110 protein-coding genes and 2 tRNA genes (2 of these 112 cut by a window edge) are annotated in these 111,187 nt (G+C 70.9%); 48 read left to right on the top strand and 64 right to left on the bottom strand.

Annotated elements, in window-relative coordinates:
• Positions 1-15 carry the 5' end (the start) of an SDR family NAD(P)-dependent oxidoreductase gene (locus H4W80_RS21790; protein ID WP_192786789.1) on the bottom strand. 741 nt of this gene lie to the left of the window's left edge, so the window shows 15 of its 756 coding nt (coding positions 1-15); its start codon is at positions 13-15; its stop codon lies off the left edge, out of view.
• 72 nt (positions 16-87) lie between these two features.
• Here H4W80_RS21790 and H4W80_RS21795 point away from each other — a divergent pair, with 72 nt between their 5' ends.
• The 3 genes from H4W80_RS21795 to H4W80_RS21805 all read left to right on the top strand — a co-directional run bounded on the left by H4W80_RS21795 (position 88) and on the right by H4W80_RS21805 (position 4,419).
• Entirely contained in the window at positions 88-462 is a 375-nt protein-coding gene (locus tag H4W80_RS21795) for an FKBP-type peptidyl-prolyl cis-trans isomerase (protein WP_192786790.1), read from the top strand.
• 1,127 nt (positions 463-1,589) lie between these two features.
• A complete protein-coding gene (locus tag H4W80_RS21800; RefSeq protein WP_192786791.1) occupies positions 1,590-3,113 on the top strand; it encodes an ATP-dependent DNA ligase in 1,524 nt (507 codons plus the stop codon).
• A gap of 550 nt (positions 3,114-3,663) precedes the next feature.
• Positions 3,664-4,419 (top strand): septal ring lytic transglycosylase RlpA family protein, encoded by a 756-nt coding sequence (locus H4W80_RS21805; RefSeq protein ID WP_225963589.1) that lies wholly within the window; start codon positions 3,664-3,666, stop codon positions 4,417-4,419.
• Between the two features lie 472 nt (positions 4,420-4,891).
• Here H4W80_RS21805 and H4W80_RS21810 read toward each other — a convergent pair whose 3' ends face one another.
• Positions 4,892-5,440, bottom strand: a complete 549-nt coding sequence (locus H4W80_RS21810) for a DUF1707 and DUF4870 domain-containing protein (RefSeq protein ID WP_318786988.1) — start codon at positions 5,438-5,440, stop codon at positions 4,892-4,894.
• Positions 5,441-5,620: 180 nt separating this feature from the next.
• Between H4W80_RS21810 and H4W80_RS21815 the strand changes: the two genes are divergently transcribed.
• Positions 5,621-5,968, top strand: a complete 348-nt coding sequence (locus H4W80_RS21815) for a hypothetical protein (protein ID WP_192786792.1) — start codon at positions 5,621-5,623, stop codon at positions 5,966-5,968.
• A 711-nt stretch (positions 5,969-6,679) separates the two neighbouring features.
• Here the strand turns inward: H4W80_RS21815 and H4W80_RS21820 are convergent.
• The 6 genes from H4W80_RS21820 to H4W80_RS21845 form a co-directional block, all read right to left on the bottom strand.
• On the bottom strand, positions 6,680-7,915 hold the full coding sequence (locus tag H4W80_RS21820; protein WP_225963590.1) for a DUF4192 domain-containing protein: 1,236 nt from the start codon (positions 7,913-7,915) through the stop codon (positions 6,680-6,682).
• 640 nt (positions 7,916-8,555) lie between these two features.
• Entirely contained in the window at positions 8,556-9,290 is a 735-nt protein-coding gene (locus H4W80_RS21825; protein ID WP_192786793.1) for an EI24 domain-containing protein, read from the bottom strand.
• Positions 9,291-9,300: 10 nt separating this feature from the next.
• The gene (locus tag H4W80_RS21830) at positions 9,301-9,882 is read right to left on the bottom strand and encodes a Maf family protein (RefSeq protein ID WP_192786794.1); all 582 of its coding nucleotides are present in this window, start codon (positions 9,880-9,882) and stop codon (positions 9,301-9,303) included.
• A gap of 34 nt (positions 9,883-9,916) precedes the next feature.
• A complete protein-coding gene (locus tag H4W80_RS21835; protein WP_192786795.1) occupies positions 9,917-10,627 on the bottom strand; it encodes a DUF937 domain-containing protein in 711 nt (236 codons plus the stop codon).
• Positions 10,628-10,694: 67 nt separating this feature from the next.
• On the bottom strand, positions 10,695-12,629 hold the full coding sequence (ftsH, locus tag H4W80_RS21840; protein ID WP_318786989.1) for an ATP-dependent zinc metalloprotease FtsH: 1,935 nt from the start codon (positions 12,627-12,629) through the stop codon (positions 10,695-10,697).
• 36 nt (positions 12,630-12,665) lie between these two features.
• Positions 12,666-13,457 carry a hypothetical protein gene (locus tag H4W80_RS21845; RefSeq protein ID WP_192786796.1) on the bottom strand — a complete coding sequence of 264 codons (792 nt, stop codon included), beginning with the start codon at positions 13,455-13,457 and terminating at the stop codon, positions 12,666-12,668.
• A gap of 162 nt (positions 13,458-13,619) precedes the next feature.
• Between H4W80_RS21845 and H4W80_RS21850 the strand changes: the two genes are divergently transcribed.
• Complete coding sequence (locus H4W80_RS21850; RefSeq protein WP_192786797.1) at positions 13,620-14,588, top strand: DUF3616 domain-containing protein; 969 nt, start codon at positions 13,620-13,622, stop codon at positions 14,586-14,588.
• Between the two features lie 27 nt (positions 14,589-14,615).
• Here the strand turns inward: H4W80_RS21850 and H4W80_RS21855 are convergent, their stop codons facing one another.
• Positions 14,616-15,275, bottom strand: coding sequence for an aminoacyl-tRNA hydrolase (locus tag H4W80_RS21855; RefSeq protein WP_192786798.1), 660 nt, complete (start codon positions 15,273-15,275; stop codon positions 14,616-14,618).
• Complete coding sequence (locus H4W80_RS21860; RefSeq protein ID WP_192786799.1) at positions 15,272-16,534, bottom strand: MFS transporter; 1,263 nt, start codon at positions 16,532-16,534, stop codon at positions 15,272-15,274. The genes H4W80_RS21855 and H4W80_RS21860 overlap by 4 nt, the downstream gene beginning before the upstream one ends.
• Before the next feature lie 71 nt (positions 16,535-16,605).
• On the opposite strand from H4W80_RS21860, the gene H4W80_RS21865 reads away from it, so the two are divergent.
• Positions 16,606-17,553 (top strand): GlxA family transcriptional regulator, encoded by a 948-nt coding sequence (locus tag H4W80_RS21865; protein ID WP_192786800.1) that lies wholly within the window; start codon positions 16,606-16,608, stop codon positions 17,551-17,553.
• Between the two features lie 72 nt (positions 17,554-17,625).
• Positions 17,626-18,456, top strand: a complete 831-nt coding sequence (locus tag H4W80_RS21870; RefSeq protein ID WP_192786801.1) for an SAM-dependent methyltransferase — start codon at positions 17,626-17,628, stop codon at positions 18,454-18,456.
• On the opposite strand, the gene H4W80_RS21875 is transcribed toward H4W80_RS21870, so the two are convergent.
• Positions 18,453-19,904, bottom strand: a complete 1,452-nt coding sequence (locus H4W80_RS21875; protein ID WP_225963591.1) for an FAD-dependent monooxygenase — start codon at positions 19,902-19,904, stop codon at positions 18,453-18,455. The two genes, H4W80_RS21870 and H4W80_RS21875, sit on opposite strands and share 4 nt — an antisense overlap.
• A 10-nt stretch (positions 19,905-19,914) precedes the next feature.
• Positions 19,915-20,520 (bottom strand): TetR/AcrR family transcriptional regulator, encoded by a 606-nt coding sequence (locus tag H4W80_RS21880; protein ID WP_192786803.1) that lies wholly within the window; start codon positions 20,518-20,520, stop codon positions 19,915-19,917.
• 98 nt (positions 20,521-20,618) lie between these two features.
• On the opposite strand from H4W80_RS21880, the gene H4W80_RS21885 reads away from it, so the two are divergent.
• The 3 genes from H4W80_RS21885 (at position 20,619) to H4W80_RS21895 (ending at position 22,557) form a co-directional block, all read left to right on the top strand.
• Positions 20,619-21,182: a CGNR zinc finger domain-containing protein gene (locus H4W80_RS21885; RefSeq protein ID WP_192786804.1), complete on the top strand. Its 564-nt coding sequence runs from the start codon at positions 20,619-20,621 to the stop codon at positions 21,180-21,182.
• A 74-nt stretch (positions 21,183-21,256) separates the two neighbouring features.
• A complete protein-coding gene (locus H4W80_RS21890) occupies positions 21,257-21,700 on the top strand; it encodes a VOC family protein (protein ID WP_192786805.1) in 444 nt (147 codons plus the stop codon).
• Positions 21,700-22,557: a pyridoxamine 5'-phosphate oxidase family protein gene (locus H4W80_RS21895; protein ID WP_192786806.1), complete on the top strand. Its 858-nt coding sequence runs from the start codon at positions 21,700-21,702 to the stop codon at positions 22,555-22,557. Before H4W80_RS21890 ends, H4W80_RS21895 begins: the two co-directional genes overlap by 1 nt.
• A 48-nt stretch (positions 22,558-22,605) precedes the next feature.
• Here H4W80_RS21895 and H4W80_RS21900 read toward each other — a convergent pair whose 3' ends face one another.
• Positions 22,606-22,839 (bottom strand): hypothetical protein, encoded by a 234-nt coding sequence (locus H4W80_RS21900; RefSeq protein WP_192786807.1) that lies wholly within the window; start codon positions 22,837-22,839, stop codon positions 22,606-22,608.
• Between the two features lie 84 nt (positions 22,840-22,923).
• Here H4W80_RS21900 and H4W80_RS21905 point away from each other — a divergent pair, with 84 nt between their 5' ends.
• Both H4W80_RS21905 and H4W80_RS21910 read left to right on the top strand, forming a co-directional pair.
• Positions 22,924-23,520 carry a TetR/AcrR family transcriptional regulator gene (locus H4W80_RS21905; RefSeq protein ID WP_192786808.1) on the top strand — a complete coding sequence of 199 codons (597 nt, stop codon included), beginning with the start codon at positions 22,924-22,926 and terminating at the stop codon, positions 23,518-23,520.
• The gene (locus H4W80_RS21910) at positions 23,517-24,002 is read left to right on the top strand and encodes a DUF6653 family protein (protein ID WP_192786809.1); all 486 of its coding nucleotides are present in this window, start codon (positions 23,517-23,519) and stop codon (positions 24,000-24,002) included. Before H4W80_RS21905 ends, H4W80_RS21910 begins: the two co-directional genes overlap by 4 nt.
• A 60-nt stretch (positions 24,003-24,062) precedes the next feature.
• On the opposite strand, the gene H4W80_RS21915 is transcribed toward H4W80_RS21910, so the two are convergent.
• Positions 24,063-24,135: transfer RNA gene (locus H4W80_RS21915), tRNA-Ala, on the bottom strand.
• 105 nt (positions 24,136-24,240) lie between these two features.
• Here H4W80_RS21915 and H4W80_RS21920 point away from each other — a divergent pair.
• Together H4W80_RS21920 and H4W80_RS21925 are read left to right on the top strand one after the other, a co-directional pair.
• Positions 24,241-24,924 (top strand): tRNA-dependent cyclodipeptide synthase, encoded by a 684-nt coding sequence (locus tag H4W80_RS21920; RefSeq protein WP_192786810.1) that lies wholly within the window; start codon positions 24,241-24,243, stop codon positions 24,922-24,924.
• Between the two features lie 75 nt (positions 24,925-24,999).
• Positions 25,000-25,473 carry an EF-hand domain-containing protein gene (locus tag H4W80_RS21925; protein ID WP_192786811.1) on the top strand — a complete coding sequence of 158 codons (474 nt, stop codon included), beginning with the start codon at positions 25,000-25,002 and terminating at the stop codon, positions 25,471-25,473.
• Positions 25,474-25,478: 5 nt separating this feature from the next.
• Here the strand turns inward: H4W80_RS21925 and H4W80_RS21930 are convergent, their stop codons facing one another.
• The 3 genes from H4W80_RS21930 to H4W80_RS21940 form a co-directional block, all read right to left on the bottom strand.
• Positions 25,479-26,954, bottom strand: coding sequence for a vWA domain-containing protein (locus H4W80_RS21930; protein ID WP_192786812.1), 1,476 nt, complete (start codon positions 26,952-26,954; stop codon positions 25,479-25,481).
• Between the two features lie 153 nt (positions 26,955-27,107).
• Complete coding sequence (locus H4W80_RS21935) at positions 27,108-27,611, bottom strand: isoprenylcysteine carboxyl methyltransferase family protein (RefSeq protein WP_192786813.1); 504 nt, start codon at positions 27,609-27,611, stop codon at positions 27,108-27,110.
• On the bottom strand, positions 27,608-28,729 hold the full coding sequence (locus H4W80_RS21940) for a type III polyketide synthase (RefSeq protein WP_318786991.1): 1,122 nt from the start codon (positions 28,727-28,729) through the stop codon (positions 27,608-27,610). The genes H4W80_RS21935 and H4W80_RS21940 overlap by 4 nt, the downstream gene beginning before the upstream one ends.
• Here H4W80_RS21940 and H4W80_RS21945 point away from each other — a divergent pair.
• Entirely contained in the window at positions 28,671-29,642 is a 972-nt protein-coding gene (locus H4W80_RS21945; RefSeq protein WP_192786815.1) for a helix-turn-helix domain-containing protein, read from the top strand. The two genes, H4W80_RS21940 and H4W80_RS21945, sit on opposite strands and share 59 nt — an antisense overlap.
• 14 nt (positions 29,643-29,656) lie before the next feature.
• On the opposite strand, the gene H4W80_RS21950 is transcribed toward H4W80_RS21945, so the two are convergent.
• From H4W80_RS21950 to H4W80_RS21960, 4 genes are all read right to left on the bottom strand, one after another.
• A complete protein-coding gene (locus H4W80_RS21950) occupies positions 29,657-30,745 on the bottom strand; it encodes a methyltransferase (RefSeq protein WP_192786816.1) in 1,089 nt (362 codons plus the stop codon).
• Between the two features lie 118 nt (positions 30,746-30,863).
• Positions 30,864-31,070: an SbtR family transcriptional regulator gene (locus H4W80_RS64580; protein ID WP_378526862.1), complete on the bottom strand. Its 207-nt coding sequence runs from the start codon at positions 31,068-31,070 to the stop codon at positions 30,864-30,866.
• 61 nt (positions 31,071-31,131) lie between these two features.
• Positions 31,132-32,031 carry an LLM class flavin-dependent oxidoreductase gene (locus tag H4W80_RS21955; protein ID WP_192786817.1) on the bottom strand — a complete coding sequence of 300 codons (900 nt, stop codon included), beginning with the start codon at positions 32,029-32,031 and terminating at the stop codon, positions 31,132-31,134.
• Positions 32,032-34,146: an LLM class flavin-dependent oxidoreductase gene (locus H4W80_RS21960; RefSeq protein WP_192786818.1), complete on the bottom strand. Its 2,115-nt coding sequence runs from the start codon at positions 34,144-34,146 to the stop codon at positions 32,032-32,034.
• Between the two features lie 49 nt (positions 34,147-34,195).
• On the opposite strand from H4W80_RS21960, the gene H4W80_RS21965 reads away from it, so the two are divergent.
• Together H4W80_RS21965 and H4W80_RS21970 are read left to right on the top strand one after the other, a co-directional pair.
• Positions 34,196-34,657, top strand: coding sequence for a MarR family winged helix-turn-helix transcriptional regulator (locus H4W80_RS21965; RefSeq protein ID WP_192786819.1), 462 nt, complete (start codon positions 34,196-34,198; stop codon positions 34,655-34,657).
• A gap of 28 nt (positions 34,658-34,685) precedes the next feature.
• Positions 34,686-35,420: a hypothetical protein gene (locus H4W80_RS21970; RefSeq protein ID WP_192786820.1), complete on the top strand. Its 735-nt coding sequence runs from the start codon at positions 34,686-34,688 to the stop codon at positions 35,418-35,420.
• Here the strand turns inward: H4W80_RS21970 and H4W80_RS21975 are convergent.
• From H4W80_RS21975 to H4W80_RS21985, 3 genes are all read right to left on the bottom strand, one after another.
• Positions 35,396-35,788, bottom strand: coding sequence for a DUF3224 domain-containing protein (locus H4W80_RS21975; RefSeq protein ID WP_192786821.1), 393 nt, complete (start codon positions 35,786-35,788; stop codon positions 35,396-35,398). The genes H4W80_RS21970 and H4W80_RS21975 overlap by 25 nt on opposite strands.
• A 35-nt stretch (positions 35,789-35,823) precedes the next feature.
• The gene (locus H4W80_RS21980) at positions 35,824-36,600 is read right to left on the bottom strand and encodes an LLM class flavin-dependent oxidoreductase (RefSeq protein WP_192786822.1); all 777 of its coding nucleotides are present in this window, start codon (positions 36,598-36,600) and stop codon (positions 35,824-35,826) included.
• A gap of 91 nt (positions 36,601-36,691) precedes the next feature.
• Positions 36,692-37,900 (bottom strand): FAD-binding protein, encoded by a 1,209-nt coding sequence (locus H4W80_RS21985; RefSeq protein WP_192786823.1) that lies wholly within the window; start codon positions 37,898-37,900, stop codon positions 36,692-36,694.
• A 79-nt stretch (positions 37,901-37,979) separates the two neighbouring features.
• On the opposite strand from H4W80_RS21985, the gene H4W80_RS21990 reads away from it, so the two are divergent.
• Positions 37,980-38,324, top strand: a complete 345-nt coding sequence (locus tag H4W80_RS21990) for a PLD nuclease N-terminal domain-containing protein (RefSeq protein ID WP_192786824.1) — start codon at positions 37,980-37,982, stop codon at positions 38,322-38,324.
• Here the strand turns inward: H4W80_RS21990 and araA are convergent.
• The 11 genes from araA to H4W80_RS22045 form a co-directional block, all read right to left on the bottom strand.
• Positions 38,321-39,775, bottom strand: coding sequence for an L-arabinose isomerase (gene araA / locus H4W80_RS21995; RefSeq protein WP_192786825.1), 1,455 nt, complete (start codon positions 39,773-39,775; stop codon positions 38,321-38,323). The two genes, H4W80_RS21990 and araA, sit on opposite strands and share 4 nt — an antisense overlap.
• Positions 39,772-40,419 (bottom strand): L-ribulose-5-phosphate 4-epimerase, encoded by a 648-nt coding sequence (locus tag H4W80_RS22000; RefSeq protein ID WP_225963594.1) that lies wholly within the window; start codon positions 40,417-40,419, stop codon positions 39,772-39,774. The genes araA and H4W80_RS22000 overlap by 4 nt, the downstream gene beginning before the upstream one ends.
• Before the next feature lie 2 nt (positions 40,420-40,421).
• Complete coding sequence (araB, locus tag H4W80_RS22005; RefSeq protein ID WP_192793656.1) at positions 40,422-42,044, bottom strand: ribulokinase; 1,623 nt, start codon at positions 42,042-42,044, stop codon at positions 40,422-40,424.
• Between the two features lie 58 nt (positions 42,045-42,102).
• The gene (locus tag H4W80_RS22010; RefSeq protein ID WP_378526857.1) at positions 42,103-43,119 is read right to left on the bottom strand and encodes a LacI family DNA-binding transcriptional regulator; all 1,017 of its coding nucleotides are present in this window, start codon (positions 43,117-43,119) and stop codon (positions 42,103-42,105) included.
• A 33-nt stretch (positions 43,120-43,152) separates the two neighbouring features.
• The gene (gene mmsB, locus H4W80_RS22015; RefSeq protein WP_225963595.1) at positions 43,153-44,409 is read right to left on the bottom strand and encodes a multiple monosaccharide ABC transporter permease; all 1,257 of its coding nucleotides are present in this window, start codon (positions 44,407-44,409) and stop codon (positions 43,153-43,155) included.
• Entirely contained in the window at positions 44,406-45,938 is a 1,533-nt protein-coding gene (gene mmsA, locus H4W80_RS22020) for a multiple monosaccharide ABC transporter ATP-binding protein (protein WP_192786827.1), read from the bottom strand. The genes mmsB and mmsA overlap by 4 nt, the downstream gene beginning before the upstream one ends.
• A gap of 61 nt (positions 45,939-45,999) precedes the next feature.
• A complete protein-coding gene (gene chvE, locus H4W80_RS22025) occupies positions 46,000-47,118 on the bottom strand; it encodes a multiple monosaccharide ABC transporter substrate-binding protein (protein ID WP_318786992.1) in 1,119 nt (372 codons plus the stop codon).
• Between the two features lie 194 nt (positions 47,119-47,312).
• Complete coding sequence (gene yjfF, locus H4W80_RS22030; RefSeq protein WP_192786828.1) at positions 47,313-48,296, bottom strand: galactofuranose ABC transporter, permease protein YjfF; 984 nt, start codon at positions 48,294-48,296, stop codon at positions 47,313-47,315.
• Positions 48,293-49,306 (bottom strand): ABC transporter permease, encoded by a 1,014-nt coding sequence (locus tag H4W80_RS22035; RefSeq protein WP_192786829.1) that lies wholly within the window; start codon positions 49,304-49,306, stop codon positions 48,293-48,295. The genes yjfF and H4W80_RS22035 overlap by 4 nt, the downstream gene beginning before the upstream one ends.
• On the bottom strand, positions 49,303-50,814 hold the full coding sequence (locus H4W80_RS22040; protein ID WP_192786830.1) for a sugar ABC transporter ATP-binding protein: 1,512 nt from the start codon (positions 50,812-50,814) through the stop codon (positions 49,303-49,305). The genes H4W80_RS22035 and H4W80_RS22040 overlap by 4 nt, the downstream gene beginning before the upstream one ends.
• Before the next feature lie 140 nt (positions 50,815-50,954).
• Positions 50,955-51,926: an ABC transporter substrate-binding protein gene (locus H4W80_RS22045; protein WP_318786993.1), complete on the bottom strand. Its 972-nt coding sequence runs from the start codon at positions 51,924-51,926 to the stop codon at positions 50,955-50,957.
• A 339-nt stretch (positions 51,927-52,265) separates the two neighbouring features.
• Here H4W80_RS22045 and H4W80_RS22050 point away from each other — a divergent pair, with 339 nt between their 5' ends.
• Entirely contained in the window at positions 52,266-55,664 is a 3,399-nt protein-coding gene (locus H4W80_RS22050) for an alpha-L-arabinofuranosidase C-terminal domain-containing protein (protein ID WP_192786831.1), read from the top strand.
• 40 nt (positions 55,665-55,704) lie between these two features.
• Here the strand turns inward: H4W80_RS22050 and H4W80_RS22055 are convergent, their stop codons facing one another.
• Positions 55,705-56,454, bottom strand: coding sequence for a metallophosphoesterase (locus H4W80_RS22055; protein WP_192786832.1), 750 nt, complete (start codon positions 56,452-56,454; stop codon positions 55,705-55,707).
• Between the two features lie 78 nt (positions 56,455-56,532).
• On the opposite strand from H4W80_RS22055, the gene pdxR reads away from it, so the two are divergent.
• The 3 genes from pdxR (at position 56,533) to H4W80_RS22070 (ending at position 59,820) form a co-directional block, all read left to right on the top strand.
• The gene (gene pdxR, locus H4W80_RS22060; RefSeq protein ID WP_192786833.1) at positions 56,533-57,999 is read left to right on the top strand and encodes a MocR-like pyridoxine biosynthesis transcription factor PdxR; all 1,467 of its coding nucleotides are present in this window, start codon (positions 56,533-56,535) and stop codon (positions 57,997-57,999) included.
• 51 nt (positions 58,000-58,050) lie between these two features.
• Positions 58,051-58,254, top strand: coding sequence for a DUF4236 domain-containing protein (locus tag H4W80_RS22065; RefSeq protein WP_192786834.1), 204 nt, complete (start codon positions 58,051-58,053; stop codon positions 58,252-58,254).
• A gap of 102 nt (positions 58,255-58,356) precedes the next feature.
• Positions 58,357-59,820, top strand: coding sequence for a pyridoxal-dependent decarboxylase (locus H4W80_RS22070; protein ID WP_225963596.1), 1,464 nt, complete (start codon positions 58,357-58,359; stop codon positions 59,818-59,820).
• 4 nt (positions 59,821-59,824) lie between these two features.
• Here the strand turns inward: H4W80_RS22070 and H4W80_RS22075 are convergent, their stop codons facing one another.
• Positions 59,825-60,769 carry a helix-turn-helix transcriptional regulator gene (locus H4W80_RS22075; RefSeq protein WP_192786835.1) on the bottom strand — a complete coding sequence of 315 codons (945 nt, stop codon included), beginning with the start codon at positions 60,767-60,769 and terminating at the stop codon, positions 59,825-59,827.
• Between the two features lie 90 nt (positions 60,770-60,859).
• Here H4W80_RS22075 and H4W80_RS22080 point away from each other — a divergent pair, with 90 nt between their 5' ends.
• Positions 60,860-61,249, top strand: a complete 390-nt coding sequence (locus H4W80_RS22080) for a VOC family protein (protein ID WP_192786836.1) — start codon at positions 60,860-60,862, stop codon at positions 61,247-61,249.
• A gap of 9 nt (positions 61,250-61,258) precedes the next feature.
• Here the strand turns inward: H4W80_RS22080 and H4W80_RS22085 are convergent, their stop codons facing one another.
• Positions 61,259-61,693, bottom strand: coding sequence for a GNAT family N-acetyltransferase (locus H4W80_RS22085; RefSeq protein WP_318786994.1), 435 nt, complete (start codon positions 61,691-61,693; stop codon positions 61,259-61,261).
• 180 nt (positions 61,694-61,873) lie between these two features.
• Between H4W80_RS22085 and H4W80_RS22090 the strand changes: the two genes are divergently transcribed.
• Entirely contained in the window at positions 61,874-62,974 is a 1,101-nt protein-coding gene (locus H4W80_RS22090) for an SGNH/GDSL hydrolase family protein (protein WP_318786995.1), read from the top strand.
• Between the two features lie 9 nt (positions 62,975-62,983).
• On the opposite strand, the gene H4W80_RS22095 is transcribed toward H4W80_RS22090, so the two are convergent.
• Entirely contained in the window at positions 62,984-63,730 is a 747-nt protein-coding gene (locus H4W80_RS22095; protein ID WP_192786837.1) for a hypothetical protein, read from the bottom strand.
• Positions 63,717-64,229, bottom strand: a complete 513-nt coding sequence (locus H4W80_RS22100) for a SigE family RNA polymerase sigma factor (RefSeq protein WP_192786838.1) — start codon at positions 64,227-64,229, stop codon at positions 63,717-63,719. Before H4W80_RS22100 ends, H4W80_RS22095 begins: the two co-directional genes overlap by 14 nt.
• Positions 64,230-64,360: 131 nt before the next feature.
• On the opposite strand from H4W80_RS22100, the gene H4W80_RS22105 reads away from it, so the two are divergent.
• Positions 64,361-65,293, top strand: a complete 933-nt coding sequence (locus tag H4W80_RS22105; protein ID WP_192786839.1) for a hypothetical protein — start codon at positions 64,361-64,363, stop codon at positions 65,291-65,293.
• A gap of 1,118 nt (positions 65,294-66,411) precedes the next feature.
• Here H4W80_RS22105 and H4W80_RS22110 read toward each other — a convergent pair.
• Entirely contained in the window at positions 66,412-67,401 is a 990-nt protein-coding gene (locus tag H4W80_RS22110; RefSeq protein WP_192786840.1) for a ketopantoate reductase family protein, read from the bottom strand.
• A 90-nt stretch (positions 67,402-67,491) separates the two neighbouring features.
• Here H4W80_RS22110 and H4W80_RS22115 point away from each other — a divergent pair, with 90 nt between their 5' ends.
• The 3 genes from H4W80_RS22115 (at position 67,492) to H4W80_RS22125 (ending at position 69,867) form a co-directional block, all read left to right on the top strand.
• Positions 67,492-68,061: a TetR/AcrR family transcriptional regulator gene (locus H4W80_RS22115; RefSeq protein WP_192786841.1), complete on the top strand. Its 570-nt coding sequence runs from the start codon at positions 67,492-67,494 to the stop codon at positions 68,059-68,061.
• Positions 68,062-68,314: 253 nt separating this feature from the next.
• Complete coding sequence (locus H4W80_RS22120; protein WP_192794446.1) at positions 68,315-68,593, top strand: hypothetical protein; 279 nt, start codon at positions 68,315-68,317, stop codon at positions 68,591-68,593.
• 50 nt (positions 68,594-68,643) lie between these two features.
• Complete coding sequence (locus H4W80_RS22125) at positions 68,644-69,867, top strand: DHA2 family efflux MFS transporter permease subunit (RefSeq protein WP_318786996.1); 1,224 nt, start codon at positions 68,644-68,646, stop codon at positions 69,865-69,867.
• Here H4W80_RS22125 and H4W80_RS22130 read toward each other — a convergent pair.
• The 3 genes from H4W80_RS22130 to H4W80_RS22140 form a co-directional block, all read right to left on the bottom strand.
• Entirely contained in the window at positions 69,782-70,648 is an 867-nt protein-coding gene (locus tag H4W80_RS22130; RefSeq protein WP_192786842.1) for a methyltransferase, read from the bottom strand. The genes H4W80_RS22125 and H4W80_RS22130 overlap by 86 nt on opposite strands.
• Before the next feature lie 323 nt (positions 70,649-70,971).
• The gene (locus H4W80_RS22135; RefSeq protein WP_192786843.1) at positions 70,972-71,535 is read right to left on the bottom strand and encodes a DinB family protein; all 564 of its coding nucleotides are present in this window, start codon (positions 71,533-71,535) and stop codon (positions 70,972-70,974) included.
• 246 nt (positions 71,536-71,781) lie between these two features.
• A tRNA-Ala gene (locus tag H4W80_RS22140) sits at positions 71,782-71,854 on the bottom strand.
• A gap of 75 nt (positions 71,855-71,929) precedes the next feature.
• Here H4W80_RS22140 and H4W80_RS22145 point away from each other — a divergent pair.
• Positions 71,930-72,820, top strand: a complete 891-nt coding sequence (locus tag H4W80_RS22145) for an RNA polymerase sigma-70 factor (RefSeq protein ID WP_192786844.1) — start codon at positions 71,930-71,932, stop codon at positions 72,818-72,820.
• Positions 72,821-72,831: 11 nt separating this feature from the next.
• Here the strand turns inward: H4W80_RS22145 and H4W80_RS63710 are convergent, their stop codons facing one another.
• From H4W80_RS63710 to H4W80_RS22160, 3 genes are read right to left on the bottom strand one after another with little or no spacing between them, the layout of a single operon-like run.
• Positions 72,832-73,362: a Clp protease N-terminal domain-containing protein gene (locus H4W80_RS63710; RefSeq protein ID WP_192786845.1), complete on the bottom strand. Its 531-nt coding sequence runs from the start codon at positions 73,360-73,362 to the stop codon at positions 72,832-72,834.
• Positions 73,363-73,366: 4 nt separating this feature from the next.
• A complete protein-coding gene (locus H4W80_RS22155) occupies positions 73,367-73,582 on the bottom strand; it encodes a helix-turn-helix domain-containing protein (RefSeq protein ID WP_192786846.1) in 216 nt (71 codons plus the stop codon).
• 54 nt (positions 73,583-73,636) lie between these two features.
• Entirely contained in the window at positions 73,637-73,804 is a 168-nt protein-coding gene (locus H4W80_RS22160) for a hypothetical protein (protein WP_192786847.1), read from the bottom strand.
• A 6-nt stretch (positions 73,805-73,810) separates the two neighbouring features.
• Between H4W80_RS22160 and H4W80_RS22165 the strand changes: the two genes are divergently transcribed.
• Positions 73,811-74,548 carry a dienelactone hydrolase family protein gene (locus H4W80_RS22165; RefSeq protein ID WP_192786848.1) on the top strand — a complete coding sequence of 246 codons (738 nt, stop codon included), beginning with the start codon at positions 73,811-73,813 and terminating at the stop codon, positions 74,546-74,548.
• 60 nt (positions 74,549-74,608) lie between these two features.
• On the opposite strand, the gene H4W80_RS22170 is transcribed toward H4W80_RS22165, so the two are convergent.
• The 5 genes from H4W80_RS22170 to H4W80_RS22190 form a co-directional block, all read right to left on the bottom strand.
• Positions 74,609-75,439, bottom strand: coding sequence for an alanyl-tRNA editing protein (locus tag H4W80_RS22170; RefSeq protein ID WP_192786849.1), 831 nt, complete (start codon positions 75,437-75,439; stop codon positions 74,609-74,611).
• Entirely contained in the window at positions 75,436-76,665 is a 1,230-nt protein-coding gene (locus H4W80_RS22175; RefSeq protein WP_192786850.1) for a CynX/NimT family MFS transporter, read from the bottom strand. Before H4W80_RS22175 ends, H4W80_RS22170 begins: the two co-directional genes overlap by 4 nt.
• Positions 76,666-76,749: 84 nt before the next feature.
• Positions 76,750-77,130, bottom strand: a complete 381-nt coding sequence (locus H4W80_RS22180; RefSeq protein WP_192786851.1) for a hypothetical protein — start codon at positions 77,128-77,130, stop codon at positions 76,750-76,752.
• Positions 77,127-77,489: a hypothetical protein gene (locus H4W80_RS22185; RefSeq protein WP_192786852.1), complete on the bottom strand. Its 363-nt coding sequence runs from the start codon at positions 77,487-77,489 to the stop codon at positions 77,127-77,129. Before H4W80_RS22185 ends, H4W80_RS22180 begins: the two co-directional genes overlap by 4 nt.
• Positions 77,490-77,556: 67 nt before the next feature.
• Complete coding sequence (locus H4W80_RS22190; RefSeq protein WP_318786997.1) at positions 77,557-78,246, bottom strand: TetR/AcrR family transcriptional regulator; 690 nt, start codon at positions 78,244-78,246, stop codon at positions 77,557-77,559.
• A gap of 43 nt (positions 78,247-78,289) precedes the next feature.
• On the opposite strand from H4W80_RS22190, the gene H4W80_RS22195 reads away from it, so the two are divergent.
• Positions 78,290-79,645: a DHA2 family efflux MFS transporter permease subunit gene (locus tag H4W80_RS22195; RefSeq protein WP_192786853.1), complete on the top strand. Its 1,356-nt coding sequence runs from the start codon at positions 78,290-78,292 to the stop codon at positions 79,643-79,645.
• Entirely contained in the window at positions 79,615-80,109 is a 495-nt protein-coding gene (locus H4W80_RS22200; protein ID WP_192786854.1) for a 2-thiouracil desulfurase family protein, read from the top strand. Before H4W80_RS22195 ends, H4W80_RS22200 begins: the two co-directional genes overlap by 31 nt.
• Here H4W80_RS22200 and H4W80_RS22205 read toward each other — a convergent pair.
• Together H4W80_RS22205 and H4W80_RS22210 are read right to left on the bottom strand one after the other, a co-directional pair.
• Positions 80,054-80,548: a hypothetical protein gene (locus H4W80_RS22205; RefSeq protein WP_192786855.1), complete on the bottom strand. Its 495-nt coding sequence runs from the start codon at positions 80,546-80,548 to the stop codon at positions 80,054-80,056. The genes H4W80_RS22200 and H4W80_RS22205 overlap by 56 nt on opposite strands.
• Before the next feature lie 93 nt (positions 80,549-80,641).
• The gene (locus H4W80_RS22210; RefSeq protein ID WP_192786856.1) at positions 80,642-81,133 is read right to left on the bottom strand and encodes a hypothetical protein; all 492 of its coding nucleotides are present in this window, start codon (positions 81,131-81,133) and stop codon (positions 80,642-80,644) included.
• Between the two features lie 27 nt (positions 81,134-81,160).
• Between H4W80_RS22210 and H4W80_RS22215 the strand changes: the two genes are divergently transcribed.
• The 8 genes from H4W80_RS22215 to H4W80_RS22250 all read left to right on the top strand — a co-directional run bounded on the left by H4W80_RS22215 (position 81,161) and on the right by H4W80_RS22250 (position 89,394).
• Positions 81,161-81,838 (top strand): response regulator transcription factor, encoded by a 678-nt coding sequence (locus H4W80_RS22215; RefSeq protein ID WP_192786857.1) that lies wholly within the window; start codon positions 81,161-81,163, stop codon positions 81,836-81,838.
• A 76-nt stretch (positions 81,839-81,914) separates the two neighbouring features.
• Positions 81,915-83,213, top strand: a complete 1,299-nt coding sequence (locus H4W80_RS22220) for a sensor histidine kinase (protein ID WP_192786858.1) — start codon at positions 81,915-81,917, stop codon at positions 83,211-83,213.
• Between the two features lie 41 nt (positions 83,214-83,254).
• Positions 83,255-84,241 (top strand): lytic polysaccharide monooxygenase auxiliary activity family 9 protein, encoded by a 987-nt coding sequence (locus H4W80_RS63715; protein ID WP_192786859.1) that lies wholly within the window; start codon positions 83,255-83,257, stop codon positions 84,239-84,241.
• Positions 84,242-84,379: 138 nt separating this feature from the next.
• Positions 84,380-85,750 carry a Dyp-type peroxidase gene (locus H4W80_RS22230; protein ID WP_192786860.1) on the top strand — a complete coding sequence of 457 codons (1,371 nt, stop codon included), beginning with the start codon at positions 84,380-84,382 and terminating at the stop codon, positions 85,748-85,750.
• A 104-nt stretch (positions 85,751-85,854) separates the two neighbouring features.
• Positions 85,855-86,538, top strand: a complete 684-nt coding sequence (locus H4W80_RS22235; RefSeq protein ID WP_192786861.1) for a GAP family protein — start codon at positions 85,855-85,857, stop codon at positions 86,536-86,538.
• A 40-nt stretch (positions 86,539-86,578) separates the two neighbouring features.
• The gene (nhaA, locus tag H4W80_RS22240) at positions 86,579-88,375 is read left to right on the top strand and encodes a Na+/H+ antiporter NhaA (RefSeq protein ID WP_192786862.1); all 1,797 of its coding nucleotides are present in this window, start codon (positions 86,579-86,581) and stop codon (positions 88,373-88,375) included.
• Between the two features lie 39 nt (positions 88,376-88,414).
• Positions 88,415-88,903 (top strand): hypothetical protein, encoded by a 489-nt coding sequence (locus H4W80_RS22245; protein WP_192786863.1) that lies wholly within the window; start codon positions 88,415-88,417, stop codon positions 88,901-88,903.
• A 257-nt stretch (positions 88,904-89,160) separates the two neighbouring features.
• The gene (locus H4W80_RS22250) at positions 89,161-89,394 is read left to right on the top strand and encodes a hypothetical protein (protein ID WP_192786864.1); all 234 of its coding nucleotides are present in this window, start codon (positions 89,161-89,163) and stop codon (positions 89,392-89,394) included.
• Here H4W80_RS22250 and H4W80_RS22255 read toward each other — a convergent pair.
• Positions 89,391-89,849 (bottom strand): hypothetical protein, encoded by a 459-nt coding sequence (locus H4W80_RS22255; RefSeq protein WP_192786865.1) that lies wholly within the window; start codon positions 89,847-89,849, stop codon positions 89,391-89,393. The two genes, H4W80_RS22250 and H4W80_RS22255, sit on opposite strands and share 4 nt — an antisense overlap.
• Before the next feature lie 46 nt (positions 89,850-89,895).
• Between H4W80_RS22255 and H4W80_RS22260 the strand changes: the two genes are divergently transcribed.
• Positions 89,896-90,873 carry a helix-turn-helix transcriptional regulator gene (locus H4W80_RS22260; RefSeq protein ID WP_192786866.1) on the top strand — a complete coding sequence of 326 codons (978 nt, stop codon included), beginning with the start codon at positions 89,896-89,898 and terminating at the stop codon, positions 90,871-90,873.
• 56 nt (positions 90,874-90,929) lie between these two features.
• Here H4W80_RS22260 and H4W80_RS22265 read toward each other — a convergent pair whose 3' ends face one another.
• The 7 genes from H4W80_RS22265 to H4W80_RS22295 are packed head-to-tail and all read right to left on the bottom strand — an operon-like array spanning position 90,930 to position 97,943.
• On the bottom strand, positions 90,930-91,925 hold the full coding sequence (locus H4W80_RS22265) for an ABC transporter ATP-binding protein (RefSeq protein ID WP_192786867.1): 996 nt from the start codon (positions 91,923-91,925) through the stop codon (positions 90,930-90,932).
• Positions 91,922-92,902 carry an ABC transporter ATP-binding protein gene (locus H4W80_RS22270; protein ID WP_192786868.1) on the bottom strand — a complete coding sequence of 327 codons (981 nt, stop codon included), beginning with the start codon at positions 92,900-92,902 and terminating at the stop codon, positions 91,922-91,924. The genes H4W80_RS22265 and H4W80_RS22270 overlap by 4 nt, the downstream gene beginning before the upstream one ends.
• A complete protein-coding gene (locus tag H4W80_RS22275; RefSeq protein WP_192786869.1) occupies positions 92,899-93,723 on the bottom strand; it encodes an ABC transporter permease in 825 nt (274 codons plus the stop codon). Before H4W80_RS22275 ends, H4W80_RS22270 begins: the two co-directional genes overlap by 4 nt.
• The gene (locus H4W80_RS22280) at positions 93,720-94,700 is read right to left on the bottom strand and encodes an ABC transporter permease (RefSeq protein WP_192786870.1); all 981 of its coding nucleotides are present in this window, start codon (positions 94,698-94,700) and stop codon (positions 93,720-93,722) included. Before H4W80_RS22280 ends, H4W80_RS22275 begins: the two co-directional genes overlap by 4 nt.
• The gene (locus tag H4W80_RS22285; RefSeq protein WP_192786871.1) at positions 94,697-96,304 is read right to left on the bottom strand and encodes an ABC transporter substrate-binding protein; all 1,608 of its coding nucleotides are present in this window, start codon (positions 96,302-96,304) and stop codon (positions 94,697-94,699) included. Before H4W80_RS22285 ends, H4W80_RS22280 begins: the two co-directional genes overlap by 4 nt.
• On the bottom strand, positions 96,301-97,011 hold the full coding sequence (locus H4W80_RS22290) for a PIG-L deacetylase family protein (protein WP_192786872.1): 711 nt from the start codon (positions 97,009-97,011) through the stop codon (positions 96,301-96,303). Before H4W80_RS22290 ends, H4W80_RS22285 begins: the two co-directional genes overlap by 4 nt.
• Entirely contained in the window at positions 97,008-97,943 is a 936-nt protein-coding gene (locus tag H4W80_RS22295; RefSeq protein WP_192786873.1) for a GNAT family N-acetyltransferase, read from the bottom strand. The genes H4W80_RS22290 and H4W80_RS22295 overlap by 4 nt, the downstream gene beginning before the upstream one ends.
• Positions 97,944-98,237: 294 nt before the next feature.
• On the opposite strand from H4W80_RS22295, the gene H4W80_RS22300 reads away from it, so the two are divergent.
• Together H4W80_RS22300 and H4W80_RS22305 are read left to right on the top strand one after the other, a co-directional pair.
• Positions 98,238-99,506, top strand: a complete 1,269-nt coding sequence (locus tag H4W80_RS22300) for an extracellular catalytic domain type 1 short-chain-length polyhydroxyalkanoate depolymerase (RefSeq protein WP_225963597.1) — start codon at positions 98,238-98,240, stop codon at positions 99,504-99,506.
• Between the two features lie 126 nt (positions 99,507-99,632).
• Entirely contained in the window at positions 99,633-103,421 is a 3,789-nt protein-coding gene (locus tag H4W80_RS22305; protein WP_192786875.1) for a S8 family peptidase, read from the top strand.
• A gap of 42 nt (positions 103,422-103,463) precedes the next feature.
• Here the strand turns inward: H4W80_RS22305 and H4W80_RS22310 are convergent, their stop codons facing one another.
• The gene (locus tag H4W80_RS22310; protein WP_192786876.1) at positions 103,464-104,618 is read right to left on the bottom strand and encodes an epoxide hydrolase family protein; all 1,155 of its coding nucleotides are present in this window, start codon (positions 104,616-104,618) and stop codon (positions 103,464-103,466) included.
• Positions 104,619-104,681: 63 nt separating this feature from the next.
• Here H4W80_RS22310 and H4W80_RS22315 point away from each other — a divergent pair, with 63 nt between their 5' ends.
• Both H4W80_RS22315 and H4W80_RS22320 read left to right on the top strand, forming a co-directional pair.
• Positions 104,682-105,644, top strand: coding sequence for a helix-turn-helix transcriptional regulator (locus H4W80_RS22315; RefSeq protein ID WP_192786877.1), 963 nt, complete (start codon positions 104,682-104,684; stop codon positions 105,642-105,644).
• Positions 105,645-105,661: 17 nt separating this feature from the next.
• Positions 105,662-106,306, top strand: a complete 645-nt coding sequence (locus tag H4W80_RS22320) for a 4'-phosphopantetheinyl transferase family protein (protein ID WP_192786878.1) — start codon at positions 105,662-105,664, stop codon at positions 106,304-106,306.
• Between the two features lie 13 nt (positions 106,307-106,319).
• Here the strand turns inward: H4W80_RS22320 and fxsT are convergent, their stop codons facing one another.
• Positions 106,320-108,875 (bottom strand): FxSxx-COOH system tetratricopeptide repeat protein, encoded by a 2,556-nt coding sequence (gene fxsT, locus H4W80_RS22325; protein ID WP_318786998.1) that lies wholly within the window; start codon positions 108,873-108,875, stop codon positions 106,320-106,322.
• 101 nt (positions 108,876-108,976) lie between these two features.
• Here fxsT and H4W80_RS22330 point away from each other — a divergent pair, with 101 nt between their 5' ends.
• From H4W80_RS22330 to H4W80_RS22340, 3 genes are all read left to right on the top strand, one after another.
• Positions 108,977-109,144, top strand: a complete 168-nt coding sequence (locus tag H4W80_RS22330) for a hypothetical protein (RefSeq protein WP_185078173.1) — start codon at positions 108,977-108,979, stop codon at positions 109,142-109,144.
• Positions 109,145-109,266: 122 nt separating this feature from the next.
• Positions 109,267-110,178, top strand: a complete 912-nt coding sequence (locus H4W80_RS22335) for an SIR2 family NAD-dependent protein deacylase (RefSeq protein WP_192786879.1) — start codon at positions 109,267-109,269, stop codon at positions 110,176-110,178.
• A protein-coding gene (locus tag H4W80_RS22340; protein WP_192786880.1) for an nSTAND1 domain-containing NTPase crosses the window boundary here: on the top strand, positions 110,175-111,187 show its 5' portion. 637 nt of this gene lie beyond the right edge of the window; the window shows 1,013 of its 1,650 coding nt (coding positions 1-1,013); its start codon is at positions 110,175-110,177; its stop codon lies off the right edge, out of view. The genes H4W80_RS22335 and H4W80_RS22340 overlap by 4 nt, the downstream gene beginning before the upstream one ends.

Consider the following 111,187-nt stretch of genomic DNA (forward strand, 5'->3'; position numbering starts at 1 on the left):
AGAAGGGGCGGTCATGAACGATGACGATATCCCGACCGCATAGAGTCGTCGGGTCTCATTGTCAGCAATCATCAACAGGAGCACTTCGTGGCACTCGAAAAGCCCGAGATCGACTTTCCCGAGGGCAACCCGCCCGCCGACCTGGAGATCGTCGACCTGACCGTGGGCGACGGCCCGGAGGCCAAGCCCGGCCACAGCGTACGCGTCCACTACGTGGGCGTGGCCTTCTCCACCGGCGAGGAGTTCGACGCGTCGTGGAACCGCGGCGACGCGTTCGAGTTCCCGCTCGGCGCGGGCCGCGTCATCGCGGGCTGGGACCAGGGGGTCGCGGGCATGAAGGTCGGCGGACGGCGCAAGCTCGTCATCCCGCCGCACCTCGGTTACGGCAGCCGGGGGGCCGGCGCGCGCATCAAGCCGAACGAGACGCTCATCTTCGTCGTCGACCTGCTCGACGTCAGCTAACACTTTCCCGGGGCGGGCCACCCAAGCCAAACCGGCCCGCCCCACCCCCTCCGAGCCCGCCCCGCCCCTTCCACCCCGCTCCACCCCACCCCCTCCCAGCCCGCCCCATCCCTTCCACCCCGCTCCACCCCACCCCCTCCCAGCCCGCCCCATCCCTTCCACCCCGCTCCACCCCACCCCCTCCCAGCCCGCCCCATCCCTTCCACCCCGCTCCACCCCACCCCCTCCCAGCCCGCCCCATCCCTTCCAACCCGCCCCACGCCCTTCCAGCCCGCCCCGCACCCGCTCCAGACCCGCCGCTCCCCCACGCCTCCGCCCGGCCCTGACGCCTCCCCACCCACCCACCTCAGCCCCTCGGCAACCACCGCTCCTCCCCACACCCACCGGGCCCGTCCAGACCCGAAGCCTTCACACCACACCCACTCGGACCCGACGCTCCTCCCCACGCCGCCCGCCCGTCCGGACCGACGTTCCCCGCACCCGGCCCCCCGCTTCCGGACCCGCGCCCCATCCCCTCCCTCCGCGCCCCTCCGGACCCGCGCCCCATCCCCTCCCTCCGCGCCCCTCCGGACCCGCGCCCCATCCCCTCCCTCCGCGCCCCTCCGGACCCGCGCCCCATCCCCTCCCTCCGCGCCCCTCCGGACCCGCGCCCCATCCCCTCCCTCCGCGCCCCTCCGGACCCGCGAGCCTCATCCCTCTCGGCTCACCCTCCAGAGCCGACGCCCCTACGCGCCCTGCGCCGCCTTTGCGGGACCGACGCCCCCACTCCCTCCCGCCCCGTCTTCCGGCCCGGCGCCCCCACGCCCTGCCCTATAGACCAGCCTCCGCCCCACCCTCACCCCGCTACGGCGATCACTCACCTCAACGTGACGGCCCTGTGGCGCATATCAACGTGGCGCCGCGCCGCGTCACCCTCGCCCTCGCCCTCGCCCTCGCCCTCGCCCTCGCCGGAAGGAAAGGACCCACCCGCACCCGAGCGAAAAGCCTTCAATGAGGGCCCAATACGCGATGCTCGCGCGAGGATCCCAAATGGGGAGCAACCATACGAGGGGCCGTGCCGGGAACAAGGCAGACACTTGGCCGATATCGGGTGGGGAAATGTCGGTTCCGTAAGGCAACATAGGCGTGTGCTTCTGATCGACGTGGTCCGGGTTTCCGAGGCGGTGGCGCGCACGTCCGCTCGGCTCGGCAAGGTGGGCCATCTGGCGGAGCTGCTGGGCCGCGTCGGCCCGGAGGAGGCGGAGATCGCGATCTCGTACCTCTCGGGCGAGCTGCCTCAGCGGCAGGTGGGCGTGGGCTGGCGCACGTTGGAGGACATCCCTCAGCCCAAGCTGGCCGCCACCGCCACCCTGACCGCGGTCGACGAGCTGCTGAGCAGGATCAAGGCGGTTGCCGGGCCGGGCTCGCAGGCCGCGCGCAAGGCGCTGGTGGCCGAGCTGTTCGCGGGGCTGACGAGCCAGGAGCAGCAGTTCATGCGCCGGCTGCTGTTCGGCGAGCTGCGGCAGGGAGCGCTCGACGGCGTCATGATCGAGGCGGTGGCCAAGGCGTCCGGCGCGCCGTCGGCCGACGTGCGGCGCGCGCTCACGCTGCGCGGATGGCTTCCCGCCGTCGGGGCGGCCGCGCTGAGCGGCGGGGTCGAGGCGCTGCGCGCGTTCCGGCTGCAGGTGGGGCAGCCGGTCTCGCCCATGCTGGCGGGCAGCGCGCCCAACGTGGCCGCCGCGTTGGAGAAGGCCGGCACCCCGGCGGCGCTGGAGTGGAAGCTCGACGGCATCCGGGTGCAGGCCCACCGTTCGGGCTCCGAGGTCAAGGTTTTCACGCGTACGCTCGACGACGTCACGCCGCAGGTTCCCGAGCTGGTCGAGGCCGTGCTCGACATGCCGTACGACGATCTCGTGCTGGACGGCGAGGTGATCGCGCTGCGTCCCGACGGTCGGCCGCACCCGTTCCAGGTGACGGCGAGCCGCGCGACCAGCAAGACCAACGTCGCCCAGCTGCGCGAGCAGACGCCGCTGAGCGTGTTCTTCTTCGACGCACTGCGGGTGGACGGCGCCGACCTGCTCGACCTGCCCTATTCACAGCGCCAGGAGGCCCTCGCCCGCGCGGTCCCCCAGGGGCTGCTGACGCCGCGGCTGGTGACGGGGGACGTGGCCGAGGCGGAGAAGTTCTTCACCGACGTGGTCAAGGCGGGCCACGAGGGTCTGGTCGTCAAGTCCCTGGCCTCCCCTTACGCGGCCGGCCGGCGGGGCGCCGGATGGATCAAGGTCAAGCCGCGCCACACGCTCGACCTGGTGGTCCTGGCCGCCGAATGGGGTCATGGGCGGCGCGAGGGCAAGCTCTCCAACCTCCACCTCGGAGCGCGTGACCCTTCGGGCGGGTTCGTGATGCTCGGCAAGACGTTCAAGGGCCTGACGGACGAACTGCTGGCCTGGCAGACCGAACGCTTCCTCGAGCTGGCCGAGGGGCCCACCGACAACTGGACGGTCACGCTGCGACCGGAGCTGGTGGTGGAGATCGCCTTCGACGGGGTTCAGCGCTCCCCTCGCTATCCCGGCGGCATGGCCCTGCGTTTCGCCCGGGTCCTGCGTTACCGTCCGGACAAGCGCGTCGAGGACGCCGACACGGTCGACACCGTGCGCTCTTTGATGCTTTGACGCGCTCCCCGGCTTGAAGACCGGGGATTCAGCCCGTGCCGCGCGCTCACTCGGCACCTCTGCGGCTTCCTGCTGCACTGGGCTGTGCCACCGCGAGCGCGCGGGCCTTCACCCCCGGCCTGAAGGCCGGAGCACTGACCCGCGTTCCGGTAGCCCGGATCTGCCTGAAATCAGCAGGCAGCAAACCGTCGAGAACAAACCCCTTCACAACCGACGGCTTGATCGCCCAGGCACTCGACCTATAACCCAGCTGACCCGGGCGTATCACCGTCGCGAGCTGCACCATTTGTCGATCAAGACCGCTTTCTCGCGTTTTCCGGCACCCCAAAGATCCACGGCGTACGCTGGGCGTTCTTGGCAATCTTGCGGCTTAAGTGAGATATGTCACTGGTTGTCGCATTAAGTTGCCTTTACTCGGGATTTGTCGCATATGTTCGTCCTCACTGCGCGGGATCCCCCTCCCCGCCGACGGATCGGCCGCCGTACGCCCTGCACCCCCTCGGGCCCGGCCTTTCCCTGCCCTATCCCCTAGCTAGGACTGTGGTTTACCTTGGGCCAGCATTCCCTCAAGCCGACCCCTCAGTACCGCAAGCTCGTCGCGGGCAAGCGCCGCTGGATCACCATCGCGGCCGGCGCCGCCGTCGTGGCCGCCGCCTCCACCGCCGCCTGGGCCGCCATGGACACCACCGGCTCCCCCAACCACCTCTCGGCAGCCCCCACCCCGCTCCAGGCCAAGCCCCTGAACGAAGCCGCTCGCCAGGCAAGCCCCCAGTCGCCCTCGCAGACGATCCCGCAATCGCCCTCGCCGCTCCCCAAGCCTGCGGCGGCCCGCCCGAAGCCCATCAAGTCCCCGGCGACCGCCCAGCCGAACACCCCCGCCTCCCCGACGGCGACCTCCTCGAGCGCGGCCGCCAAGCCGACGGCGACCAAGCGGTCAACCCCCGGCACCGCCAAAACCGCGTCCCCCACGCCGTCGAAGGCCACCAAGTCCCCGGCCCACAAGCCGAAGACCCGCGTACTCTCATCCGGAACCTGCGGCGCCTCCTACTACGGCGACCCCCAGATGACGGCCAGCGGCGAACGCTTCGACCCCTCGGCCCTGACCGCCGCCCACAAGACCCTCCCGCTGGGCAGCAAGGTCCGCGTCACCAACCCCGACACCGGCGAATCGGTCACGGTCCGCATCAACGACCGCGGCCCGTACGTGGGCGGCCGCTGCCTCGACCTCTCCGAAGCCGCCTTCGCCGCCATCGGCAACACCAGCGCCGGCGTCATGCGCGTCAAGTACGAGGTCCTGTCCCGCTAACGCCACCCACCCCAAGGCCCTGTCCCGCTGATGCATCCGCCCAGGGCCCTGGCCCGCTCACAGCACCCACCCCAAGGCCCCGTTCCGCAAACGCCATCCGCCCAAGGCTTTGGCCCGCTAACGCCATCCACCCAAGGCCCTGGCCCGCTCACACCACCACCCCAAGGCCCCGTTCCGCTAACGCCATCCACCCAAGGCCCTGGCCCGCTCATGCCACCACCCCAAGGTCCCGTTCCGCTGACGCCATCCGCCCAGGCTCTGGCCCGCTCACACCGCCCACCCCAAGGCCCCGTCCCCCTTACGCCATCCGCCCAAGGCCCTGGCCCGCTCACACCACTCACCCCGAGGCCCTGGCCCGCCAACGCCACCCGCCCCAAGGCCCTGGCCGCTCGCGCTACCCCAGTGCGAGGGGCTCCTTTGCCGGGTTGGACTAGGCCGGGCTCGTATGGATCCCGGGTGCGGGCGAGTGGGGTCACTTCACCAGGCGCAGCGTCATCGGGTAGCGGAAGTTGCCCTCCGTCAGGGACGTGATGCCGCCGACGATGGAGAGGACGACGGCGGCGACCCAGATGAACGGGATCAGCACGACACCGATGAAGGTGAACGGCAGCAGAACCGTGGCCCCCACCACCGTGAGCTGGAAGTTGAGTGCCTCAAGCGCCTGCCTGCGGATGTAGGGCGAGGTCTTGGCGCCGGTGAGCAGCAGGATCAGAGGGCCGGCGATCGGGATGCCGACGACCAGCAGCAGGTGACCGACGGCGGCGGCGAGACGTTCGTTGCTCTCCGGCGCCCGCTCCGGGCGAACCGGGGGCGGGAGCGGGGCGAGCCGGGGTACGGCTTGAGCGCCGTACAGCTCCGTCATGATGGGCATCAGGTCACCGTGCGTGCGCGCAGTCATCGCGCGCTCCAGCCGGTCGTCGAACTCGAGCTTGTCGAAGCGACCCTCCGCGTAGGCGGCCTTGACGTGCTCGACCACGTGCTCTCGGTCCTGGTGGGTGACGCGCAGATGAGCTGGCGGCACCTGTCCCGGCCCAGGGGTTTGCGATACCCCAGCCATAATCGTCATGCCTCTCCTTCGAGAATCGGGCAGTCACCTCTCATACTGCGTCCCTCGAACCCTCGGTGCTATCGGGAGAATCCCGGATGTGACCCCTAGATCATCCCCGACGCACGGAGGCTCCAGACGGTATAAAAAGGATGCATGAGATGGCGAGACCGCTACGGCATTCGTCGACTGCGCGGCCCCAAGGTCGCGAAGTTCGACCGTGAGGCGACTGACGCCGACATCGAAGCGCTTATCGCTTTTGCCCGCTCGCGGCGTGGCGTCGAGTTTTACGTCGAGCCCGAGACTTTCGCCACCGACACGACCGCCATGGCGGTCGCCGACGACGGCGAATGGACCAGGCGCAGGGTCGGCTCCCCTGCCGTGATCCACAAGGTTGCCCGCGATCTAGCCCTCCCGGTTTATGACGTTCAACTCACCGGCTATCCGCCGCGCATGCGCGCTTACAACGAGCGCCGCCGCCGCGAAGAAGAAACCGGCAGCTGACCCCCGGCAGCCGTCCGCCAGCGGGTCACCCGTTGGCGGACCACTGACTGACTGACTGACGATTGGCGCGGTGTCGGCTCACGCTGACGGCCGCCCACTCACAGCGTCTCCCTGACGGCCGCCCACCCGCAGCGGCTCCCTGACGGCCGCCCACCCGCAGCGTCCCCCTGACAGCCGCCCACCCGCAGCCGCCCGCTGACAGCCGCCCACCCGCAGCCGCCCGCTGACAACCGCCCACCCGCGGCCGCACACTGGCAGCTGACCACTCACAGCCGCCGTCTCACCACCGGCAGCCAGCAATCGACCACGTCCGTACGCAGTACCTGGCTGATGCCCGGCCGGATCAGGGGCCTCAATCCCCTCTCCACGGAGAGCTTCGCGAGCTGCCGCCGCTGCTGGTCGTAGCCGACTCGTAAGAGGGTCCTCCCGACGACGCGCGGTGGTTTGTGAAGCGGTGTCCGATGCCGTGGGAATGGTCAGCCTCGAGATCTACGGCGGCATGCCGCATGCCTTCCATGCGAGCGTCCTCAGGGCCGAGTCGCTTCCGCTCGACGTGACCTTGCTCCGACGCATCACGGGTGGAGCAGTTCACTTGCCGTCCCAGAGCACACGAGCTGAGAAGCGTCTTTGATCCGTCCCCCTGTGCGGATCAGGCTGCCGCGGGGTGTTGTTGATCGGTGCGTTTGGCCGGGCGCTTGTGGGTGGTGGGCGTCATTCGGGTGGGGTGTTGGCCTCGTCTTCGTCCAGGAGGTTCACCAGGGGGAGGAGCCAGGAGGCGTGCGGTGGGCCCATGGCGGCGTCGAGTTCGGCCGGGGTGGGGAGGCGGTCTCGGAGGATCGCGGGCGACAGGAGGTTTTGGAGGGCGTGCATGAGGAGGTTGGCCATCGAGTAGCTGGGGTCGATGGTCAGGGCGCGTTCCAGGGCGATGGTGGCCTGGACGTTGTTTCCCGCGCGCCAGGAGGCCATCGCCAGGAGGGATGCGGCCGGTGGGATGAAGCGGGGCTCCAGCCTGCGGGTCAGGTCCTTCCAGAGAAGTACGTGGGAATCTTGCATGAGGGTCCAGGCCTCGTCGCGGGCTCGGGTGATCGATAGGGCCAGGCCCAGCTTCGCCGCCTCCGCGTCGTCCAGGCGGCCGCCTTCCTCGTGGGTCTGGAGGGCTGCTCGGACTCTGTTCAGGCTTTCGGCGATGAACTGCGTCGCGAAGGTGTCGAGGTTTGTGGTGGCTGTCAGGTCGGCCCGGAGTTCTGCGATCGCGTCGGCTGTGGCCCGGCGCATGGCCATGCGTACGGGGCCTGCGATGGGGGCGATGGTGCGTTCCAGGGATTCGCGATCGGGGAGGGCCACCAGGCCGCGGATGGTCGCCTCTGCGGCGATCTGGCTGGTGGTCAGGTCGTACGGAGTGCCTTCGGCCGGGCAGCACGTCGCGAGATCGCAGATGTAAGACCAGTAGCGGCCCTCGTGTGCTCGTAGCGCTTCGCCTACGTGGAGTTCGGTCTTGGCGGCGAGGAGTCGGGCCTCGTCGACTGCCGGTGTCACCAACTCCCCCGGGCCGTAGCCGACGACGACGATCTCTGTTACGCCCTCCCGGTCGAAGACGGGCTCCAGGGAGGCGAGGGTGCCCGGCGGGAACGGGAGGCTCCATCTGGCCACCAACTTGGCCTGGCGACGGTCGAGACCGATCAGGATGAGGCTGGTCTTCGGATGGAAGCCGACGAGGTATGGCACGGCGGCCAGGATGTCGGTGGGGCTGGTGAGGGTGAGGCAGGGCTCCAGCGACGTGAAGCTGGTTGTTGAAGATGAGGAGGCCGAACACGAGGAGGAGGAAGGTGACATGGGGGACGGTGGGGGTGATGGAGCGGCGGTGTTGGGGCTGGAGTCCTCGGAGGGGGAGCCGGGATTGGGGTTGGGGGGCGGGGTGGTCGCGGGGGTGGAGTGGTTGGTCGTCATGGGCCCTTAGGGTGCCTGGGCAGCGGCTGCTGGATCGGGCCCGAATGCGGTTCTGGGGATGGTGGGCGCGTTCAGGAGGGCGGTTGTGGATAACTGTCGGCCGGTTTTCGGCTGGGGCTGCGGGTGAGGCACGGGCGGTGAAGGCGCTGGCGTGCAAGGTCCGGCCGTTGGGCGGCTGGCCCTGGAGAGGGTGAGGGCGAAGGGGCTGAGGCTCTCAGGGCTAGCGGTGAAGGCACTGGCCGTGGAAGCGCTGGCCATGTGAAGGGGCTGGCCCTTGAGGGTCTGAAGGTGAAGGGGCTGAGGCTGTCAGGGTTGGCGGTGAAGGGGCCAGCCGTGAAGGGGCTGAGGGTGCAGGGGCCGTCAGTGAACGGCTCGATGGTGAACGGGCCGACGGTGAACGGGCCGACGGTGAACGGGCCGACGGTGAACGGGCCGACGGTGAACGGGCCGACGGTGAACGGGCCGACGGTGAACGGGCCGACGGTGAACGGGCCGACGGTGAACGGGCCGACGGTGAACGGGCCGACGGTGAACGGGCCGACGGTGAACGGGCCGACGGTGAACGGGCCGACGGTGAACGGGCCGACGGTGAAGGGATGGGGTGGCTTGTGGGGTGAGGGGGATGGCGTGGAACTGAGGGTTATGAGGTGGTGGTCAGGTGGGTGCGGACGAGGAGGGCGGCGCCGGCTACGGCGGCGGGCATGGCGATGACCGCGACGAACGGCACCAGGAACAGCAGGAACCCCACCACCCCGAACCCCAGCGCCCCGGCCTTGTTGGCGCGCAACAGCGCGAAGCGTTGCTTGCGGGCCATCCCCCGCCGCTCCAGCGCCAGCGTGGTGAGCTCCACCGTCAGGAAGAAGCCGGAGACGAGCGCCCCGAGCACCGGCACCACCGTCTGGCCGATCACCGGGACGAAGCCCAGGAAGAACAGCGGGATCGTGAAAAGGAGCACGTAGAACAGCGTGATCACGCTGTCCCTGAGCGAGCGCGGCAGGGTGCGCCACCACGGTTGCTCGTCGGCGTCGGGAAGCGGGTCCACCTCGGCCGACAGCCGCTCGTAGAACGGCTCCCCGATCGCCAGGGTGATTGCGGTGAAGGTGAGTACGGCCAGCGCCAGCCCTCCGAGGAACAGCAGGATCCCCACCAGCGTCCTGAACAGGTCACGCCACCCCCACGACTCCGCGAACGGCGTCAGGAACGCGGCCAGGTCGGTGGCGTGCGTGCCCAGCAAGATCAGCGCCGCGATGTACACCGCGAACGCGATCAGCGCAGGGATCAGCCCGAACAGCCACCACCGCCCGTGCCTGGCGACCCACCCCAACCCCTGGAAGAAGAAGCCGACGCCGGACGTGAAGTCGCGCAGTGATCGCATGCCCGGCAGGCTAGCGCCAGAACGACGTCACCGCGTAGCCCAGCTCCGCGAACAGGCCCCGCAGCAGCGGCAGTGAGATGCCGATCACGTTGCCGTGGTCGCCTTCGATGCCCTCGATGAACCAGCCGCCGCGCCCGTCGATGCTGAAGGCCCCGGCCACGCTGAGCGGCTCACCCGTGGCGATGTACGCGGTGATCTCGTCGTCGGACGGCTGGCCGAAGCGGACCACGGTGGTGGCGACCTCCGCCGCCTGCTTGCCCGCGGCCACGTCGATCACGCAGTGGCCCGTCACCAGGCGTCCCGTGCGCCCGCGCATGAGCCGCCAGCGCTCGGCGGCCTCCTCCGGCGTGGCGGGCTTGCCGTACGGGCGGCCGTCCAGCTCCAGGATCGAGTCGCAGCCGATGACCAGGCCCTCGTCGAGCTCGTTCGCGACCGCCTCCGCCTTGGCCTTGGCGAGCACGAGGCTGAGTGCCGCCGGGGTGTGCGCGGAGAAGGAGTCCTCGTCGACGCCGCTGACGATCACCTTGGGGTCGAGCCCGGCGCTGCGGAGGAGGGCGAGGCGGGCGGGGGAGGCTGAGGCCAGAACGATCACTGCATAAGCCTACCGTTGACCTGCGCCGCGTCATTCACCAGTCGGGGTTCGAGGTGCCAGGGGCCACCTGGCGCGGGTCCTCACGCGGGTCCTCTTCCTGGAAGCCGCCGGTGCGCCCGGTTCCGTTCTCGAAGTCGCCCTCCTCGTGGCCGTCCGGGGCTCCGGTGTGGCCCGTGGTGCCGGTGCCGAAGGGCGAGCGGGACTCGTACGGCCCGCCCTGCGCGGGCACCCCGCCGCCGAAGAGGGCGTCCAGCAGGTCCTGGAGCAGCTCGCCCAGCTCGCCCGGGCGGGCCGGCTGTTCGCGGTCCAGGTCGTCGGCCATGGCGCTCGCGTTCATGCCGCGGCTCGTGGCCCGGTTCGCGAGCAGGGACATGATCATGGGCGCGACGAGGGGCAGCAGCCTCATGATGATCGCCGGGTCGACCCCGGCGAAGCGCGCCAGCCCGTCCGCGGCCTGCTCCGTTCCCTGGCCGCCCAGGACGTGGCCGAGGATGCTGTGCCCGTCGCGGGTCAGCGAGGCCACGTCGCCGGTGAACGGATCGGTGTCCACGTGGTCGTCCAGGGCCGCGCGCAGGGCGTCGGCGCCGTCCGGGTGACGGGCGTTGCGGGCCATGCCTCCGATGATGACGCCCGACACGGCCTCGACCACGTCGCGGGCCATGGTTGTGTCCGTGCCGAGCATTCCGGCGATCTGCTCCAGCCCTGAGTCTCCGAGCTCGGTGAGGAGCTCGTCAGTCAGTGTCACGACAGTCCCCCGATCGTTGTTCCGGGAGAGCTGCCCTGACCAGGGCCGGAGCAATGCCCGATTTGCGCTAATTCTCGGAAAAGCTGCCCACAGGAGTCGGGGCGGCCGCCGAGGGCAGGCCCGCCGCCGTGTACGCGCCGGCCTCGTCGAGCGTCTCGTGCTCGAGCAGGGCCTTGACGATGGCGTCGAGCTTGTCGCGGTTGTCGGTGAGGATCTGGATCGCGCGCTCGTAGCACTCGTCCACGATCCGCCGCGCCTCCTCGTCGACGGTGGCGAGCGTCGCGGGCGAGGCCTGCGGCTGCTGTCCGTCGTTGGGGAGGATGGTCAGCGGGCCGACCTTCTCCGACATGCCCCAGCGCCCGACCATGCCCCGGGCGATCATGGTGACCTGTTCGAGGTCGTTCTCGGCGCCCGTGGTGATGACCCCGTACACGACCTGCTCGGCCGCCATGCCGCCGAGCGCGCCGGTGATGCGCCCGCGCAGGTACTGCTCGTCGTAGGCGTACCGGTCGGTGTCGGGGGTGGACAGCGTGACCCCGAGCGCCCGCCCGCGCGGGATGATCGAGATCTTCCTGACCGGGTCGGCGCCCGGCTGGAGCATGCCGAGCAGCGCGTGACCGGCCTCGTGGAAGGCGGTCCTGGTGCGCTCCTCCTCCGGCATCACGATGCTGCGGGCCGCGCCGAGCTGCAGCTTCTCCAGCGCGTCGGCGAAGTCGGACATCGTGACCTTCTCCTTGCCGCGCTTGGCGGCGAGCAGGGCGGCCTCGTTGACCAGGTTGGCGAGGTCGGCGCCGGTCATGCCGGGGGTGGTCTTGGCGAGCTGGTCGGGGCTGACCTCGCCGTCCAGCGGCACGCCCCGCGTGTGGACCTGCAGGATGGCGGTGCGGCCGGCCGCGTCCGGCAGCCCCACCTGGACGGTACGGTCGAAGCGCCCGGGACGCAGGAGCGCCGGGTCGAGCACCTCGGGACGGTTCGTGGCCCCGATGACGATCACGCCCTCGGCGCCGGAGAAGCCGTCCATCTCGGTGAGGATCTGGTTCAGCGTCTGCTCGCGCTCGTCGTGGCCGCCGAGGCCGCCGGCTCCGCCGCGGGCCCGGCCGATGGCGTCGATCTCGTCGATGAACACGATCGACGGCGCCACCTTCCGCGCCTCCTCGAACAGGTCGCGCACCCGCGAGGCGCCCACGCCCACGATCATCTCGATGAACTCGGAGGCGCTGGCCGAGAAGAACGGCACCTTGGCCTCGCCCGCGACCGCCCTGGCCAGCAGCGTCTTGCCGGTGCCGGGAGGGCCGGCGAGCAGCACGCCCTTGGGCAGCTTCGCGCCGAGCCTGCGGTATTTCCCGGGGTCCTTGAGGTAGTCGACGATCTCGACGAGCTCGTTCTCGACCTCGTCGATGCCCGCCACGTCGTCGAACGTGACCCGCACCTGCCCGGCCTCGACCGGCTTGGCGGCCTTGGACTTGCCGATGCCGCCGAGGCCGCCGCCCATCAGGCTGGCGCCGCGGCGCATGACCCAGATCCACAGCCCGGCCAGCAGCAGCACGGGCAGCAGCGAGAGCAGCAGGTTGGAGAAGAAGCCACGGGTGATCGGCTTGGAGGTGATCTCGACCTGGCCGGTGGACAGCTGCTGGTCGAGCTGGTCGGTGTTGGCGAAGGCCGGGATCTCGGTCGCGAACTTCGTGTAGGACTCGCTGCTCTCGGGGTTCTTCGCCGCCGACCGCAGGTCGCCCTCGACGGACAGGCCCTGGGCGTAGATGTCCTTGACGTTCTTGGCGTTCACCTGCTTGGTGAACTCGGTGTACGAGATCGTCTCGACCGATCCGCTGTCGACGAACGACGACACGATGAAGAAGCCCGCGTACACCACGAGCAAGGTGACGACGAATCGCCACCAGTTGATCTTGGGCCGGCCTCCGGGCGTGCCCGGCAGGCCCTCCGAACGCCAGGGCGGCTTGCCCTTGCCGTTCTTCGGTGCCTGCGGCGGTCCCGAGCGTTCCACGGCGTCACTCCCCACATCGCCGCATACATGATCCTTTTAGCCTAGAACACGCACCCCGGCGACCACGCGGCCGATGTCTCGCCACTGCTTGCGCTGCGAGTCAGGCACTGTGACGAACGCCAGCCCCGGCTTACTCATTCCCCCGTCCATCACGACGACGGCCGCCCGCGACTGATGCTTGCCGTATTTGACGCGATATACGAGCATCCATCCGTTCTTGACCGGTTGTGAGGCGAGCCAGGTGATCCTGGAGCCCTTGGGGTGGTGGTTGAGCGTCCAGCGGGCCGCGAGCAGCGCCGTGTCGCGCGGGGACTTCTGCCGCATGGTCGGGAGCGGGCATGTGACGAACATCCCACGCACGCCGGTGCGCGCCTTGGGGAGCACCTGCTTGGTGGTGAACGGCGCGGCGCCGTACGACTTCCACGGCTTGGAGAGGTTCGGCACGATCAGGCCGGTGCGCCTGTCCTTGACGACCTTCCTGGTCGGGGAGGCCAGGCGTAGCCGCTTGATCCGGCCCGTCAGCTTGGGGACGCGCGGGTCGGCGTACAGGGCCTCCATGGCCGTGTAACCGGGCGCGAGCGACGAGCCGGGCGAGGGCGAGGGCATCGCCTCCGCCGCGAGGGTCGGCGGCGCAGAAGCAGAAGCAGATGCCGAGGGAGGAGCCGCGGTGGAAGGTGCGGGGCCGGACGAGGACGGTGCGGCCGGCGGCGCGGTTACCGGCCCCGCCGCGACCTCGTCCGGCCCTGCCGGGAACACCACCACGACCAGCGCCACGGCCACGGCCGCGGCTACGCCGATCGCGGCGAGCCCCCGGTACACCACCCGCATCCGGATATCTCCGATACGGGAGCGTTTGGGCGGAGAAGCAGGGGTTCCGGGCCTCGCCGCGGTCCTCACTTGGGAACCCTTGATCTCTTCTTCCCCATCGAGCACGAGCGGAGCGTACGACATATCCGGCCATTGCGCCTTGGAAGCTACCGAAGTGCAATCATGGGCGGCGTGGAACAGGTTGAGCTGCGATTCGACCACGCCTCGCGAGCGGCCCGAACGCACACGAACCTCTCAGCGATCCGGCAGGGCTCCGCCGGTCTCTGGGTGGCCGGCGACGAGACCGCGACCTTCGAGCACCTGACATGGCTGGGCGACCATTTCGGCGACCAGCGCACGTACCCGCTGGCCGACTACGTGGACCTGCCCGCGGGCCCCGAGGACGAGGCCGACATCGAGGGGCTGGCCCGCGCGAACGGCTACCTCTGGCTGGTCGGCTCGCACAGCCTCAAGCGCAAGAAGGTCAAGTCGAAGGACCCGGACAAGGCCGCCGACCGGCTGGCCACGGTGGTCAGGGAGGAGAACCGGTTCATCCTGACCCGGCTGCCGCTCCATGACGAGACGCCCGGCCCTGGAACGATCCTCTCCGGCCGGGACAACCTGACCACGCACCTGCGCGGCGACCGGCACCTGGCGCCGTTCCTGGAGCTGCCCGGCAAGGACAACGGGCTCGACGTCGAGGGCATCGCCGTCGTGTCCGAGCGGATCTACCTCGGGCTGCGCGGCCCCGTGCTGCGGGGCTGGGCGGTGCTGCTGGAGCTGCGGCTGGAGGAAGCGGGCAGGTCACGGCTGCGGCTTCGGGAGCCGTACCGCAAGCACTTCCTGAACCTGGGCGGGCTGGGCGTGCGGGACCTCTGCCCGGACGGGGACTCGCTGCTGATCCTCGCCGGCCCGACCATGGACCTCGACGGTCCCGTACGGGTCGTGCGCTGGCGGCCCGGCACCAGGCAGGGGGTCGTCCCCGAGGGCGAGCTGGAGACGGTGATCGAGCTGCCGCACGGCGTGAAGTGCGACCACCCCGAGGGGCTGGCGCTGCTGGCCGACGGCAGGCTCATGGTCGTGTACGACAGCCCGTCGCCCGCGCGGTTCACCCCGGCGGGCGGCGTGCTGGCGGACGTCTTCACGGTCTAGCGACGCGCCCGTGCGACCAGGGCGCCTTCACGGTCTAGCGACGCGCCCGCGCAACCAGGGCGCCTCGGCCACGAACGTGCACGAGCCCGGCTCGATCTCCGTGAAGCCGGCGTCGCGCACCACGGGCAGCCCCGCGGCGGCCATGGCGTCGAAGTCGCCCTGGGAGGCCGCGGTGCGCACGGACACCGCGAGGCCGCGGGCGCGCCAGGCCTCCCGCTCGGCCGCGTCGCTGGCCCACCAGGCGAGCTGGGCGGCGTGCCCGGCCTGCGCCATGGCCTTGCCCGCGGACATGGCCAGGCCCGGGTTGGCCCACAGGACCGGCGCCTGCGCGGGCGGCGGATCGGCGGTGTCGGTCAGCTCGGTGCCGCCCACCTGCAGCCGCGCGAGGTCCCGGGGCCAGCCGTCGAGCGGCACAGGCGGATGTACGCGCACCTCGGCCGTGCGGTGCTCGACGGTGCGCCCCGGCAGCGCGACCGCCCTGCGCCACTCGGCGCCCCTGGCCCGGCGGACCACCTTGCGGATCTTGCCGGTGGACTGCCAGGAGTGCAGCTCGGCGGCCCACTCGCCGGGGTCGTCCAGCAGGCTCAGCACGGCCGTGGCGGCCGCTTCCAGCGCGTCGGTGCGTTCGGGAGGCGCGGCCCTCTCGATCCTGACGACCAGCGGCAGGACATATAGCTCAGAATTCATCGCTCTCTAGAATGCACGATCGCCACGGACATGCCCGCGGCGAGGAGGCACAGGGCGCCGGCGCCGTACCAGGCGAGGTCGTAAGCGCCCAGGTGGTCGCGGGTGAGCCCGGCGGCGACGGCGGCGAACGCGGCGCCCACCTGGTGCGAGCCGAACACCCACCCGAACACCACCGCTCCGTCGGCCCCGTAGATCCGCCGGCACAGCGCCACCGTGGGCGGCACGGTCGCCACCCAGTCCAGCCCGTAGAACACGATGAAGATCAGCATGCTGGGCTCGGTCGTGGCCGCGAACAGGCTCGGCAGCACCATCAGGGACAGCCCGCGCAGCGCGTAGTAGACGCCGAGCAGCACCTTGGGGTCGATCCGGTCGCTGAGCCAGCCGGAGGCGATCGTGCCCGCGATGTCGAAGATCCCGATGACCGCCAGCAGGCCGGCGGCCACGGGCTCGGCCATGCCGTGGTCGTGCGCGGCGGGGATGAAGTGGGTGCCGACCAGGCCGTTCGTGCTGGCGCCGCAGATCGCGAAACCGCCGGCGAGCAGCCAGAACGGCCGGGTCCTGGCCGCCGCGGCGAGCACGGTGACCGCCCGGACGGCCGCGTTCACCTTGCCCGGCGCGGTCCGAACCGCGCCCGGCTCCGCCCCGAGAGCCGTCGTGCCCACGTCGGCGGGATGGTCGCGCAGCAGCCACCACACGAACGGCACCACCGCCAGCGCCGCGGCCGCCACGGTCAGCGAGGCGAAGCGCCATCCCGGTCCCTCGGCGAGCTGGGCCAGCACGGGCAGGAAGATCAGCTGCCCGGTGGCGCCGGCCGCGGTGAGCACGCCCGTGACCAGCCCGCGGTGCCGGACGAACCAGCGGTCCACCACGGTCGCGGCGAACACCAGCGCCATCGAGCCCGTCCCGAGCCCGACGAGCACGCCCCAGAACAGCAGGAGCTGCCAGCTCGCCGTCATCAGCACGGTCAGGCCGCTGCCCGCGGCGATCAGCAGCAGCGCGAGGGAGACCACGCGGCGCATGCCGAAGCGGTCCATCAGGGCGGCGGCGAAGGGGGCGGTCAGGCCGTAGAGCACCAGGTTGACGGAGACGGCCAGGGAGATCGTGCCGGCCGACCAGCCGAACTCCTCATGCAGGGGGGTGATCAGTACGCCGGGGGTGGCGCGGAACCCGGCCGCGCCCAGGATCGCCACGAAGGCGACGGCCGCCACGAACCAGGCCCGGTGCAGGCGGCGCGTGGGGGCGGTGGTGCTCAACGTCATGCGCCAATCCTGCTTTATCCCCTTACAAGGTCACGAGTGGCCGGATGGTCAATATGTGAAAGAATTCGGCCATGACACATCGTGTGGCAGTCGTCGTGCTCAACCACTTCGCCACGATCGACCTCGGCGTGCCCGGCCAGGTGTTCGGGACGGCCGAGACGGCGGACGGCGAGAAGTTGTACGAGGTGGTGACCTGTTCGGAGGGTCGGATGCCGGTCCGCTGCTCGGCGGGCTACAGCGTGCTGCCCGACCACGACCTCGACGTGCTCGACACCGCCGACACGGTCGTGGTGCCCGGCGTCCACGCGGGCCGGGCGCTGCTCGACGGCACGATCTCGGACACGCTGGCCGCGGCGCTCCGGGGACGGCCCAGGATCCTGTCGATCTGCACGGGGGCGTTCGTGCTGGCGGCGGCGGGCCTGCTCGACGGGCGCCCGGCCACCACCCACTGGCGCGAGGCCGACCGGTTCGCCCGGCTCTTCCCGCAGGTCAAGCTCGACCCCGACGTGCTGTACGTGGACGACGGCGACGTGCTGACCTCGGCGGGCGTGGCGGCCGGGCTCGACCTGTGCTTCCACGTGGTCAGGAACGACCACGGCAGCGAGGTGGCCAACCGCGCGGCCCGCCGCTGCGTCATGCCGCCGTGGCGGGACGGCGGCCAGGCCCAGTACATCGACCGGCACCTGCCGGAGGCGGGCGGCGGCACGGCGGCCACCCGCGACTGGATGCTGGCCCACCTGGACCGCCCGCTCGACCTGACCGCGCTGGCCGAGCACGCCAGGATGAGCGTGCGCACGTTCACCAGGCGTTTCCGCGACGAGACCGGCGTGAGCCCGGCCAGGTGGCTCAACGGCCAGCGGGTCCAGCACGCCAGGCACCTGCTGGAGACGACGGATCTGGGCGTGGAGGAGGTGGCCAGGAAGGCGGGGTTCGGGACGGCGGTCTCGCTCCGTCAGCATCTGCACGCGGCCGTCGGGGTTTCGCCGCTGGCGTACCGGCACACGTTCCGGCGACTCTGACTTTCTCCGGCAAATGCCACATTTCAGCCCCTACAATCGGCCCCAGGAAGATCGACTAGAAAGGGTCGTCACATGGCCGAGGCGGACCGCGTTCCCGCCGGGATCAACCCGAACGTGCCCAGCGTCGCCCGCATGTACGACTACTACCTCGGCGGCCGCGACAACTTCGCCGCCGACCGCGAGGCGGCCGAGAAGATGATGGAGATCGGCCGGCGGATGGGCAACGACGCCCGCGAGATCGCCCTGGCCAACCGCGCCTTCATCGGTCATGCCGTACGCATGCTCGCCGAGGCCGGGGTGCGCCAGTTCGTCGACATCGGCGCGGGCCTGCCCACCCAGGACAACGTGCACCAGGTGGCCCAGCGGCACGCCCCCGGCTCCCGCGTCGTCTACGTCGACAACGACCCCATCGTGCTGGTCCACGCCCGCGCGCTGCTGGCCAGGGACCCGGACGTGCTGGCGATCGAGGGCGACCTCAAGGATCCCGACGCCATCCTGGACGACCCGCGCGTCGCGGAGCACCTCGACCTCTCCCAGCCGTACGCCGTCCTGCTGGTCGCGGTGCTGCACTTCATCCACGACGACGCCGAGGCCGACCGGATCGCCGCACGCATCCGCGAGCGCCTGCGGCCCGGGGGCCACCTGGTGCTGTCGCACCTGCTGTACGCGGGCCACGACATGGACGAGGTCGCGACGGCCGGCCAGCAAGTCTACTCCGGCACGACCTCGGGCGGCCTGGCGCGGCGCGGCTACGACGCGATCGCCTCCTACTTCGACGGCCTGGACCTGCTCGGCCCGGGCGTCGTGCCGGTGGCCGACTGGACGCCCGACGGCCGCCCCGGCGGCTCGTACGACCTCTCCAAGGGCGGCATCCTGGCCGGGGTGGGCCGCCGCCCGGCTTAGGCCGCCACCTCCAGACCTTCGCCGAACCAGGTCCTCAGGGCCTCGTCGAGCGTCTCGTCGGGCTCGCCCGCCCAGGCCACGTAGCCGTCGGGGCGCACGAGGACGGCGCCGTCGCCCTCGAAGGGCACCACGTGCACGCGCCCGTGCCGCACGCGCAGGCCGCCCGTCCCGTCGAGCAGCATGGGCCACGCGCGGGCGGCCGGCCCGGCCGGCAGGTCGGCCAGGAACCGGCCCGCCAGGGGGTGCGCCGGCGCGGGCACCGGGTAGGCCAGGTCCGCTCCGGCCATCATGGCGGCGATGCGGCGGCGGGCGCCGTCGTCGCCCAGCAGCTCGCCGAACACCTCGCGCAGGGCCGTGATCTCGGGTCCCGGCGCGGCCAGCGCGAGCTGCGCCTGGGTGTGCACGGCGACCCGCAGGGCGGCGGGGCGGCGCTCGGCGTCGTAGGTGTCGAGCAGGCCCGGCGGCGCCCAGCCCAGCACCTCGGCGGCCAGCTTCCAGGCCAGGTTGGCGGCGTCCTGCAGGCCGAGGTTGAGGCCGGGCGCGCCCATGGCCGAGTGGACGTGCGCGGCGTCGCCCACCACGAAGACCCTGCCCTCCCGGTAGCGGTCGGCGACGCGGGTGTTGCGGCCGTTGAGCCGCCTGAGCAGGTGCGGGCCCTCGCCGGTGGGCTCGGCGAGCGGCAGGTCGGCGCCGAGCACGCGGGCCAGGCCGGCGCGCAGCTCGCCGACGGTCATCGGCACGTCGTCGCCGGGCGCGCGGGCGTCCCATTCCATGGCGCTGACCAGCAGCGTCCCGGGGCCCGCGGGGAGGATCGCGTACGCGCCGCGCTCGGTCCTGTGCCAGGCGTACATCACGTACGTGCCCAGCCCCGGCACCTCCAGCTCCACCGTGCCGGGCCGGATCACCGCGCCCGGCACGCTGACGTGGGCGCTGCGGCTCACGACGTCGGTCGAGGTGACGCCGGGGAAAGCGATGCCCGCTAGCTTCCTGACCGTGCTGTGCGCGCCGTCGCAGCCGACCAGGTAGCGGGTGCGCAGCTCGTACGCGCCCTCGGGCCCCCGGAGCTCCGCCGAGACGCCGTGGGGATCCTGGGTGAAGCCGAGCAGCTCGTGCCCGCGCCTGATCTCCACGCCCAGCTCGACCGCCCGCCGCTCGATCAGCTCCTCCAGGGCGGGCTGCTTGATCCCCATCCCGTACAGCGGGTTGTCCTCCAGCCCGGCCAGGTCCAGCGGCAGCGCGCCGAACACGAAGCCCGGCATCGGCGCGTCCCGCGCGGCCAGGCCGCGCTGGTGGAGCAGCCTGACGACCTGGCCGACGATCCCGTTGGCCTTGGGCTGGTCGCTGCGCCGGGGCAGGCGCTCGACGACGGTCGGGCGCACGCCGGCCAGCGCCAGCTCGCAGGCCAGCATCAGCCCGTTGGGGCCGCCGCCGATGATCAAGATGTCCATGCGCATCTCCTCAGAGGGAAGGGTCGGGCAGCCCCGCGGCCAGCGCGCGCAGGGCCTCCCGCAGCAGGGGTACGAGCGGGACCGGCGGGTCGGAGCGCAGCCAGTGGGCGACGGCCACCTGCACGGCGGAGCCCACGGCGACGGCGACGAGGTGGGGGTAGAGGTCGCGGGCGGGGTCGGTGCCGGTGCGCTCGGCCACGGCCGCGGCCAGCTCGCTGTTCCCGGCGAACACCGCCTGCAGCGACTCGGCCCGCAGCGCGGACTCCTCCGCCAGCATCCTGATGCTCGCCAGCACGTCGGGATCGGGCGGCACGTCCGTGCGGGCCAGCGCCCAGGGCTCGACCATGGCCTCGGTCAGCGCCTCCCACAGCGGCTCCTCCGGCGGCCGCGCCCGCAGCGCCGCCACGGAACGCGTGATGCGGTCGGTGTGGCGGGCGGCGATCGCCTCGTACTTGCTGGAGAAGTAGTTGTTGAACGTGCGGGGCGAGACGCCGACCTCGGCCGCGATGTCCTCGACGCGTACGCGCTCCAGCCCGCGCTCGTGCGCCAGCCGGAGGGCGGCCGTCATCAGCGCCTCGCGCGTGGCCTGCTTCTTCCGCTCTCTCAACCCGCTCATGGACTCACCGTACGAGAAAAGTGCGGAGTCCGCAAATTTTCGGACTACGCATGTTTTATCTAACGGATGACCGAGCCCAGGCGCGTTAGATTGGAGACATGTCCCTGACCCTCGAATTCGTCAGCACGATCAGGGCCGAGCGGTCCGGATCGGTCGACAGGCTGGCCGACACGGACTCCATGACGGCCTGGGTGCGGACGCACGCGCCCGACCTCGGCGACCTCACCGTCACCGAGGAGCTGCGCCAGGAGACGGTGCGCCTGCGCCAGGCCGTACGCGCCCTGTTCGCCAGGGCCGTCGCGCCGGGCCCGCCGAGCCGGGCGGACGCGGCGAGCCTGCCCGGGTTCGAGGAGTCGCTGGCCCTGGTCAACGCCACCGCCCTGGCCGCCCCCACCGCGCCCCAACTGCGCTGGAACGGCGAGCCGTCCCTCGACACCGCGCCCGCGACGGAGGCCGGCCCCGGCGCGCGGCTGCTGGCCAGGCTCGCCACGGCGGCCGTCGAGTTCCTGGCGGGGCCGGACCGCGCCCTGGTCCGCAGCTGCCAGGCCCCGCGCTGCGTGCTCTATTTCGTCAAGGAGCACCCGCGCCAGGAGTGGTGCTCGACGGGCTGCGGCAACCGCGCCCGGGCGGCCAGGCACTACAGGGAGCACAAGAAAATCTAACGCTTGCAAGCCAAGTTTGCCGTTATAGTCTTTCTAACGGCAACTCGACCGAGCATGCGTTAGAGGAGTGGGAAATGTCCTTTCAGACCGGGCACGTCGGGCTCAACGTCACCGATCTCGACAAGTCCAAAGAGTTCTACACACGGGTCTTCGGCTTCACGCTGGCGGGCGAGTCGCACGAGGACGGCCGCCGGTACGCGTTCCTGACCCAGGACGGCACGCTGGTGCTGACGCTCTGGCAGCAGAGCGCGGGCCGCTTCGAGGCCGCCCGCCCGGGGCTGCACCACCTGTCGTTCCAGGTGGCGGACCTCGACGCGGTACGCCGGGCGGAGACGGTGATCAGGGAGATCGGCGCGACCCTCTACCACGACGGCGTCGTGCCGCACCGCGAGGGCGCCTCGTCGGGTGGCGTGTTCTTCGCCGACCCCGACGGCATCCGGCTGGAGATCTTCGCCCCGGACGGCGCGGGTGACCGGCCCGCGCCCAGCTCCGAGGCGCCGACCTGCGGGTTCTTCTAATGAGACATCCGGGCGAGATCGCCGTGCAGCGCCGGGCGGGAGTGCGGCTGGAGGACCATGGGAGCTCGCGGACCCGCCCGGAGATCCCGGAGCCGGCGGCCGAGTTCCTGCGGAACCAGCACATGATCGTCCTGGGCGCGGCCGACGACGGCGGCCGCGTGTGGGCGGGCGTGCTCACGGGCCCCGCGGGGTTCGCCTCCGCGGCGGACGACCGCACGATCGTGCTGCGCGCCCTGCCGGGGGCCGACGACCCCCTGCACGGGCTGTTCGAGCGGGAACGGGACATCGGCCTGATCGCCATCGAGCCGCACACGCGGCGCCGGATGCGCGTGAACGGCACCGCCGTGCGGGCCGGCGACGCCCTGGTGGTGTGGACGGAGCAGGTCTACTCCAACTGCCCCAAGTACATCCAGACCCGCTCCCCCACCTCCGCTCCGGGCGAGCCCGCGGGGCTGGGGCGCGGGAGCTCGCTGACCGACCGGCACCGCGGGTGGATCGCGGAGGCGGACACGTTCTTCATCGCCACGCGGGCCGAAGGGCTCGGGGCGGACGTGTCACACCGAGGCGGCAACCCCGGATTCGTCCGGGTGACGGGGGCGCGCTCGCTGGAGTTCCCCGACTACCAGGGCAACTCGATGTACATGACGCTGGGCAACCTGGAGCTGGACCCGGCGGCGGGGCTGCTGTTCGTGGACTGGGAGCATGGGGAGACGCTGCAGCTCACGGGCCGGGCCCGGGTGGAATGGGGGGATCGGCGGACGGTGCGCTTCGAGCTGGACGAGTATGCGCACCTGGGCGGGACCGTGTCGGCCGGCTGGACGGCTCCGGGGTATCACCGTTTCAACCCGCCGGTCTAGGAACGCCGGAACTCCAGCCCGCGCACGGCCGATCGCGGACCCGCGAGGTCACATCCACGAGTCCGCGATCGGCACCGCGCTGTAGTCCTCCCCCGCGACCGGGCGGATCTCCTCCCAGTGCACCCATCGCGCGCCCTCGCTCGCCCGCGGCGGCCAGAGCAGGAATCCCCATCGCACCCCTTCGGCGTCGTCGCCCCAGGCCAGCAGGTAGCGGGCCGTCGTGGCGTGCTCCACGACGGGCGGGCGCCAGAGCTCGGGCAGGTCCTGCGTGTCGATATCCATACCGATCATTATACGAACACGTATTCGATATCTCCAGGAGTGCTAGGCTATGACTGAATATCCGATCCAGTCATAGGGACACACATGGCTGTGGCATTCACGACCGAGGAGCGGGCGCGCATCACCGCGTCCCTCCTCGACACCGCCGAAGAGCTCTTCGCCACCCAGGGGCTGAAGAAGACCTCGCTCGACGAGCTGGTCGCGGCCTCGGGCATCGCCAAGGGCAGCTTCTACGCGTTCTTCGAGTCCAAGGAGGAGCTGTACAAGGAGGTGATGATCCGCAGGGCGCCCATGCTCGGCAAGCGGCTGGCCGCGGCCCTGGACCGGCCGCCCGGCGTCGAGGCGCTCGCCCACATCATGCGCGAGCTGATCGACGTGCTCACGACCGACCCGTTCTACCGGCGGCTGCTCACCCGGCCCGAGGAGCTGGAGGCGGTGGCGCGCAGGGTCGGAGCCGAGGAGGTCGCCCGCGTCACGCCCCACCTGCTGACGCCGCTGCTCGACTACCTCGCGCGGGGGCAGGCCGACGGCGTCATCGTCGCGGACGTCCCGCCCGAGGTGCTGGTCGGCGTGCTGCGCACGGCCGGCCTGCTGGTGCTCAACCGCGACAGGTTCGGGCCCGACCACTCCCAGGTGGTCGAGGCCACCATCAACACGCTGGCCAGGGGGCTCGTCGCATGAATGTGCTGAAGAAGTACGCGCAGGCCGCGGGCATGACGGACGAGGCGTGGAAGCGGCACGCCAACCCGTGGAGCGTCTGGACCCGGTTCGCGGCCATCCCGCTGATGATCGCGGCCATCTGGAGCAGGGAGTGGCTCGGCTGGTGGGCCCTCGTCCCGGTGGGCCTGGTCGTCGTCTGGCTGGCGGTCAATCCGCACGTCTTCCCGGCGGTCGAGCAGCCTGGCAGCTGGTCGGCCCGGGGCATCTACGGCGAGAAGCTGTGGCTGCGCGACCGGTCGCTGGTCACCGGCGACCACCGAAACGTGCAGCGGCTGCTCATCGGGGTGGGCGCGGCGGGGTTCGCGCTGCTCATCTGGGGGCTGATCGCGCTCGACGGCTGGCCGACGGTGTTCGGCGCCACGCTGATCACGCTCGGCCAGCTCTGGCGCATCGACCGGCTCGGCCAGCTCTACCTGGCCCACCGCGACACCGCTCCCGAGTAAGGGCTCCAACGAGAAACCGCCCCTGCCCATCGGAGTGGGCCAGAGGCGGTCGGGTCGGGGTGGAGCTATGGGGATTCGAACCCCAGACCTCCTCCATGCCATGGAGGCGCGCTACCAACTGCGCCATAGCCCCTTGCTGCGTGTACGAGTGTATCCGACTTACGGACCCCTCAAGCACACGTTAAAAGGTAGGTATACGGAGAGTAAAAGCTTGCTACTGTCCGTTGCCGTGTTCAGCGTGCAACCAGTACCCCTGACCCCGCGATGCGCTCAGCTCCTCGACCGCCGCGAGCATGCCGTGATCGGCGTCAGCGCGCTCAACGGCTACTTCACCCCCCGCACCATCAGGCACCTCCTCGGCTGGGCGACCCGGACGTTCGCCCGGGTGCACGTCCTCGTGCCCGGCGTCGAGCTGGCCGGGACGCTGGTCGCCAGGGGGTTCCCGGCGGCCAGGGCCGGGGCCAAGGCGAGGGCGGCGGCCAACAACACCCGCAACCGGGTGATCCGCGCGCTCGACGCCCTCGACCCGCCCGACGCCACCGTGTTCGACTGGAACGAGCTGGCCGCCGACCCGGCCTACGAGGGCGCGCGGACGGGGCTGGAGCGGCTGTTCGCCACCGATCCGGTCTTCAGGGAGCACTGCATGGACGCGATACGCCCGATCGTCGGCACCCCCGAGCTCTCCCGCGAGCAGGCCGAGAGCGCCCTGCCGTTCCTCCTGGCCGAGCTGCCCTTCGTGATCGACAGCCCGTCGATCCTCGGCACGGGCTCGTCGGTGTTCTGCTACCCCCGGCCGATGCCGATGGTGGACCTGCTCTACGCCGGCCTGCTGCCCGTACGCCCCGCACCCGCGCAGGGATTCGTCTCCACCACATTGACAGAGGCGGCCCGGCCCACTCACCATCTCAGTGACTCTATGTAATTATCTCGTCACCAGAGGTGGCCGGCTGTGGATGCGAATGCCCGAAATGCTGGACATGCGTTCGACACGAGCGACATGGATCACAACGGCTACCTCGACCACCGCGACATGATCGTGGTGGCCTCCGCGCTGTGCGCCCGGCTCGGGCTCTCCGGGCAGGACGCGCAGCGGGTGACCGACGCGTACGAGCGGGTCTGGCAGTACGCCGTCCGCGCCATCGGCACCGACCCCGAGGGCCGCATCAGCAGGCGGTCCTACATCGACTACGCGCTAGCCCCTGAGCTCGACCGCACCGAGTTCGTCGCCAACGTGGTCAGGCCGATCACCGACGCCCTCTGGGACGCGCTCGACGGCGACGGCGACGACCGGCTCGACCGGGCCGAGTTCCTGCGCCTGTGGTCGGCGTACGACGTGGCGGGGGCGGCGTCACGGGCGGCGTTCGATCGGCTGCGCGGCAACAAGGTGGCGCACGTGTCGAAGGACGGGTTCGCCCAGGCGATGTACGACTTCTACTACAGCTCCGCCACCGCCGCCCCCATACTCGGCTGAAGCCCTCACCCCACCGATCGGGCCTGGTCGATGAGCTGGACCAGCTCCGTCACCATCGGGTCCTCGCTGGCCGGCGCCAGCCGGGCGGCCTGCTCCTTGAGCTCGGGCAGGTCCATGCCGAACGCCTTGCGGTCGCGCAGGTAGACCGCGAACGCGGCCACCACCACGTCCACCTGGAACCTGACCGGCGCCTTGTCCAGCGACGCGGCCAGCTCGTCGGCCCGCAGCGACTTGCTCGCCTCGGAGGCGGAGCGGGTGTCGGGGTCCTGCCAGCGCACGGTGGCCTGGGCGAGCTGCCCGCCGGCGCCCGGCTTGAGCCGCAGCGAGTAGAGCGCGGTGACCGAGTGGCCGGGGCCGACCTCGCCGCCGTCGCGGGTGTCGTCGCGGAAGTCCTCCGTGTCCAGCGCGCGGTTCTCGTACCCGATGAGCTGGTAGCGCTCCACCACCGACGGGTTGAAGACCACCTGGGCCTTGGCGTCGCGCGCCCGCAGCTCGATGTTCGCGGGCAGCTGCGTGGTGAAGACCTTGTCGGCCTCCTCCTGAGTGCTGACGTACACGGCCATGCCGTCGCCGTTGTCGGCGAGCTGCTCCATCAGCTCGTCGCCGTAGTCGCGGCCGACGCCGACGGTGAGCAGCGTGACCTGCTTGCCCGCGTACTCCTTGACCTGGCCGAGGATGGTACGCCACTCGGTGGGGCCCTGGTTGGCCAGGCCGTCGGAGAGCAGGATGACCCGGTTCGTGGCGGCGGGGCGGAACGCCTTGGACGCCTCCTGGTAGCCGGTGACGAGCCCGGCCGACAGGTTGGTGCCGCCCGAGACGGTCAGCTCGTTCACCGCGTCGCGCAGCTCGTCCCGCGCGGTCAGCGGGGTCATCGACGCCAGCACCTCGGCGTCGTCGCTGAAGGACACGATCGACACCTGGTCGCCGGGCGCGAGCTGTTCGAGCAGTTTGAGCAGGGCCGACTTGACCAGGTCCAGCCGGCCGGTCTCGGCCATCGAGCCGGAGACGTCGACGACGAACGTGAGGTTGGCGGGCCGCCGCGCCGCCGCGTCCGAGCCGCGCGTCTGCAGGCCCACGCGCAGGATCGCCTGGTCGCGCTCCGGCAGCCTCGCGCCGTCCACGTGCACCGCGAAGCCGTCGTCCGACGGCGGCGCGTAGTCCTGCCGGAAGGCGTTGACCCACTCCTCCGGGCGGATCTCCCCGGGCGCCGGCCAGCGGCCTGTCTTGAGGGTCTGTCGGGCGTAACCGTACGAGGCCGTGTCCACGTCGAGGGCGAACGTGGAGATCTGGGCCGTGGTCGTGTCCTCCTCACCGTTCGTCTTGGCGGGTGACGCGGACGGGCGAGCCGGGGCCGGTTCCTCGTGCGCCGGAGCCTTCGCCGCGCGTTCACCACTGGTCGTGCTTCCGGAGCCGCCTCCGCACGCAGAGAGGGCGAGCAGCGCAACAATGCCGATTCCCGCCGCTAAAGGGCGAAATTTCATTGCAACCACCTCCATGCCCTACGACGGAACTTGATCTACGCTGGCCGAGCCGGTGACGTAAGCGAGCACAAACCGCGATCGACGCGTGATCAGTTGTGACAGCTGCGACAGCCGGGGTGACCAGGAGTGCGTCCGGACCGCCGGGATGTGGCCCTAGCGTGACAACGCCGCGTCCTCGACCCGCACCCGTACGGTGAGCAGCACCGCGTTGGCGGCGGCGAAGGCCAGCGCGGTGAGCCAGGCCGAGTGGACCAGCGGCAGCGCGAGGCCCTCGGCGACCACGGCCACGTAGTTGGGGTGCCGCAGCCACCGGTACGGCCCCCGGTGCACCAGCGGCATTCCCGGCACCACGACCACGCGGGTGTTCCACCGCCTGCCCAGCGTGCCGACGCACCACCAGCGCAGCCCCTGGGCCAGGACGACGACCGCCAGCATCGGCCAGCCCAGCGCCGGGACGAAGGGGCGGCCGAGCAGCCACACCTCGGCGGGCGCCGCCCCGAGGAGCGCCACGTGGGCCACGACGATCCAGGGGTAGTGCCGCCGGCCGTACTCGACGCCGCCCCTGGACCTGGCCCAGGCCAGGTTGCGGCGGGCCACCGCCAGCTCGGCCAGCCGCTCCAGCACGACCAGCCCGATCAGGACGAGGTACGCGCTCACCAGTGCAGCAGCAACAGCTCGGCGGAGAACCCCGGGCCCAGCGCGAGGAGCACGGCGGGAGTGTCCGGCCGGCCCCGCGTCTCCTGGAGCACGTGCAGCACCGAGACCGAGGACAGGTTGCCGTGCTCGCGCAGCGACCGCCAGGTCACGTCGAGCGCCTTGGGAGGCAGGCCGAGGGTCCGCGTGATCGCCTCGATGACCTTGGGGCCGCCGGGATGGCAGACCCAGGTGGCGACCTGCTCGGGGGTCAGGCCGTAGTCCGCCAGGAACGCCTTGATGTCACCGGCCAGCACCTGCTCCACGAACGCGGTCAGGTCCGGGTCCAGCACGATCCGGAACCCGTGCGGCCCGACCTCCCAGCCCATGAGGTGCTCGGTGTTGGGATAGAGCCGGCTGCGGGTGGCGACGACCTCGGGGCCCTGGCCGCGCCCGGTCGCCACGACGGCCGCCGCGCCGTCCCCGAACAGGGCGCTGGCCACCAGGTTCGCGAGCGAGGTGTCGTCCCGCTGGATCGTCAGCGAGCACAGCTCCACGCACACCAGCAGCGCGACGTGGTCGGGCCAGCCGCGCAGGTAGTCGTGCAGGCGCGACAGCCCCGACGCGCCCGCCGCGCACCCGAGTCCGAACACGGGCACCCGCTTGACGTCCGGCCGCAGCCCCACGCGCTGGGCCAGCCTGGCGTCGAGCGAGGGCGTGGCGATGCCGGTGGTCGAGCAGAGCACCAGGTGATCGACGCGCTCCGGGCGCACGCCGGCCTTGTTCAGGGCGCCCTTGACGGCCTGTTCGGTCAGGTCGAGGGCCGTTTCGAGGTAGATGTCGTTCGCGCGGGCGAAGGAGTCGAGCTTGGTGTAGTCGGCCAGCGGGAGCGCGAGATTGCGGCCTTCCACGCCGGCCGCCGCGTGGAATCGGCGCAGCAACTCCTCGTCGCAGTCGGTCAGCCGGGAGAACGCCTCGGTGATCTCCACCTGCGCGTAGCGATGATCCGGCAAAACGGTCTGCACGGCCGATATATGCATATACCTCTCTTGCCGCTGAAAGGCGCGGGCTAACATGCGAGGCATGCTCCTGCCGCATCCCTCCAGGCCGCATCGGGTGGCCGTGCTGGCGTTCGACGGCATGGCGCCGTTCGAGCTCGGCTGCGTCGTGGAGTTCTTCGGGCTGGCCCGGCCCGAGCTGGACCTCCCGTGGTACTCGCTCGCGGTGTGCGCGGAGACGCCGGAGCCGCTGCGGGTGGTGGGCGGGTTCACCATGCAGGCGGCGCACGGGCTGGACGTGCTGGCCGAGGCCGACACGGTGATCGTGCCCGGGGTGGCGGACGTGCGCGGAGAGGTCTCCGGCGCGCTCGTGTCCGCGCTGCGGCTCGCGCACTCGCGCGGCGCGCGCCTGGTGTCGATCTGCTCGGGCGCGTTCGCGCTGGCGGCGGCCGGGCTGCTGGACGGGCGCGAGGCCACCACCCACTGGAAGTACGCCGAGCTGCTCCAGGAGCGTTTCCCGCTCGTCCGGGTCAACCCCTCGGTCCTGTACGTGGACGGCGGCGACGTGCTGACCAGCGCGGGCAGCGCGGCGGGCCTCGACCTGCTGGTCCACCTCGTACGCGGCGACCACGGCCCGAACGTGGCCAACTCCGTGGCCCGCCGCCTGGTCATCCCGCCCCACCGGGAGGGTGGTCAGGCGCAGTTCATCCAGGCCGCGGTGACGCCGGTGACGGAGGACGACGGGGTGGGCAGGGCGATGGCGTGGGCCCTGGAGCACCTGGCCGGGCCGATCGCCGTGGCGGACCTGGCCAGGGTGGCGCACATGTCGGAGCGCTCGTTCATCAGGCACTTCAAGCGGCAGACCGGCACCAGCCCGCTGCGGTGGGTGATCTCGCAGCGGGTGGCGGCCAGCCTGCCGATGCTGGAGTCCACCGGGGCGCCGGTGGAGGAGATCGGGGCGGCGGTCGGGTTCGAGAGCGCGGTGACGTTCCGGCACCACTTCACGCGGGCCATGCGGACCTCGCCGTCGGCGTACCGGCGGGCCTTCAGCGCCTGACCTCCAGGCGGGCCTCAGGTCGTGAGCCTCCACAGGGAGGTGACCTCGGCGGCGCGGGCCTCGTGCAGCGGGTCCTGCTCGTCCTTCGGCCGGTGGTGGCGGGGCGGGACGTCCAGGCGCCCGGCAACGCGCAGCCCCGCCCGCTCGAACGCGGCCGTCAGGTCGGCCCGGGTGCGCAGGCCGAGGTGCTCGGCCAGGTCGGAGAGGATCAGCCAGCCTTCGCCTCCCGGCTCCAGATGCCCGGCCAGACCGTCGAGGAACCCGTGCAGCATCCGCCCGCCGGGATCGTAAACGGCCTGGTCGAGGGGCGAGACCGGCTTGGCGGGCAACCACGGCGGATTGCACACGATCAGCGGCGCCCGGCCGGGCGGGAAGAGGTCGGCGCGCACGACCTCCACCCGGTCGTCCAGCCCGAGGCGGGCGAGGTTGTCCTCGGCGCACTCGACTGAGCGCCGGTCGAGGTCGGTGGCCACGACCCGGCGCACGCCCCGTCTGGCCAGCACGGCGGCCAGCACGCCGGTGCCGGTGCCGATGTCGAAGGCCAGCCGGCGGTCCTCCGGCAGCGGCGCCCGCGCGACGAGGTCGACGTATTCGCCCCTGATCGGCGAGAACACGCCGTGGTGCGGGTGGACGCGGGCCTCGAGCGCGGGGACGTAGACGCCCTTGCGCCGCCATTCGTGGGCCCCGATCAGGCCGAGCAGCTCGCGTAGCTGGCCCACCGCCGGCGGGGCCTCCGCGCCGTACACCTCGGCGCACGCCTCGCGCACGTCCGGCGCCCTGCGCAGCGGCACCACGTGGTCTTCCGCGAACGGGACGAGCAGCATGCCCAGCGTGCGGGCGCGCTGGGACCGGGCCTGGCGGTAGCGGTGGAACCCGGCGCCGGGGGCGGCGGGCTTGCATCGGCGCCCCATGGCGGTCAGCAACTGGCGGGCGTTCTGGAAGTCGCCCTGCCAGAGCAGCGCGGTGCCCTCGCAGGCCAGCCGGTAGGCGGTGTCAGCCGTCATCCGGTCGTCGGCCGTGACCACCCGCCTGGGTGGCGGCGCGCCCAGCGCCGAACGCCAGATCGCCGACCGTTCCTGCCCTGCCTCGGTCCAGTGGATCATCAGAACCCGACCGTTTCACATGCCACGCCCGCGCGGCCACCCATTTACGGCAACAGCCCAAGGCGCTGGTGTCTCTCCCACCGTACGCCCGCCACCAGGGAGAGGACGACGCGCCGGGTCATCTGGCGCGCAGGGCGTCGAGACTCAGCGTGAAGTGGCGGTGCCAGCGCCCGGGAGCGGCCTCCGCCACGCGCGAGTTGGCCATCATGAAGAACGCCAGGTCGGTCGGCCCGACGTCCGCCCGCAGCGACCCCGCCCGCTGGGCCCGCTCGACCAGCCGGACGATCAGCCGGTTGACCTCGGACCCGTCGCTCCGGTGCGCCAGGAGACCTCCGGGCCACCGCCCACGCCGCCGGCCTGACGGACGAGCGCGTTCCGCCCGGCGGTCAGTTCCCGCGTTCGGCGGTGACGAGCTCGCGGGTGGCCGGCGCGACCTCGCCCGCGAACAGCTCCACCACCGACGGGTCGTCCGCCATCAGGATGAACGTGCTGACGCCGTGCTCCAGGGCGAGACCGGCGAGCTCTTCCGCCCACTGGTCCGGCGGCCCGTCGAGCAGGCCGCGGCTGGAGCTCGCGAAGCGGCCCGAGAGGTTCAGCAGCCGGCGTACGTCGGCGGGCGAGCGGCCGGCGGACTGCGCGGCCTCGTCGATGTGCTTGTTCCCCTCCGTGAGGTCGCCAGGACCGCCCTGCAGGTAGGACAGCGACGGCAGCCAGCCGTCGGCGGCGCGGCCGGTCAGCTTGAGCATCTTCGGCTTGTAGGCGCCGAGCCAGATCCCGATGTCATGGGCCGGGGCGGGGCCGCGTTTGGCGCCTTTGACCTGGTAGTACTCGCCGTCCACCCGGACACCGCCCGGCTCGTCGGCCGCCCAGATCTCGCGGAAGATCCCGATCGCCTCCTCCAACGCGTCCACGGCCTGGCCGGGGGACAGCCGCCGGCCGCCCATGGCCTCGATGGCGTCCCAGAACCCGCCCGCGCCGATGCCCAGCTCGAAACGGCCCCCGCTGAGCAGGTCGAGGCTGGCCGCGCTGCGGGCCAGCACGGCCGGGTGCCGCAGCGGCAGGTTGAGCACGTTGCCGCTGAGCCGGACGCGCTCGGTGCGGGCGGCCACGTAGGACAGCAGGGTCCAGGTGTCGAGGAACTTCGGCTGATAGGGGTGGTCCTGGAACGTCACCAGGTCCAGGCCGGCGCGGTCGGCCGCCACCGCCACCTCCACCGCGTGCGTGGCGGGCTGCGCCGTGGGGGTGACGAACGCGCCGAACAGCAGGTCGTGCCCGTAGTCGGTCATCTATGACTCCTCAGGTCGGATGTTGAAGTTGTCGCGGAAGACGTTGTCCGGGTCGTACCGTTCCTTGAGCTCGCGCAACCGCCGCAGGGTGCTCGGCGGGAACGCGTCGCCCAGCCGCTCGGGGCGCCCGTCGGTCTCGAAGCTGAGGTAGAGGCCGTTGACGTACGGCTCCAGCCGGGCCCACTCCCTGTCCACCCGCTGCCGGTTCGCCCCGAACGCGATGACCGAGAAATTGGCGGAGCGGTGGGCGTAGGCGGTGGCGTCCGCGGGGACGTCGGCCACCGCGCCGCCGACCGAGCGGATCTGGAAGAAGTACACCGCGCCGCTGTGGATCAGCCGCGCCGCGGCGGCGGCGAACTCCGGGGTGAGGTGGTCGACCAGCCCGGAGCGGGTGACCGGCTCCCCCTGGCCGTTGTGGCCGTCGCCGGCCGCGTTGGCCATGACGGCGGCGTACGAGGTGATCACGACCTGCTGGTCGAGCAGCGGGGCGATGTCCGCCATCGGCTGGAGCCGGTCGATGACGGTCTCCGGCACGCCCGCGTTGACCATGGCCATCACGTGCCCGGTCGCCGGCCGTCCGGCGCGCGGCGGGCTCACGATGAGGAAGCTCGTGAGGTCGCGCGGGGCCGCCTCCTGGACCGCGCCCCACCTTTCGAGGAACGTGGCCGTGTCCCCGGCGTCCATGACGAGCTGCGCCCACCCGACGTCGCCGACCTCGTCCACCTGGAACTCGAACGCCGTGACGACGCCGAAGTTCGCGCCCGCGCCGCGTACCGCCCAGAACAGGTCCGCGTTCTCCGTCTCGCTCGCCCGCACCACCGAGCCGTCGGCGAGCACCATCTCGACGGCGCGCAGGTGGTCGATGGTCAGGCCGTGGTCGCGCGCCAGGAACCCGAGCCCGCCGGCGGTGGCCAGGCCGCCGACGCCGACGCCGCCGTAGTCGCCGGAGCTGAGCGCCCACCCGTACGGCTCCAGGGCCGCGGCGACGTCCGTCCAGCGCGCGCCGGGCCCGATCCTGACCAGGCGGCTCTCCCGGTCGAGCACCTCGATGGAGTCCAGCCCGGACACGTCGACGACGATGCCGCCGTCGTTGGTGGAGCGGCCGCTGATCCCGTGGCCGCCGCTGCGCACCCCCAGCGGCAGGTGCGGGTGGGCCCGCGCGACCGCCAGCGCCTCGGCCACCTGGCCGGCGTCGCCCGGCCGGATGACCAGCCCCGGCGCGCCGCCCCGCAGGTACGTCGACCTGACCCGCGAATACCCCGGATCGCCCGGCTCGATCACCGGGAGGGAGGCGGGCACCCGGTCGTAGTCGATCCCGGCTCGCCGCAGGGCGCGCACGGAGGCGCGGCGCAGCTGGCGGCCGGTCGGTCCCACGGCCTCACGCAGCGCGGGCGCCACCTCCAGCACGAACCGCTCGATGTCCTCCGGGTCGTCCGACCTGAGGATGAACGTCCCGATCCCGTCCTCGACGGCCAGCGGGAGGAGGTCCGCCACGCCGGACCGCGCCGGGACGTCGACCAGCCGGCGGATCTCCCGGGGATCGCGCCCGGCCGCCACCGCGGCCTCGTCGATGAGCTTGTTCCCGGCCCTGATCCGGTCCGGCCCGACCTCGTCGAGGGACACCAGCCAGCCGTCCGCCCGCTCCCCCACCAGCCGCAGCGCCCGCGCGTCGGCCGCGCCCAGCCAGATCGGCACGTCGTGCGCGGCCGGCGGCCCCGGCTGCGCGCCCCCGAGCCGGTAGTGCTCGCCGTCGAAGCGCAGCGGCCCGCCGTCCGCGTCCCACATGCCGCGGATCACGTCGATCGCCTCGCCGGTCTCCTCGACGGCCCCCAGCGCGAGCGACAGCCGCCCGCCGGACAGCAGGTCGAGGCCGGCCGCCGCGCGGGCGAGCACGGCGGGCGGGCGCAGCGCGAGGTCCAGGACGTTGGCCGACAGGCCCACCCGCGAGGTCCGCCCGGCCACCCACGACAGAAGCGTCCACGTGTCGAACGTGTCCCGATGATCCGGGAAGGTGACCAGGTCGTACCCCAGTTCCTCACTCCGGACCGCCAGCGACACGGCGTCGGCTCCGGGGGTGAGGAACGTGCCGAACGTCAGTGGATGGCCGTAGTTCATCCGAGCTCTCTCCAAAAGGTTGATGCATCAACCATACTAGACTGTCGTCATGTCCACGCTCTCCACCCGTCAGGCGGCCCAGTGGGCCAGCTACCAGCGCATGCGCGTGCAGCTCACCGGGCGGATCAACCGGGAGCTCGCCGGGGCCACGGGTCTGTCGGAGGCCGACTACGAGATCCTCGCCCACCTCTCCGAGTCGCCCGACGAGTCGATGCGGGCGCTGGCGCTGCGCTGCGGGCTGGCGTGGGAGAAGAGCCGCCTGTCCCACCAGCTGCGGCGCATGGAGCAGCGCGGGCTGGTCACGCGCGCCGAGTGCGAGGAGGACAACCGGGGGTCGGTCATCCGGGTCACCGAGGAGGGCCGCCGGCTCGCCGCCGAGGCCAGGGTCCACCACGAGAGGGCCGTACGGCGCTACGTCGTCGACGTGCTGACCCCGGCCCAGCTGGAGGCCCTGGGCGCCATCGCCGAGACCGTGCTAGGCCGGCTCACGGATGAGGAGCACCACGCATAGGACGATTGTCATACCGAGGTCAGGATCGATGGCCCGTCAACGCGGCGCCGCGGTGGTGATCCGGGAGGTGGCCCGGAGGAAGGGCCTCGGGTGGCCGAGCATCGTGCTGATGGCCCTCGCCTACGGCGTGTTCGAGGAGGGCATCATGACGATGTCGCTCTTCAACCCCGACTACGCCGGGCAGCGGCTGCTCGACCCCGGCTACGTGCCCGCGCTCGGGATCGGGGTGCCGTGGACGCTGTTCGTGCTGGCCCTGCACACGGTGTGGAGCATGAGCGTGCCCATCGCGGTCATGGAGGAGCTGGCCGGCGAGCGGCGGACCACCCCGTGGCTGGGCAGGATCGGCCTGGGCGCGGCGGCGGTGCTGGCCGTGCTGGGAGCCGCGTCGACCACGCTGTTCTCCTACCAGAACGGGCACTTCCTCGCGTCAGTGCCGCAGCTCGCGTCCATCGTGGTGATCGTGGTCCTGCTGGTGGTGGCGGCCTTCCGGCTGCCGGGGGCGAGCCGGGCCACAGAGCGGACCACGGGCCCGGCACCTTCGCCGTGGCTGGTGCTCGGGGCGGCGCTGGTCGCCGGGCTGGTGTTCGAGCTGCAGACGGTGATCGAGGACCTGCCCGTCTGGCTGACCATCGCCGCGCTCGCCGCGGCCGAGGCGGGCATCGGCTGGCCGGCGCTCACCTGGTCGGCGCGCGAGGGGTGGGCCGGCGGGCACCGGATGGCGCTGCCGGCCGTGGCGCTTCAGAGGGCGAAGTCGAATGTGTAGGAGTGCGAGCCGTCAGGGGCGATGATGATGTCCATCTCGCCCCTGAGCCCCCGCAGCTCCCCCGTCGCCGAGTCGGGGACGACCGAGATTCTCAGCGACCGCTCGCCGCGGTCGCTGACCGCGTTGTGCTGCACGACGAAGGCCCCCGCGCGGCCGTCGAGAGTGCCCTCGATGCGCTCCAGCGCCACGTACGACCTCGAGTCCTCGACCTGCGTCGAGGCCGTCAGCAGGTGGACGACGCTGGTGGCCGTCAGGTCCCCGTGGAAGGTCTTGGACATGGTCACGAGCCCGATCGAGACGCCGTCACGCTCCACGAACGGCGCTTGTGCGTCCCAGCCTGCGGTGTCGAAGGTTCCCTTGGCGGTCATGGCTCCATCGTGCCGGTCATACCTGTCAGCTCCCGTCAGGTACCGGCGAGGCGCTCCACCACCGGCGCGAACTCGTCCAGGTACTGGGCGTTCACCGACACGTACGAGACGCCGAGCCGGTCGCGGCGCCTGCGGAGGGTGTCCGCCATCTCGTCCGGGGTGCCCAGCAGGACGCCGGTGCCGCCGGCCGGGACGCTCAGCCAGGAGGGCGGCTCGGCCCCGGCGGCCGCGAGGTTCATGCTGAGCTCCAGGTCGTGGAAGCGGTCGCCGGCCAGCTCGTACAGCTCGTCCAGCTTCGCCGCCACCTGGTCCTCCGTGTAGTGCGGCGGCAGGCCGAGTGCCACGGTGTCGGCCTTCTGGGCGGCGAGCTTGAGGAGCCTGGTCCCGGACGCGGCGACCAGGACGCGGACGTCCTTGACCGCGTCGATGGCCTGCGCGACCCGCTCGATGCGCCGGCCGGGCGTGCCGTACTCGACGCCGAGCGCCGCGGCGTCCCGCTCCGCGTCGGGGCGTCCGGCGCCCAGGCCCAGCTCGAAGCGCCCGTCGGTGAGCGCGTGCAGGGTGGCGGTCTCCCACGCCACGGCCTCGGGAGTCCGGTTGGCGGCGCTCAGCACGAACGTGCCGACGCGCAGGGTCGTCGTGGCCGTCGCGGCCACGGCGGCGGCGACGAAGGGCGACAGCGTGCCGAGCGTGTCGGGGACCAGCAGCGTCGAGTAGCCGAGGCTCTCCGTCCTGCGGGCCAGGCCGGTCCACGCGCCGGCGTCGGTGGCATGTCCGGCGACCGCGCCGAACCTGAACGGGTGATCGGTCATGCCACCAACGATCGCGGATCCACGCCGCGGCGACATCGTCCCCCGGACCGGTGGTCTCCTACATCCGGGGGCGCATGCCCGCGCGAGAGTGCTACTCCTGCAGCAGTATCCGCGTGAAGTCGTTGGCGAACTTGCCCTGGGGGTCGAGCCGCCGTACGAGCGAGCGGAACTCGTCGGGGCACTCGGGCCGGCGGGTGAACAGCTTGCCCCAGTGCGGCCTGGGCGCGAACGGCGCCAGCGTCTCCTCCACCAGCTCCAGCACCGGCAGCACCGCGGCCACGTCCCTGATCCAGGTGAAGTGGATGCCGACGCTGTCGCGGCCGCGGAAGGGGCTCAGCCACAGGTCGTCGGGGGCGATCGAGCGGACCTCCGAGATCTGCAGGACGGGCCGGATCCGGTCGCCGATCGCGTACAGCTCGCGCAGCGCCTTGACCGCGTGCTCCCGGGGCAGGATGAGCTCCGACTGCAGCTCGTCGCCCGCGCCGCTCGGCTCGGCGTCCGGCCGGAAGTGCGGCAGCCGCTCGTACCACGGCCCGGGCACGCCGAGCTGGATCGTGCAGTTCTCCGCCGACATCGCGGGCAGCGGGTGACGGGGACCGTCGGCCGGGGTGGTGCCGAACCAGTCGGCCTCGGTCAGCTCCTCGGTGCTCTTCAGCCAGACGCGGGTGTCGCGCCAGTCGGTGAAGAGGCTGACGCTGTAGGCGCCGGACATGATCTGGTCGAAGTCGGCGAGCGCGCCCACGGTCAGGCCCTCGCGTACGTACTGGCGCACCTCGAAGGCCGGCACCAGGTCGAGGGTCAGCGAGGTGACGATGCCGAGCGCGCCGAGGGCCACCACCGCGCCGGGGAAGTCGGCGTCGCCGCGGGAGAGGGTGAGCACGGAGCCGTCGGCGGTGACGAGGTCGAGCGAGGACACGGCCGCGGCCAGGCCGGGGACGGCGTCGCCGGAGCCGTGCGTACCGGTCGCGACCGAGCCGGCCACGGAGATGTGCGGCAGCGAGGCCAGGTTCGCCAGCGCGAACCCGGCCCGGTGCACCTGCGGCGCGAGCCGCGCGTACGTCATGCGCGCGGGCACCCGCACCGTGGCCGCCGCGCTGTCGATCTCCACCGCGTCCGGCATCCGGTCGAGCACGACGAGGTCGCCGTCGGTGTCCGCGACGTCGTTGAACGAGTGGCCGGTCCCCAGCGCCCGCACGCGGGAGCCGGCCGAGACGAGCCCCTGGAGCTCGTCGAGCGAGGTCGGGTGATGGACAGCTTGCGCCCGAAATGCGGTGTTTCCCGCCCAATTGGTCAGCGTCACGGCATTACCTTCCCACAAACCACCTTGTCAGCCCGGCCCGGGTGCCGCTAGCTTCATGATCCGCTGACGGAGGTGTGCCGTGCTCTACCTGTCCGAGGCCATCGGCCTTGTCACGCTTGTGCTCTGGCTCTACTGCCTCTTCGACGCGATCACCACGCCCGACGTGCTCTGCAGGAACCTGCCGAAGATCGTCTGGGTGGTCATCGTGCTGCTGTTCCCGCTGATCGGCTCCGTCGCCTGGCTGGTGGCCGGCCGCCCGGACCGGTCGCAGGCGGTCACGCGCCCGAGCGCGTTCCCCGAGTACGACCGCCCGGGCCGCTTCGCCGCCGTCAACCCGGACGACGACGAGGAGTTCCTGCGCCGCTGCCGCGAACGCGCCGAGGAGCAGCGCAGGAACGCCCCCAAGAAGCCGCCCGAGGACTAGAAGCCCTGGGCCAGGCGGTAGTACGCCTGGTTCCAGCGGATCTCCTTGGTGAACCGCTCGGTCGTCGTGTCGGCGTCGATGATCAGCAGCTCCACGCCCAGCATGTCGGCCAGGTCGGTCAGCTCCGCGCGGCCGATCGCCGTGGAGAGCACCGTGTGGTGCGGCGCGCCCGCCGTGAGCCACGACTCCGTGGACGTCCGCAGGTTGGGGCGGGGGCTCCAGACCGCGCGGGCGACCGGCAGCTTGGGCAGCGGCTGGGGCGGGGCCACGAGGTCGATCTCGTTGGCCACCAGCCGGAACCGGTCGCCCATGTCGGCCAGGCCCACCACGATGCCGGGGCCGGGCTCGGCGTCGAACACGAGCCGGACCGGGTCCTCCCTGTTGCCGATGCCCAGCGGGTGGATCTCGCACGACGGCGTGCCGGAGGCGATCGAGGGGCAGACCTCCAGCATGTGCGCGCCCAGGATGAGCTCCTGGCCGGGCGACAGGTCGTAGGTGTAGTCCTCCATGAACGACGTGCCGCCGGGCGCCATGGACTTCAGGGTGCGCAGGAGGACCGAGGTCTTCCAGTCGCCCTCGCCGCCGAAGCCGTACCCGTCGGCCATGAGCCGCTGCACGGCCAGGCCGGGGAGCTGGCGCAGGCCGCCGAGGTCCTCGAAGTTCGTGGTGAACGCCTTGAAGCCGCCCGACTCCAGGAAGCCGCGCAGGCCCAGCTCGATCCTGGCCGCGTACCGCAGCGACTCGTTGCGCTCGCCGAGCAGCTCGGGAGCGACGGTGTACTGCTCGGCGTACTCCTTGACCAGCGCCGTCACGTCCGCGTCCGAGGCCGCGTCCACGGCCTCCACCAGGTCGTTCACGCCGTAGGTGTTGACCGAGACGCCGAAGCGGAGCTGCGCCTCGACCTTGTCGCCCTCGGTGACCGCCACGTCGCGCATGTTGTCGCCGAAGCGGGCCAGCTTCAGCGTGCGCACCTCGGCCAGGCCCTTGGCGGCCCGCACCCAGGTCAGGATGCGCTCGCCCACGGCCGGGTCGCTGACGTGCCCGGCCACGGTCTTGCGCGGCACGCCCAGCCGCGTCTGCACGAACCCGAACTCACGGTCGCCGTGGGCGGCCTGGTTGAGGTTCATGAAGTCCATGTCGATGGTGCTCCACGGGAGCTCCACGTTGGCCTGCGTGTGCAGGTGCAGCAGCGGCTTGCGCAGCGCGTCGAGCCCCGCGATCCACATCTTGGCCGGGGAGAAGGTGTGCATCCACGCGATCACGCCGGCGCACGAGTCGTCGGCGTTGGCCTCCAGCATCACGCGCCTGATCGCCGCCGCGTCGGTGAGCACGGGCTTCCACTCGACGGGCATGGGCAGCTGCTCGGCGATGCGCTGAGACTGCTCGGCCACCTGGCGCAGCGTGTCCTCGCCGTACAGCCCCTGGCTGCCGGTCAGAAACCAGATCTTCAACGCGGGCTCCTCTGTCCGTAGACGTTCTGATAGCGGTCGTAAAGGCGGTCGATGTCGTCCTGCGGGATCGGCAGCGGCTCGCCGAGCTGCCTGGCCACGTGGACGGTCCGGGCCACGTCCTCGCACATGACGGCGGCCTTCACGGCCGCCTTCGGGTCCTTGCCGATGCTGAACACGCCGTGGTTCTGCATGAGGACGGCCTTGGAACGGTGGCCCTTGAGCGTCTCGACGATGCCCTGGCCGATCGAGTCGTCACCGATCAGCGCGAACGGGCCGAGCGGGATCTCGCCGCCGAACTCGTCGGCCATCGCGGTCAGCACGCACGGGATGGCCTCGCCGCGCGCCGCCCAGGCGGAGGCGTAGGTGGAGTGGGTGTGCACGACGCCGCCGACGTCGGGCAGGTTGCGGTAGACGTACGCGTGCGCGGCGGTGTCGCTGGACGGCGAGTGCTCGCCCTCCACGAGGTTGCCGTCGAGGTCGCACACGACCATGTTCTCCGGCGTCAGCTCGTCGTAGGAGACCCCGGACGGCTTGATGACGAACAGGTCCTCGCCCGGGATCCGGCCCGAGACGTTGCCCGCGGTCCAGACGACCAGGTTGTAGCGGACCAGCTCGGCATGCAGGTCGGCGACAGTCTTTCTCATGCTCATGCCTGGGCCTCGTTCCTGATCGCGCGGAGGGTGTGCAGGGCCTTTCCGTCTCCGAAGAAGTCGTGGAGCCTGCGGTACTCGGCGTAGAGCCGGTCGTAGGCGTCGGCGCTCGCCGCGTCGGGCACGTACGCGGCCTCGGTGCGCTTGCCCATGGCCGCGGCGGCCTCCTGGATGCCCGGGTAGGCGCCGGCGGCGACGGCCGCGTGGATGGCCGAGCCGAGCGCCGGGCCCTGGTCGGAGCCGATGACCGACAGCGGGCGGCGCAGCACGTCGGCGTAGACCTGCATGAGGAAGCGGTTCTTCAGCAGGCCGCCGGCGACCACGAACTCCTCGACCGGCACGCCCGACTTCTCGAACGTCTCCACGATCATCCGGGCGCCGAAGGCGGTGGACTCGATGAGCGCCCGGTAGACGTCCTCGGGCTTGGTGGCCAGGGTCTGGCCGATGATCACGCCGGACAGGTTGTGGTCCACGAGCACCGAGCGGTTGCCGCCGAACCAGTCGAGCGCGACCAGGCCGTGCTCGCCGACCGCCTGCTTCTCGGCCAGCGCGGTCAGGCTCTCGTGGTCGAGGTCGCCCCCGAAGTTGTCCACGAACCAGGCGAAGATGTCGCCGACCGCGGACTGGCCGGCCTCGTAGCCCCAGAGGCCGGGCACGATGCCGTCGCGTACGACGCCGCACATGCCGGGCACCTCGGCGAGCTGGTCGCTGGGCATGATGTGGCAGGTGGAGGTGCCCATGATGGCCACCATCTGGCCGGGCCTGACGGCGTCGGCGGCGGCCGCGGTGACGTGCGCGTCCACGTTGCCGACGGCCACGGCCGCGCCCTCGGGCAGCCCGGTCCACTCGGCGGCCTGCGCGGTCAGGCGCCCGGCGAGGCCGCCGAGAGGGGCCAGCGTGGTGCCGTTGACCTGGTCACCGACCTGACCGGTGGCGAGCTTGCCCGCGAAACCGGCGAAGCCGGGGTTGAGCTCGGCGAGGAACTCCTCGGACGGGTAGGAGCCGTCCTGGAAGATCCCCTTGTAACCCACAGTGCAGATGTTGCGGCTCTCGACGCCGGTGAGCTGCCAGATGATCCAGTCGGCCGCCTCGATCCAGCGCTCGGTCCTGGCGTACACCTCGGGGGCCTCCTCCAGGACCTGCAGGCCCTTGGCGAACTCCCACTCCGAGGAGATCTTGCCCCCGTAGCGCGGCAGCCAGCTCTCCCCCCGGCGCGCGGCCAGCTCGTTGATCCGGTCGGCGTGCGACTGCGCGGCGTGGTGCTTCCACAGCTTCGGCCACGCGTGCGGCTCGGACGGGGTCTCGAAGCACAGCGGCGTGCCATCCGCCGTCGTGGGCAGCACGGTGCAGGCGGTGAAGTCGGTGCCGATGCCGATGATCTCCTCGGGCGCGACGCCCGAGGCGGCGACCGCCTGGGGGACGGCGATCTTCAGCACGTCGATCCAGTCCTGCGGCGACTGCAGCGCCCAGTCGGGGCCCAGCCTCTCGTCGGATCCCGGCAGGCTGTGCTCGATGACGCGGTGGGCGTACTCGTGGACGGCACTGCCCAGCTCCGCGCCGTCGCTCACGCGGACGACGACGGCACGCCCCGAGAGCGTGCCGAAGTCGACTCCGACCACGTAACTGTTAGCGTTCACATTCCACTCCAGGGGATTTTTTCTGTGGCCTGCACATCATCTACCGCCGCCGGGCCGAGGTGCTCGACCGCACGACGAAGCTGGGAGGGACGACCAGGCGCTCGTAGGCGGTGGGCCCGGCGTCGATCTGGCGCAGCAGCACCTCGATGCAGTGCCTGCCCACCACGTCGAAGTCCTGCCTGACCGTGGTGAGCGGCGGCGAGAAGAACTCCGACTCGGGGATGTCGTCGAAGCCCACCACGCTGATCTGGTCGGGCACCCGCACGCCGGCCTCGCTGAGCGCGCGCAGCACGCCGAGCGCCATCTGGTCGTTGCCGGCGAACACGGCCGTGACGCCCTCCATCGCCGCCAGGCTCTTGCCGGCCTCGTAGCCGGCGCGCGGGCTCCAGTCGCCGGCCAGCGGCTCGGGCACCGGCCGGCCGGCCTCCTCCAGGGCCGCGCGCCAGCCCTCGATCCGGCCCTCGGTCTCCAGCCAGTCGGGGGCGCCGCTGACGTGCCAGACGGTCTCGTGACCCAGCTCCAGGAGGTGGCGGGTGGCGAGCCTGGCGCCCTGGACCTGGTCGATGCAGACCACCGACACGTCGGCGCTGTGGGTGCCCTCGACCGCGACCGCCGGCATGCCGGTCGGCAGGTTCTCCAGGGCGCGCCCGGCCGAGCGTTGCGGCGCGACCACCACGACCCCGTCCACGCCCTGCTCGGCGAGGTAGTCGATGGCGTCGCGCACGCTGGCCGCGTCGATCGACTTCAGGCTGACGATGCTCACGAAGTAGCCCGCGGTCCTGGCCGCCTGCTCGATGCCGTAGATCGTGCTGGCCGGGCCGTACAGCGTGGTGTCGAAGCTCACCACGCCGAGCGTCCTCGACCGCTTGGTGACCAGGGCGCGGGCGACCAGGTTACGCCGGTAGCCCAGCCGGGTGATCGCCTCCTCCACCCGGGCGCGGGTGTCCGCCCGGACGTTCGGGTGGTCGTTGAGCACCCGGGAGACCGTCTGGTGCGACACGCCCGCTTCCTTGGCCACATCGGCCATGACCGGCAGGCGGCGCTTGGGGGTCGTCACGGTCTCTCCTTTCGCTGGGCTCAGGGGATCCTACTAACGCGAAGCACCCGCCCGACGCTTGGTCCACACGTCGAACGCCACGGCCGCCAGGAGGACCGCCCCCTTGACGAGCATGACCCGCTCGCTGGGCGAGCCGATCAGGGACATGCCGTTGTTGATGACCGCCATGATCAGACCGCCGGTGATGGCGCCGACCACCTTGCCGACACCGCCCTGGACGGCCGCGCCGCCGATGAACGCCGCGGCGATGGCGTCCAGCTCGAAGCTGTTACCGGCGGTGGGACCGGCCTGGTTGAGCCGGCCGGCGAAGATGATGCCGGCGATGGCCGACAGCACGCCCATGTTGACGAAAATCCAGAAGACCACCGACTTGACCTTCACGCCGGACATGACGGCCGCCTGGAGGTTGCCGCCGATGGCGTAGATCTGCCGGCCGAAGACCGTGCGGTTGGCCATCAGCGAGTAGCCGAGCACGAGCACCGCCAGCAGCACCAGCACCCACGGGAGGTTCTTGAAACGGGCGAGCTGCACGACCAGGAAGAGGATCAGCGCGGCCCCGGCCGCCAGCTTCAGCACGAACAGCGCCATCGGCTCCACGGCCTGCCCGTAGCCGCGGCGCGCGTTGCGGGTGCGCCACTGGGAGGCCGCCATGCCGGCGATGGCCACGACGCCGATCAGCAGGCTGAACAGGTCGGCGCCGCCGAGCGGGCCGAGGCCGATGTTGCCGAGGTAGCCGTTGGTGAAGCCGTTGGCCAGCGTGCGGACCTGGTCGGGGAACGGGCCGATGCCCTGGTTGCCCAGCACGGTCAGCGTCAGCGCCCTGAACAGCAGCATGCCGGCCAGCGTCACGATGAACGCCGGGATGCCGAAGTACGCGATCCAGTAGCCCTGCCAGGCCCCGATGACCGCACCCGCCACCAGCGTGACGAGCAGGGCCAGCGGCCAGGGCCAGCCCATGTTCACCATGAGCACGGCCGCCAGCGCTCCCGTGACCGCCACCACCGAGCCGACCGACAGGTCGATGTGCCCGGCGATGATGATCAGGATCATGCCGATCGCGAGGATCAGGACGTAGGAGTTCTGGACGATGATGTTGGAGATGTTCTGCGGCGTGAGCATCGCGCCGTCGGTCAGCACCGAGAACAGCGCGACGATCAGCGCGAAGGCGATGTAGATGCCGCTGGATCGCAGGTTGAGCGACACTCCGCCGAGCGACACCCTGCCCGGCTGCCGTGGCGCTCCCCCGTCGCCCTTGGCGCCGGCCTCCACGGTGGGCGTGATGCTACTCATTTTTCCTGTCCCTTGGTCATCAAGTACATGAGGTGTTCCTGAGTGGCCTCCTGGCGCGGCACCTCGCCGGTGATGCGGCCCTCGGAGAGGGTGTAGACGCGGTCGCACAGCCCGAGCAGCTCGGGCAGCTCAGAGGAGATCACGAGCACGGCCTTGCCCTGGTCGGCCAGCCGGTTGATGATCGTGTAGATCTCGTACTTGGCACCGACGTCGATGCCTCTGGTGGGCTCGTCGAGGATGAGCACGTCCGGCTCGGTCAGGATCCATTTGGAGAGCACGACCTTCTGCTGGTTGCCGCCGCTCAGCTTGCCCACGATGCTGTTGACGGTGGGCGCCTTGATGTTCATGCTCTTGTGGAACTGCTCGGCGACCTTGTACTCCTCGTTCTCGTTGACCCAGCCGCGCTTGGACAGCCCGGTGAGCCCGGCCGCCGAGATGTTGCGCTTGATGTCCTCGATGAGGTTGAGGCCGTACCTCTTGCGGTCCTCGGTGGCGTAGGCGATGCCGTGCCTGATCGCGTCCTGCACGTTGCGGATCTCGATCGGCTTGCCGTCCTTGAAGATCTTGCCGGTGATGTGCACGCCGTACGTGCGCCCGAACACGCTCATCGCCAGCTCGGTGCGCCCGGCGCCCATCAGCCCCGCGAGGCCGACGATCTCGCCCCGGCGCAGCGTGAGGGCGGCGCCGTCGACCACCTTCCGGCCCGGCTGGCTGGGGCTGTAGACCGTCCAGTCCTCGATGCGCAGCACCTCGTCGCCGATGGTCGGCTCGTGCGGCGGGAAGCGGTTGTCGAGCGCCCGGCCGACCATGCCGGAGATGATGCGGTCCTCGGTGACGTTGTCGGTGGCCATGTCGAGGGTCTCGATCGTCTGCCCGTCGCGGATGATCGTGACGGAGTCGGCGATGGCGGTGACCTCGTTCAGCTTGTGAGAGATGATCACGCAGGTGATGCCCTCGTCCCGCAGGCCGCGCAGCAGGTCGAGCAGGTGGGCCGAGTCGTCGTCGTTGAGGGCGGCGGTCGGCTCGTCGAGGATGAGCAGCTTCACCTCTTTCGAGAGCGCCTTGGCGATCTCGACGAGCTGCTGCTTGCCCACGCCGATGTCGGAGATCGGCGTCGTCGGGTTCTCACGCAGGCCGACCCGCTTCATCAGCTCGCCGGCCTCGTAGTTGGTGCGGTTCCAGTCGATGAAGCCGCGCTTGGCGCGCTCGTTGCCGAGGAAGATGTTCTCGGCGATCGACAGCTGCGGGCTGAGCGCCAGCTCCTGGTGGATGATGACGATGCCGGCGTGCTCGCTGTCGCGGATGCCGCCGAACTCGACCGTCCTGCCCTCGAAGGTGATCTCGCCGTCGTACTCGCCGTGCGGGTAGACCCCGGAAAGCACCTTCATCAGCGTCGACTTGCCGGCGCCGTTCTCGCCGCAGATCGCGTGGATCTCGCCCCGCCGGACGGACAGGTTGACGTTCTGCAGCGCCTTGACGCCGGGGAACGTCTTGGTGATCCCGCTCATCCGCAAGATGTGCTCGGTCATATACCCCTCGCTCAGGGAGGAGAGCCCCGGGGACTCCTGGGGGTCCCCGGGGCTCTGGCCCTTACTTGAGCTGGTCCTCGGTGTAGTAGTTGCTGCCGACGATGATTTCCTTGTAGTTGCTCTTGTCCACGATCACCGGGTCGAGCAGGTACGACGGGACGACCTTGTTGCCGTTGTCGTAGTCCTTCTCGTTGTTGACCTCGGGCTTCTGGCCCTTGAGCACGGAGTCGGCCATCTTCACCGTCTGCTCGGCGAGCTTGCGGGTGTCCTTGAAGATGGTGGAGTACTGCTCACCGGCGATGATCGACTTGACCGACGCGAGCTCGGCGTCCTGGCCGGTCACGATCGGGTAGGGCTGGCCGCTGGTGCCGTAGCCGGAGCTCTTGAGCGCCGACAGGATGCCGATCGACAGACCGTCGTACGGCGACAGCACGCCGTCCACCTTCTTGCTGCTGGTGTAGGTCTTGGTGAGGATGTCCTCCATGCGCTTCTGCGCCGTGGCGGGGTCCCACCGCAGGATGGCGGCCTGCTTGAAGTCGGTCTGGCCGCTCGCGACCTTCAGGGTGCCGTCGTCGATCTTGGGCTTGAGCACCGACATGGCGCCGTTCCAGAAGAACGTGGCGTTGTTGTCGTCGGGCGAGCCGCCGAACAGCTCGACGTTGAACGGGCCCTTCTTGCCGTCCTCGACGCCGAGGCCCTTCAGCAGCGAGGTCGCCTGCTGCACGCCGACCTTGAAGTTGTCGAACGTGGCGTAGTAGTCGACGTTCGGGCTGTTGCGGATCAGGCGGTCATAGGCGATGACCGGGATCTTGTTGTCGGCGGCCTGCTGGAGCTGGGAGGTGATGGCGGTGCCGTCGATCGAGGCGATGATCAGGAGCTTGGCGCCCTTGGTGATCTGGTTCTCGATCTGGTTGGCCTGCGTGGGGATGTCGTTCTCCGCGTACTGGAGGTCGACCTTGTAGCCCAGCTTCTCCAGCTGCTGCTTGACGTTGTCGCCGTCGTGGATCCAGCGCTCCGACGACTTCGTGGGCATCGTGACGCCGATCAGGGCGCCCCCGTTACCGGCCGAGGCCGAGGCGGAGGCCTGGGCGTCGACGGTCTTCGTGCTCGATCCGCAGGCCGTCATCGTCGCGGCGAGGGCGATGACGGACACCACGCCCCCGATTCGTCCCAACCTCATGTCATCTCCTTGCGATGGGGGTCGCGGCAGCGCTGGACGCGGCGGCTGCCGGTAGAGCGAGGAATTCGATTACAGAAAGTAACGAATCAGAACAAAATTCTCGTTCGCTTCCGCCGATTGTTATCGCTAACAACGCTCGTGTCAACGGGCGCGCATAACCTACCGGAAACTTTCGAGTAACTTTCCCCAGCAGGTCAGCGCCTCGATCGGGCTGAGAACAGGCGCTGCAGCAAGATGAAGACGAAGAGCAACATTCCGATGAAGATCTTGGTCCACCATGAGGACAGTGTCCCCTCGAAACTGATGATCGTCTGGATCAGGCCCAGCACGAGCACCCCGAGGACGGTGCCCAGCAGGAAGCCGCTGCCGCCGGTCAGCAGCGTGCCGCCGATGACGACCGCCGCGATCGCGTCCAGCTCCATGCCCACGGCGTGCAGCCCGTAGCCGGAGAGCATGTAGAACGACAGCAGCACGCCGCCCAGCGCCGAGCAGAACCCGCTGATCGTGTAGACCGCGATCTTCGTCCGGCCCACGGGCAGCCCCATCAGCAGCGCGGACTGCTCGCTGCCGCCGGTCGCGTACACCGCGCGGCCGAGGCGGGTGTAGTGCAGCACGTACGCCGCCACCAGCACGACCACCACGGCGACGATCACGCTGGGTGATATCCACATGTCGGCGAACAGGTCGATCCTCGCCTGCGCGAACGCCGTGAAGGTGGGATCGTTGATCGGGATCGAGTCCGTGCCGATCGTGTAACACAGCCCCCGCGCCAGGAACATGCCCGCCAGCGTCACGATGAACGGCTGGATGTCGAAGGCGTGCACGATGTACCCCATCACCAGCCCCAGCCCCGCCCCGATGACCAGCACCAGCGGGATCACCAGGTACGGCGGCCACCCGGGCCCCGCCATGAGGCTGGCCGAGATCATCGTGGACAGCGCCACCACCGACCCCACCGACAGGTCGATGCCCCCGGTCAGGATCACGAACGTCATCCCGACGGCCACCACCAGCAGGAAGGCGTTGTCGATGAAGACGTTGAGTACGACCTGCCCGCTGGCGAACCCCTCGTAGCGGATCCCCCCGACCACGAACATGGCCAGGAACAGGCACCCGGTCACGAGGACCGGCAGGTACTTGGCGGGCACGCTCGCCCGCCCGATCGTCAGCGTGCTCATGTGGTAACTCGCACCTTCTCCTCGGCCACCGGGCTGGCGGGCGCGGCGCGGCCGCGTCCGCGGAACGCCTTCTGGCGGAAGGACGGGGACTGGATGAGGCAGACCGCCGTCACGACCAGCGCCTTGAACAGCAGCGTGGTCTCCGGTGGCACGCCGATCGAGTAGATCGTCGTGGTCAGGGTCTGGATGATCAGCGCGCCCAGCACGGTGCCGCCGAGCGAGAACCGGCCGCCGGACAGCGACGTGCCGCCGATCACGACGGCCAGGATGGCGTCCAGCTCGATCCACAGGCCGGCGTTGTTGCCGTCGGCGCTGGAGACGTTCGAGCTGATCATCAACCCGGCGACGCCCGCGCACAGGGCGGCGAACGCGTACACCATGATGATGATCCCGCGCGACCTGATGCCCGCGAGGCGGCTGGCCTCGGCGTTGCCGCCGACCGACTCGATCAGCATGCCCAGCGCCAGCCGCCGGGTGAGGAACGCCGTGATGGCCAGCACGCCGATCACGATGAGGATGCCGAACGGCACGGTCAGCCAGTAGCCGCCGCCGATCACCTTGTACGCCGGGCTGTTGACGGTGATGATCTGCCCGTCGGTGATGAGCTGGGCCAGGCCGCGCCCGGCCACCATGAGGATCAGCGTGGCGATGATCGGCTGGATGCCGACGGCCGCGACCAGGAACCCGTTCCAGGCCCCCAGCACCAGGCAGAGGCCGAGCGCCGCCGCCACGGCGGTGAACACGTTCGCGTCCTCGCTGATCTGCAGGCAGGCCAGCGCCCCCGAGATCGCCACCACCGAGCCCACCGACAGGTCGATGCCGCCGGTGGCGATGACCAGCGTCATCCCGAGCGAGACCAGGATCAGCGGGGCGCCGAAGCGCAGGATGTCGATCAGGCTCCCGTACAGGTGGCCTTCCCTGACCTGGATCGAGAAGAAGCTGGGCGTGAAGAACACGTTCAGCGCCAGCAGCAGTACGAGGACCACCACCGGCCAGAGCAGCCGTCTCATGAGGCCCGGCCTCCGCTCGCGATCGTTTCCATGAGCACGTCCGTCGTCAGCTCGTCGTCGTTGGGCAGCTCGGCCACCAGCCGCCGGTCGCGCAGCACCTCGACCTTGTGGCTGAGCCGCAGCACCTCCTCCAGCTCGGCCGAGATGAACAGCACCGCCATGCCGCCGTCGGACAGCTCGGCCACCAGGCGCTGGATCTCGGTCTTCGCGCCGACGTCGATGCCCCGGGTGGGCTCGTCCAGGATGAGCAGGCGCGGCTCGAGGATGAGCCATCGGGCCAGCACGACCTTCTGCTGGTTGCCGCCACTGAGGTTGCGTACGAGGTGCTCGGGGTTGGGCGGGCTGATCTTCAGGGCCTTGACGTACCTGCCGACCAGCTCGTCCTGCTGCTCGCGCGGCACCGGCCTGGTCCAGCCCCTGGTGGCCTGGAGGGCGAGGATGATGTTCTCGCGCACGGTGAGGTCGGGGATCAGGCCGTCGGCCTTGCGGTTCTCGGAGCAGAACGCGATCTTGTGGTTCATGGCCGCGCGCGGCGTGCGCAACGACGCCGGGGTCCCGCCGACCGCGATCTCGCCCGTGCCCGCGTGGTCGGCGCCGAACAGCAGCCGCGCGATCTCCGTACGGCCGGAGCCGAGCAGCCCGGCCAGGCCCACCACCTCGCCCTCGTGGATCGTGAGCGTGAACGGCTCGATGGCCCCCGGCCGGCCCAGCTCGCGCGCCTCGACCAGCGGCCGGTCGAAGACCTTGGCCTCGCCCTGCAGCCGCTCCAGCGCGGCCAGCTCCTGGCCGATCATCTTGGCGACCAGCTCGACCTGCGGGAGCCGGTCGGTGAGGTACTCGCCGACCAGCCTGCCGTTGCGCAGGATCGTCATGCGGTCCGAGATCTCGTAGATCTGGTCGAGGAAGTGGGAGACGAAGAGGATGGCGATGCCCTCCTCCTTCAGCCTCCTCATCACCCGGAAGAGCTGCTGGACCTCGTCGGCGTCCAGGCTGGAGGTGGGCTCGTCCAGGATGAGCACCCTCGCCTCGATGTCGATCGCCCGCGCGATGGCCACCATCTGCTGGACGGCCAGCGAGTACGTCGACAGCGGCGCCGACACGTCCACGCTCAGCTCCAGCCGCGACAGCAGCTCGGCGGCCCTGGCGCGCATCCGCTTCCAGTCGATGCGGCCCCTTTTCCGGGGCTCGCGGCCGATGAAGATGTTCTCGGCCACCGAGAGGTTCGTGCAGAGGTTGACCTCCTGGTAGACCGTGCTGATGCCGGCCTGCTGCGCCTCCAGGGGGCTGCCGAACGCGACGGGGGCGCCGCCCAGCTCGATGGTGCCCGCGTCGGCGGGGTGGACGCCGGTGAGCACTTTGATCAGGGTGGACTTGCCCGCGCCGTTCTCTCCCATGAGCGCGTGCACCTCGCCCGGGAGCAGCCGCAGGTCGACGCCGTCCAGGGCCTTCACGCCAGGGAACTGCTTGCCGATCCCGCTCATCGTCAGGACCGGCGCGGGTGTGACCATGTCTCTCCTCATATGGCTGGGAAACCGCCGCCTTGCCTCGTCACTACGCCTCCCCGGTGCCCCGGGTCCAGGGCCCCGGGCCGGAGCACGGAGGCGACTCGCCCCTTTCCCCGACCCAGGGACCCCAGCCGGACGGCGGGTCAGTACTGGCGGGAGGGCAGGGCCTGCTTGGCCTGCTCCTGCGTGAACGTGGTCTCCTCGGTCACCACGCGGGCCGGCACCTGCTCACCCTTGACGACCTTCTTGGCCAGGTCCATGAGCTGCGGGCCGAGCAGCGGCGAGCACTCGACGATGTAGTTGATCTTCCCGTCGGCGAGCGCCTGCATCCCGTCCTTGACGGCGTCCACGGTGATGATCTTGATGTCCTTGCCGGGCACCTTGCCCGCGCCCTCGATGGCCTCGATCGCGCCCAGGCCCATGTCGTCGTTGTGGGCGTAGAGGACGTCGATGTCCGGGTTCGACTTCAGGAAGGCCTCCATGACCTCCTTACCCTTGGCCCTGGTGAAGTCGCCGGTCTGCGAGGCGATGATCTTGAACTTGGGATCGGCCCCGATGACCTCCTGGAAGCCGGACTTGCGGTCGTTGGCCGGGGCCGAGCCCGTCGTGCCCTGCAGCTCGACGATGTTCACCGGGTCCTTGGCGTCCTTGTACTCGTTCACCAGCCACTGGCCGGCCTTCTTGCCCTCTTCGACGAAGTCCGAGCCGAGGAAGGTCTTGTAGAGGGAGGTGTCCTTGGAGTCCACGGCGCGGTCGGTCAGGATGACCGGGATCTTCGCGTCCTTGGCCTCCTTGAGCACCGTGTCCCAGCCGGACTCCACCACCGGCGAGAAGGCGATGACGTCCACCTTCTGCTGGATGTAGGAGCGGATGGCCTTGATCTGGTTCTCCTGCTTCTGCTGGGCGTCGGAGAACTTGAGCGTGATGCCCGCGGTCTTGGCCGAGTCCTGCACGGACTTGGTGTTCGCGGTGCGCCACCCGCTCTCCGCACCCACCTGGGAGAAGCCCATGGTGATCGAGCCGCCACCACCGCCGCCGCCACCGCCGCTGCCGCAGGCGGTCATGGACATCGCGGTCAGACCGGCGAGAACTAAAGCCGAGATCCTCTTCAACACGTGGGGGGTTCCCTTCTCATGTGAGCGCTAACATCCCCATCAGGGGACACCGGCGCCTTCCTGCCTTGCGCAACGGCCTACACATCAGCCGCACCGGTCCCCGAGAGCGTCGCCGACGCCTACTTTTCGATGTGCTGAGGATGCATCGAAGTGCTTGATGAGCTCGCCCCGACTGTGAACGTTAACAACCGGTCCCGTCAAGGGGCCGCCGGATTACGGTCGGATTACACGGACGGCCCCTTGACGGGGGTCTCGGCCGTTCCTTAACTTGTCGCGGATCGCTGTTGTTAACGCTCACTCGCCTTGTTAACGCTAACAACCTTGAGGAGCCCCCCACTCATGACGCGAACCGTCTTATCCGCCCTGCTCCTGGCGGCCTCGCTGGTGGCGCCACCGCCGGCGGCCTCGCTCGCGGAGCCGATCCCGGACGGCGCCGTGGTCGACCAGTTCGACGGCACCACGCTCGGCGAGGACTGGGCGGTGCTGTCGCCGGACAGCTCCCGCTGGTCGCTGTCGGGCGGCGCGCTGCGCGTGGAGAGCCTGACCGGCGACACCTACCAGGGCACCAACACCGCCAGGAACCTCTTCCTCGTGGACGTCCCGGCCGGCGACTTCGAAGTGGTCACCAAGCTGAGCGCCCCGGTCGCGCTGGACTACCAGAGCGCGGGCCTGCTGGCCTGGCAGGACTGGGACAACTACGTACGCGCCGGGCTCGCCCACGTCGGGTCCGCGGGCGGGCCGGTGATCGAGACGGACACCGAGGTCGGGGCCTCGTTCAACGCGAGCTTCGCGGCCCGGCCCGGCTCGACCGGCGAGATCGTCAAGCTGGCCAGGACCGGGGACGAATTCGTCTCCTCGTACTGGGACGGCTCGTCCTGGGTGCAGGCGGCCAAGGTGAGCGCGAAGCTGGACGTCAAACAGCTCGGCCTGTTCGCGCTGTCGGCACAGAACGGCACGTCGGTGACGGCGGTGTTCGACTACATCGCGATCAAGGCGAGCGAGGGTGAACCGGTGGTGCCGTCCGGGGCGTTCACGCTGCGCTCCGGCTCGCTGCCGTACCTGTCGGCGGGCCCGTCGGGGGTGGTGCGGGCGTCGGCGAAGGCGGGGATGACCAGCCTGGCCCTCACGGCCACGGCCGCCGGCGACGGCGTGACACTGAAGGACGTGGCGAGCGGCGAGTTCCTGCGGGTCGCCGCCGGCAAGGTGCGGCTGGGCGGGACCGCGTCGGTCTTCCGGCTCAAGGACGCGGGCGGCGGCAAGGTCGTGCTCTCCTCCGGCGGCCAGAACGTCTCCGTCGGCGACGGCGCCCTGGTCACGGGGAGCGCGATCACGAAGTTCAGGGTCGAGGGCTACAGCTCGGGCAAGCTGACCGTGGACACCGGGGCCAAGGGCACCGAGGTCAGCCCCGACCTCTACGGGGTCTTCTACGAGGACATCAACCACGCCGCCGACGGCGGGCTCTACGCCGAGCTGGTGCAGAACCGCTCGTTCGAGTTCAACAGCGTGGACGAGCCCTCCTACACGGGCCTGACCGCGTGGTCCAAGGCCGAACGCGGCGCCACCGCCGCCCTCGCGATCGGCACCGACCAGCCGCTGAACGCCAACAACCGCAACTACCTGCGGCTCGACGTGACCGGTGACGGCAGCGCGGGCGCGAGCAACGCCGGGTTCAACCGCGGCATCCCCGTGAAGCAGGGCAAGCGGTACGACGTGTCCCTCTGGGCCAGGCGCGCGGCGGCGGGACCGCTGACGGTCTCGGTGGAGAACGGCTCCACCGTCCTCGGCACGGCCACGCTGCGGGTGAAGGCCGGCGGCTGGGCGAAGTACACCGCGTCGTTCACGGCCTCGGGGACGACGGACGCGGGGCGGCTGGTGGTGCTGGCGCCGGGCGGCCGGACCGACCTGGACATGGTGTCGCTGTTCCCGCGCGACACGTTCAAGGGGCACGGCATGCGGACCGACCTGGCCAGGATGATCGCCGAGCTGAAGCCCAGGTTCCTGCGCTTCCCCGGCGGGTGCGTGACGAACGTCGGCACGTACGACCCGTACTCGGACAACCAGGACCGGCGGCGCATCTACCAGTGGAAGGAGACGATCGGCCCGGTCGAGGAGCGGCCGACCAACTACAACTTCTGGGGCTACAACCAGTCCTACGGCCTCGGCTACTACGAGTACTTCCAGTTCGCCGAGGACATCGGGGCGCGGGCGCTGCCGGTGCTGTCGGTGGGCGTGAACGGGTGCGGCGAGAACCGGCCGCTGACCGACGAGGCCAAGCTGGCCCGCTGGGTGCAGGACACGCTCGACCTGATCGAGTTCGCCAACGGGCCGGTCACCTCGGAGTGGGGCGGGAAGCGGGCCAGGCTCGGGCATCCGAGGCCGTTCGGGCTGGAGTACATCGGCCTCGGGAACGAGGAGATCTACCCCGAGTTCTTCGCGAACTACCCGAAGTTCGCGGATGCCATCAGGGCCAAGTATCCGGACATCAAGATCATCAGTAACTCGGGGCAGACGTCGCAGGGCGCCTGGTTCGACCGGATGTGGCAGTTCGCCCGCGACCAGAAGGCCGACCTCGTCGACGAGCACTACTACAACAGCCCGGAGTGGTTCCTGACCAACAACCACCGCTACGACGCCTATGACCGCACCGGGCCGAAGGTGTTCGTGGGCGAGTACGCCTCGCGCGGCAACACGTGGCACAACGCGCTGGCGGAGGCGTCGTACATGACGGGCCTGGAGCGCAACTCCGACGTCGTACGGCTGGCCTCGTACGCGCCGCTGCTGGCCAACGTGGACTACGTGGACTGGACGCCGGACCTCATCTGGTTCGACAACGACCAGGTCTACGGCTCGCCGAACTACTACGTGCAGCGGCTGTTCTCGACCAATGTCGGCGACCGGGTGCTGCCCAGCACCTTCACGGGCGAGGGCGGCGCGGTCGAGGACATCGGCGGCGCGGTGGGGCTCGGCGCGTGGAACACCGCCGTCCGGTACGACGACGTGAAGGTCACCGCGGCCGACGGGACCACGCTGCTGGCGGACGACTTCTCGGCCGGAGCCGGCAAGTGGACCCCCGGCCTGGGGACCTGGGCCGTGCAGGACGGCGCCTACGCGCAGACCGCCCAGGTGACGGACGCCAGGTCCACGGCGGGCTCGGCCGACTGGTCGAACTACACGATGGAGGTCACCGCCAGGAAGACCGCCGGGGCCGAGGGCTTCCTGATCATGTTCGGGGTCAAGGGCACCGGCGACTTCTACTGGTGGAACCTCGGCGGCTGGGGCAACACCCAGTCCGCCGTCGAGAAGGCCACCAACGGCGCCAAGTCCTCGATCGCCACCTCCGCCACCACGATCGAGACCGGCCGCGACTACCAGATCAAGATCCAGGTCAGCGGGCGGCGGATCACGACCTGGCTGGACGGGCAGAAGATCAACGACTTCGTGGACGACGCCGTCGTGGAGCCGCTCTACCAGGTGGTGTCCAGGGACGGGAAGTCCGTGACGCTCAAGGTCGTCAACGTGCGGGACACCTCCGTACGCGGCAGCGTGGACCTCGGCTCGGCGCGGTTCCGGCCGGTCGCCACGGTGACCACGCTGACCGGCTCGCCCTCCGACACGAACTCCCTGTCCGAGCCGGAGCGGGTGGCGCCCGTGGAGCGGCAGGTGCGCGGCTTCTCCTCGGCCTTCACCTACGACTTCCCCGCGCACTCGGTGACGTTCGTGCGGCTGACCGAGCGATGACGGCGCGGGGCGGGCCTCCGCCTGGAGGCCCGCCCCGCGGCTACGCGACGACCCGGTAGTGCGTGGTCATCCGGCCCGTGTCGTCGAGCACGTGGAACGCGACCGCCGGCGGGAGGTCGTAGTCCACGCAGTTGGCGAACGACGTGCCGCCCTCCCACGGCAGCTTCAGCGTGGACACCACGCCGGGGGCGGCCAGCAGCGGGCGGCCGGCGAAGGTGGTGACGGCGCCCGTGTGGGCGTGGCCGACCAGCACGGCGGGCACGCCCGGATGCCGCCCGAGCAGCTCTTCCAGAGGCTCGGGCCGGTGCAGCCGGATGCCGTCGATCACCGGGCTGTGCAGCAGGGCCGGCGGGTGGTGGAAGGCCACGAACACCGGCCGGTCCGCGCCCGCGAGCACGTCGTCCAGCCAGGCCAGCGTCTCGCCGTCCAGGTGCCCCGCGTCTTCGCCGGGGATGGAGGAGTCGCACATGGCGTAGACGGCCCTGTCCGTGCGCAGGACCTGGTTGATCGGCCCCTCGCCGCCGCGCGGGTCACCCAGCAGGACGCGGCGGAACTGCTCGCGCACGTCGTGGTTGCCCGGGCCGACCAGGACGGGGTGGCGGGAGGAGAGCAGCTTGCGCGCCTCCTCGTACTCCTCGGGGAGCCCGTGGTCGGCGATGTCGCCGGTGACGAGCACGGCGTCGAGGTCGGCGGGGAGCGCGTCGAGGTAGCGCATGACGGAGGTGGCACGGTCGGCGCTCTGGGGCGTCGCGCCGATGTGGATGTCGCTCAGGTGAGCGATCACGATCATGTTGACGTCGTCCTTCCGGGTTCTGCCTGCTCACCTACCGTAGGCCCGGGTACCGGACCATACGTAAGATCCGGTTACGTGCGCAAAGATTGGGCCGGTTCCGGAGTGGACCTGCATCTGGAGGTCGCCGCCGGCGGCGGGCGGCGGCGCGGGCTGGAGGAGGCGCTGCGGCGGGCGGTGCGGGACGGGCGGCTGCCGCGCGGCACGCGGCTGCCTTCGACGCGGTCGCTGGCGGCGGAGCTGGGGCTGTCGCGCGGCACGGTGAGCGCGGCCTACGACCAGCTCGTCGCCGAGGGCTACCTGGCCACCCGCCCGGGCTCGGCCACCGAGGTCGCCGACGTGTCCCCCGCGACGCCATCCGATCCACGGCTGTCCTCCGAGCCTCCTCCGGCGCCGCCGTATGACCTGCGGCTGCCGGCCGGGCCCTCCAAGACGCCGCCGTATGACCTGCGGCTGCCGGCCGGGCCCTCCACGACGCCGCTGCATGACCTGCGGCCGGGGCAGCCCGACCTGTCGGCGTTTCCGGCGCGGGCCTGGTTGCGGGCCACCCGGCACGTGCTCTCCACCGCGCCCGCCGAGGTCCTCGGCCCGTGCGACCCGCGCGGCCGGATCGAGCTGCGGGCGGCGCTGGCCGGCTACCTCGCCAGGACGCGCGGGGTGCTCACCACGCCGGACCTGATCGTGGTCACGACGGGGTTCGTCCAGGCGCTCAACCTGATCGTCCAGGTGGTCGACGGCCCGATCGCCACCGAGGAGCCGGGGCACGACTTCTACCGCGAGGTGCTGCGCCGGGCCGGGCGCCAGACCGTACCGCTGCCCGTGGACGGGCTGGGCGCCCAGGTGGACACGCTCACCGGCGCCACCGCGGCGGCCGTCGTCACGCCCGCGCACCAGTACCCCACGGGCGTCCCCCTGCACCCCGCCCGCCGCCGCGCGCTGCGCGAGTGGGGCGGGCTCGTCGTGGAGGACGACTACGACGGGGAGTTCCGCTACGACCGGCAGCCGGTCGGCGCGTTCCAGGGGACCGCGCCCGATCGGGTCGTGTACGTCGGCACCACCTCCGAGGCCCTCGCCCCGGCCCTGCGCCTGGGCTGGATGGCGGTGCCGCCCTCCCTGATCGGCCCCGTGGCCGAGGCCAAGCTGCACGCCGACGCCCACACCGAGGTGCTCGGCCAGCTCGTGCTGGCGAGGCTGATCGAGACCCACGACTACGACCGCCACATCCGCGCCGCCCGCCTGCGCTACCGCCGCCGCCGCGAGCTGCTGCTCGCCCGGCTCGGCCCCGGGCCCGGCCAGCCGCTGCCCGGCGTCGCCCTGCCCGGGGTGGCCGCCGGGCTGCGCGCGCTCCTCCTGCTCCCGGAGGCGGGCCCGGCGGAAGGGGAGCTGCTGGCCGAGTGCGAGCGCAGGGGCATCGCGCTGCGCGCCGCCTCCCCGCTCTGGCGCGGCGACGGCCCCGGCGGCCTGCTCGTCGGGTACGCCGCCCCGTCCGAACGCGCCTACCCGCGCGCCCTCGAAGCCCTGGCCGGAGCACTCGCCGGAACCTGACGGCGGCCCCGTCCGTTGTCAGGATGAGCGCACGAACGGCGAAGGAGGGACATGGGCTGGCACTACCGCAAGACCATCAAGGTGGGCCCGTTCCGGATCGACCTGTCACGTCGCGGCGTCGGCCACAGCTTCGGCAACCGCCGCTTCCACGTCACGACCACTCCCGACGGCCGCCGCCACGTCTCCGTGCGTCTGCCCGGCGGCTTCCACGTCGGCAAGTCGTTCGGCGGCCGGCGCCACCACGGACATTACTGACCCAAGGCGGTCGATCGACCGCTCGACATAGACGGGCCGGAGGCGGGAAAGCCTCCGGCCCGTCCCCTTTCCCGACGGCCGCCAGGCGATCAGAGTGGGCGAATGAGCGGTCACATGAGCCCCGAGGAGTTCCGCCGCCACGGCAGGCAGGTCGTCGACTGGATCGCGGACTATCTCGCCGGCATCGAGTCCCATCCCGTGATGTCCCAGGTGAGGCCGGGTGACATCCGCCGCGCGCTGCCGCCCGAGGCGCCCGAGCACGGCGAGCCGTTCGAGGCCGTGCTGTCGGATCTGGGGCGGATCCTGCTGCCCGGCATCACGCACTGGCAGCATCCCGGTTTCTTCGCCTACTTCCCCTCCAACGCCAGCGGCCCGGCCGTCCTGGGTGACCTGCTGTCCGGCGGGCTCGGCGTGCAGGGCATGCTCTGGGTGACCAGCCCGGCGTGCACGGAGCTGGAGACGGTGGTGGTCGACTGGCTGGCCGGGCTGCTCGGCCTGCCGGAGCATTTCCGTACGGACCGGGCGGGCGGCGGGGTCATCCAGGACTCGGCGTCGAGCGCCTGCCTGGTCGCCCTGCTGGCCGCGCTGCACCGGGCGAGCGGCGGCCGGGTCGCCTCCGACGGCGTCACCCGGAGGTACACGATCTACGTGTCGTCCCAGACGCACTCCTCGCTGGAGCGGGCGGCGCGGATCACGGGGCTGGGGGCGGCGGGCGTACGGGTGGTGGACGTCGATCCCCGTACTCTGGCCATGGACCCCGGCCACCTGCGGGCCCTGCTGGACCGGGACGAGGCGGACGGCGCCGTGCCTGCCCTGGTGTGCGCCACCGTCGGCACCACCTCCACCACCGCCGTCGACCCGGTGCCCGCGATCGGCGCGGTGTGCCGCGAACGCGGGATCTGGCTGCACGTGGACGCGGCCTACGCCGGGGTCGCGGCGATCTGCCCCGAGCTGCGGTGGTTGAACGAGGGCGTGGCCGAGTACGCCGACTCCTACTCCACGAACCCGCACAAATGGCTGCTGACCAACTTCGACTGCACCGTGCTCTGGACGGCCGACCGCGCCCCGCTGCTCGACGCGCTGTCGGTCATGCCCGAGTTCCTCAGGAACCCGGCCACCGCGACCGGCTCCGTCGTCGACTACCGGGACTGGCAGGTGCCGCTGGGCAGGCGCTTCAGGGCGTTGAAGCTGTGGTCGGTGATCCGCTGGTACGGGGCCGAGGGGCTGCGCGCGCACATTCGCAAGGGCGTGGCGCTGGCGCAGGAGCTGGCGTCGTGGATCTCCGCGGATCCCGGCTTCGAGGTGCGCGAGCCGCATCCGCTCGGGCTCGTGTGCTTCCGCCCGGTGTGGCCGGGACTGGCGGCGGACGAGGCGGACCGGGTCACGATGCGGCTGCTGGAGCTGCTCAACGCGGGCGGCTCCATGTACATGACGCACACCAGGGTCGGTGACCGGGTGGTGCTGCGGATGGCCATCGGCGGCGTGGCGACGGAGCGGCGGCACGTGGAGCAGGCGTGGGAGCGGATCCGCTGGGAACACGCGGCCCTGTCGGCCACGCTCCCCTGACGGCTCAGGCGCGGTAGCGCTCCACGAGCTCGGACCCGATCCTGGCCAGCTCGGCTTTGACCTCCTCCGGCTCCACGACCTCCACCGTCGCGCCCCATCCGGCCAGCTGCTCGGCGATCGACAACGCCATCGGCGCCGCCACGCGGGCCCTGACCCGCCCGTCCTCCTCGACGCGCTCGACCTCGCAGTGGCGCCCGAACTGGTGGCGCAGCACCGGCAGGAACCGCTCGGCGATGAGCAGGGTCGCGGACAGCAGCGAGCGCCGCCGCTCCATCGCGTCCACGACCTTTCCCCACGCCTCCGACAGCACGAACCCCTCCGGCCGCTCGAAGGCCAGTTCCGTCACCTCGGCCTCGGCGATCCGGTCCACCCGGAACGTGCGCTGCCCGGCCTCGGTGCCGGCGATCAGATACCAGATGTCGTCCTTGTCCACCAGGCCCCAGGGGTCGACGAGCCGGTGCGTACGCTCGCCGGAGCGGCCCTCGTACCCGATCCTGACCTTGCGGCGTCGCACGGTGGCGCTCTGCAGGACCCGCACCAGCTCGGGCCGGTCGGGGTCGCGCTCGCCCCAGCCGGTGGGGTCGATCACCACGACGTCGGCGGCGGCCTCGGCGTCGTCCCTGAACGTCTGGGGCAGGGCCCGCACCAGCTTGCGCAGCGCGGACTTGACCTCGGGCGTGGCGGCCGCGGCCGGACCGGCCAGCAGGAACAGCGCCTCGGCCTCACCGGCGGTCAGGCCGCTGAGGTCGGTCCTGGCGCCGCCCAGCAGGGACCAGCCGCCCCCGCGCCCGGCCTGCGGATACACCGGCACGCCCGCCGCGGACAGCGCTTCGAGGTCCCGGCGCGCGGTGGCCACGGACACTTCCAGCTCCGCGGCCAGCTCGGCCGCGGTCACCCGGCCGCGCGACTGCATGAGCAGCAGGACGGCCACAAGTCGATCGGCTCGCATGGCAGGAAATTCTCCTCGGAAAAGTGCTCATTGGATGAGCACTTTGACCGGAAGAATCATAGACATCACCCGGAAGGAAGGACCACCCAGATGCTCCGCGGATTCGCCACGATCAGCTTCTACGCAGCCGACCTCGAGGCGGCCAAGACCTGGTACACCGAGCTGCTCGGTCTCGAGCCCTACTACCAGGTGCCGGGCTACATCGAGTTCCGCGTCGACGACCACCAGCACGAGCTGGGCATCATCGATGCCCGCTACGCCCCGGCGGGCGCGACCGACGGGCCCGCGGGCTCGATCACCTACTGGCACGTGGACGACCTGGAGGCCGCCCTCGACCGGCTCATCGCGCTGGGGGCCAAGGAGCACCAGGCGATCAGGAAGCACGGCGAGGGGTTCGTCACCGCGTCCGTGATCGACCCGTTCGGCAACGTCCTCGGCGTCATGTACAACCAGCACTACCTGGACATGCTCGCCAGGTGACGGCCCCGCTCAGGAGTTGCCGACCCTCAGCCCGAAGGCCGACAACCCCTGCTCGTGGTGCTCGATCAGGCCCATCCGCCGGTAGAAGGCGTGGTTGGCGGCCCCCTCGGGGGTCGACTCGTGGTCGGTGGTCAGCATGAAGTAGCGGCAGTGCGCATAGCGCTCCTTCAGGCGCTCCAGCAACTGCCGCCCGATCCCCTGGCCGTGGAACCTCTTGTCGACGAGAAGCTCCTGCACGTAGCAGACCAGCTCGTCGTCGGAGACCGTCCGGGCCAGGCCGAGCAGCCGGCCGTCCTCGTCCCTGGCGACGAGGACGAGGTGCGAGTTCACCAGGCTCCGGCACACCCTGGCGATGTCGCGGGTCCAGGGCTGCCAGCCCACCGAGTCGTACAGCTGGAAGATCTCGGCCTCGTCGAACGACGTCTCCTGAGCGATGCTCACCACTTATGGGACTCCCCTGTATAAAGTCAGCGCTCTCCAGCCTATTCAGGACAGGCGGTTAGTTTCAGGCTTTTTTCACTGGGTCAGCGGCAAAAGCCCAGGTCGGCGCACAGGAGGTGGAATCAGATCTTGCGGCGTCCGGGCAGGCGCTCGTTACAATCGCCCAGCCGCAAAGGAGAAGCTGTGCGAACTGTGCGTGTGACCGTGGTCCTGGCCGCATTGACGGGCGCCCTGGTGCTGCCCGGCGTCGCGAGCGCGACCCCCTCGTCCGGCGCCCTCGCCAAGGTGCACACCGCCGGACGCGTCAAGGCCGGCGGGGACTCTCTCGAATACAGCTGGCCCGGCGTCTACTTCGAGGGCCGCTTCCGCGGCACCGGTGTCGGGATCGTCCTCGACGACTCCGACAACGACTACGAGGTCGAGGTCGACGGCTCGACCGTCGCCACCCTGGTGACCCCGGGCCGGACCACGTACTGGGTCAACGGCCTGACCCGGGGCACGCACCGCGTACGGCTGGTCAAACGCACCGAGAGCCCGTGGGCCACCAGCGCCTTCGGCGGCTTCGTCGCCGCCCCCGGCGGCGCGATCCTCGGCAGGCCCGCCGCGCGCCACCGGCAGATCGAGTTCATCGGCGACTCCTACACCGTCGGCTACGGCAACCGCTCCGACAGCCGCGACTGCACCGCCGACAAGGTCGCCCGCACCACCGACGCCAACCTCAGCTTCGGCGCGCTCACCGCGCGCCGCCTCAACGCCGACTACCAGCTCAACGCCTTCTCCGGCCGCGGCATGGTGCGCAACTACAACGGCAGCGACCCCGGCACCGACTTCCGCACCTACTACGACCGGGCCCTGCTGAACGTCGAAGGGGACGTCTGGCAGAACCCGGGCACCTGGCATCCCCAGCTGGTCGTGATCGGCCTGGGCATCAACGACTTCTCCACCGCCATCAACCCGGGCGAACCGTGGACGCCGGACACTCTGGTGGCCGCGTATCGCACCGCATACCAGGGCTTCCTCGACAAGCTCCGGGCCCGGTACGGCCCCCGCACCACCATCGTGGTCAGCGCCACGTACATGTCCAACACCACCGTGTTCGCCCAGACCGCGCAGCAGATCGTCCAGGAGCGCAACGCCAGGGGCGACGACCGGATCCGTTACTGGTACTACAGCGAATCCGGCCTCGACTACCTCGGCTGCCACTGGCACCCGTCCGTCCACGACCACCGGATCATCGCCGACCGGCTCGGCGAGTTCATCGCCACCCTCCCGCTGCGCTGGTAGCTCGGCCCCCTAGTCGTCGGCGGTGAGCCCTTCGGCGATCTTGATGAGCTCACGGTTGACGGCCTTGGCGCCGCGGAACTTCTTCGCGTACACCGGGCTGAACATGATCTCGGCCCTGCGCTGCTCACCCATGTTCAGGAAGAGCGTGGGGGTGCCCTTCGTGCCGTCCTCGCCGACCCCTTCGACGACCGCGTACCCGGTCCGGTCGCCGACGGTCACCTCCTCGCCCTCTCCCTCGTCGCGGCGCTCCTGCACGCGGTCGTCGATCTCCTGGACGGCCTCGCCCTCGTACACGTAGATCTGGACGCAGTAGAAGCCGTTCTTGTCGCCGTCGTAGTTCCACGAGGTCGTGTACCTGTCGCCGAAGTCGTAAGACCGCTGGGACCACCGCAGGCCGTCGGGCAGGTAACCCACCCTGACGTGCTTGAACGCCCTTCCGTCACCCAGGTCCCCGAGACTCGGGGGCTCGGAGGGCGGGGCCGGGGTGTCGTCGATGGCGGGCGGACCCAGCGTCTCGGAGGCGGATGGATCCGGCGTCCCGGAGACGACGGACGTCTGCACGGCGCCCGGGGCCGCCGTCAGGTAGAGGGGGATCGCCGCGGCCACGGCCAGCGACGTGGCCACCGTCGCGATCCGGCTCCGGGTCCTCTTCCGCCGCGAGGAGCGGACGACCCGCTCCACGAGGTCGGGAGCGGCGTGCAGCCGCGCGGTCTCCTCCGCCATGATCTGGCGGAGCTGGTCCTCAAGCATGGGCATTCCCGATCACTCCTTTCACGGCTTCCTCGCCGAGTGCGGTACGCAGCTTCGCCATCGCCTTCGACGCCTGGCTCTTCACGGTGCCGAGCGTGCAGCCGAGCACCTCCGCGGTCTGCGTCTCGCTGAGGTCCTCCCAGTACCGCAGGACGACCACCGCGCGCTGCCGGGGAGGCAGGCCGCGCAGCGCGTCCATGAGCACGTGACGCAGGTCGACGTCGGTCGAGCGCGCCGCTCTCTCCGGCGGCACGCGCATCGGGATGATGTTCAGGATCGCCCGGCGCCGGGCCCGGCTGATGGCGGTGTTGATGATGACGCGGCGCACATAAGGCTCGACGGTGTCGCGCCGCACCCGGTCCCAGTTCCTGTACGTACGCTCCAGCGCCGTCTGCAGCAGGTCCTCCGCCTCCGCCTCGTCTCCGCAGGCGAGATAGGCGACCCGCAACAGGGTCGTGGCCCTTGCGGCCACGAACGCGCCGAAGTCATGGTCCGCGCCGCTCACGGCTGTCTGTCCAATTTCACGCCCCCTAATACGCCTCGGCCGCTCCGAACAGTTGCCAGGCACCGCGGGCAACCTTTTCGCGGCGCCCAGGCGTATTGGGGGACATCGAATCGGATTTCTGGAGGAAGCACATGAAGCGCGCGACCGCACCGGCCCGGCCGCTGATCGCCCTCGGGGCCGGCCTGGCCGCCGTGGGCACCGCCGCACTGCTGGGTCTGCCAAGCCTCGCCAAGGCGCCGGAGGCCCGGCTCACGGCCGCCGCGTCGGCTCCGCCGGAGGGTGCGTACTGGCATACGAGAGTGCTGTTGAAGCGCCCCGAGCACCGTCAGGTCGGCAGCGGGGCGAACCTCTACTCGGTGGTCCAGCAGACGCTCATCGAGGAATGGACCGCGCCCGACGGCAGACGCTGGGTCGGATCGCGGGAGGCGGGGGCGTACCCGCAGAGCGCGGCGGACCGCGCGGCCTGGCGCCGCGACGGCTCCCCCACCAAGTGGACCCGCACCGCCAACGGCCAGACCGTGTCGTTGTCCACCAAGCCCGCCAAGGGCCACGTCACCCCCGTACGGGGTGACAACACGTACTTCCTGGCCGGGCAGCGGCTGACGTACGACGAGGTCCAGCGGCTGCCCGCGAACCCGGACGCGTTGAAGTCCTGGCTCACACAGGCCGCGCGGGTCTCACGGGCGCCGGCGAGCGCCGTGGACAGGAACGTCACCTCGGCGCTGCCCTCGCTGCTCCACGATCTCCCGGCGCCGAAGGAGGTCCGCGCCGCGGCCTACCAGGCCCTGCTGACGATGCCCGGCGTCAGCTCGCGCGGAAAGTCCGTGGACGGCGCCGGCAGAACCGGCGCGGCCATCTCGATCGACCATCAGCAGACCGGTCAGAAGGACGACGCGATCAAGGTCACGACCGACCTGGTCGTCGACACCGGCACGATGCTCCTGCTGTCCCAGAACCAGACGACCCTGAAGGACGGCAAGGTGTTCCCGAACAAGACCATGAGCCAGACCGTGCTCGAGGCCGGCTGGACCAACGCCGAGCCGGCCGTGCCCGCCCTGCCGTAGGGCGGACGGAACAGGCGCGAAGGCCCGTCCGGACGGGCCTTCGCGCCTTCGGGCCTTTGCCGGCTTCAAGGACTGTTCACGGCGGCGGGGCTGTTCTACACCGCGCGCTCGCTCGACGCCACGCAGGAAGGCCAGATCACCGAGCGTCACACGCGGGCCATCGAGCAGATCGGCTCGAACACGCTGGAGGGGAGGGTCGGCGCGATCTACGCCCTGGAGAGGATCTCCCGCGACTCGCCGCGCGATCAGCGGACTGTCGTGGACTCCCGGAGACGGCGATGACACCGGCTGGGGACTCCGGACGCCTGAACAAGAAGCAGGTGACATCCACCGTCCGGCAAGCCCTGAACGTCGACCTGTACGCCGTGCACAACGACGGCCGAGAATGACGACCCATCGCACCAAGAACGATGCGATCAAGGCAGATGCCGACGACACCACGTGGTTCGAAGATCGCATCTACCCGGCCCGGCGAACGTCGGGCCTACCTGAGGAGACAAATGTCCGCCGGAACCGAGCGCGCAGATCACCGCGCGGATGCTGAAGCAGACACCGCAGGCGCCGACCGATGCGAGAACGCGGCGTTCTCGGTCGGCCCCTGGTCTCCGGAATCGCGCGCCGCGGCAGGGACGTGGCCTGGGCAGAACCCGTTGGCGACGATCAGCCGTCCACGGGCGGCAGTGTAGGCAGCGGGGTGCGCGGCGGGGACCACGCCTTGGCACGTCGGGCAGGTGTCCGGCTGGTCGGCTGTCATGAGCGCCCTTTCAAGATCGTGGAGCGAGCGATACGGGACACGCTCTGGATCCACGGCTTCTATCCGGGAAACGCTCCATGAGCTTCCGCGATTCCGCCATTCGCCGGCTCGGCGGCGTCGGGTTCGCCTGGACGGCGGCGGCCTGTGCCGCGTGGGCGACCCGATCCGACACGGCCAGGAGGGCTTTCTCCGCCTCGGCGACTTCGCTCATGAACGCGGTGAAGAGGTCGGTGTCGCCATGATCCAGGCCCTGCCGACAGTCCCTGCCGGCTTTCTCCGCCTGGGTGATGAACGCCCGCCAGAGCGCTTGGATCTTGAGGGCAGGCGCCGTGTCCCATATCCGCGCCTCACCCGACAGAAAAGATCATCTCGCTCTGACCCGAGAGAACAGGACTCGACCCGTCCCCTCACGGGCGAAGTGCGGTTCCGCCGCTTCCAGTCGTGGTACCGAGATGCCCAGCCGTCGTGCTTCGGCCAGAGTGTCCCGGCAGACCTCGCGCGGCTCCTCGGCGTCGGGGTCGGAGTGCGCCGTGAGGCTCACGCGCGCGGGCGCGACATGAGCGGTCAGCCAGGCGAGCACGGGTGCCGTCAGCCAGGTGGGCGCCCGGAACGGCAGCACACCGCCCCGGTGCCGTCGCAGGTCAACGCCGCGCGCCTTGAGCAGCGGCAGCAGCTCGCGGCCGGCCAGCAGCGCCTCGCGCAGGTCGCCCGTTGCCCCGGCCAGTTGGGACAGGGATCCCAGCCGCAGGCCCTGCGAGAACATGCCGGCATCCGACGCGAAATGGACCCACAGCCAGCCGCGGAAGTCAGGCCGCTCCTTGATCCGGAGCCCGGCCTCGCGAAACGCCTGGCGCACGGCCCGTTCCCGGTCGGTCGGGGGCTGGCCGAGTGTGCCGAAGACGACCGACGGCAGCAGCGCCCCGTGGAGCACGCCGTCCGCGCCGAAACCGCCACCGGCCTGGGGAAAGCCCCAGGCGATCTGGTCGGCGGGGAGTGCGCCGATGGCGGCGAGCGGCTCGGTCCAGAGGTTGCCGAAGATCAGCACCGTGGCCTGGCCGGCACGCGGGGCCAGGAAGGCCGTCGCCTCCGCGAGGCGATGGTGGGGCACGCTGAGCACGATCAGGTCGAAGTCGTGGTCCGGCTCCAGCGCCTCGCGGTAGCGCACCGGCCACTTCTCGGCGACGCGCTGCCCCCACACCCGGCGCCGCGTATCGAACAGGTCGAGGTCCACCGCGTCCCCGTACGTCGCCGCGCGACCCGGCCGGACGTAGAACTCGACGTCATGTCCGGCCTGTTGCAGAACCCAGCCGTAGATGGTGGCGATCACGCCTCGGCCGAACATCAGGATCTTCACGCTGCACCTCGTGGGGTACGATCGATTTGGAGACTATCTCCACTTTCGAAGATATGGAGGTCATCTCCAGTTGTCAACGCGAGGTAGCGCATGACCGCCGACAAGCCGCTGCGGGCCGACGCCCAACGCAACCGCGATGCCCTGATCGCCAAGGCACGAGAGCTCTTCGACGCCGGCGATTTCTTCGACCTGCGCTTCGACGACTTCGCCCGCCTGGCCGGAGTGGGCACCGGCACGCTGTACCGCCACTTCCCCACCCGGGAAGCACTGGCCGAGGCGGTCTACCACGGGGAAGTCGCCACGCTGTGCGACCGCGCCCGCCGGCTACAGGCCACCCTGCCCGCGGCGGAGGCCTTGGCGACCTTCCTACGCGGCATGGTCGACCACATAGATGCCCACAAGGGCCTGGCCCGGACGCTGGCCACGCTCATGGCCACCGGCTCGGGCGCCCTCGCCGAGGGCAGCCAGGCGCTGGAGCAGGCTGTCACCGGCCTGGTGGCCGCCGCCGTGAAGGACGGCGCCGTCCGCGACGACGTGGATGCCGGTGCCGTCATGATGGCACTGCACGGCATCAGCGCGGCTCATGACCGCCCCGGTTGGCGGGCCGAGGCCGACGACGTCATCACCCTCGTGCTGGACGGGCTGCGCCGCCCGCTATGACAAGGTGCGACACGAGGTCGTCTCACCCGCCCAAGGCCCGTCACGCGAAGATTTCAAAAGAGTTATTCCGCTACTGGACAAATCCCGCTCATTATGGCCACGCACCGATGAGCATGGAGACATCTATCTCATTGTGCGGATCGCCATTTCATGTCCTCCCCACCGCTAACCCCACTGACCTGGGACGCGACATCTCGGAAGCAATTTTTTCGGCTTTTCGAGCACCTGCGGCAGGCCATTAGGGTGCACATTCATGGAATCGACTTTTCGACCGGCCGAAGAACTCCCGGCCGCCATGCGTGCCGGTGAAGTGACCTCGGCGGAACTGGCCGACGAGGCGATCGCCCGCATCGAGCGGGACGACAAGGTGATCAACGCGATCTGTGTACGGGTGTCCGTTGCAGGCGATCACTCCCAGCGGCCCGTGGCTGCCAGGAGTTCAGGCCGGTGCGCCAGAACCGCTGGTCGCCCAGGCCGGCGAGGCAGGCGCGAACCAGTGGCCGAGCATGGAGAAGATCCCGCACGCCATTGACCGCGTTCAACAGCTGAGACCAGTGATCAACTGCTTGAAGAGGGATTCGCGTGAAAGCGTTGCTCACCCTGACCTGCGCAGGTCAGTTCATGGTGCTGCTCGACAACACGATCGTCGGCGCCGCCCTGCCCGACATGCAGCAGCGGCTCCACACCGGGCTGACCGGCCTGCAGTGGATCGTCGACGCCTACGTGCTGCTGGTGGCCATGCTGCTGCTGTCGGGCGGCGTCTTCGCCGACCGGTTCGGCCGCAGGCGGGTGTTCCTGGCCGGGGTGGTGGTGTTCACGGCCGCGTCGGTGGTGTGTTCGCTCGCGCCCTCGATCGGCTGGCTGATCGCCGGGCGGGTGCTGCAGGGCGTCGGGGCCGCGGCGCTGAGCCCCGCCTCGCTGGCGTTGCTCGCCGCCGCGTATCCCGCCCCGAGTGAGCGCGTCAGAGCGATCGGGTTGTGGGCCGGGTTCAGCGGCATCGGCCTGGCCGCCGGACCGCTGGCAGGCGGGATCCTGGTGGAGTCCTTCGGCTGGCCCGCCATCTTCCTGGTCAACGTGCCCATCGGGGCGGTCCTGCTGCTGGCCGGTCTGCGTGTCCTGGGCGAGTCCCGCAACCCGAGCGCACCGCCGATCGACGTCCCCGGCACGGTCCTGTCCGTCGCGGGCGTGGGCGCCGTGACCTACGGCCTGATCGAGGGCGGTTCCCGAGGCTGGACCTCGCCGGTGATCCTGGGCAGCTTCGCCGCCGGACTGGTGCTCCTGGCCGCGTTCGTCGTGGTCGAGGGTCGTGCGTCGACGCCGATGCTGCCGCTCCGGCTGTTCCACCAGCGGCTGTTCACGGTGTCCAACACGGCGATGGTCGTGGTCGGGTTCGCGCTGATGGGGTCGTCGTTCTTCTTCTCCCAGTTCTTCGTCCACGTCCAGGGCACTTCGATCCTGGTCGCCGGGCTGCGGACCCTGCCCACCTCGCTGGCCATGGTGATCGTCAGCCCGTACGCCGGCCGGCTCGCGGCCAGGTACGGCTTCCGCGTCGTGGTCGGCATCGGCCTGGCGCTGGCCGGGCTGGGGCTGCTGGCGCTGGGCTTCGTCCACGCCGATACCGGCTACGGGAACGTGTGGTGGCTGGCGGTCGTCGGCATCGAATCCGGCCTCAACAGCGCCTTCCTCGCGGCGGGTGCCGTGACGCTGGCCTGCGCCGTGTTCACCGGCCTGTGGATGACCGCGGCCCGGACACCGCGGGCTGTCCCGGGCGGCGTCCCCATGCCGAGATCAGCGGCGCGAGGGTGAGGTCGAGCTCGCCGGCATCGACGGCGGCCAGGTGCGCGTCGATCTCGGCGTCGTCGGCCAGCCCAGCGGCGAGCAACTCGGCGCGGACCATGCGCACCGTCGCGGTCTCCAGCCGGTCGCAGGCCACCCCGCCGACCGGGAAGCAGCCGGCCGCCGCGACATCGACCAGGCCGGCCGCACGCAACGCCCGCGGCAGCGTACGGCCGTAGCGCAGGTCGGCGCCGCGGCGGGTCATCAACTCCCGGACCGCGCGCCGCAGCCGGTTGGCGCGCTGCTGTGCCGGGCCGACCTCGTCGAGGCAGGCCAGCGGCTGCAGCTCGGTATCGGCGTCCTCGACCAACAGCCGGCCACCGGGGCGCAGCGCCGCCACCATCGTCGCCAGCGCCCGGGCACGGTCGGGGACGTGGACGAGCACGAGCCGGGCGTGTACCAGGTCGAACGTGCCTGGCTGCGGCGGCGGGTCCGCGACGATGTCGTGCCGGAGCACCTCGTACCCGCCGTGCGGGTCCAACCAGGCCGGATTGATGTCCGTGGCCAGCACGTAACCGGTTGGTCCGACGGCGGTGGCGAGTGCCTCGGGAATGCTGGGGCCTCCGGCACCGACTTCCCAGCAGCGCCAGCCCGCCTTCACTCCGAGCCGGTCGAAGTGCCCCCGTGTGACACCGTCGAACAGCTCGGCCAGCCAGGTGAACCGCTCGCCCGCCTCCACCCGGGCGTTGTCGAGCAAGTAGCGGTGGTCCGGGGCAGACCCGGGGTCGGCGAGGGGTTGCGATGAACTCATGCCTACATCCTCACGACCTTCCGCGTGCTGTGTCAGCGCGACATGGAATGAAACCAGACGGCCTCCAGGACTGGTAAAGCTCGGCCTGCGGCTCAGGTGCGGTGCGTCCGGCTTCGGCAAGATGTCGCAGCGCGCTGTGGCGGGGCTGGTGCGGCGTCCACCCTTGCCGGTGCGGGTCCAGGTGGACAGTGGCGGTCTTGAACAGGTGCTCGGCGCGGGGGGTAGGACAGGCGCCCGGTGACGGGACAGAGGTCGGCGGCCGCGGGCATCCAGGGTCCGGAGGTGGGCGCGCCGGTCGCCCTCGATCGCCGGTTACCGGAAAGTCATATTCGGTGCGGTTCGGCTCCGTCCTGCCAGCGGTAGAGGTCGCGCAGCAGGGAGATCTCGGCGCCGTGATGGATCAGCTCCCGGTTGACGTGCAGGACGATGCCCTCCATGGGAAACCGCTCGGGACCCACCGTGGGCGGATTCTCCAGGTCAGCGTCCGAGAGCTCGCGGACCCCCGCGTTCCATCTCCCATACATCTCATCGAGCTGCTTCAGCGCCTCGACAGCGGTCCCCGCGTAGGCGAATGTCCGGCCGTCGAAGTCCTGGCCGCCGAAGTGCCATCCGACCCGATAGCCCAGGCACGAGACGATGATGTGCGCCAGCCGCCAGGCAATCGTGGTCACCGGTGCCGGCACCGGGTCAGGGGACGCGGAGTCCATCGTCCACTCCCCCGAACCTGCCGACATCGGTGCGGCCGACGTGCCACGTGGGCGGATGCTCCAGCAGCCGCGCACCGGCTCCCAGAAGTACTCCTCATCGGTGAGACCGTCCAGCCGCGGCCGCAGGTTCTTACGCCAGTGCCGGTCCAGCTGCTCCGCGAGCCGCTCGCTTCTTGTCATCGCCGCACACTACAAACCCGTCGAGCAGAGCGCGCCGGCCTGGTGGCCGCAGGACGACTCCGGCCCGGTAAAGGCCCCGCTCGTAGCCACCAAGAGCTGGGTCCGTGTACGCGCTCGCGAACTCCCCCACCGCCACCCGTCACTCAAAGTTCGGTGAGAACATGAAACGACAAGATCCCGCCTGATCTCGATGATCAGACGGGATCCCGTCAACCTCAGTCGAGCCGTTTCTAGAACGACCCTCGGTGGAGCTATGGGGATTCGAACCCCAGACCTCCTCCATGCCATGGAGGCGCGCTACCAACTGCGCTATAGCCCCTTGCGATCACCAAGTGTATCGGAGATCGGGAGCCCCTGTGTCACACCGAGGGCCCTGTGGTACGTCTATGGTTTCATGCCGACCTTTGAAGACCACCGAAGCCTGCTGACCGGCGTCGCGTACCGGATCCTGGGCAGTGTCGCCGACGCCGAGGACGTCGTGCAGGAGGCGTGGTTGCGCTGGTCGGGGGTGGACGAGGCGGCCGTCGGCGATCCCAAGGCGTATCTGGTGAGGGTGACCTCGCGGCTGGCCATCGATCGGCTGCGGTGGGCGAAGTCGCGGCGGGAGTCGTACGTGGGACCGTGGCTGCCCGAGCCCGTCAGCACGACGCCCGACGTCGCCGAGCACGCCGAGCTGGCCGAGTCGGTGGAGCTGGCGCTGCTCCTGGTGCTGGAGACGCTGTCGCCGCTCGAACGGGCCGTGTTCGTGCTGCGGGAGGCGTTCGACCTGCCGTTCACCGAGATCGCCGAGATCATCGGGCGGGCCGAGCCGGCGACCAGGCAGCTCGCGCGGCGGGCGCGGGACCACGTGCGGGACAGGCGGCCCCGGTTCGACGTGGACAGGCAGGAGCGGCGGCGGATCACCGAGCGGTTCATCAGCGCCTCCGCCGAGGGCGACCTCGACGGGCTGATCGAGCTGTTCGCGAGCGGGGTCACGATGGTCAGCGACGGCGGCGGCAAGGCCAGGGCCGCGCTGCGGGTCATCACCGGCGCCGACAACGTCAGCCGCTGGCTGCTGTCGATCAGCACCCCCGCCAACATCGCGGCCTTCATGACCTCGATCGGCATGGCGGGGATCTCCGACCTGTCCTTCGGGCTGGCGACCATGAACAACGCCCCCGCGATGGTCATCTCCGCGGGTGGACGGGTGATCACGGTCGCCTCGCTGCTGATCTCGGACGGCAAGATCGACACGATCTACCTCATCGCGAACCCCGAGAAGATCGCGCACCTGGAGCCCGTCTGACGCCGCCGTGATCAGGCCGTGCGCCGGGTGGGGACGCGGGCCTCGCGGATCAGCGCGGCCAGGTCCACCCCGGCGTCCCGGAGGATCGCGGCGGCGCCGTTCGCCTGGTCGGCGAGCAGGCCCCACAGCAGGTCCTCGCCCGTCACCGGCCCGGGGCGCCACATGGCGACCTCGATCGCCTTCCTGGAGTGCATGGCCAGCGGGATCTCCCCCAGCGGCCCGTACAAGGTCACCCGCAGCGGCCGCACCCGGGACCGCCGCAGGCTCCACAGCCCGGGCGCGTCCAGGCCCGCCCTGGTGCGGCGGTGGACGGCGTCGAGGTCGATCCCCAACGTGGCCAGCAGCGACCGCGCGTCGCCCACGTCCACCCGCGCCCGCACGTCGGCCTCGGAGGCGGTGAACGCCGCCAGCGAGAACGGCCGGACCTCGGCCACCCCCAGCAGCAGCACCTCGGCGTCGAGCGCGGGGCGGCCCGCGTCGAGCGCGAGTATCCCGGCCTTGACCACGGCCCTGCGGGCCCCTTCGGTGAACCTGGCGAACACGCGGCTACCTCCCCGTCCTGCGAGCATGCTTGCGATGAGCCGACTGCCGCCGAACCCCCAGCGCGTCGGCGATCTGCTCCCACGACCAGCCCTGGGCGCGGGCGTTCGACACGTGCGTCGCCTCCAGCTCCTCCAGCAGGGCCCTGAGCGCGGCCACGGCCGCCAGCCCCACTCCGGGATCGCGATCGCCGGCCGCCTCGGCCAGCTCGGTGACTTCCATGGTGTCAGCATGTGCTGACAAGCACCCGCTTGTCAACACATGCTGACACAATGATCAGAGCCGCTCGGCCAGGACGACGAGGACGGGCAGCGCCGCGGCCAGCCGCTCGCGCTCCACCATGCCCCGCCGGTGCAGCCCGGTGAGGACGGTGCCGACGGCCTGGGCGGAGATGCGTTCGAGCCGCGCGATCTGGGCCGAGGTGTGGGGCTTTGGTAACTTCACGGCACTATGTGTTACGACGACGACGCCGCACCGCCACGCCTCCAGCCGCCCATCACCGGCACCCGAGCCGCCGCCATCCGCCTGACCTCCTCCGACGGCACGTCCTTCGCCGCGTACGAGGCCCATCCCGACGAGGTCCGGGGTCCGGGCGTGGTGATCCTGCCCGACCTGCGCGGGCTCCACGAGTTCTACAAGCAGCTGGCCGTACGGCTGGCGGAGCAGGGCCATCCGGCCGTCGCCATCGACTACTACGGCAGGACCGCCACCGACGACGACCGGGGCGAGTCGTTCTCGCTTATGGCGCACGTCGGCAAACTGACCAGGGAGGGCATCCAGTCCGACCTGCGGGCCGCGGCCGACCACCTGGGCGGCCCGGCCGTGGCGCTCGGGTTCTGCATGGGCGGGCGCAACGCGTTCTTCGCCTCGGATCCCAGGTTCGGGTTCGCGGGGGTGATCGGGTTCTACGGGGCGCCGGGGATCGCGGGGCCGTACGGTCCCGGCCCGACGCAGCACGCGGCGGAGCTGGGGGCGCCGATCCTCGGGCTCTTCGGCGGGGCGGACGAGGGGATCCCGGCCGAGGCTGTCGCGGAGTTCGACCAGGCGCTCACGGCGGCTGGGGTGGAGCACGAGATCGTGACCTACCCGGGCGCGCCGCACGGCTTCTTCGACGCCGCCCACGCCGAGCACGCCGCCGCCTGCGAGAACGCCTGGAAGCGGGTGCTCGCCTTCCTGGCGAGCCACTGACCGGCTAGCTCGGGCCGGCTAGCTCGGGCCGGCTAGCTCGGGCCGGCTAGCTCGGGCCGGCTAGCTCGGGCCGCCGCAGGTGGTGCGCATGGTCAGGGTGGCCTCTTCCAGCGAGAACGCGACCTCGACCCGTCCCAGCTCGGCCGTGCTCCCCACGTGGGTGCCGCCGCACGGGATGGACGCCTCGCCCTCCGGGAGCGAGCAGTGCCACGTGCGGCGGGCGGTCAGCCCCGGCCCCGGGACATCCAGCCGGACCGGCGCGCCGGCCGCCACCCAGGCCGCGAGCTGCTCGTTCGCCTGCTGGGCGACCTTCCCGAAGTCCAGGCCCTCGGCGGAGAACCCCTTCTTGCGCAACGACTTGCCCAGGCGGTAGACGTCGACGCTGCCGTGCGGCTCGATCCGCGACGACACGATCGCCGCCTGGTCGAAGTCGGGGTGCCCGAGCGGGTCGGGGGTGGCCTCCTTGCGCCAGTGGCCGGCCAGGGCCGCGTTCACGGCGAGCGCGGCCAGGTGGCAGGCGGTGTGGCCCGCCGAGAGCGCCGCCCGGAAACCGGCGTCCACCTCGAGCTCGACCTCCGCCCCGACGGGCAGCGGCGTCTCGGTGACGTGGACGACCAGCCACTCCCAGCCCTCCGTGCCGCGCCGCACCGGGATGGCGTCGCCGACGAAGACCTCGCCGGTGCTCGACTGGGCCCCTGTCACGCAGTCGACGACCGGCAGACCTCCGATCGTGCCCCGGTCTGCGGGCTGGTCGGGCCAGGTGTGGTCAAGGGGGTGGAACGGCGTCTCGGCGACGACGAGACCGTGCCGGTCCCCCACCGGCACGGCCCCGACGATCTCGGAACGGCCGGCGGCCCGGCCGTCAGGGAAGGTGACGACGGTGGATCTCATCGCGTCATTCTCGCAGGCACCGCCTGCTCGTCCTCCAGGTAGCGGTTGCGGCCCGCGTACAGGCCGGTGAACAGCTGCACGACGAGCACCACGAAGATCAGCGTGTACGGCAGCGTCCACCCGCCGGTCACGTCGCGCAGCACGCCGACCAGCAGCGGACCGGCGCCGGCGATGAGATATCCCGCACTCTGCCCGAACGCCGACAGCGCGGCCGTGGCCTCCGGCGTACGGGTGCGCAGGGCCAGCATCATCAGCGCCAGCGGGAACGACCCCATGCCCACCGCCACCAGCGTCACCCAGAGCAGCGCCAGGTCGGCCGGCCCGGCCCACAGCCCCAGGAACCCGGCCGCGTAGAACGCGACGAGCCCGACCACGGCGGGACGCTGGTCACGGAAGCGGGAGGCGACCACGGGCACGACGATCGAGACCGGGATGTTCAGCGCGGTGAACACGCCGAGGATCGCCCCGGCCTCCGACGTGCTGAAACCGCTGTCGGTGAGGATGGTGGCGAGCCAGCCGAACATCATGTACGCGATCATCGACTGGGTGCCGAAGTAGACCGCGATCATCCACGCCAGCTTGCTGCCGAGGAGGCGGCGGAGGCCCGCGTCCCGGCTGCCCGCGTCCCGCTCCGGCTCACTGCGCAGAAGCGCAAGCCACGGAATGGCGGCGACGGCGGCCAGGGCCGCCCACACGCCGAGCGCGATGTGCCAGTCGCCCGACGCGCGCTCGATCGGCACGGTCGCGGCGGCGGCCAGCATGGTGCCGACCGCCAGGGCCGTGGTGTAGACGGTGGTCATGATCCCGGTGCGGGCCGGGAAGTGGCGCTTGATCAGCGTGGGGATGAGCACGTTGCCGACCGCGCCACCGGACAGCGCCACGGCGCTGCTCAGCAGGAACACCGGGGCGGAGCCGACGAGCGACCTGACCAGCATGCCGACGCCCAGCGTGACGAGGGCGAGCAGGAGCAGGCGGTGCTCGCCGACGCGCCTGGCCAGGGTGGGCGTGATCGCGCCGACGCTGGCGAAGGCGAGGACGGGCAGGGTGGTGAGCAGGCCGGTGCCGACGCTCGTCATGCCCAGCGCGCCGGTCAGCTGGTCGAGGAGCGGGCCGACGCTGGTGACGGCGGTGCGCAGGTTGAGTGCGGCGAGGACGATTCCGAGTACGAGGAGCCAGGCGAGGGATCCGGTGGTTCGGCCTCGTGCCTCTTGGGTCAGCACGCTCATTTCGGGGGCGGTCCTCCACTCATCAAGTCATAGGACGAATCGCCATCTTAACAGGACCGAAATATCCATTTATTCCTGGCTGTGTCAGCGTTTGTGGCGTAGCACCCAGTAGAGGCCCACCACCGGGAGCACGAGCGGGATGAACACGTACCCCTTCCCGTACGCCGACCACACCGTCTCGTCGGGAAAGGCGGCCGGGTCGAGGACGCTGAGCGTGCCGATGATCAGCACCCCGGCCAGCTCGATCCCCAGCCCCACCAGCGCGAGCAGCCGCGCCCCGCGCCAGAGTGCGACGGTGAGGGCGATGTAGACGGCGGCCGCGAGGGCCGACAGCGAGTACGCCAGCGGCGCCTGGTCGAACTTGGACGCGATCTGCACCGCCGCGCGAGCCCCGGCCGCCAGCGAGAACAGCCCGTAGACCGCGATCAGGGCACGTCCGGGCCCGGTGCTGATGGAGGCGGTCACGCGCCCCCCGCCCAGATCTGCAGCATCCGCCCCGTCATCACCGCGATCGCGAACCCCGCCACGACGAGGATCGCCGCCCCCCACCTGCTCCGCTCCGCCAGCGCCAGGAACACCCCGGCGGGCGGGATCACCACCTGGCCCCCGACGTAGCCGAAGAGCGTGACCTTGTCGGCGGGCCCCTGCCCTCCGGCCACCGCCGCGATCACGAAGCCCGCCTGCACCAGCACGGCCACCTCGAGCACGGCGAACCCGACCAGCAGCACCATGCCCATCGGCCGGTTGCGGATCGCGACGATCAGGCTCGCCAGCATGAGCAGCAGCGAGGCGACGATGACGATCGTGGAGATGACGGTGTTCATCGGGGCTAAGGCTATCCCCAGGGCGCCCCGGTCCCCATTTCGCGGCACCTGGAAGGCGAAGGCGGCGCTACCGCTCCGGGACGGCGCGTTCGATGCCGTCGAGGACCCAGTTGAGGCCGCGTTCGAAGTTGTCGTCCGCCCCGCGCACCCCCTGCTCGATCATCGGCGCCAGCCGCGGGAACTCCCCGCTCTCGACCAGCTCCTTGATGTACGGCTCCGCCACGGCCGCCCGCTCCGCCTCGTTGATCCCCTCCGAGCGCGGCGCCCCGCGCTCCTGCGCCTCCCGCACCACGAACCCGGTCATGTAGTCGTTGAACACGGCCAGGAACCGCCACCGGGTCAACTGGTCGAGCCCCAGCCCGTCGAAGGCGGCCAGCTTCTGCTCCACGTGCCGCAGCGCGTTGGGCCCCACTGCCACCCGCTGCGAGATCAGCTCCACCCGCCACGGATGCCGCAGCACCAGCTCGCGCTCCCGCCGCGCCATCAGCAGCAGCGCCTCGCGCCAGGAGGACGGCAGCGGCTCCTCGACGAGCACCTCGGCGCTGACCTCGTCGAGCATCAGCGCGAGCAGGTCCTCCTTGCGCTCGATGTACGAGTACAGCGTCATCGCCCGCGCGTCCAGCTCGGCGGCCACCCGCCGGATCGAGACGGCGGCCAGCCCTTCGGCGTCGGCGACGGCGATGGCGGCGGCCACGATGGCCTCCCGGGTCAGCACCGGGCGGCGGGGTGGCGTGGGACGGGACCAGATCGAGCTCACGCCCAGATCCTAGACACCGTACGAAAGTGCTACGGTGTACGACATGCGATACAGCGTACGAAGTTCGCTCTGGACCACGGGCCTGGTCGTCCTCCTGGGCGTCGTCATGACGATGCTCGACACCACGATCGTCAACGTCGCGCTCGGCACCCTGGCCCGCGACTTCCACACCACGCTCGCCACCATGCAGTGGGCGGTCACCGGCTACCTGCTGGCCCTGTCGATGACGGTCCCGGTCACCGGCTGGGCCGTGGGCAGGTTCGGCGCCAGGAACGTCTGGCTGGTCTCGCTCGTGCTGTTCGTCGCGGGGTCCGCGCTCACCGCCGCCGCCTGGTCGGTCGGGAGCCTGGTCGCCTTCCGCGCGGTGCAGGGGCTGGGCGGGGGCCTGCTCCTGCCGGTCGGCCAGATGATGCTGGCCAGGGCGGCCGGGCAGGAGCGGATGGGCCGCGCGATGGCCATGATCTCGCTCCCGGCGATGCTGGTGCCCGTGCTCGGGCCGCCGCTGGGCGGGGTGATCGTCGAGGGCCTCGGCTGGCGGTGGCTGTTCCTGATCAACGTGCCGTTCTGCGCGGTGGCGCTGCTGGCGGCGTTCCTGCTGCTCCCCCGCGAGCCGGGCGCGAGCCCGCAGGGGCTCGACGTGCTGGGCCTGGCGGTGCTCTCGCCCGGCCTGGCCGCGCTGGTCTACGGGCTGTCCGAGATCGGCAACGGGGCCTCCCCGCTCCACCCCGCGCTGTGGATCGGCGTGGCGCTGGTCGCCGGGTTCGCCGTGCGGGCGCTGAGGACGACGGGCGCGCTGCTGGATCTGCGGTTGTTCGGGAACCGGCAGTTCGCCGCCGCGGTGGGCGCGCTCGTGTGCTACTCGGCCGCCATGTTCGGCTTCACGGTGCTCGTTCCCCTCTACAGCCAGCTCGCGCAGGGCGGGAGCCCGCTGGAGGCGGGCCTGCTGCTGGCCCCGATGGGGATCGGCGCGGCGATCACGATGCCGGTCGCGGGCAGGCTGACCGACAGCAGGGGGCCGCGCGGCGTCGGCGCGGCGGGCGTGGTCGTGGCGGTGGCGGGCATCGCGGGATTCGCGGCGTTCGGGGGTCTCGTGCCGATGTTCGTCCTGGGGCTCGGGCACGGGCTGGTGTCGACGTCGGTGATGGCGGCCGCGTTCAAGACGCTGGAGCCGGCCGCCATCCCGGCCGCGACCACGCTGAGCACGATCGCGGTGCGGCTCGCCTCTCCGTTCGGCGTGGCGGTGCTGGCCGTGCTGTTGCAGGTGTTCACCAGGACGGGCGTGGAGCGGCCCTTCACGTACGCCTTCGGCGTCGCGATCGCGCTGGCGGCCGTCTCGCTGGTGCCGATCGCGCTCATAGGATCGAAGGCATGGAGAGGATCCTCGTCAGCGCCTGCCTGATGGGCCGCCGGGTCCGCTACGACGGTCGCGCCAAGACCAGCTCGGACGCCCGGCTCGCCGCGTGGCGCGAGGAGGGGCGGCTGGTGCCGCACTGCCCGGAGGTGTCGGGCGGGCTGCCGATCCCGCGTCCCGCCGCCGAGATCGAGGGCGGCGCGGGCGGGGCGGCCGTCCTGTCCGGGGCGGCGCGCGTGCTGGCGAGCGACGGGTCCGACGTGACGGCCGAGTTCCTGGCGGGCGCGCGGTCGGCGCTGGCCGTGGCGCGCTCGCACGGCATCCGGCTGGCGGTGCTGAAGGAGGGCAGCCCGTCGTGCGGCGCGCTGTCGATCTACGACGGTACGTTCAGCGGCCGGCGCGGCCCCGGCCAGGGCGTCACGACGGCGCTGCTGGAGCAGCACGGCATCCGCGTGTTCACCGAGGACCACGTCGACGAGGCCGCCGACTATCTGCGGACCCTGGAGCCGTAGCCCCGCCCTCTCCGGACCCTGGAGCCGTGGCCCCGCTACCTCCGGACCCCGGAGCCGTGGCCCCGCGCACCCTGGACGCGTAGAAGGAGCCTGCCAGCCCGGCGGCGAGCAGGACCGCGGTCACGCTGTGATACCAGCTCAGCAGCGCGCTCGACGGGCCCGCCCCGAGCGCCAGCGACAGGATCCCCATCAGCACCCCGCCGAGCGCGGCCGAGTGGCTGTAGATGAGCCCGTCCCAGGCCCACCCACGCCCGGCGAGCACGCCGTACGCCCCCGCGAACATGGCCGCGGCGCACAGCGTCTCCACGATCGCGGCCGGCACGATCACGGGCTCGCGTACCGGGCCGAACGAAATCCCGGCGTGCAGCAGCCCGAACGACAGGAAGATCAGCGCGTACAGCAGCGACAGCCCGCCCAGGGCCCTGCGGAGTGCGTCCATGTGATCCACTCTCACACCCGCGCCGGGCCGGCGAATCGTCCCCAGGGAGGCGGTCCGGATACCACGCCCGCCGTAGCAGGCGGGCGGCGCTCGTCAGTACTCCCAGGTGTCGGTGCGCTGCTCATGGCTGATGCAGAACACCCCCGTGCCGTGCTCGCCCTTGACCAGGTCCACCCTGATCCAGCCGGTGGCGCGGGCGACCTTGGCGGTGTAGCCGCTGACCGGGGTGGCCGACACCAGGCGGCAGCCCTCCGGGCCGAGCGTGAACGCCACCTCGCCGCCCTTCACCTTCACCACCTTCAGCGGTTTGCGCGGCGCGGGGCTCTTCACGGGACTCTTCACTGGGCTCTTAGTCGGGCTCTTGACCGGCTTTCCGGGCGCCCGACTCGGGCTGGGGGTGGGGCTGGGGCTGGTGAGGGTCAGCGGGGCTTCGTCGGCCGCGATCGTCTGGGCGGCGAACGGCTCCACGTCCACGTCGTCCACGAACTCGTCCCGCAGCACCCCCCGCACGCCGAACCACGAGACCGACACGGCGACCGCGGTCGCCCCGCACCAGATCGCCGCGTATCTAAGGGCCCGACGCATAAGACGGATTATGTACGGTTGGTGCGCATGGCGACGGTTCTCGTAGTGGAAGACGATGAATTCGTCAGATCGGCGATCATCCACGAGCTCGGCCGGCGCGGGCACGCCGTCCGCAGCGCCGGGTGCGCGCTCGACGCGCTCAGGGAGATCTCGCAGCGCCCGCCGGACGCCGTCGTCCTCGACCTCGGCCTGCCCGACCTGGACGGGTCCGAGGCGCTGCGCATGGTGCGCGGCGTCTCCGACGTGCCGGTCATCGTGGCCACGGCCCGCGACGACGAGACCGAGATCGTCCGGCTGTTACGGGCGGGCGCGGACGACTACCTGGTCAAACCGTTCTCCGGTGACCATCTCAGCGCCCGGCTGGACGCCGTGCTGCGCAGGGCCAGGTCCGCGCCCGCGCCCCAGATCTTCCGCGTCGGCGGCCTGGAGGTGGACGTGGCCCGGCGCGAGGCCGCGCTCGACGGCGGTCCGCTCTCGCTGACCAGGCGCGAGTTCGACCTGCTCGCCTACCTCACCGCCCGGGCCGACCGCGTCGTCACCCGCCAGGAGCTGCTGGCCGAGGTCTGGCGGCAGTCGTACGGCGACGACCAGACGATCGACGTGCACCTGTCGTGGTTACGGCGCAAGCTCGGCGAGAGCGCCTCCCAGCCGCGTTACCTGCACACGGTCCGGGGCGTCGGCGTGATGCTGTCGGCACCCCGATGAGAGCGCCCCACGAGAGCGCCCGTGAGAGCGCCCGTGAGGGCGTGCCGATGAAGGCGGTCCCGATGAGAGCGTCCCGATGAGACGGACGCTGGCGGTGCTGATGGTCGCGGTCACCTCGATGGTCGCGCTGGCCTTCCTCGTGCCGCTCGCGCTGATCGTCAAGGAGACCGCGCAGACCAGGGCGCTGGCGGGCGCCGAGCGGCAGGCGTCCGCGCTGGTCCCGGTGCTGGCACTGACGACCAGGAGCGACGACCTCGGGCACGCCATGGCCCGCACCGAGGCAGGCCGGCGCGGCCTGCTGGCCGTCCACGTCAAGGGCGGCGCGACGCAGGGCACCTCCCGCGCGCCCGCCGCCGAGGTGGCCAGGGCCGCCCGCGAGACCAGGGCGAGCACCGTCGAGCTGGACGGCGGATACGTGCTGCTGCGCCCGGTCGCGCTGGACGAGGACCGGGGCGCGGTGATCGAGGTGTTCGTCCCCGCCGCCGACCTCAACCGGGGCGTCTTCACGTCATGGGCGGTGCTGACCGGGGTGGCCGTGGCACTGGTGCTCGGCTCGGTGCTGGTCGGCGACCGGCTCGGGGCGCGGGTCGTACGCTCGGCGCGCCGGCTCGGCACCGCCGCGACCGCGCTGGGAGCCGGTGACCTGAGCGAACGCGTCTACCCCGACGGGCCACCGGAGCTCAAGGCGGCGGCGACCGCGTTCAACGCCATGGCCAACCGCGTCACCCAGCTCCTGGCCGCAGAGCGGGAGCTGGCCGCCGACCTCTCCCACCGGCTCCGCACCCCGCTCACCGCGCTCAAGCTCAGCCTGGATCAGCTCGGGCCGGGGGCGGAGCCCGGCAGGCAGGCGCTGGCCAGGCTGGAGGGCGAGGTGGACACGATCATCGCGGCGGCGCGGCGGCCGTCGCGGGCGGCCAGGTCGTGCGACGCGGCCGAGGTGCTGCGCGAGCGGCTGACGTTCTGGTCGGCGCTGGCGGAGGACCAGCGGCGCCCGTGGGAGCTGGTCGGGGCCACGCTTCCGGTGCGGGTGCCCGTACCGGCCGGTGAGCTGACGGCGGTGGTGGACGCGCTGCTCGGGAACGTGTTCAGGCACACGGCGGAGGGCACGGCGTTCGGCGTCACCCTGCACGAGGGCCAGGACACCGTCGGCATCCTGATCGCCGACGCGGGGCCCGGCATCGCGGACCCGGACTCGGCGATGGAGCGGGGCAGCAGCGGCAGCGGGTCCACCGGGCTCGGGCTGGACATCGCGCGCAGGCTCGCCGAGTCCACTGGGGGCCGGCTGCGGCTGGACCGGTCGTCGATGGGCGGGGCCCAGGTGCAGGTGTGGCTGCGTACTGAAATAGCACCTAAGCCAGCCTTAAAGGACACTTAAGCCCGAAGTCTCGCTCTTTCGGGTGCTTCAAGGTGATCTACATGCAGATCACCCGTAAGGCGCTCGTCGCCACCACCCTGGCCGCCCCCACGCTGCTCGTGCTCGCCGTCGCCCCCGGCACGGCCTCGGCGCACGGCACCATGAGCAACCCGCCCAGCCGCACCATGGTCTGCTACAGCGAGGGCCCGGAGAACCCGAAGTCGGCCGCCTGCAAGCAGGCCGTGGCCATCGGCGGCACCCAGCCGCTCTACGACTGGAACGAGGTCAACATCGCCGACGCGGCGGGCCGGCACCGCCAGATCATCCCGGACGGGAAGCTGTGCAGCGCGGGGCGGGACAAGTACCGCGGGTTCGACCAGGCGCGGGCGGACTGGCCCGCGACGACCCTGGCGAGCGGCGCGTCCCACACGTTCAGGTATCGGGCGACCGCGCCGCACAAGGGGTCGTTCGAGCTCTACATCACCAAGGACGGCTACGACCCGGCCAGGCCGCTGAAGTGGTCGGATCTGGAGGCCAAGCCGTTCCAGACCGTGCAGAACCCGGTGGTGACGGACGGCTTCTACACGATGAACGCCAAGCTGCCCGCCCGGCAGGGGCGGCACCTGATCTACGCGATCTGGCAGCGCGGCGACAGCCCCGAGGCGTTCTACTCCTGCTCGGACGTGGTCTTCGGCCAGTCCAACCCGGTCCCGGCCCCCACGCCCACCGGCACGCCGACCGCCACCCCCAAGCCCACCCCCACGACCGCCCCCACTCAGCCCTCTGGGGACGCGCCGGCCGTCAACGCGGGCGTCGGCGTCGCCCCGGCCGGGGCCGAGGTCGGACAGCAGGTGAGGGTGACGGCGGTCTGCGGCGGGTCGAAGGTGCGTGACGTGACCTCGAACGCCTTCGCCACCGTCCGCACCCGCCCCGCCGCGCCCACGGCCACCTGGTCGTCGGCGCTCAAGGCGGTCAAGGCGGGCCGGTTCGGGGTGACGGTGCGCTGCGAGAACGGCGGCGTGGCGCGTACCGCTCTCACCGTCGGCTGATCGGGAAAGCAACCCGACCGTTTTCCCGGAAACCTTCTCTCCTTCCCAGGAGTCGTACAGATGGGACGCGTCGGAACACGGGGGATTCCGCGCGTCAGGGGGCCCGATTTCACATCGAAACGGGGAAGGGACTCGGCAATGCCTGTCGACCTGAACAACGCACAACCTCTGGCCTGGGACTCGGCCACGCTCGACGCGGACACCAAGGCGATGCTCGACAATCTCCAGCCGAACATCCTGCGCGCCCACGTGCGCGAGCACCTGTCCGTGCTGTTCGTCAGGTTCAACGACGCGGCGGAAGGAAGGGCGTTCCTCCGGCACGTGGCGACCACCAAGATGAAATCGGCCCGCGAGCACCTGCGGGAGGTGCGCGACTTCAACGCGAAAGGCGGCCGCGGCACGCCGTACGTGGGCATCGGCATCAGCAAGGCCGGCTACCGCGACCTCGGCCACTCGGTCGAGGACGTGCGCAAGTTCGGGGACCGGGTGTTCCGCGACGGCATGAAGCGCCGCGTCGCCGAGGTCGCCGACCCGCCCGTGGAGACGTGGGAGCGCACGTACCAGCGGGAGATCCACGCCGTCATCCTGATCGGCGACGCGGAGCCCGAGCCGGTCGCGGCGCTGCGCGAGGAGATCCTCGGCGAGCTGCCGGAGAGCGCCCGGCTGCTGGGCGAGGAGACCGGGCAGGGCATGCGCAACCCCGCCGGCGACGGCATCGAGCACTTCGGGTACGTGGACGGCCGCAGCCAGCCACTGTTCGTGAAGGACGAGGTGGACAAGGAGCCGAAGCAGCACTGGAACCCGGCGTTCCCGCTGAGCAACGTGCTCGTGCCGGACCCCTTCGCGCCGAACCCCGTCCGCCACCACGGCAGTTACCTGGTGTTCAGGAAGCTGGAGCAGAACGTACGGGCGTTCAAGGAGATCGAGCAGGAGCTGGCCGACAACCTGGGCCTGGTCGGCGCCGACCGCGACCGGGCGGGCGCCATGCTCATCGGCCGGTTCAAGGACGGCACGCCCCTGACCAGCAAGCCCAAGGCGGGCGGCGGGCCGGTGGGCAACGACTTCACCTTCGACGGCGACGACGGCAGCAAGTGCCCGTTCAGCGGGCACATCAGGAAGACCAACCCGCGCTCGTTCGGGCGTGAGGTGCTCATGGCGCGGCGCGGCCAGACGTACGGGGAGCGGACCGACGAGCCGTGGGACGACTCGCCGCCGCAGACCCGGCCGAGCGGCGAGGTCGGGCTGCTGTTCATGGCGTTCAACGGCAGCCTGCTGAACCAGTTCGAGTTCACGCAGCAGTCGTGGGCCGACAACCCCGACTTCGAGAACCCGGCCACCGGGCACGACCCGGTGATCGGGCAGGGCGATCGGGACATCAAGGTCGCCTTCCCCAAGGTCTGGGGCAAGCCGGAGCTGTCGGCGCCGCAGGCCCAGGTGGCCCAGACGGTCACGATGAAGGGCGGCGAGTACTTCTTCGCGCCGTCGCTGGCATACCTGCGGAACCTGTAACCGGGGAGGGCCGGGCGTTCTTCTTTCTCTACGGAGAAGGATGTACGCCCGGTTCACCCCGCCGGAGGAGGAGACCGCGGCCTCGAACCAGCACGATCGATAGCATGACCATCGGACTGCTGCTCGCCCTCGCCGCCCTGGCCCTCGTCGACAGCACCAGCTTCGGCACCCTCGGCATCCCCGTCTACCTGCTGCTGACCTCCAAACGGCCGGGCGGGCTGCTGATCTACCTGGCCACCGTCGCGGTCTTCTACTTCCTGGTGGGGGTCGCGCTCATGCTGGGGCTGTCCACGGTGATGGAGCGCTTCGGCGACGCGCTGCGCAGCGAGCCCGCGTACTGGGTGCAGCTCGTGCTGGGCGTGGGGCTGTTCGCGCTGAGCTTCAGGCTCGACCCCAAGCGGCGCGCGAAGCTGGGCAAGCCCGAGCGCCGCTTCGAGCCCCGGGTGGGCGGTCCGCGCGTGATGGTGCTGCTGGGGCTGACCGCCGGAGTGCTGGAGGTGGCGACGATGGTGCCCTACCTCGCCGCGATCGGCATCATGACCACGGCGGGGCTGACCATCGGGCAGTGGGTGCCGGTGCTGGGCGCGTACGTGCTCGTCATGATCCTGCCGCCGCTGGCCCTCATGGGGCTGCGCGCCGTGGCGGGAGCCTGGCTGGAGCCCAAGCTGGAGCGACTGCGGGCCTGGATGAGCAAGCACGCGGCGTCAGCCCTGAGCTGGGGCGTTGCCATCGTCGGATTCCTGCTTGCCCGGGATGCGGCGTTTTATCTGTTCTTCCAGAGACCGTAGGATCGGATGCCTCCGCTGGATCTTCGGGGGGAGATCTGTGATGTTGCGGGCGTTCCTGCGGACCGAGGCAGGCAGCACGACCGTGCTGCTGGTGGCCACGGTGCTCGCCCTGCTCTGGGCCAACTCGCCATGGGGTGACACCTACGAGGCGTTCTGGCACACCCCCATGGGCATCTCCTTCGGGGACGCCGACTTCTCCCTTGACCTGCGGCACTGGGTCAACGACGGGCTGATGAGCATCTTCTTCTTCCTCATCGGCCTCGAGGTCTCCTACGAGGTGCGGCTCGGGCAGCTCAGGGACCGGCGGCTCATCGCCGTGCCCGCCGTCGCGGCCTTCGGCGGGATGCTGGTGCCGGCCGGCGTCTACCTCCTGCTCAACTTCGGCGGGCCGGGCGCCGGCGGGTGGGGCGTGCCCATCGCCACCGACACTGCGTTCGTGCTGGGCGTGCTCGCCATCGTGGGGGCCCGGTGCCCCGATCCGCTGCGGGCGTTCCTGCTGACGCTGGCCATCGTGGACGACGTGCTGGCGATCATGATCATCGCGATCTTCTACACGGCCAGCCTCTCCATCCCCGCGCTCCTCACCGCCGTCGTGCTCCTCGGGGCCATCGTGACCCTGCGGTGGCTGCGGATCTGGCGGGCGCCCGCCTACGTCGTGCTGGGGTTCGCGCTCTGGGTGGCCACCCTGGAGAGCGGGATCCACCCGACGCTGGTCGGCATCGCGCTGGGCCTGCTGGTCTTCGTCTACGCGCCCACGGACCAGAAGCTGCTGCTCGCCGGCGAGGCCGTGCAGGAGTTCACCAGCGAGCCGAGCGCCCGGGCCGCCAGGGAGGCCACGCGGCGGGTCCAGCGGGCCGTCTCCGTCAACGAGCGGCTGCAACTGCGCCTGCACCCGTGGAGCAGCTACGTGATCGTGCCGATCTTCGCCCTGGCCAACGCCGGGGTGCGGCTCGACGGCGAGACCCTGCGGGCCGCCCTGACCTCGCCCGTCTCCATCGGGGTGGCGCTGGGTCTGGTGCTCGGGAAGTTCGTCGGGATCTCCCTCGGCACGTGGCTCCCGCTCCGGTTCGGCTGGGGGATCCTGCCCGGCAACCTGGTGTGGGGGCAGCTGCTGGGCGGGGCGGCCGTGTCCGGGATCGGGTTCACGGTGGCGCTGTTCATCGTGGACCTGGCCTTCAGCGGGTCACCCGTCCAGGCCCAGGCGAAGATCGGCATCCTGGCGGGGTCGCTGCTGTCGGCCCTGCTGGGGTCGGTGATCTTCCGGTTGGCGTGGGATCGGGGCGGGGTGTGCGCGCCGCCCGAGGCCGAGCCTCCCGAGGAGCTGCCCGACCGGCTCACCGTGCCGGTCGGGCCGGCGGACCACGTGCGCGGCCCCGAGAACGCCAAGATCACGATCGTCGAGTACGGGGACTTCGAGTGCCCGTACTGCGGGCGGCTGCACCCGGTCCTGGAGGAGATCCGCCGGAAAAATCCTGATGTACGGATGGTTTTCCGGCATTACCCGATCCGTACGCTGCACCCCCGGGCCGCCTCGGCCGCGATCGTCTCCGAGGCCGCGGCCGACCGGGGCAGGTTCTGGGAGATGCACGACATCCTCTACGACAACCAGCGCTTCCTCACCGACGCCGACCTCGAGCACTACGCCGCCGAGCTGGACGTCGACCCCTGGTCCGACGTGCCGGGCCACGCCGCGCGGATCGCCCTCCACGAGGAGTCCGGCCGCGACAGCGGCGTGCGCGGCACCCCCACGCTCTTCCTGAACGGCGTGCGCTACCAGGGCGGTCTGGACGAGGGGTCGATCAGCCGAGCATTGGACGATCTACGCAAATCCCCGTAGCGTCGTCGCGTCCGGCTTCTCCCCGATCGGAGCTTCCTGATGCTTGCCGACATCAGCAACATCCTCACCTTCGCCGTGATGGGCATCCTGTTCCTCTTCGGCGTCATCGTGACCGTGATGGCTCGACGCGAGCACGGCTCGGCAGCGATGATCGGCATGTCGGGCTGCATCCTGCTCCTGCTGGGGCTGGCGTTCGACGGCTTCCGCTCTTTCGTGCTGTATCCGCAGCTGGGCGCGTCGATCGGCGTCGAGGCCGTGACCGTCACCAACCTGGTCTCCCTGCTCTTCAACGCGGGCGGCACGGCCCTGCTGATCTGGGCCGTGGTGGCCCGGCGCAAGCCGCAGCCCGCCCAGCCGCAGCCCGCCCAGCCGCAGGGCCCCGTCCAGCCTCAGCAGGGCCCCGGCTGGCCTCAGCAGGGCCCCGGCTGGCCGCAGCAACCCCCGTATCCGCAGCAGCCGTACCCGCAACAGCCGCAGCCCGGCTGGCAGAACCCGCAGCAGCCGCCCTACGGTCACGGCCAGAGCTGACCGACCCGCGGGACGAGTCCCCCGGGGAAGTGTGACAATGGGAGGGCACGCCCCCACTCTCCGCAGCGGCTCCTGAGGAGATCATGACTCGAGAGCAACCTGACCCGCAGGGACAGGACCCCCACCAGACGATCAGACACCGCAAGCCCTCCCCGACACAGCCCTTCCCGGCGCAGCCCGCCCCGCAGGGACCTCCCGGACAGGTCCCGCCGCCACGGCGCGGAAACCCGCCCCCGCAGGGCCCCCCGACCGTGCGCGTGCCGCCACCCCCGGCCCCGCCGACCGTGCGCGTGCCCAGGCCCGGGCGGCCCCAGGATCCGCCCTCCACGCAGCGGCTCCCCTACACGCCGGACATGCTGCCCGACGTGTCCCACTACGAGGCCAAGCCGCCTAGATCGGCCTGGTGGTGGGCGATCGTGGCCGGTTCGCTGGTGCTGCTGGTGGCGGCCGTCGCGGTGGCGGCGATCCTGTGGGCCCGCTCCAACGCCTAGCCCGCCCGCCGGGTGAAGTCCATCGTCCAGTTCGTCTCCCAGGTCAGCCCGCCGTCCGCCGAGAACGCCTGCTCCCAGCGGGCCGCGTCCGGGCCGAGCACCGTCCAGATGAACCGGCACCGCACCCGCCTGCCCTCACACGTCTCCTCCCCGTAGAACTCGCCCCGGTTCCCCTCGAACTCGCCCACCATGGGCGAGGTGTCGAGCATGCCCGTCGTGCTGCTGGCCCAGTAGATCGACCACTGCCGCGACGCGGGGTTGTACACGCGCACGGTCATCCCGCTGGACCCCTTGGACGGGAACGTGATCTCGTCGAAGCTGGCCGCCCCGTCGAAGTGCCGGCTGGCCACCGAACGGCCGGGGAACTCGTCCCATTCGTCGCTGCCGGCGAGCGGCTTCACGAGCCTGCGGTTGTCAACGTCCCAGTGTCCGGCGAGAAAGTCGAAATCGTTCATGCGGGCGACGCTAGGCCGGGGTCACTGACAGGTAGTGTCAGTGAATGTGCGTGCTTCCCGCCTGGTCTCGATCCTGCTGCTCCTGCAGACGCGCGGCCGGATGACCGCGCAGGATCTGGCCGAGCGGCTGGAGGTCTCGGTACGCACCATCTACCGCGACGTCGAGTCCCTGCACGCCGCCGGCATCCCCCTGTACGGCGACGCGGGCCCGAAGGGCGGCTACCAGCTGCTCGACGGCTACCGCACCCGGCTCACCGGGCTGACGGCCGACGAGGCCGAGTCGCTGTTCCTGGCCGGCCTGCCGGGTCCGGCGGCGGAGCTGGGGCTGGGCGCGGTGGTCACGGCCGCGCAGCTCAAGCTCATGGCGGCGCTGCCGGTCGAGCTGCGCGACCGCGCCGGACGCATCCAGGAGCGCTTCCACCTCGACGCGCCCACCTGGTACCGCGACCAGGAGCCGGTGACCTACCTGCCCGCCGTGGCCGACGCCGTCTGGAACGAGCGCCGCATCCAGGTCAGATACCGCCGCTGGAAGGCGCCCCAGGAGGTGGAGCGGCGGCTGGACCCGTACGGGCTGGTCGTCAAGGCCGGGCGGTGGTATCTCGTCGCGCGGGCGGGCGAGGACGTGCGCACCTACCGCGTCTCGCAGATCCTCGACCTGCACCCGCTCCCCGAGAGCTTCACCAGGCCGGACGGCTTCGACTTAGCGGCCTACTGGCAGGGATACCTGGCCGAGTTCGAGGCCCGGCTGCGGCGGGGCGAGGCGGTGCTCCGGCTGTCGCCGCGCGGCGTCGAACGCGTGCCCGACCTCATGACCCCCGGCGTGGTGGCGGCGGCCAGGGAGAGCGCCCAACCGCCCGACGAGGAGGGCTGGACGCGGGTCACGGTGCCGATCGAGTCGATCGAGCACGCGCTGGCCGAGTTCCTGCGGCTGGGCACGGACGCCGAGGTGCTCGCCCCCGCCGAGCTGCGTGACCGCATGGCCGCCACCACCGCCGAGCTCGCCGCCCGCTACCACCCCGCCTGAGCCACCGCGATCGTCCCGCCTGAGCCGTCGCTACCGCCCCATCTGAGTCTAAGCGACTATCTCCCCGTCCGGGCCGCCGACTCCACCTGCCAGCAGTGCGTCCAGTGGCCCTCCCCCAGCGCGGTACGCGCGGGCGCCTCCTCCGAGCACACCGGCAGCGCCACCGGGCAGCGCGGATGGAACCGGCACCCGCCCGGCGGGTCGATCAGGCTCGGCGGCTCACCGTGCCGGGTGGCCTCCGGCGCCGCCACCCGGTCGGGATCCGGCGCCGACTCCAGCAGCAACCGCGTGTACGGGTGCCGCGCCGCCTGCGTGAGCTCCTCGCTCGGCCCGCTCTCGATCAGCCGTCCCGCGTACATGACCGTGATGTCCTCGGCGAAGTAGCGGGCGCCGGCGATGTCGTGCGTGATGTACAGCAGCGCCAGCCCGCTCTCCCTAGCCAGCCCCTCCAGCAGCCGCAGCACCCCGAGCCTGATCGACACGTCCAGCATCGACACGGGCTCGTCGGCGATCAGCGCGACGGGCCGCACCGCGAGCGCCCGCGCGATGGCCACCCGCTGCCGCTGCCCGCCGGACAGCTCGTGCGGCAGCTTGTCCATGAACTGCTCGACCGGCGTGAGGCTGACGCGTTCGAGCAGCTCGGCGACCTGCGCGCGTTCCTCCGCGTCCGAGCGCACGTGTCCGTGGATGCGCAGCGGCCTGGCCAGGTGGTAGCGCACCCGGTGGAAGGGGTTCAGCGAGGCGAACGGGTCCTGGAAGATGAGCTGCACCTGCCGCCGGAAGTCCCTGAACGCCGCCCCTCGGTGGGCGCGCACCGGCTCGCCGCGCAGCAGCACCTCGCCCGACGTGGCCGGATAGACCTGCGCCAGCAGCCGCGCCACCGTGCTCTTGCCGCAGCCGCTCTCCCCCACCAGCGCCGACACCGTCCCGGCCCGCAGCGCGATCGACACGTCCTCGACGGCCCGCACCGGCGGCCGCCTGCCGAGGCGGCCCCGGGGGCCGCGGGCCGCGGTGAAGTGCTTGGTGAGGTTCCGTCCCTCCAGGACGATCATGACGCGTCCTCCAGACCGCGGCCGCCGTTCAGCAGGCACGCGACGTCGCCTTCGAGCTCGGGCAGGACCGAGGAGCATTCCGCCACGGCCATCCCGCACCGCGGGTGGAACGCGCATCCCGGTGGCAGCGCCCTCAGGTCGGGCGGGCTGCCGGGGATGCCCAGCAGCTCCTCGCGCGGCCCGTGCAGGCGCGGGAACGAGCGGAGCAACCCCAGCGTGTACGGGTGCCGCGGCGACCTGTGGATGGCCTTCGCGGACCCGGTCTCCACGACCCGGCCCGCGTACATGATGGCGATCCGGTCGGAGATCTCCATGAGCAGCGACAGGTCGTGCGTGATGAACACGACCGCGAAGCCGTACTCCTGCCTGAGCTCCCTGATCTCGTGGAGGATGTCGCGCTGGACCACCACGTCGAGCGCGGTCGTCGGCTCGTCCATGATGATGATCTCGGGGTTGAGCGCGAGCGCGATGGCGATGGCCGCGCGCTGCCGCATGCCGCCGGACAGCTCGTGGGGGTAGGAGCGCCGCCTGTCGGCGCTGATGCCGACGCGTCGCAGCAGCTCGACCGCCCGCTCCGCGCGATCGCTGCGGGACATCCCCGGCACGTGGACGCGCAGGACGTCGTCGATCTGGGCGCCGACGGTGCTGACCGGATTGAGGGCGTTCATGGCGCTCTGGAAGACGACGGCCAGCTCCTTCCAGCGGAAGGCCCTGAGCCGGCTCTTCCCGAGCGCGAGCACGTCCACCGACGAGCCGTCCTGGCGGCGGTAGACGACCGAGCCCGAGGTGATCGCGGCGGGCGGCCGCAGCAGCCGGGCGACGGCGTTGGCCAGCGTGGACTTGCCGCTGCCGCTCTCCCCCGCCAGGCCCAGCACCTCGCCGCGGCGCAGGTCGAGGGAGACGCCGGCGACGGCGTGCACGGTGCCGCTGCCGGACAGGTAGTCGACGCTCAGGTCGCGGATCTCCAGGACGTTCATGTGCGGGCCTTCACCTTGACCGTTCGCAACCGGGGGTTGGCGATCTCGTCGATGCCGAAGTTCACCAGCGCGAGTCCGGTGCCGATGAGCGCGATGCACAGGCCGGGCGGGATGAACCACCACCAGGCCCCGATGAGCAGCGCCTGGCCGTTCTGCGCGAAATAGAGCATGCTGCCCCAGCTCACGGTGGACAGGTCGGCCAGGCCGAGGAACGACAGCCCGGCCTCGGCCAGGATCGCCGCGACCACGGTGGCCAGGAAGCTGGTGGCGATGACGGGCAGCAGCACGGGCAGGATCTCGAAGAAGACGATCCGCAGGGCCCCCTCGCCGCTCGCCCGCGCGGCCTGGACGAAGTCGCGCCGCCGTACGGACAGGGTCTGCGCCCGCAGCACCCGCGCGCCCCAGGCCCAGCCGGTGACCGCGATCACCACGGCCACGGAGGCGACCCCGCGCTGCGGCAGGTAGCCGGCCAGCACGATGATCAGCGGCAGGGCGGGCAGCACCAGGAAGATGTTGGTGAGCACGGACAGCACCTCGTCCACCGCGCCGCCGAAATAGCCGCCGACCAGGCCGACCGCGACCGCGATCACGTTGGCGATGACCGCCGAGAGCAGGCCGACGCCCATCGAGACGCGGGCGCCGTACACGATCTGGGTGAGGACGTCCTGCCCGGTCTGCGTGGTGCCGAGCCAGTGCGCGGCCGACGGGCCCTGGAGCCCGTCGTCGCCGGTCGCGGCCGGGTCCGCGCCGATGAGCAGCGGCCCGAGCACGGCCATCAGCGTGAAGAAGGCGAGGATGCCGGCGCCGATCTTGATCTTCATTCGGACTCCTGCCTGGTTCGGGGGTCGAGCACCACGTACGCCAGATCGGCCAGGAAGTTGGCGACGAGCACGGCCAGCGAGATGACGAGGAAGATGCCCTGCATGAGCGGGAAGTCCTCGTTCTCCACCCCTTTGAGGAGCATCGACCCGATCCCGGGATAGGAGAAGACGATCTCGGTCAGCACCGAGCCGCCCACCACGAAGCCGAGCGACAGGGCGAAGCTGGTGATGTTGGGCAGGATCGCGTTGCGGGCGGCGTACGCCCACATGACCCTCCTGGAGGTCAGCCCCTTGGCCTCGGCCATCACCACGTAGTCCTCGCCGAGCGTGGTCACCATGACGTTGCGCATGCCGAGGATCCGGTCGGCCATCGACGCGGCCACGATCGTCACCGCGGGCAGCGCCGCGTGGTAGACCACGCTGCCGGCGAACTCGCCGGTGAGGCCGGGCATCACGTCCAGCCCGTACGCCCTCGACACGGGGAACCACTGCAGCGTCACCCCGAAGACGAACACCAGCGCCAGCGCCACCCAGAAGTACGGCACCGCGTGCATGAACGTGGCCGCCGGCAGCACCCCGTCGAGCCAGGTGCCCCGCTTCCACGCCATGAGCACGCCCAGCGAGGTGCCCATCAGGTAGCTGATCAGGGTGGCCACCCCGACGAGCCCGACCGTCCACGGCAGGCTGCCGGCGATGACCGTGGACACCTCGGCGGGAAAGAAGGTGATCGAGCGGCCCAGCTCCCCTTGAGCGAGATTGCCCAGGTAGTCCAGATACTGCTGCCACAGGCTCGCGTCGCTGATGCCGAACGCCCGCCGCATCGCGTCGATGGCGGCCGGGTCGACGTTGCCTTTCATCCGGGCCACCAGCAGCTCCACCGGGTCCCCCGGCATGAGCCGGGGGATCAGGAAGTTGAGCGTGACGGCGGCCCAGGCGGTCAGCAGGTAGAAGCCGAGCCGCCGGGCCAGGAACCTCACTTGACGGCCGGCTTCAGGTGCAGCAGCACGACCGCGGCGTCGGGCGAGGTGTACGGCGACGGCATCGCGTACGGATCCTGCTCCGACGGCCAGCCGACATATTTGGTGGTCCGGAACTGCGCCCATCCCGGGCTGTAGAACAGCGGCAGCTGGGGCAGCTTCTCCACCATGATCCGGCCCAGCCCCTGCGTGGCCCGCTGCTGCTCGGCCAGGTCGTCGGTGGCGGCGTACTCCTCGATCAGCCGGTCGGTCGCGGCGTCCTTCCACCGCTCGTAGTTGCCGCTCGCGGCCTCACCGACGGGCTTGAACAGCCCGCCGAAGAGCATGAAGCGCAGCTGGAAGTACGGGGTCGGGCCGCCCTCGGCGCCCCTGATCGACAGCTCGTAGTCGCCCTTGCCGACCTTCGACACCCAGTCCTGGAAGGCCACGCCCCTGGTCTCGACCGTGATGCCGACCTTGGCCAGGTCCTCCCTGATGAGCTGGGCGGCGTTCACCCAGTCGGTGAACGGCGACGGCACCAGCAGCGTGAACTTCAGCTCGGCCGGGTTCACGCCCTTGAGCAGTTCCCTGGCCCTGGCCACGTCCACCTTGAACGCGGCGTCCTTGTACTCCGGCGGCACGTACGCCTCGCCGCCCGGCATCGGCACGCCCGTCGGGTGGGCGACCTTGGTGTAGCCGCGCTCGGCCACCTTGACGATCTTGTCCCGGTCGATGGCGAGGCTCATGGCCTGCCGTACCTCCGGCCTGGCCAGGACCGGGTTGGTCAGGTTCGGCAGCAGCGAGACCAGGCCCGCCGGCGGGAAGAAGAACTTGTTCTGCTCCGGCTTGCCCTGCACGAAGATCTTCTGGATGTCCGGCACGAACGCGCCCGCCCAGTCCACCTCGCCCTGCTGGAGCGCCGTCTGCAGGGCATTGGCCGTGTACGCCGGGAAGCGCAGCAGCGGCACCTCCGGCTTGCCCGGCTGCCAGTAGGACGGGTTCTTCTCCATCTCGTAGAGCTGCGCCGAGAACTTCGACAGCTTGTACGGCCCCGTGCCGACCGGCTTGGCGTTGGTGAACGTCGCCGGATCCTGCTGCTTGTCCCACAGGTGCTTGGGCACGATGGGCGAGCCGCCGGCGATGTTGTAGAGCTTGGCGTACGAGGTGGTCCTGAAGTCGACGCGCACCTTGTCCGGTGCCAGCGCCCGCGCGTCCTTGATCTCCAGCGCGGACGTGTTGAGCTGCGCGTGGTCCTTCAGCATCTGGAAGGTGAAGGCCACGTCGTCGGCGGTGAACGGCTGCCCGTCGCTCCACTTCACCCCCGGGCGGAGGGTGAACGTGAGCGACTTGCCCTTGTCCGACCATTCGTACTTCAGCGCCAGCCACGGGACGATCTCTCCGGGCTTGAGCTTGTTGAAGTACATGAGGGTCTCGTAGATCATCCCGCTCGTGCCGAAGTTCACGCCTTCGAGGTGGTACGGGTTGAAGTCCTCCTGGAACGTCCCCGCGTCCACGGCGTGGATCACCAGAGGGGGCGCGCTCGTGCTGTTCTTGCCGGTGGGGCCGCCGCTGCTCGAACAGCCGGCGAGGGCCAGGGCGAGGAGTAATGCCAGACAGCGTTTCATTGGGGGGTGGCCTTTCCGAAATACTTCGTCCGGAGGTCGCGCGAGCCCTTCGGGGCGGCGAAGGCCTGGGCGCGCTCGAATCCGGCTGGTGCGCCGCGCACGATCGTCAGCGCGCGGTAGTACTCGACGTACGGGAAGCCGTAGGTCTCGCCTCTGGCATAGGCGTACCCGGTGATCGCCTCCGACCAGAGCTCGTACGCCTCCTCCGTCAGCTCGACGAACACGTCGGGGACGAAGCCCTCGGCGTCCTCCCAGTTGTCGGCGTAGTAGAGCTCGCCCGCCCAGTAGGCCGGGTGCTCGCGTTCGAGCGTCTTGAGCCCGCCGTAGAAGCGGGCGTCCTCGACGATCCGGTGGGTACGGGCGTGATCCTTGTGGATGGACGCGCTCCAATGGGTCAGGATGACGTCCGGGCGCAGCTCCCTGATCAGGTCGCCGACGCGCAGCTTGACCTCTTCGTCCTCGGGCAGCAGGCCGTCCTCGTAGTCGAGGAAGCGCACGCCCGCGCCGATCCGCTCGGCGAACGTCTCGGCCTCCTCGCGCTTCTGCCTGGCGTAGTCGGGGACGGGCAGGCGGGGGTGGCCGCGTTCGCCAAGGGTGAGGTGGAGGAGCGTGGCCCGGTCGCCGCGCAGGACGTGCTGGGCGAGCACGGCGCCCGCCGTCAGGTCCAGGTCGCCCGCGTGCGCGCCGATGGCCAGGACGTGCGTCATGCCGCCTTCCTCATCACGTGGAAGCGCCGGGTGATCTCGTAGCCGGCCTTGGTGTAGAGGCGGCCGGCCGGGCTCGCCTCGCCGGTCCAGAGGAACCACGACGAGTGGAGCCCTTCGGCGCGCATCATGGTCATGGTGAGATGGAGCAGGATCTTGCCGAGGCCGGTGCCGCGCTGCTCGGGGTCGACGCCGAAGGGACCGAAGCGCTCGGGGATGCCACGGTAAGCCGCATACAGCGCGAATCCCACTATTTGATCTTTTTTCGCGATGATCATCCGTTTCGGATCGCGATGCCGGCGGATCGCCTCACCCCAGTCGGGGTTGAAGGCGTCGGCCGCGAAGCGGATCAGCTCGGGCAGCTCGCCGTCGGTGGGGCTGCGGAAGGCGTACCCCTCGCTCTCGCGCTCGGCGCGCAGCTCGCGTACGTCGTCGGGGGTCACGTAGCCGACGAGCGTCCGGTCCATGGCGACCGGCGAGTACAGGGTCCGGAAGCCGAGCCCGTTGAGGAGCCGGTAACCGTCGGGGTAGAGCTCGGCGTCCGCCCCGGGGAGCACATAGTTCGGCGTATAAGACGAAAAATCGACCTTCGTCCGGCCGGCCTGCTCCAGGAACGCCACCGCCTCGCCCACCAGCCGCCTCCCGAGCCCGCCCCCGCGATGCTCGGGGACGACGAAGAAGAACGGGATCCAGCCGGTGTCCGGCTCCAGGTCGGTGCCCGGGGCCAAGGGGGTCAGGCGGCGCACCGCGTACGCGCAGCCCACCACCCGGCCGCCGGAGACGGCCACGCGCAGGCCGTCGGGGTCGAAGTTGGGGTCGAGCAACACGCAGTCGCGGAACCAGGAGGAGGTGGCGGGATCGGCCGGCATGCTGCGGTTCCAGGCGTCCACCAGGGAGACCTCGTCACCGGACGCGAAGGCGCGGACTGTGACCATCGGGGTCCTTTCACCTTTGGCTCTCCGGTCCCAGCTTTCCCATGGTCATCGAGCCGGGTCAAGATGATCCGGGAATTTATTTTCTCCCTCGGCGCATGTTTAGAAAATTTCTTTTGCGCCACCCCGCACCCGAAACTTTCACGTGCGGCCGACCCGCAGTCACCCTTAGCCGCAGGTCACCTCGCTATCCCGACAGGTCACCAGCAGCAGCGATTGCGCTGGCGAAAGTTTCTCTTCACACTCGCAATGTTTCAGGCGAACGAGAGGAACCCGATGAACGTGAGAGCTCGGATCATGGGTGCCTTGATCGCCGCCGTGACGCTCATCGTCGCGGGGCTGATCACCGCGCCACCGGCCTCGTCGGCACAGCTGACGGAGGTGACCGGCTTCGGCACTAACCCGACAAACCTGCGCATGCACCTGTACGTCCCGGACGGCGTCGGGACCCGACCGCCTCTCCTGGTCGCGGTGCACTACTGCACGGGATCGGGCCCGGCCTTCTACTCCGGCACGGAGTTCGCCTCGCTGGCCGACCGGTACAAGTTCATCATCATCTACCCGTCCGCGACCAGGAGCGGCTCCTGCTTCGACGTCTCCTCGCCGCAGGCGCTGCGGCACGACGGCGGCAGCGACCCGGTCGGCATCATCTCCATGGTCAGGTACGTGCAGCAGCGCTACAGCACCGACCCCGACCGCACCTTCGTCACCGGGGCCTCGTCAGGCGCCATGATGACGAACGTGCTGCTCGGCGACTACCCCGACGTCTTCAAGGCCGGGGCCGCGTTCGCCGGCGTGCCGTTCGCCTGCTTCGCCACCACGGACGGCTCGATGTGGAACAGCGCCTGCGCCAACGGCCAGGTCTCCAAGACGCCGCAGCAGTGGGGCGACCTCGTACGCGGCGCGTACCCCGGCTACAGCGGCCCCCGCCCGCGCATGCAGGTGTGGCACGGCACCGCGGACGGCACGCTGCAGTACCCGAACTTCCAGGAGGAGATCAAGCAGTGGACCAACGTCCACGGCCTGAGCCAGACGCCCAGCAGCACCGACCAGCCGCAGTCCGGCTGGACCAGGACCAGGTACGGCGGCACCGGCACGACGGCCCCCGTCGAGGCGATCAGCCTCCAGGGTGTCGGCCACAACGTCCCGATGAGCGGGATGGCCGCCGCCGCGATCACGTTCTTCGGCCTTGACCAGGGCGGCGGCGGGCCCACGCCGACCCCGACGCCGACGCCGACCCCGACGCCGGGGACCGGGGCGTGCCGCGTCACGTACACGATGAACACCTGGAACACCGGCTTCACGGCCGCGGTCACGGTCACCAACACCGGCACCACCCAGCTCACCTCCTGGGCGCTGGCCTTCACGCTCCCCGCGGGCCAGAGCGTCACCTCCGCGTGGAACGCCACGGTCTCGCCCGCGAGCGGCCAGGTCACGGCCAGGAACGTCAGCTACAACGGCACGGTCGCCCCGGGCGCGTCCGCCTCGTTCGGCTTCCAGGCCACCCACACGGGGAACACCTCCAAGCCGTCCGCCTTCACCCTCAACGGCGCCGCCTGCACGTGACGGCCCGCTCCACCGGGCTCGGGGAACCCCCCTGAGCCCGGTGTGATCATCTGATGGATACTGGCCCTTCTCGGAGAATTGGGAGCGCTCCCGAATGTGCTCCCGCTGTAACCGAAAGGGCACATCTTGTCCACATTCCACACGCGGTTATCGGCGGTGTTATCGGGCTCGGTGCTCGTGCTCGCCGCCGGGCTCGCGCCGCTCCACCAGGCGGCAGCCGCGGCCACCGGGCCCGATGAGAGGCCCGCTGAGACCCAGCCGGCCCGTGTCACCCTCACCCTCATCACCGGAGACGTCGTCGAGTACGCGCCGGCGCAGGGCGGCGTCCCCTCCATCGCCATCAGGCCGGCGCCCAGGCCCGGCGGCGCGGACGTCACGTTCGCCACGCTGCCCGGCAAGGACGGCGGATATCTGGTCCTGCCCTCCGACGCGGCCCCCATGGTCGCCGCCGGAACGCTGGACGAGGAGCTGTTCGACGTCGAGACGCTGGCGCGCGACCGGCGCGTCGAGGCGATCCCGCTGCTCGTCACCTACCCGGGCGACCCCACCCCCGCCACGCTCGCCGGCTCCGCCCGGTCCCTGCCGGCCGGCGAGGACGTGCGGGTGCTCGACAGCGTCAACGGCGCCGCGCTCACGGTACGCGCCGACCGGGCCCGCGACTTCTGGGCCGGGCTCGGCACCGGCGCCAAACTGACCGGCGGCGCGATCTCCAAGATCTGGCTGGACCGCAAGACCCGGGCCTCGCTCGACAAGAGCGTGCCCCTCATCGGCGCGCCGGCCGGGTGGGAGCGCGGGTTCGACGGCAAGGGCGTCAAGGTCGCCGTCCTCGACACCGGGATCGACGCCGGCCACCCCGACTTCGCCGGACGCATCCTCGCCAGCGAGAACTTCTCCGACTCCGCCGGCATCGCCGACAAGGTCGGGCACGGCACGCACGTCGCCTCGACGGTCGCGGGCGCCGGCCCCACGTACAAGGGCGTGGCGCCGGCCGCGTCCCTGCTGGTCGGCAAGATCCTCGCGGACAACGGCCTGGGCGACTGGTCGTGGGCCATCTCCGGCATGGAGTGGGCCGCCGCGCAGGGCGCCGACGTGGTCAACATGAGCCTGGGCACCTGCTGCGGCAACGGCACCGACCCGATGAGCCAGGCGCTGAACGAGCTCACCAAGAAGTACGGCACGCTCTTCGTGACGGCCGCCGGGAACGAGGAGGACCCGCTCACCGTGAGCGTCCCGGCGGCGGCCGACGAGGCGCTGGCCGTGGGCGCGGTGGACAAGGAGACCGGCACGACCCTGGCCGGCTTCTCCAGCAAGGGGCCGCGGCTGGACGACGCCGCCGTCAAGCCGAACATCGTCGCCCCCGGCGTGGACATCGTGGCCGCGCGCTCGGCCAGCTCCTCGCTGCCCGGCATCCCGGGCGACGACAGGTACACGACCTTCAGCGGCACCTCCATGGCCACCCCGCACGTCGCCGGGGCCGCCGCGATCCTGGCCCAGCAGCATCCCGACTGGCGGGCCGCCGAGCTGCGAGACGCGCTGACCTCGACGGCCGTGCGCAACGACGGGCACAACTGGTTCGAGCAGGGCAGCGGCCGGGTGGACGTGGCCCGCGCCGTCACCCAGAGCGTGTTCGCCACCTCCGTCGTGGACTTCCGGCTCCTCGGCAAGCCCGCCACCAGGCAGGTCACGTACCGCAACCTCGGCTCCCAGCCGGTTACGCTGGCCGTCTCGCTCGTCACGCGCGGCTGGAGCGGCAGGCCCGCGCCGGACAGGGCGGTCAAGCTGGGCGCGCGGAGCGTCACCGTGCCCGCGAACGGCACCGCGGCCGTCTCCCTCACCGCCGACCCGTCGGCCGGCCCGATCGGCGCGTACGGGGGCTGGGTGACGGCGAGCGGCGGCGACGTGCGGCTGGTGACGCCGTTCAGCTACTACACGGGTCCCGCCACGCACCGGCTGGGGGTGTCGCTGGTCAACTCGTACGGGACCAAGGAGTTCTTCCCCGGTTACCAGGCCGAGCCCCTCGTGTACGCGATCCCGTCGAAGCGGGCGAACAGCCCGGAGGACCCGTTCAACCCGTACGGCTACTACTACCTGCGTACCGACTATTCGGGCAACGGCGAGTTCTGGCTGCCCGCCGGGGACTACGAGGTGATCGGCGTCGCCAACGAGAGCCGGCTCAGCAACCGTACGAGCTGGGTGATCGAGAACGTCCACCTCGACGGGGACAAGGCCGTCACCCTGGACGCCCGCAGGACGGCGCCGATCCGGCCGAGGACGCCGAAGCCGCTGGACGGGGCCGGGAACGCGTACTACGTGCGCACGTTCACCGACCGCACCCAGCCGGTCTCGCTGTACGGCGGGGTCCAGGGCGGCGGGCAGCAGCTGTTCGTCACGCCGGTGTCCTCGGTGAAGACGGGCAAGGTGCGGCTGTCGCACCAGTGGAACCTGGAGCCTCCCGTGCTCGCCTCGGCCACCGCGGGCGCGCTGGCCCTGCATCCGGCGTACGACGTGGAGTCCATGCGCAGGCTGACCGCCGCCACGTCCTACCCCGTCGTCTCGGTCGGAAGGGGACGGCCGGAGGACTTCTCGGGCGTGGACGTCTCCGGCAAGCTCGTGCTCGTCGGGATCCCCGTCGAGAGCGGCTACGTCAACGCGAGCGTCCAGATGGACGACGCCGGCCGCGAGGCCTCCCTGCGCGGCGCGGCGGGCGTCGTCGGCTTCCTCGACGTGGACGGCGGGCGGGCCCGCGTGCCGCTGGGCTGGTCCCTGCGGCTGGGGCTGGACGCCGCCGAAGGCCGTTCGCTGCGCTCCGCCCTGGCCAAGGGGCCGGTCTCGCTGCGCCTCGAACCCTCCACGGGGCCGAGTGCGATCTACCACCTCCGCTTCGACTCGCGCGGCCGGGTGCCGGCGCGGCCCGCCGAGGTCGACCTGGGACGGCTGGTACGGATCGACGCCGCCTACCACGCCGACAAACCGGACACCAGCGGCTGGGAGTACGGCGAGTCGACGGCCGGCGAGGAGCCGGGGCGGATGACGTACGGCGGCTCGCTGCGGATGCCGCTCACCCGGACCGAGTACTTCGGGCCCGTGTCCGACGACGTGGTGTGGTCCCGCTCGATCACGAACGACGGGCTGGTCCTGCACTCCGACGACCGGTTCACCGGTGACGACCGGCGGGTCTCCGAGCAGTGGTTCAAGGCGCCGCTGGTGCCCGCCGCCGCGGACGTGCCGCCGGGCTACCCGGTCAAGGTGCCGTGCGCGTCGTGCCGGGACTCCGAGCGGTTCGTGCCTTTCGAGCAGTGGCGCGACTCCGACCCCCGTCACTACAGCGAACTGAGCCCGGTCACCTCGGAGTCCCGGCTGTTCACGGCCGATCGGGAGCTGGCCCCGCAGGGCTGGCGTCCGCGGTTCTTCACCGTGCCCGGCGGCCCAGGGGCCTACCGCGTGGAGGCCGTGGACACCTCGGGACGCACCCTGTCCGGCAAGGTCACGACCACCGCGCGCTTCGCCTCCTCCCCGCCGCCGTCCACGGGAGCGCCCCGGGGGTACGCGTGCTCGTTCGGGGCGGGGTGCGCGTTCCAGCCGGCCGTCCAGATCACCTATGACCTGCCCCTCGACCTGCTGAACCGGGCCCCGGCCGGGGAGCCGTTCGCGTTCGACCTGCGCGCCGGCGCGCACTCGGCCGTGCGCCGGGCGCCCGCCGTCAACCGGGTCACGGTCGAGTTCTCGGTCGACGACGGCGCGACCTGGCGGGCCGCGACGCGGGTCAGCAAGCGCGGCGACGGGCGCTTCCGCGTGGAGCTGGCGCATCCCGCCCTGGCGCGGACCAGCGGGTTCGTGTCGCTGCGGGTCACGGCGTCGGACCCGGCGGGCGGCTCGACCACCCAGACCGTCAACCGGGCCTACGCCCTCAGATAGCACCGATCGGGCTCTCCGGTGACGGCCGTGCCGCCACGGCTGTCACCGGAGGCCGCGGAAGAACGTCCGCACATCTTCGACCAGGAGCTGGGGAACCTCCATCGCCGCGAAGTGGCCGCCGCGCTCGAACTCCGACCAGTGGACGACGTTGTTGTCACGCTCGGCGATGGAGCGGACTCCGAAGTCGCCGGGGAACACCGCCACCCCGGCGGGGACCTCGGAGCGTTCCGCCGGCCGTCCCCAAGCGGCCCTTCCCTCCTTGTAGAGGCGGGCGGACGAGGTGGCCGTACCGGTCAGCCAGTAGACGCTGACGTTGGTGAGCAGCAGGTCGCGATCGACGGCGTCCTCGGGGAGCTCGGCAGCCGGATCGGTCCACTCCTTGAACTTCTCGACGATCCAGGCGAGCTGCCCGGCCGGCGAGTCGGCGAGCCCGAACCCCAGCGTCTGCGGACGGGTCGACTGGATGATCGCGTACCCGGTGCCCTCTTCCATCTGCCCCTGCAGGGCGGCGAGCCGCTCCTGCTCGGCTCCGCTCAGACCGGCCAGCTCCGCCGGATCTCCGGTGGGGAATCCGAGACTGCCGTTGACGTGGACGCCCACGACGTGCTCGGAGTCGATGCGGGCCAGCTCCGGAGAGACCACGGAACCGGTGTCGCCGCCCTGGGCGCCGTACCGCTGATAGCCGAGCCGCCTCATCAGCTCCGCCCAGGCGCGGGCGATCCGGGACAGGTCCCAGCCTGTCTCGCGCGTCGGCCCGGAGAAGCCGAACCCGGGGATCGACGGGGCGATGACGTGGAACGCGTCGGCCGGGTCGCCACCATGGGCACGGGGGTCGGTGAGCGGCCCGATGACGTCCATGAACTCCACGATCGAACCCGGCCACCCGTGGGTGATGATCAGCGGCAAAGCGTCCGGCTCGGGTGAGCGGACGTGCAGGAAGTGAATGTTCTGTCCGTCGATCGTGGTGGTGAACTGCGGGAAGTCGTTGAGCCTCTTCTCGTGCTCGCGCCAGTCGTAGGAGGTCCGCCAGTACTCGGCCAGCCCTTTCAGGTAGCCGACGGGGACGCCGTAGGTCCAGCCGACGTCGGGCAGCTCGTCGGGCCAGCGGGTACGCGCCAGCCGGTCCCGCAGGGAGTCCAGGTCGGCCTGCGGGATATCGATGCGGAACGGCAGGATTTCGGTGCTTTCGTTGTGCATGGGCCAGACGTTAAATCGCCTTGCGGACGATTACTGTCCTCAACGGGCGTCAGACTGAGAACTGTGTTGGAGACCTCAGCGCGCCTGCTCCGGCTCCTGTCGATGCTTCAGCTGCGACGGGACTGGTCCGGCGCCGACCTCGCCGAGCGCCTGGACGTCGACGTACGAACCGTCCGGCGCGACATCGACAAGCTGCGCAGCCTCGGCTATCCGGTGCGATCCGCGTCGGGCACGTCGGGCGGCTACCGCCTCGGCGCCGGTGCGGCCCTCCCGCCGCTGCTGCTCGACGACGAGGAGGCCGTGGCGGTCGCGGTCGGACTCCGTGGCGCCGCGGTCGGCACCGTCGCGGGGATCGGGGAGACGTCGGTGCGCGCGCTGCTCAAGCTCGAACAGGTGCTGCCGTCCAGGCTGCGCCGCCGGGTCAACGCGCTGCAATCGGCCACCGTGTCCATGCCCGGCGCCGGGCCGACGGTGGACCCGCAGACGCTGACCGTGATCGCCGCCGCCTGCCGCGATCACGAGCGTCTGCGCTTCGCCTACCGCAGCCGCGACGAGACGGCGAGCACCCGCGTCGTCGAGCCCCATCGGCTCGTGCACACCCCCCGCCGCTGGTATCTCGTGGCCTGGGACACCGGCCGTGAGGACTGGCGGACCTTCCGGGTCGACCGCATCGAGAGCATGCCCTCCTCCGGACCGCGGTTCACCCCGCGCCCGGCACCGGCCGAGGATGTCGCGGGTTACGTCTCCGAGTCCGTCGCGTCGGCTCCGTACCGTCATCAGGCCAGGATCCTGCTCCACACCTCCGCCGAGCGGGCGGCCGCCGGCATGTCTCCCACGGCGGCCCGGATAGAAGCGATCGACCAGCACACCTGCCTGCTGCACACGGGATCCGATTCGCTCGACGAGATCGCCCTCTATGTCGGACTCACCGGGTTCGACTTCGAGATCCTCGACCCACCCGAACTCCTCGACCACATCCGCGCCCTCACCGACCGCCTCGCCCGGGCGACCCGGCCGAGACGGTGAACGATAATGCGTTCACCATGCTCGATGAGATCATGCCCCCGTGGGTCGCCACCGCCGAGCGCTTCGGCGACCCGCCGGGCATCACGCTCTTCCCGGAGGAGGAAGCGCTCGTTTCGGACTCGGCGGAAAAGCGGCGGCACGAGTTCCGCACGTCCCGCCACTGCGCCCACCTGGCACTACGGCAGCTCGGCGTGGCCCCCCGCCCCATCCTCCGCGGCGACCGCGGCGCCCCTGCCTGGCCGCCCGGGGTCGTGGGCAGCATCACGCACTGCGCGGGCTACCGGGCGGCGGCGGTGGCGCACGGCGCCCTGTCGATCGGCATCGACGCCGAACCGCATCTCCCGATGCCGCGCGGCGTCCTGGAACGAACCGCGACCCCGGCGGAGGCCGCCGCCCTGGACCTCCTGGGCCTCCCGGACCCGGGCCGGCTGCTGTTCAGCGCCAAGGAAGCGATCTACAAGGCGTGGTACCCGCTGACGGGCCGCTGGCTCGGCTTCCTGGACGCCACAGTGACCTTCACGCCCCCGCTGGCCGGGTTCGGGACGTTCGCCGCCGAGATCGCGGTCCATGGCCCGGGCCGGCCGGCCCGCTTCGAGGGCCGCTGGCTGGTGAGGGGCGGCCTGATCCTGACGGCGATAGCGGTCCCCGCCCCCTCCGCCTAGCCCCGGGCCGCGGTCAGAGGACGGGCGGGTCGAAGTCGAAGTCCAGGCGGTTGCCCTGGCGGGACACCAGCACGTCGGGGTGGTTGGGGCCGAGCACCCGGTCGTAGCGGTCCAGCACGTCCTCCCGCAGCGCCGCCGCCTCCTCCGCGGCCCCCGTGGCGAGCAGGTCGCCGACGAGGTTGGCCCCGGCGGCCAGCGTCACCGGGTGGTCGTCGCCGAACAGGGCGCGCAGGTCGCGCAGGGTCTCCTGCCCGAGCACCCGCGCCTCCTCGTGCAACCCCACCTCGGCCAGGTCGCTGGCGAGGTTGATGGCGCAGGTCAGGGAGAAGTAGTGCTGGCGCGTGAGCCGCCGGTCGAACCCGGCCAGCGCCGCCTCGTCGATCTCCCTGGCCTGCTCCTTGCTGCCGCTCACGCGCAGCAGCAGGGCGAAGTTGCTGTCGCAGCCGTACTTGAACGGGTGGTCGTCGCCGTACATGCTGGCGAACCTGGAGACGATGTCGCGCAGCAGCCGCAGCGAGTCGTCCACCTGGTCGGCGGCCCGCTGGGCGTTGGCCAGGCACAGGGCGGCGGCGAGGGTGTCGGGGTGGTCGATGCTGGTGCCGCGTTTCTGCAGCTCGAAGGTGCGATCGGCGAGCTCGAGCGCCTCTTCGATGAGGCCCGCCCGGCGTTTGGCGATCGACAGGTCCTTGGCGCTGCGCATCGTCCAGGGGTGCTCCTGGCCCAGCTCCTGGAGGCCGAAGTCGTAGGCGTCCTGGCCGAGGTCGCACGCCTCGCGGTAGCGGCCCTGGAGGCGTACGACGCGGGCGAGGTTGTTCATGGAGGCGAGCACGTTGGCGCGGCTCGCCCCGGACCCGGCCTGGCGCTGCAGCTTGAGCACGCGCGCCTGCAGCGTCTGCGCCTCCTGGTAGTCGCCCAGCAGCAGGTGGTCGAGGGCGAGGTTGTTCATGGCGCGCAGGGTGCGGCGGTGGGCACGGCCGAAGACCGCCTCGTGCCTGCTCAGCGACTCCCGGTCGTGCTCGCGCGCCTCCGCGAAGTCGCCGCGGTAGCGCAGGTCGGCGCCGTGGCTGTTGGTGAGCAGCAGGGTCTCCTCGTCGCCCTCGCCGAGCACGCGCCGCATCCGCTCCATGAGGGCCTTGTTCAGCTCGAACGACTCGTCGATGGCGCCCAGCTCGCGGATGATGATCGCGTAGTGGCGCTGGGCGGTGAGCACGTCCCGGTCGTCCTCGCCGCTGTCCACCCGCCAGGCCTCCAGGAACTCCTGCACCAGCTCGCGGGCCGAGGCGAAGTCGCCCGAGGTGTAGACATAGCGGATGATGCTGAGGGCGAACTTGCGGACGTTGGGGTCGCGGCTGCCCTTGACGTCGGCCGTGGTGATGTGGCCGAGGAGGTTGGCGTAGCGGGGCCAGGCCGAGGTGTCGTCGGGCTCGTAGCCGGCCACCGAGGCCGACAGCAGGAGGTGGACCTCGCGGCGGAAGGCGTCGGCCTCGTCGCCGTCGAGCTCGTCGCGCAGCAGCGCCTGGACCAGCCGGTGGACCTGGACCGTACGGCTCTCCGAGTCGATCCGCACCAGGGCGTACCTGCCCAGCTCCCGGATGACCTGGCTGAGCTGGATCGGGTCGGCCAGCAGGCCGGCGATCTTGGATCCGGCCGCGTACGCCTCGGGCAGCTCGTCCAGCAGGTCCCGCGGGATCGGCTCGGGCCCGAAGAACGCGAAGCAGCGCAGCAGCTCGACCGCGTCGGGCAGCCTGGCCTTGAGCTGCGACACCGAGGTGGCCCACGCCGCCGTCATCGACAGCGGGTAGTCGGACGGCTTGTTGGCGCCCAGGAGCCGGGTCGTCTGCCGCTTCAGCAGCCGCAGATATTCCTCGGCCGACATGCCCGACTCGGCCTGCAGCGCGCCCGCCTGCTCCAGGGCCAGCGGCAGGTCGCCGAGCGCCTCGGCCAGCCGGTCGGCCTGCTCGCGGCCGAGCGCCCGCCCCACCCGCCTGACCAGGAACGTGACGCTCTCCTCGCGCTCGAAAACGTCCACGGGCAGGGTGTCGACGACGCCCTGCCAGCTGTGGTTGCGCGAGGTGATCAGCACGTGGCCGGGGCCGCGCGGGACGATGTCGTTGATCTCCAGGTTCTCGGCATTGTCGAAGATCAACAGCCAGTTCCGGTACGGCTCGCCGCGCCGCAGCGCGTCCAGCGCGGCCTCGGCCGCGTCCTCGACGCTGTGGGGACCGACCTTGAGGTGCAACTCCCGGGCCAGCCCGGCCAGCGACGACTTCACCAGCATCGTCTGCGCCGCCGGCACCCACCACACCAGGTCGTAGGCGTGCCTGAAGCGGTGGGCGTACTCGATCGCGAGCTGCGACTTGCCCACGCCGCCGAGTCCTTGCAGAGCGTGCGGCGCAGGCTGAGACTGGTCCTGTGCCTGGGGGAGGACGGCGGTGACCTTGGACTGGAGCCCCGTACGCAGCTTCTCGATGAGGTCGTCCCGACCCGTGAAGTTCTTGTTCCGCTGGGGAACTTTGCCCCATACGGACGGTGCATGGGCAGAATCGTGTTGCGAGTGCGAATTTGTCACGATATCGCCTTGAGTCGGCCGGTCGTCACATCAAGCATAGACAGCATATTGAAGCCAGAGATAGATAGGATCCGCTAGATCCATCAGGTCCAGGGAGAGCGATGAACAAGGAAGCAGTGCAGGGGTACGGCGGTGGTCTCATTGATGTCAGCGGGCGCACCCTGGAGGAGCTCAAAGACATCGACGACTCCCGGCTGAAGGACGCCATAGACCGCCTTCTCGACGAGACCGGCGTGACGCCCGTGGCCAAATTCCAGTCTTCCATCTGAGGCAGCCCGCGGGTCGGCCGCCACGCCTGACCTGCGGGCCGACACTTCCCCCACATTTAGGCCAGCCCGAAAACATTCACATATTTCCATCCGTCCCGGGTCATATACTCCTCAGCACAAGAATGGTCCTGCCGGTGGGGTGGCGCGTGAACGAAGCGGACTGGGTGCGATTGGTCAGACAGCTCCGCAGAGGCGACTGCACCCCGCTTCTCGGGGCGGGCGCCTGCTATGGGCGACTTCCGACCGGCAAGGAGCTCAGCAAGCACTTCGCGAAGGAGTACGGCTTTCCGTTCGCCGACCACGGAAATCTCGCGCACGTGATGCAGTACGCGGCTCACGTGCATAACGATCCCACCGATCTCAAAGTGGAAGTCTGCGCATACCTGAAACAGTACGCGGCGGCCGCCACCGATCCGCTCGACCCGCACACGGTGCTGGCCGAGTTCCCGATCAAGACTTTTCTCACCACCAACTACGACGACTTCATGCTGCAGGCCTTACAGCACTGCCGCAAAGGTCCGCGCACCCCGAACGTGTGCAGGTCGACGTGGTGGGAGCCGACGAAGCGGGCCGTCGTGCCCGACCCCGATCCCGACCACCCGCTGATCTACCATCTGCACGGGAACTGGGACGACCCCTCCTCCATCGTGCTGACCGAGAACGATTATGTGCAGTATCTCCTCAACCTGCGCGACGTCGACGACGCGAACGGCCGCCAGCTCCTCCCGATTCCCGAGCCGGTGCTCGACGCCATGACCTCGAGCCCGCTGCTCTTTCTCGGCTACAGCCTCCAGGACTGGAACTTCCGGGTGCTCTTCCACGGCCTGATCAAATCCATTCCCTCCACCCGGCAGCGCCGGCATATCAGCGTGCAACTCCTGCCGGAGCTGAACACGTCGCTGACCGACGCGGAGAATCTGGCCGCCGAATACCTGAAGAGCTATTACGCCGACCTGAAGATCTCGATCTACGTCGGCACCACGTCCGCGTTCTTCAAGGAACTGCTCGACTGGAATGCGAGGACGCCGCTATGACCGTGACCGATCCGGCCGGCCGGCCGTACGTCGGGCTGCGCCCCTTCGGCCGTGCCGACAGCGACCTGTTCCACGGAAGGGAGCAGGAGTCGCGGGAGATCGCCACGCTCTGGCGGGCGGCCGGGCTGACCGTGCTCTACGGCGCCTCCGGCGTGGGCAAGACCTCGCTGCTCAACGCGGGCGTGCTGCCCAGGATCGACCGGGAGCGGGCCGACGTGCTGCCCGTCGCCAGGATCTCGCCGCACACCCCGCTCCCCATCGCGGGCGGCAACCCGTACGTCATGGCGCTGCTGTCGGCCTGGGCGCCGGACGCCTCGCCCGGCTCGCTGGCGGGCCTGACCGTCACGCGATTCCTTGCCGAGCGCCCCGGGCGCGAGGACGAGTACGGCGACCCGCTGCCCGTCCTGGCCGCCATCGACCAGGCGGAGACCCTGTTCCACAGCGACCTGGCCCGCCAGCGCGACCGCAAGGAGCTCGTCGACCAGCTCGTACGGGCCATGCGCGACCACCCCGGCCTGCACCTCCTGCTGTCGCTGCGCGAGGAGTACCTGTTCCTCGTGCTGCCCTACGAGCGCCCGTTCGGCCAGGGCTCGCGGGCCCGCTTCCACCTGCAGCCGCTCTCCCCCGAGGAGGCGAGGCAGGCCGTGGAGCGGCCGCTGGAGCGCACCTCCAGGACCATCACCCGCGCCGCCACCCGGCTCCTGGTCGGCGAGCTGCGTTCGGCCACCGTCAAGGACGCGTGGGGCAACCCGTCCACCGTCGAGCTGGAGCTGGTGGAGCCCGTCCAGCTCCAGGTGGTCTGCTCCGCGCTGTGGGACTCGCTGCCCGACGAGGTGACGGAGATCGGCGAGGAGCACGTGCGGGTCTACGCGGTGGTGGAGGAGTTCCTGTTCGACTTCTTCAAGCGCGCGGTCGGGGAGGTGGCGCGCGAGTTCGACGTCCCCGTCGGGGAGCTGCTGCTCTGGCTGCGCCGTACGTTCATCACCGACCACGGCACCCGCAACATCGC

Origin of the sequence: Nonomuraea angiospora (genome assembly GCF_014873145.1) — a bacterium.
Classification (GTDB): Bacteria; Actinomycetota; Actinomycetes; order Streptosporangiales; family Streptosporangiaceae; genus Nonomuraea; species Nonomuraea angiospora.

What these genes read in the sequence shown, in the direction of transcription:
- H4W80_RS22095 (WP_192786837.1), bottom strand. Translation starts at nt 63,730, where the DNA reads ATGCCCATGCTTGAGGACCAGCTCCGCCAGATCATGGCGGAGGAGACC.
- H4W80_RS21905 (WP_192786808.1), top strand. Translation starts at nt 22,924, where the DNA reads ATGGCTGTGGCATTCACGACCGAGGAGCGGGCGCGCATCACCGCGTCC.
- H4W80_RS22320 (WP_192786878.1), top strand. Translation starts at nt 105,662, where the DNA reads ATGCTCGATGAGATCATGCCCCCGTGGGTCGCCACCGCCGAGCGCTTC.
- H4W80_RS22135 (WP_192786843.1), bottom strand. Translation starts at nt 71,535, where the DNA reads ATGACAAGAAGCGAGCGGCTCGCGGAGCAGCTGGACCGGCACTGGCGT.
- H4W80_RS21945 (WP_192786815.1), top strand. Translation starts at nt 28,671, where the DNA reads ATGCTCCTGCCGCATCCCTCCAGGCCGCATCGGGTGGCCGTGCTGGCG.
- H4W80_RS22080 (WP_192786836.1), top strand. Translation starts at nt 60,860, where the DNA reads ATGCTCCGCGGATTCGCCACGATCAGCTTCTACGCAGCCGACCTCGAG.
- H4W80_RS22155 (WP_192786846.1), bottom strand. Translation starts at nt 73,582, where the DNA reads ATGGAAGTCACCGAGCTGGCCGAGGCGGCCGGCGATCGCGATCCCGGA.
- H4W80_RS21930 (WP_192786812.1), bottom strand. Translation starts at nt 26,954, where the DNA reads ATGAAATTTCGCCCTTTAGCGGCGGGAATCGGCATTGTTGCGCTGCTC.
- H4W80_RS22310 (WP_192786876.1), bottom strand. Translation starts at nt 104,618, where the DNA reads ATGCACAACGAAAGCACCGAAATCCTGCCGTTCCGCATCGATATCCCG.
- H4W80_RS22335 (WP_192786879.1), top strand. Translation starts at nt 109,267, where the DNA reads ATGGTCCTGCCGGTGGGGTGGCGCGTGAACGAAGCGGACTGGGTGCGA.
- H4W80_RS22275 (WP_192786869.1), bottom strand. Translation starts at nt 93,723, where the DNA reads ATGAAGATCAAGATCGGCGCCGGCATCCTCGCCTTCTTCACGCTGATG.
- H4W80_RS22245 (WP_192786863.1), top strand. Translation starts at nt 88,415, where the DNA reads ATGCTTGCCGACATCAGCAACATCCTCACCTTCGCCGTGATGGGCATC.
- H4W80_RS21815 (WP_192786792.1), top strand. Translation starts at nt 5,621, where the DNA reads ATGAGATGGCGAGACCGCTACGGCATTCGTCGACTGCGCGGCCCCAAG.
- H4W80_RS22300 (WP_225963597.1), top strand. Translation starts at nt 98,238, where the DNA reads ATGGGTGCCTTGATCGCCGCCGTGACGCTCATCGTCGCGGGGCTGATC.
- H4W80_RS22265 (WP_192786867.1), bottom strand. Translation starts at nt 91,925, where the DNA reads ATGATCGTCCTGGAGGGACGGAACCTCACCAAGCACTTCACCGCGGCC.
- H4W80_RS21960 (WP_192786818.1), bottom strand. Translation starts at nt 34,146, where the DNA reads ATGAACTACGGCCATCCACTGACGTTCGGCACGTTCCTCACCCCCGGA.
- H4W80_RS22270 (WP_192786868.1), bottom strand. Translation starts at nt 92,902, where the DNA reads ATGAACGTCCTGGAGATCCGCGACCTGAGCGTCGACTACCTGTCCGGC.
- H4W80_RS21955 (WP_192786817.1), bottom strand. Translation starts at nt 32,031, where the DNA reads ATGACCGACTACGGGCACGACCTGCTGTTCGGCGCGTTCGTCACCCCC.
- H4W80_RS22210 (WP_192786856.1), bottom strand. Translation starts at nt 81,133, where the DNA reads ATGCGTCGGGCCCTTAGATACGCGGCGATCTGGTGCGGGGCGACCGCG.
- H4W80_RS22000 (WP_225963594.1), bottom strand. Translation starts at nt 40,419, where the DNA reads ATGAGAAAGACTGTCGCCGACCTGCATGCCGAGCTGGTCCGCTACAAC.
- H4W80_RS22200 (WP_192786854.1), top strand. Translation starts at nt 79,615, where the DNA reads ATGGAGAGGATCCTCGTCAGCGCCTGCCTGATGGGCCGCCGGGTCCGC.
- H4W80_RS22165 (WP_192786848.1), top strand. Translation starts at nt 73,811, where the DNA reads ATGTGTTACGACGACGACGCCGCACCGCCACGCCTCCAGCCGCCCATC.
- mmsA (WP_192786827.1), bottom strand. Translation starts at nt 45,938, where the DNA reads ATGACCGAGCACATCTTGCGGATGAGCGGGATCACCAAGACGTTCCCC.
- chvE (WP_318786992.1), bottom strand. Translation starts at nt 47,118, where the DNA reads ATGAGGTTGGGACGAATCGGGGGCGTGGTGTCCGTCATCGCCCTCGCC.
- H4W80_RS21975 (WP_192786821.1), bottom strand. Translation starts at nt 35,788, where the DNA reads ATGACCGCCAAGGGAACCTTCGACACCGCAGGCTGGGACGCACAAGCG.
- H4W80_RS22290 (WP_192786872.1), bottom strand. Translation starts at nt 97,011, where the DNA reads ATGACGCACGTCCTGGCCATCGGCGCGCACGCGGGCGACCTGGACCTG.
- H4W80_RS22105 (WP_192786839.1), top strand. Translation starts at nt 64,361, where the DNA reads ATGAAGCGCGCGACCGCACCGGCCCGGCCGCTGATCGCCCTCGGGGCC.
- H4W80_RS21900 (WP_192786807.1), bottom strand. Translation starts at nt 22,839, where the DNA reads ATGGATATCGACACGCAGGACCTGCCCGAGCTCTGGCGCCCGCCCGTC.
- H4W80_RS22040 (WP_192786830.1), bottom strand. Translation starts at nt 50,814, where the DNA reads ATGGTCACACCCGCGCCGGTCCTGACGATGAGCGGGATCGGCAAGCAG.
- H4W80_RS21885 (WP_192786804.1), top strand. Translation starts at nt 20,619, where the DNA reads ATGTCCCTGACCCTCGAATTCGTCAGCACGATCAGGGCCGAGCGGTCC.
- H4W80_RS22075 (WP_192786835.1), bottom strand. Translation starts at nt 60,769, where the DNA reads ATGCGAGCCGATCGACTTGTGGCCGTCCTGCTGCTCATGCAGTCGCGC.
- H4W80_RS22175 (WP_192786850.1), bottom strand. Translation starts at nt 76,665, where the DNA reads ATGAGCGTGCTGACCCAAGAGGCACGAGGCCGAACCACCGGATCCCTC.
- H4W80_RS22230 (WP_192786860.1), top strand. Translation starts at nt 84,380, where the DNA reads ATGCCTGTCGACCTGAACAACGCACAACCTCTGGCCTGGGACTCGGCC.
- H4W80_RS21865 (WP_192786800.1), top strand. Translation starts at nt 16,606, where the DNA reads ATGACACATCGTGTGGCAGTCGTCGTGCTCAACCACTTCGCCACGATC.
- H4W80_RS22170 (WP_192786849.1), bottom strand. Translation starts at nt 75,439, where the DNA reads ATGAGATCCACCGTCGTCACCTTCCCTGACGGCCGGGCCGCCGGCCGT.
- H4W80_RS21820 (WP_225963590.1), bottom strand. Translation starts at nt 7,915, where the DNA reads ATGACGACCAACCACTCCACCCCCGCGACCACCCCGCCCCCCAACCCC.
- H4W80_RS21890 (WP_192786805.1), top strand. Translation starts at nt 21,257, where the DNA reads ATGTCCTTTCAGACCGGGCACGTCGGGCTCAACGTCACCGATCTCGAC.
- H4W80_RS22330 (WP_185078173.1), top strand. Translation starts at nt 108,977, where the DNA reads ATGAACAAGGAAGCAGTGCAGGGGTACGGCGGTGGTCTCATTGATGTC.
- H4W80_RS22145 (WP_192786844.1), top strand. Translation starts at nt 71,930, where the DNA reads ATGCCGACCTTTGAAGACCACCGAAGCCTGCTGACCGGCGTCGCGTAC.
- H4W80_RS21860 (WP_192786799.1), bottom strand. Translation starts at nt 16,534, where the DNA reads ATGACGTTGAGCACCACCGCCCCCACGCGCCGCCTGCACCGGGCCTGG.
- H4W80_RS22195 (WP_192786853.1), top strand. Translation starts at nt 78,290, where the DNA reads ATGCGATACAGCGTACGAAGTTCGCTCTGGACCACGGGCCTGGTCGTC.
- H4W80_RS21965 (WP_192786819.1), top strand. Translation starts at nt 34,196, where the DNA reads ATGTCCACGCTCTCCACCCGTCAGGCGGCCCAGTGGGCCAGCTACCAG.
- H4W80_RS21875 (WP_225963591.1), bottom strand. Translation starts at nt 19,904, where the DNA reads ATGGACATCTTGATCATCGGCGGCGGCCCCAACGGGCTGATGCTGGCC.
- H4W80_RS22255 (WP_192786865.1), bottom strand. Translation starts at nt 89,849, where the DNA reads ATGAACGATTTCGACTTTCTCGCCGGACACTGGGACGTTGACAACCGC.
- H4W80_RS21910 (WP_192786809.1), top strand. Translation starts at nt 23,517, where the DNA reads ATGAATGTGCTGAAGAAGTACGCGCAGGCCGCGGGCATGACGGACGAG.
- H4W80_RS22295 (WP_192786873.1), bottom strand. Translation starts at nt 97,943, where the DNA reads ATGGTCACAGTCCGCGCCTTCGCGTCCGGTGACGAGGTCTCCCTGGTG.
- H4W80_RS21970 (WP_192786820.1), top strand. Translation starts at nt 34,686, where the DNA reads ATGGCCCGTCAACGCGGCGCCGCGGTGGTGATCCGGGAGGTGGCCCGG.
- H4W80_RS21880 (WP_192786803.1), bottom strand. Translation starts at nt 20,520, where the DNA reads ATGAGCGGGTTGAGAGAGCGGAAGAAGCAGGCCACGCGCGAGGCGCTG.
- H4W80_RS21895 (WP_192786806.1), top strand. Translation starts at nt 21,700, where the DNA reads ATGAGACATCCGGGCGAGATCGCCGTGCAGCGCCGGGCGGGAGTGCGG.
- H4W80_RS22115 (WP_192786841.1), top strand. Translation starts at nt 67,492, where the DNA reads ATGACCGCCGACAAGCCGCTGCGGGCCGACGCCCAACGCAACCGCGAT.
- H4W80_RS21845 (WP_192786796.1), bottom strand. Translation starts at nt 13,457, where the DNA reads ATGCGGGTGGTGTACCGGGGGCTCGCCGCGATCGGCGTAGCCGCGGCC.
- H4W80_RS21940 (WP_318786991.1), bottom strand. Translation starts at nt 28,729, where the DNA reads ATGCCGTCGAACGCCAGCACGGCCACCCGATGCGGCCTGGAGGGATGC.
- H4W80_RS22215 (WP_192786857.1), top strand. Translation starts at nt 81,161, where the DNA reads ATGGCGACGGTTCTCGTAGTGGAAGACGATGAATTCGTCAGATCGGCG.
- H4W80_RS22055 (WP_192786832.1), bottom strand. Translation starts at nt 56,454, where the DNA reads ATGATCGTGATCGCTCACCTGAGCGACATCCACATCGGCGCGACGCCC.
- H4W80_RS63715 (WP_192786859.1), top strand. Translation starts at nt 83,255, where the DNA reads ATGCAGATCACCCGTAAGGCGCTCGTCGCCACCACCCTGGCCGCCCCC.
- H4W80_RS22120 (WP_192794446.1), top strand. Translation starts at nt 68,315, where the DNA reads ATGGAATCGACTTTTCGACCGGCCGAAGAACTCCCGGCCGCCATGCGT.
- H4W80_RS22235 (WP_192786861.1), top strand. Translation starts at nt 85,855, where the DNA reads ATGACCATCGGACTGCTGCTCGCCCTCGCCGCCCTGGCCCTCGTCGAC.
- H4W80_RS22285 (WP_192786871.1), bottom strand. Translation starts at nt 96,304, where the DNA reads ATGAAACGCTGTCTGGCATTACTCCTCGCCCTGGCCCTCGCCGGCTGT.
- H4W80_RS22205 (WP_192786855.1), bottom strand. Translation starts at nt 80,548, where the DNA reads ATGGACGCACTCCGCAGGGCCCTGGGCGGGCTGTCGCTGCTGTACGCG.
- H4W80_RS22130 (WP_192786842.1), bottom strand. Translation starts at nt 70,648, where the DNA reads ATGAGTTCATCGCAACCCCTCGCCGACCCCGGGTCTGCCCCGGACCAC.
- mmsB (WP_225963595.1), bottom strand. Translation starts at nt 44,409, where the DNA reads ATGAGTAGCATCACGCCCACCGTGGAGGCCGGCGCCAAGGGCGACGGG.
- H4W80_RS22220 (WP_192786858.1), top strand. Translation starts at nt 81,915, where the DNA reads ATGAGACGGACGCTGGCGGTGCTGATGGTCGCGGTCACCTCGATGGTC.
- H4W80_RS21825 (WP_192786793.1), bottom strand. Translation starts at nt 9,290, where the DNA reads ATGCGATCACTGCGCGACTTCACGTCCGGCGTCGGCTTCTTCTTCCAG.
- nhaA (WP_192786862.1), top strand. Translation starts at nt 86,579, where the DNA reads ATGTTGCGGGCGTTCCTGCGGACCGAGGCAGGCAGCACGACCGTGCTG.
- H4W80_RS22070 (WP_225963596.1), top strand. Translation starts at nt 58,357, where the DNA reads ATGAGCGGTCACATGAGCCCCGAGGAGTTCCGCCGCCACGGCAGGCAG.
- H4W80_RS21850 (WP_192786797.1), top strand. Translation starts at nt 13,620, where the DNA reads ATGGGCGGCGTGGAACAGGTTGAGCTGCGATTCGACCACGCCTCGCGA.
- H4W80_RS22050 (WP_192786831.1), top strand. Translation starts at nt 52,266, where the DNA reads ATGACGCGAACCGTCTTATCCGCCCTGCTCCTGGCGGCCTCGCTGGTG.
- H4W80_RS21950 (WP_192786816.1), bottom strand. Translation starts at nt 30,745, where the DNA reads ATGATCCACTGGACCGAGGCAGGGCAGGAACGGTCGGCGATCTGGCGT.
- H4W80_RS22035 (WP_192786829.1), bottom strand. Translation starts at nt 49,306, where the DNA reads ATGAGACGGCTGCTCTGGCCGGTGGTGGTCCTCGTACTGCTGCTGGCG.
- H4W80_RS21855 (WP_192786798.1), bottom strand. Translation starts at nt 15,275, where the DNA reads ATGAATTCTGAGCTATATGTCCTGCCGCTGGTCGTCAGGATCGAGAGG.
- H4W80_RS22065 (WP_192786834.1), top strand. Translation starts at nt 58,051, where the DNA reads ATGGGCTGGCACTACCGCAAGACCATCAAGGTGGGCCCGTTCCGGATC.
- H4W80_RS21980 (WP_192786822.1), bottom strand. Translation starts at nt 36,600, where the DNA reads ATGACCGATCACCCGTTCAGGTTCGGCGCGGTCGCCGGACATGCCACC.
- H4W80_RS21870 (WP_192786801.1), top strand. Translation starts at nt 17,626, where the DNA reads ATGGCCGAGGCGGACCGCGTTCCCGCCGGGATCAACCCGAACGTGCCC.
- H4W80_RS21925 (WP_192786811.1), top strand. Translation starts at nt 25,000, where the DNA reads ATGGATCACAACGGCTACCTCGACCACCGCGACATGATCGTGGTGGCC.
- H4W80_RS22185 (WP_192786852.1), bottom strand. Translation starts at nt 77,489, where the DNA reads ATGAACACCGTCATCTCCACGATCGTCATCGTCGCCTCGCTGCTGCTC.
- yjfF (WP_192786828.1), bottom strand. Translation starts at nt 48,296, where the DNA reads ATGAGCACGCTGACGATCGGGCGGGCGAGCGTGCCCGCCAAGTACCTG.